Origin of the sequence: Marinomonas algae (assembly GCF_047525555.1) — a bacterium.
Lineage (GTDB): Bacteria > Pseudomonadota > Gammaproteobacteria > Pseudomonadales > Marinomonadaceae > Marinomonas.
This window is the reverse complement of sequence record NZ_JBLIXK010000001.1, coordinates 554,528-669,870: the sequence shown is the minus strand read 5'-3', so window position 1 is coordinate 669,870 and position 115,343 is coordinate 554,528. Positions and strand designations below refer to the sequence as shown.

Below are 115,343 nucleotides of genomic sequence, written 5' to 3'. Positions count from 1 at the left end.
CCTAGGTAATCTGATCTCTCAATATGGGACAGATTCGGCTAAAGCGAAAGCTGGTATTGAAAAGCCCGCGGCCTCGACAGAAGAAACAGGCGCCTTAGCGGATCAAAATGTGTTTCTGAAGCTCTATATTGAGCAGCTTAAAGGGCAGGATCCAACTTCGCCTCAAGATGCGAATGATATGGTGGCTCAGATGTCACAGTTTAGTTCTTTGGAGCGTTTAACTGGCATATCAGATCAGCTTGAAACTATGGCAACGTCTTTGACTTCTAACCAAGCACTTAGTGCTTCCACTTTAGTGGGGCGATCTATTTTGATGGAAGGAAGTACGGCAAAAATCTCTGAAGGCTCTGATGATGTTCAGCTGAAGACAACGATTCCAGAAGACTCTAAAACGGCCACACTGAAAATATACGATGAAAATAATGTTCTTGTTCGTACGTCTACGCTGAACTCAGGTGACTACAAATGGGACAAGTTAGATGATGAAGGAAATATTTTGCCGCCTGGTGAATATCGCTTCGCAGCATCATCAACAAATGATAAAGGCGAAATCTCAGCCATGACAACACGTCTACCGACACGTATCCAAGGCGTTACGATTAATGGCGAAGATGGAACCGTTTTGAATGTGGAAAACCACGGCAAAGTCAAACTCACAAACGAATTAGAAATTTTAGGGTAATTGGGAGAGTATTATGGGATTCAATACTGCACTATCTGGCATTAAAGCTTCTGCCGATTATTTAAGTGTGACAGGTAATAACATTGCCAATGCCGACACAACGGGTTTCAAAAAATCTCGTATAGAGTTTGATGACCTTTACAATACAAGTGTTTTGGGTGCTGGTAGTGGTAACAGTATTGGTTCTGGTGTGAGCGTGAGTAATGTCTCTCAAGAGTTTTCATCGGGTAACTTGTCTTATACTGATAATAATCTCGATATTGCTGTGGATGGTGCTGGCTTTTTTGTATTGGATGCTGGTGTTGCTCAATCTTATACCCGAGCAGGTAACTTTAAATTAGATGAAAATGGTTTCTTGGTAACGAACGATGGCAGTCATGTGCAGGGCTACAACGCTGTTGACGGGATCATTGGTGGTAACTTGGAAGATATGAAGATACCAAACGATCGTATTCCTCCAGAGCCAACGACAGAAATGTCTTTAAAAGTTAACTTGAACTCTAAAAATGAAGATGTCCCTCCGTACATAAAAGCTGAGTTTGATCCGCTTGACCCTGATACTTACAACTTCACTCAAACTCAAGGTGTTGTTGATGCCAATGGCAGAACAAACATAGTGACTTATTACTATTCTAAGAGTGAGTTGCCAAACACTTACAAGGTTCACGCCACAGTGAACGGTGCGATGTTGGATGATACTGGCGCTGCGTTTATGGGTGAAACCTTTGCGACTTTTAATTCGGCTCAAGGTGGCACGGATTACAATGGTGATGGAAATAATGAATCACCATTTGAGCTTCTATATATCGGAGGCGCAGAGCCAACCTCTGCCGATATTGAAGCGGGAACCAAAACACCTTTGGCGGTAGCAGGTACATTGGGTGGCGTCGCGATTGCTTCTACATTAGCGCCTGAAGAAGTTCGAGATTCAAGTTCTGTAGGTCGTGAAGTATTTGATCCGCTTAAGCCTGAAACTTACAACTACAGTAATACACGAACTGTCTATGATGCTTTGGGTGAATCTCACACAATAGGTTACTACTTTATCAAACACGGTGAAGAGAATACTTACGAGTTGCGCGTGACAATGGACGGCGAAGAGACTTTTGAAGACCCTATAACGGGCGAAGATACTCGCTTCTTAGAAAGCAATACTTCTGTGTCTTTTGATGCGGCAGGTAACTTGCTTGGTGCTTATCGAGGTTTGCCTCCATTTGAAGTTGCTGAACCTATTGCATTAGAAGTGCTTGGGTTGGATCCAACAAACCGAGGTCGTATCACACCGTTGGATCTAAATGGTTCTACGCAGTATGCATTGGAAAATACAGATACGTTTGATCAAGATGGTTTTTCTGCTGGTGAGCTGCAAGGTATTTCTTTTGATGGCGACGGCTTCTTAGTGGCGAACTACACAAATCAACAAACGGCAACTCTTGGCCAGCTTGCCCTGGCAACCTTTGATAGTACTGACGGTCTTATGCCTAATGGCCATACGTCTTGGTTGGCCAGTAAGAGTTCTGGTCCTGCTGATATCGGTCGTCCAAATAGCGGCACATTAGGAAAAATTCAAGGTGGAGCGTTAGAAGAGTCTAACGTTGACTTAACGTCTGAATTGGTTGCATTGATTGAGGCACAGCGTAATTATCAAGCAAACAGTAAAACATTAGAAACAGAAAATACTGTCACACAGACGATAATAAACCTTCGTTAATTTTCTGGAGAGAGAAGATTTAGGCCGAAGCAACTATGTTGTTTCGGCTTTTTTTTGTTTATTTTTTAAGTTGGTACGATTCTTGATATGTATTAATTAAATGAAACAAATTCTTCTAGGAGAACGGCAGTGGATAAGGCCTTATATTTAGCAATGAGTGGTGGTGTGCAAACCATGAATGCTCAAACGATACACGCTAACAATCTGGCAAATGTCAGTACAACAGGTTTTCGTTCTGACTTTGAACAAGCCCGCTCTATGCAGGTTTACGGGGATTATCACCCAAGCCGTGTGTACGCTATGACAGAAAACCCAGCGACACGTTATACCCAAGGCGACATGATTCAAACTGGCCGAGATATGGATGTGGCTGTTGCCGGAGAAGGCTTTATTGCGGTTTATGATGAGCGTGGTCAAGAGGCTTACACTCGTGCTGGGGACTTGCAAATTAATGCCGCAGGGCAGCTTGTGACAGGACGAGGTTTGCCAGTTGCCGGTGTCGATGGGCCTATATTTTTACCACCTTTGGATAGTATCAATATCACATCAGATGGGTCGATTTCTATTGTTCCCCAAGGTGGCGCAGGCAATGAAGTGGCGGTATTGAATCAAATTAAATTAGTGAACCCAGATATTCAGAATTTACGGAAAGAAGAAGATGGTCTGATTCACTCTCGTGATGGCCAAGCGTTTGAATTGGATCCGAATGTGAAATTGGTATCTGGTTTTGTGGAAGGTAGTAATGTGAATGCGGTGGAAGAAATGACGCACATTATGAACCTTTCGAGACGATTTGAAATGAATGTCAAAATGATGGACGCCATTCGAGAGAATGCCAATTCATCAGCTCGAATATTACAACGTACTTCTTAAGTTTCATTGATAGGCAGTATCAATAAATAATTGTTATCAGAGATAGAATAACAGAGGCTATTATGAATTCAGCATTATGGGTAAGTAAGACTGGTTTAAGCGGAATGGATAAGCAGTTGAACGTGGTGGCCAACAACTTGGCTAACGTTTCGACAACGGCTTTCAAAAAAGACCGTGCCGTATTTGAAGATCTTATGTATAAAACAGTACGAGCGCCTGGTGGCTTGAGTGCTCAGAATGCTGAATTACCTTCAGGTTTGCAATTGGGTACAGGTGTTAAGGTTGGAGCGACGCAGAAAGACTTTTCTAACGGCGATTACAACATGACAGATAGACAACTTGATGTTGCTATCCAAGGTAAAGGTTTCTTACAGGTTCTGATGCCAGATGGAACAATCGGCTATACGCGAGATGGCAGTCTTCAGTTGAACAGTGAAGGGCAAATAGCAACTTCTGGTGGATTAGTAGTAGAGCCAGGTATTCAAATAGACCCTAATGCCATTGAAATCATGATTGCCGAAGATGGCATCGTTTCTGTTCGAATGTCTGGTGAAGCAGATGCACAAGAAGTCGGTGCAATTAACATTGCAGGTTTTATTAACCCTACAGGGTTAAGCGCATCTGGTCAGAATATTTTCACTGAGACAAATGCGAGTGGGCCGCCATTAGTAGGTGTTCCAGGAACAGACTCTTTGGGCACTCTCGCTCAAGGTATGTTGGAAGCCTCCAATGTAAACTCTATTGAAGAGTTGGTTAATATGATTACCACCCAGCGTGCATATGAAATGAATTCGAAAGTGATTTCTGCAGCGGATGGTATGATGAGCTTTGCGATACAGCAGTTATAATAGCGTGTGGAATATGATGAAGATTAAATTTCTCCTTTTGATTTTATGCAGCTTGACCTTGTCGGGATGTTTGACATGGGACATAGATCAACAAGCGGTGGCGAATGCAGCGGCAGCTGGTGCGGCGGGTGCAGTGACTGATGCCGTGATTGATGCAGTAACGGATGAGGAGGAAGCGGAAGAGGCTGAACCAGAGGAAGACGCTCGAAAAGGATATGTTCCTGATGGGGATGACCCTTTAAACGGACCTTCGATCACTCAAAATATTCAATCTGATGACCCTTATTATACGCCTGTTTATCCAAATGGAATGAGTCCTTCACAAGCGCCAACAGGCGGTATATACCAGGTGGGAATGGGGGATGTATTTTTTGGTGATCAAAAGGCCAGTAAAGTTGGTGACATCCTAACGATCAACCTGAATGAAACGACGACTTCAACCAAAGCGAATGCCGCGACTGTGTCAAAATCATCTTCTGCAACGATTGAAAACCCAACTGTGTTAGGTGAAGAGTTGAGAGTAGATACAACCTTGCCGCAGCAAGGTACGGACTTTACTGGAAATGCCTCAGCTAACCAGAATAACAGCTTAAGTGGCACTATCTCGGTAACAGTATTTAGAGAGTACCCTAATGGTTTGTTAGCTGTGCGTGGTGAGAAATGGTTGCGCTTAAATCAAGGTGATGAATACATTCGTTTCTCTGGCATTGTTCGTAAGCAAGATATTGCACCTGATAACACAGTTGAGTCTGAACGTGTTGCGGATGCTCGTATTACCTACTCTGGTACTGGCGATGTGGCGGCTGGCAGTGAGCAAGGTTGGGTAAGTCGTTTGCTGAATTCCAGTAACATGCCTTACTAATTTGAATTTGATGATATAAATAAACGGAAGACACTTTCTTTCAATAGGTGATGTAATGAAATACGTAACGCTAATTGTCTTATATCTTTTGTCCTTTTCAGCGCAAGCGGAACGACTGAAAGACATCACCAGTGTTCAAGGTGTGCGTGAAAACCAATTATTTGGTTATGGTTTGGTGATTGGTTTAAATGGAACGGGCGATAGCACGCCTTTTACTAACCAAAGCTTTGCCAGTATGTTGTCTCGATTCGGCGTTACCTTGCCAGAGGGTGTAAGTGCAACCTCTAAAAATGTGGCGGCAGTCTCCCTAACAGCGACTTTGCCTGCTTTCTCAAAGCCGGGCCAAAAAATCGATGTCACAGTGTCTTCTATCGGTAATGCCAGCGCATTGCGTGGCGGCACCTTGCTTTTGTCAACTTTGAAAGGGGCGGACGGGGCTGTTTATGCGATCGCTCAAGGTAATCTAGTTGTTGGTGGATTAGGAGCGAATGGTGCGGATGGCTCACGAACATCTGTGAATATCCCTACTGTTGGTCGTATTCCTAATGGCGCAAGTGTTGAGCGAGTAGTTCCGAGTAGCTTTAACTCTGGCGATACCTTGACGTTCAATCTAAATCGTCCCGATTTCACAACCGCTAAACAGGTTTCAGATAAAATTAACAATTTATTGGGTGACGGTGTAGCAACCACGCTTGATGCAACATCCATTCGCGTAACAGCACCAAGAGATCCAAGTCAGCGTGTGACTTTCTTGTCTATTCTTGAAAATCTTGAAGTTGATGTAGCAGAAGAACGTGCTCGTATCGTGATTAATTCACGCACAGGTACGATCATTATTGGTCAGCATGTAAAAGTGTCGCCTGCTGCAATTACGCATGGCAGCCTAACAGTGACGATTCAAGAAGTGCCTCCGACTGTTGGTCAGGATGGAACTGTGACAGGAGGGGAAACGATTGTGTCGCCTCGTGAAGGAATTGAGATAGGTAATAACAGTGGTCATATGTTTGTTTTTGACCCAGGTGCGTCATTGAATGATATTGTAAGAGCGGTTAACCAAGTAGGTGCTGCGCCTGGTGACGTGATGGCGATCCTTGAAGGTTTAAAACAGGCTGGCGCCATTAATGCAGACTTAGTCGTTATATAGGTCGTTTTATGAGCTCTGTTCCATCGAATCAAGATTTTTTTGCTGACTTTTCGAACCTTACAGCGTTAAAGACAAAGGCTCAAAAAGACCCTGATGCTGCGTTAAAAGAAGTGGCTCAGCAGTTTGAGTCTATCTTTATTAACATGCTGCTGAAGAATATGCGTAGTACGAATGAGGCGATTGGAAGTGGCCTTTTTTCTAGTACGCAGACCAAGCAATACCAAGACATGATGGACTCCCAAATGTCACAGAGTCTTTCCTCCAGTGGAGGAATTGGTTTGTCTGAGGCGTTAATTCGTCAATATCAGACTCAACAGGGTCAAGCCAGTTCACTTGCTGCAAAAGAGCGAGGAGACACAGACTTCCTTAACCAAGTGGCAAAACAAGATTTAGTGAGAATTCAAGCGCTTGCTCAGCGAGCATCTACAGAGTTTGTTCAAGCAGTTCAAAAAGAAGCGAACAATCACGCCAGTTCAACGGTTTCTGGTGATGATGCTGTTACGCCGCCTTCTGCCTTATCTGTGGTATTTGACTCTCCAGATGAGTTTGTTGAGAGCTTATGGCCTCATGCCCAGCAAGCGGCAGAGAAACTTGGTGTTAATCCTAAGGCGATACTGGCTCAGGCAGCTCTTGAAACAGGTTGGGGGAAGTATCCCATTGCTAAAGAAGATGGCGCAGCCAGTTTTAACTTATTCGGTATTAAGGCGGATAGTCGTTGGTCAGGAGACCGGGCGGTTGTTAATACTTTAGAGTTTCGAGACGGTGTTGCTAAGCGTGAAAAAGCTGCGTTTCGGGCCTACGATTCCTTTAGTCAAAGCTTCGATGATTACGCTAATTTCCTAAGTTCCAGTGAACGGTATAAAGATGCCCTTCAGTCTGGAGACGACGCGTCAATGTTTGCCGCTTCCCTACAGAGAGGGGGTTACGCAACGGATCCTAAGTACTCTGAAAAAATAAATAGCATCCTTGAAAGCGAGTGGTTTCAAGGGTTGTAGAAATAAAAAACTCATAAAATTACTTTTGGTAAGGTTTTTGCATTAACTGTCTTAAAGCGACAAATTAAGATGTGAGTTATTTCTTGAACAACGTACTAGAGGTGAGCAAATGAGCTCAGGTTTATATTCAATTGGTTTGACTGGACTTCAGTCTAGTAATGCTCGTATTAATACGACAGGGCAGAACACAGCCAATGTGGATACTGAAGGCTATAGCCGTCAGCGAACCGATACGACCAGCTCTCCTGTTGGTGGCGTTGTTATTCATGATACTTCCCGTCTTGTTGATAATTTTGTCAGTGCTCAGATGCGATCTGATCAATCCGATTATGCTTACTATGATACTTATCATTCAATGATGACGGTGGCAGATAACCTGTTAGCTGAAGACAGTATTGCGCTTACTGGCTATTTGAATAAAGCTTTTAATGCCTTGCAGACAGCCAATAACGATCCGACATCTTCTTCTTTGAGAGAGCTTGCCTACTCCAGCTTAAATAATCTTGTTGAGCAATATCAAACCTTGTCGAGCATTGTTTCTCGTCAAGAGCAGCTGGTTGATGAGCAGTTGTCTGTATCCTTAACAAAGCTCAATACTATTACGACGAAAATATCCGACCTTAATGGCAAGATTTTAAGAGAAGAGGGGCTTTCTATTTCCCCTGCTAATGAATTGCGAGATCAGCAAGAATTGTTAGCAAAAGAGTTATCTCAATATTTGGATATCAAAGTTCAGTTTAGCGACAAAGGTTTAATGACGGTTCAGTTGAAGAATGGTCAGCCTGTGGTCATGAATCAGGATCCGACAGAACTTAAAGTACTACCTGATCCTTTAGATCCTCAAAAGATACGTTTGGTTGTGGATTTTGGAGATTACAATGTGGCGCTGAAGACCAATGAGCTTGGCGGCAGCATTGGTGGTTTGGTCGACTTTAGATCTGAGTTCAGTGAATACGCCGACCGTACTTTAGGGCAGCATGCTATTTCGATTGCTGATGCAATGAATGTACAGAATGCCAAAGGGCTTGATGCGAATGGCAACTTTGGTCGAGATCTCTTTGCGTTAGGTGATATTGAAATCTATTCAACTCAGGACAATTTAAACAAATTGTCGGATATATCTGTTCGAGTTTCTGCGGGTGAATCTGCCAAAATTACGAAAGATACCTATGAATTAACAAGAACGGACGATGACCGATTCGCTATTACGAAATACGATGCAAATGGTAGAGCAAATGGACCGTCTGTGATATTCGATCCATCAGTGCTTACACCGGACAGTCATGGTTATTATAAAATTGATGAGCTGGGTTTAGATATCCGAGTTAAAGATTTCGATAAAATTGATGACAACGATGAATTCCGCTTTATTCCAACAGAAGACGCCGCAAAGAACTTGGCACTTTATGCGAAGAATGGTGATGCTTTAGCGTTAAGTGCACCAATTGGTGTGGATACAGATTCAAGTAACTTGTCTGACGCAAAGATTTCGCTCGAATCCATCACAAACACAGATCCAAACACTTCAGCTTTTGCATTTGATGCGACGCTTTATCCAAATGCACCGCATAAAATTTATTTTACATCGCCGACTTCATACGTTGTGCATGATGCGTCAGGTACTGAATTGGCTGAAGTGAAAAATGTAACGCATTACAGTAATTTGTTAGAGCAAGCCGGATTGGCGAGTGAGGCAGGCTTTGATGTGTCTGTGTCTTCTCGCCCTCAAGTTGGCGATGAGTTTTCTATTGGTACAGATAACGTAGGTCCTGCCGATAACTTCAATGGTGTGGCATTGGTAAACTTGCAAAATAAATTGCTTGTTGAAGGTGAAGCGAGCTTAGCAAAAGCCTTTGCAGGCTTTGTTTCGTATGTGGGCAGTAAAACAGCGGAACTTGCAGGGCATGCCGAGTCGAGTGAAATTATCATGAATGACAGCATGGCTCGTCGAGATAGGTTGTCCGCAGTGAGCTTAGATGAAGAAGCAGTCAACCTGCTTAAATATCAGCAGTCTTATTCTGCTTCTGCGCAAGTCGTGACGGCAGCTCGTACCACGTTTGAAACACTGCTCGGGATAATGAGGTAAGTTTATGCGAGTGACAAATAATTTAATTTATGGTCAATCGAGTCGAGCTATTGGTCAGGCAAATGAAAAAATATTAAATGTTCAGGAAAAAATAGCTGCGCAAACTGATATTGTGAAGCCGAGCGATAATCCTGTTGGTGCTAGCCAAGTGCTAATGTATCAAGCTGATACGCATAAGCTTAAGTTGTTCGATGATGCGATGAAGATGGCGACCAGTAATCTTGAGTATCAAGAAGTGGCGTTAGATAGCTTGAATGACTCGCTTGATGAAGTGCGTACGCTTTTCATTCAGGCACAGAATGACATTAATACTCAAGAAGACCTTGATGCCATCTCACAAGAGATTTCGATGATAACGGAATCTATGGCAGAACTGATGAACGCAAGAAGTGCAGACGGAAGTTATATCTTTGCGGGTACTGATTCATTAGGGCCTCCTTTCGTGTTAAACAGCAATGGGCGTTACGAGTGGACCGGAAATGAAGGGCAAAAATTTGCTCAAATTTCAGAAAGTATGAAAATCCCAGTAACAGATTCAGGTAAAAAACTGTTTCAAGATATCTGGACTAACCGATCCTTTTCTTCTGATCTGATTACTGGGGATGTTTCTTTATCTGCAAAAGTGCAAAACCAAGGTGATTTTGATCAATTCATGGAAGATCATTACGATCCAGAAAACCCTGATTCTAATCGATATTTTCTGACCACTTCGCCTGTACTTGAAGAAGGTGAAAACGTTGATTTAAACGATTACCTTTATATAGGCTCTAATGATCGAGAAGATCAGCAAAGACGTAGAACATTTGATGGTACTCCAGGTACTTACAGTATCGTGAACAGCGATGGTGAAACTGTTTCGTCTGGTTCTTATACTGCCGGTAAGCCGATTACATTTGGTGGTATGTTATTCCTTCTTCGAGGACAGCCAGGGGCTGCGGTTGATATTTCTTTAGATCAGCCAAGGCGTGATAACGTTTTAAACGAAATTAATGATACCCTTGATGTTCTAAAGAATGAGTTCTCTACACCAGAAGAGCGTGAACAAGCATTTTTTGATGCTACAACCAGTATTAATAATGCTCAGCGTATGGTGGGTGAGGGCCGATCTAATGTCGGTGCAAGATTAAATATTCTTCAAGATAGAGAAGATTTTAGTTCAGCCAATCAGTTATCAAACGCAACAGCTCAAGATAGAATTGGTGGCTTAGATATTTCTGAAGCCGCAACAGAGTTATCTATGAAAGAGTCAGCGTTGACTGCCTCTCAAAAAGTATTTTCGCGTATCAGTAATTTGTCGCTGTTTAATCAAATGTAAGTTTTGGATATAGGGTAAGCAATGCCGGCGTTTAATGTAGAGTCATGCTTTGGTGCTGATATTAATGTTGGGTATTTTGATATTAATGAAATACTCGACATTATGGAGATCAAGCCAAAAGTATTAAACAGTAAGCGCGTGAAAACCTTGATTGGACTGCATGGCCGAAAAGAACGAGTGGTCAGTATTGCTATGAGACAGGTGGCATTTGATGTCTTAAGCTCTACTCTAGATGCTCCTTTTCTTCCTTATGACCCTTACTATGCTAATGATCATAAATTATTAAATAGCCGCCGCGAGCGTTTATATGATGCTCAGGAACGGTTCCTTTTCTTGTGCATGTCTATTGCAACAGGTCGCTCTGTTAAAAGCTTAAAAAAACTTCAACCGGATTTTAATACCAAAGAATTGCGCGCGAAGCACACCAAAAAGCAGAGTTTATTCCGTTACTTTCGACAAGAATTAAATGAGCATACCAGAGACTATATTCTCAGCTATAAAGCTCGTATGAATGATGAAGGTGAAGGAAAAAGTCCTGCTGAAGCGCCAGCTTCAGAAGCTCTCAAGCTTTCAGTTGAAGCGACTCGAAATAATATAAATGCATCTACAGTTCAACAAAAGCATATCGAAAGTAAATATATTCCAACTTCCTTTGATGATGAAACGGTAACCGCGTTTAAGCTGTTCAAAGATGGACACATTTTACTGTCAGCACAGGTTGAGCTTTTCAAGCGAGGCGAGCAATTAGAGATACTTGAGCTGATGAAGTTCTGTCGTCGTCTGATTGAATCTCATACACGCAATAACTTTTCCTTAATGGCCATTCGCCATATCAAAGATGCTTCTACTTATTTAGAGCAGCATGCTATGGGGATGGCTGTTCTTGGAATTCACTTTGCAAAGGCTTTAAAGCTTTCCAATGCTTATATGGAAGTGATTTGCCTTGGTGCCTTATTGTTTGATTTAGGGCGTTTCCGTTTGCCTAGCGCAATGATGTCTAAAACGACAAAGATGACCTCTGGGGAGTTTGATTTGTTTCGCAAACACATACAGTTTGGTGAGCAGATCTTGCAAAAGTGTGAAGGTATTCCAAAAGCGGTTTACCAAATGTTGTATGACCACCATGAGAAAGTGGATGGTTCTGGCTACCCTGAAGGTAAGCAGGATAAAGAAATCTCCGTCTATGGAAAGATTGCCGCCATTGTTGATGCTTATGATGCCATGACTTCTGAGCAACCTCATAAACCGTCTATGGGGCCGATTAAGGCTTGGAGGAAAATGCGCGATGAATCAGGCTTGGCATTTGATAAAGAGTTGTTAAGTGTGTTCCTGAAGCATATAGGCAATGTGCCAGTGGGTTCTTGTGTTGCCTTATCAAATGGGCGAGTTGGTTTTGTTCTGACATTAAATAAAGCTTTTCAGCCTTCTTTAGTACGCCAAGTTTATAGTCTGACGAATAAGTCCTTTATTGAGCCTTCAGATATTGAATTGAATAAGTCTGCTAACTTGAGAACGGAGGTGGTGATAGAGAAAGAAGTTGACCCTCAGTCTCTGAAGTTGCAATTTATCGATCATATCTCATAATTCACCGTTCACCGTTCACCGTTCACCGTTCACCGTTCACCGTTCACCGTTCACCGTTCATTTCTTATTTTTTGTGTAAAACCTGTTTTTTGCGTTTTTCTTTTCTGTAATTTCTATTCTATAGGGTCTCATTTTTGATCAGTTTGCCTGCTTTTTGTGCTGATTATTGAGGCCGTTTTTCTGAAAACTTTAGTGTTCTATGTGTTTTTTCTTAGCTTTTTTCACATTTTGATTTTTTTCGTCTATTTACGCTTTTTTTTGCCTTTATTTTTAAAGTTATTGACCCCTTGCACGATAACTTTGAGTGACGCTTTTTTATGTTTTAGAAAGTTTTAAAATATGAAAAAAATCAAAAAAATATTAAAGGTCAACGCTAAGGTGTCGATAACTTTAATAAGAGACAAAAACCAAATATATAATTAAATCAAAAGGTTGTCTCGATAATAAAATATTTTTAGGAGAGAAAAAATGGCTTTATACGTAAATACTAATGTGTCCTCGCTGAACGCTCAGCGTATGTTGGATAACTCCAGTCGAGACCTTGATACATCCTTTCAACGTTTGTCTTCTGGTCGTCGAATTAACAGTGCAGCAGATGATGCTGCGGGTCTTCAAATTTCCGATCGTTTGACCTCACAGATTAATGGTTTGAACCAATCTGTACGAAATGCAAACGATGGTATCTCTCTAGCGCAAACTGCAGAGGGGGCCTTGGACGAAACAACTAACATGCTACAACGTATGCGTACCTTGTCTATTCAGGCGGCAAACGGGTCTAACTCAGACAAAGACCGTGTGGCACTACAGCAAGAGATGGCGCAGCTATCTAAAGAGATTAACCGAATCGCTGATACAACAACATTCGGTGGCGCTAACTTGCTTGACGGTACTTACCAAGGGATATTCCAGGTTGGTGCAGATGCAAACCAAACAATCAGCTTCACGATGGAGTTTGGTGGGCCGAATAACTCGATTGATTACCAAGCCAATAATGGTTTCACCATGTCCGGGTTATCGAATCAGGCTTCTGCACAAGTCAGTGAAACGACAGCATCTGTATCAACGATAGTAAACGCGCAAAGTATGATCGCGATTATCGACTCTATGATTGCAGCGGTGGACTATAAGCGAGCAGAGCTAGGTGCGATACAAAACCGTTTCAGTTCAACCATTACTAACTTGAGTAACATTGCTGAGAACGTTTCTGCCGCTCGTGCACGAGTGCGAGATGCTGACTTTGCAGCGGAGACTGCAAATCTAACAAGTACGCAAATTTTGCAACAGGCGAGTAGTACCGTTCTGTCTCAGGCAAATCAGCGTCCACAGACAGCATTATCTCTTTTAGGGAATTAATTGATAAATAATTAAATAAAACTGGATGATGTAAAGCAGCACTAGACTGCTGCTTATTCAAAATATTCGAGTATTGTCTCGGGAATCAGGCTACTTCTCTCTCCTAGAGGTGCCTCTTAAGCCGGGTGGATTTTTTCACCCGGCATTTTTTTACCTAAATATTGGCTTTTTCACTGTTTGGGGAATGTTTTAAGAGGTTTTGAAGGGGATGAAGAGAAGGGTGAGGCTTATATCAAAGAGAGCTATGGCGTGAAGTTGATCAAGAAAGGTAACCGCTTTTTGCCCTTGGCTGACTTTGATATGGGCTTCTTATGCAAAACAACGGTAAGAAGAATCTTAGAGGTTTTTATTGAAGTGATATTTTTCAGCTCATCACTTGTTTGTTTCAAGTAAGAGGTGACGAGTTGATCAGTAAAAGCGGTTTTAAGAGGACGGTATTTGAGCGAGTGACATGTTTCATTTTGAGAGATGTTGCGCGTTCTTAGCTATTTGAGCCTATAAAAAATTTGTTAGCAACGCTGACTCACAACAGAGTGTTGTGCTGTTGGCTAATGCGAAAAAAATTGGAGTACAGATTATTCATAAGACAAAGATGGTTAAGAAAAACCATAGAAGCGTAAGCGCATGTTTAGTCGTGAGCTAAAGAGCTGTTTACATCTAATGGTTTGGGTGTGTTTTAAAAAGCACATTCAGATGAACGAATCCGCTTGCCTTGATGTAAGTGATGTTTGCAAAGCGCAGTCTTTTGCAGAGCGAATACTAGTACGCGACAAAACTAGGTCTTTTTTGTGAGGCTTTTTCATGATCGTGAAATGTATGCGTTTGCCTGCGGCTCTGTGTTTGAAGGCATTGTTAGTGGATTCAATTCGCGTTTCTTACGGGTTAAGCCAAAGGCTTAATTGAGTGCTTTGTTATGCATTTTTATAACGGCTTTTTGATGGCTTTTTATTAAGCAGAAAAAGATTGGAGTACAGGTTATTAGAAAAATATTGATGACGAAAGAAAAACTCAGAGGACAGACACATGTTTGCCTCAAGGCTTAAGAGCATTTAGGTATGACGGCTTGGGTGTGTCTAAAAAGACGCGGTCAGGTGAATGGATTCGTACGCTTTGAAAGTAGTGATAGGTACTTTCTTGCTTGGCTCGATTTCTGGCAGCGGCGAACTTAGATGTTTTGGATGGAGCGCTCGATGCTTATGAAGCTTAAATGCTTGCTGGTCGCTTGTGCCTGGAATAGTGCCAATGATTTTAAGCTCGATTTACTGGTTGATCCGTTAAAGGGGCTCGATGGGAGCTGTGCGTGATCTATGGCTAGATTATTCGGCGCGTATTTTTTGTGTGGCTGGAAAGCTGGAGCGCAGAGTGTTCGCAGGATTATGTTTGTTAAAGAACATGATCGAGAAATAAGTGCATGTTTGGCTTAAAGCTGAAGGCTGGCTTATGCGTGAGCGAATGGCTGTGTTTGAAAAAGTTTGTCCAGATGGGCGAGTCACTGAATTGTCTTGATATTAGCTGTGCTTGTGAAAAGCCTGCTTTTGCTGAGTGAACATTTGTGCAGAGCGAACATTGATGCTTTTTTTTACGAGGTTTTGTGTGGCTGTAAATCGTCAATGCTTATGGCTGCTCTGTACCTGAAATATATGAGCAGGTTTGGACTGTTTAGTTGGGCGATTTATTTTGTGGTTTGAATGAAGGCTTTGTTGTGACTTGTGTTTGTGACAGAGCATTTGCCGCCTATTTTTATCGATCCAAAAAAGGCTTGAATGGTTTGCTGGAAAAGTTGTTAGCGGAGCAGTGTTGGCTAAAAGACTGGTAAAGCTATAAGTCGTTTTTCGGGCTTATAGCTAAAAAGCTTCTTTGTGTGCTTTGGAAAGTAGGCCTAGACGGATAAATCCGTGTATTGAAAATGGCTACTCAAAAAGAAACCCATTTACGCGGGGGAAGATGTTTACTCAATGAGAGTTTTAGCTCTTGAGTATTGCTGATGCTCGCGGGGAAAAATACAAAATTTCGACAGCTATTTTGTTGTTAATTCTAGGTGTGCTTTTGAGTTCTGGAAGGCTTTAGCCACCATGAAATTGAAGAGTCGATGAAAGGGTTATCTTTGTGGCAAAAAGCGGATGCTTTTTGTCTTAATGAGGTGTCTTCTTGCCTTTTTTTGAATTTGAAAGAAAGGAAAGGTGACAGATTGTTTCGGTGGCGGTTTGGTTTAGTCAGTTTTTTGTTTGTTTAAAGTACTGGCTAGACGAAATAACCCGGATAAATGCTCTTTTTTGTGTAAGAAATGTCGATTTCGATGAGAAAAATACATTTTTTATGAAAAAAAGAGAAAAAAGATTTAATTGCTTTAAATTCATTTAAAACAATTAGTTAGGCAGATTCTTGCCGAATATCGGGAAGGTTTTTTCCGGCTTTAGGAAAATATTTTCCGAAAATGACTAAAGGTTTTCAAACTCTTGTCGAAAACCTTAATACGATCTGCTTCTTTGCAGGACTTAATGAAAATTTAGGAGGCTATGATGGCTCTTTACGTAAATACAAATACTTCATCTTTAAACGCGCAGCGTGCGTTGATGAACTCTAGTAATGAATTGGATGTCTCTTACCAGCGTTTGTCTTCTGGTCAGCGTATCAACAGCGCTGCAGATGATGCCGCAGGCCTTCAAATCTCGGATCGATTGACTTCTCAGGTTAATGGTCTTAACCAGTCAGTACGTAACGCGAATGATGGTATTTCTGTAGCGCAAACAGCTGAAGGTGCTTTGGACGAAACAACAAGTATGTTGCAACGTATGCGTACTTTGGCGATTCAGTCTGCTAACGGATCTAACTCTGATGATGACCGTGTTGCTATCCAACAAGAAATCAAACAGCTATCTACGGAAATCAACCGTATTGCTGACATCACAACATTCGGTGGTGATAAGATCTTGTCTGGTGAGTACGAAGGTATTTTCCAAGTAGGTGCGGATTCAAACCAAACAATCAGCTTCAGTATGACAGTTGGTGGTGCAGCTAACTCAATTGATTACGCTGGTAATGGTGGTTTCACTATGTCTGGTCTATCAAGCAACGCAACGACTGCACAAATCAGTGTAACAAGTGCATCTGTATCTTCTGTTGCTAACGCTCAAAGTATGATCGACATTATTGACACTATGATCGGTGCGGTTGACTCTAAACGTGCAGATTTGGGTGCGATTCAAAACCGTTTTAGTTCTTCTATCAGTAACTTAAGTAACATTGCAGAAAACGTATCTGCTGCACGATCTCGTGTACGTGATGCTGACTTTGCGGAAGAAACTGCGAAACTAACAAGTACGCAAATCCTTCAGCAAGCAAGTTCTTCTGTATTGTCTCAAGCAAACCAACGTCCACAAACAGCTTTGTCTCTTTTAGGCTAAGCTAGGTAAGATGGTCACGGAAGTAAAGCTGGGACTTACTTATTAAGTAGTCTCAGCTTTTGTTTATTTGGAGGAGATCTTGGATGTCTATTAATACCAGTGATTTTTCTAAACAAAGCATAGGCTATTCTGTTAACCCTGAGCAAAGGGCGGCGGAAGATTTCGCAACGATCCGTCAGGCAAAAGCTAAAGTCGTTCAGGATATGGCCGATACAGCAAAAACCGATCAAGAAGGCAAAGATGCCCGCTCTTCTAGTTCTCCTGCTAAGGTTGAACCACGCGATATTGAGATGATGAATGAACAAATGTCTCAATTGAATGTGCAGTTAACCTTTGAAATGACGGAAGAACGAGAGCAAAATATAGTTAAAGTTTTAGATCAGTCGACAGGAGATGTCGTCCGCCAAATTCCGACGGAAGAGTTTCTCAAAATGTCTGAAAGAATTGATGCTATTATGAGTCAGCTTAGCGATATCAGGGGAACCTTGGTAAACAGTGAGGCATGATTAGGTAGCAAATAATGTAGATACGTTAGGAGATAAAGTTATGTCTATAGGCTCATTGGGCGCCGGGTCTGGTTTAGATCTGGAATCCCTCGTAAAAGAAATGGTGAGCGCTCAAAAAGACGCAAAAGTTCGACTTTATCAAACCCAAATCAATGGATATGAAGCGGAACTATCTGCATTGGGGCAGGTTGGTTCTGCTATTGATACATTCAAAAGTACAGTTCAAACCTTAAATGACGAAGACCTTTTTACTGGGCGTGATGCAAAAATAGCTCAAAAAGAAGGCGAAGAAGTCATGTCTATTACCACAGACAATACTGCCTCAAATGGATCTTATTCAATTGACATCAATCAAGTGGCTAAAGGCAGTCGTGTTATGTCGGCTCCTGGTGTGTTCACTTCCGCTGACGATGTCATCACAAAGAAAGACGATACTCTTACCTTAAAAGCAGGCGACAATGAGTTTTCAATTAATGTTGCTGCCGGAACAACCCTTTCTGAACTTCGTAACTTAATTAATACATCGGAAGATAACTTTGGTGTATCTGCTAATTTAGTGGACGATGGCAACGGAAACCTCTTCTTTACCGCAACATCGACAATTCAAGGTGCCGGAAATACACTACGCATCTTCAACTCTTCACCTGTTGAACAAGAAGCGATTCCTGAAGAAGACGAGGTAGAAGAACCTGTCGTAGACGAAACTCCTATCGAAGAAGAGCCAGAAGAAATAGAAGAACCTGATGAGTTGGATTTAGCCGGCGATGATGTAGATTTCGCAAATGATGGCCCAATTCCTGAAGATGACGTTAAAGAAATAGAAGAAGTCGCCGTTAAACAAACTGTAGACGAGGAAGAAGATACTTCTGAGCCTGAAGAAGACGATGATGAAGTCGCAATAACAAGCGGTTCATTCAGTGGTTTAAGCAGTGTTTCTACAGAAGGTATGTTTGCGGGATTGTATACACCACTGGGAGAACAAGCCCGTGATGCTGTTATTACAGTCGATGGCATTCAGATTAGAAGCGAGACAAATACCTTCGATAATGCTGTTGCTGGTTTATCCATCGAAGCATTGGCCGTCACTGATGAAACGACAAAAGTAGACGTCAGCTTTGACCAAAAAACAGTTCAAGAAACCATTGAAGAGTTTATTCAGTCATATAATGAAATGGTTAACCTGTTTAAGCAAAGTACAGGAAAAAATGCAGCCTTAGATGGCAACAGTATGATCCGTAATTTGCAGTCGTCTTTGTCAACTCAGTTAATGACAGGGCGAAGCGACAGTGGTGTTTTTACATCGATTTTTGACCTTGGTGTCAAAATGGATAATAAAGGCGTGTTGAGTTTTGATAGCGCCAAATTTGATGATGCAGTCAAAAGAGGGTACAGCGATATTGTATCTTTAATGACAGGTGAAAATGGATTAGCCCAGTCTCTAGAAAATCTTTTAGATAATTATACTGGCACGACAGGAATGACGAACTCATTAAAAGAATCTGTTCGAGGGTCGATTGATAACACAGAGACGAGATTAGAAGATTACGAAGACCGTATGGTTCGGTATGAAGAATCTCTTCGAGATAAGTTCACAGGTTTAGATTCTCGTTTGGCAAATATGAATGCTCAAGGGAACTATTTAAATACTGTTTTAGCTCAGATGTAATTTATAAAAAATTGAAATACAGACGTAATGGGGTTATTTATGTACAAGAGTAAAGGGATCCAAGCTTATAGAAAAGACTCATTAAAGTCTGACTTAGCTTCCGCTGATCCTCATCGTATCATTCAACTGCTAATGCAAGGTGCACTTGAAAAACTTGCTTTAGGTAAAGGTTGTATTGAGCGCTCTGATTGGGAAGGCAAATCAGCCTCGTTAACCCGCGCTGTTGAAATTATTAATGCACTGAGAGATGCGTTAGACAGAGATGTGAACCCAGAATTAGTGGATAATCTTGAATCCTTGTATGAGTACATGACTGTGCGTATTACGGAAGCGAGTGCCACTAAAGATATATCGATCATTGATCAGGTTATGGGACTGCTCTTACAAATCAAAGGAGCTTGGGATCAGATTTCCCCTGCGGATAAACAAGCTGCGTATGACGAAAGAAACGAAGCTCGAGTTGAGGCGGTTTAATGCTTGATGTGTCTCACTTAACGGAGTTAAGTGCTGAGTTAGAGCGATGTGTGATAGACAAAGACATTGAAAGAATACAGCTGTTATGCGAAGAAAATGACAGCTTCATTCGCACTATCAAACCGTTTCCGAACGACCAAGAAAGTAACAACAAAATAAAGCAATTCATCACTATTCATCAATCTGCTACACAACTTATTCGTGATGTTCATAAAGAAATGCAGCGACAACTCTATATAACGAATAAAACCCGCAAAGGGGTCCGGAAATATAAAGGCGTAAAAAATGCGTAATGAGGAACCAACACCTTCTCTTGAGTATGCGGAAGCATTTGTTTCCTTATTTGAAAAAGGTGTAGAACGCCTCAAAGAGCATGATCAAGAATTGACCGACCGATACATCCGCAATATGACGGTATTTTCTCGGATCATGCCGCATATCTCAGAATCTTTTCAAGGTTACCAACCTCAAAAACGTCATATTTATATGGAAGAGAGTGGCGATTTAAACCTCTTTCGTGACGATACTCGAACTCCACTTTTTACCGAGAACCCTAGAAAAGAAGCCGCTGAAAAAGTTGCTCAAGCTTTTAAAGCACCAAATAAAACGGTATTGAATTTAGAGCGGACTGAGAATCATCCGAGCCGTCATGTTCATTACAGCAATAAAATGCTCGATCAGGTTGAAATCCAGTTACAAGGCCTTGAAGAATCAGAAGGCTGGCCTGAATTTGTTGGCTCGACAATCCTATTTGGACTTGAATTTGGCTACCAGCTAGAAGCGATTCTTGCGCAACGCTCTATCAAGCATTTGTACATATATGAGCGTGATCTGGACCTTTTCTATTACTCATTATTTGCCATTGAATGGGAGAATGTCTTAGAAACGTTCAATAATGATGGCCGCACAATACATTTCTTTTTAGGAACAAACGCTGAAGACTTCACTGACAAATACCTCCATCAGCTAGAAGAAAATGGCTACTTCATGGCGCCAGAAACCTACCTGTATGTGTCTTATTCCAGCTTAGAAAATAATGCTGCTATTGATTACTTTAAAAAGCATTACGCACGCCAAGTAATGGGGTGGGGCTTTTTTGATGATGCTTTGATCGGTATTGCACAAGGATTAACGTCACTGTCTAAAACGAAAATTGCTCATTTTCCTGGGCAAGATGCTTTACCTAAATGGGTAAAAGATATTCCAGTGTTCATTTTAGGAAATGGCCCATCATTGGACCAAGGTATTGAGTTAGTTAAAGAAGTTCGAGACCAAGTATTGCTGATTTGCTGTGGTTCGACGATCAATACACTGAAGAAGCTAGGTGTAACACCAGATATTCATGTGGATATTGAACGATTGAAGCAGACGGTCGATAAGTTCCTATTTTTGGACCAAGATTATCTAGATAAAATTTGGGGCTTGTCAGTCAATGTGATGCATCCAGGCCTTTTCGATTGCTTCAAACGTTCTGGCATGGCGATGAAGCCGGGGGAAGCGATTACCTCTTTAATGCTAAGCCAAGCTCGCTCCCATGGCGACACAACAGAATACGTGCAGTTGAATTACTGCAACCCTGTCGTGGCGAACTTAGCCTTATCCTATGTTCACTTCTTTGGTTTTAATAACGTTTATTATCTTGGCGTTGATAATGGTTTTAAAGACAAGACGAGCCATCATTCTGTGCACAGTGGTTATTACAAAGATGGCAAAGAGTCTGGCTTCCAAACTTTCCAAGAGGCAAAACTGGTTGAGCGCGAAGGCAATTTCGGCGGTATTATTTTTGCCACAGGAATGATGGATACTTCACGAGTGCAGCTTGAGTCATTGACACGGCAGCTCAATAAGCGTCGAAATTTTGCCAGCTTCAACCTGTCTGATGGTGCCAAAATAGAAGGCGTAACGCCGCTGCACCTTGAAGATGTTTTGATCATGGACCCAAAAATCAACCATCAAGAAGTGATTGATATTTTAGAGCGCACCTTTTTCACTGAGCCGCCAGAAATGTTGTTAAACCAATCTGCCGAAGCGCTTATTTCAGTGGACGACTTCCGTAAAATCAGCCACACCTTGCAACAAGGCTGGGATGAAACCATCACAACGCGAGAGCAAGTGTGTGATTTACTTTGGTCGCATCATCGTCATATTTACTTTTTAAAAGGCAGTGTTCATCGTCATATTTATGACCTGTTGATTGGCTCCTTTACTTATTCCTCCTTCTTGATCATTCAATTTATATTTAAATATCAGAATGAAAAGGAAACCGTGATGCGTGCTCGTCACCTGTTCGAGCAGTGGAGTGAGTTTTTAGAGGAAATGCCAAGCATGCTTCAACAAGCCTCTGAATACGTTGATGAAGGTAATGACCACCTCATCACATATTATAATGGCTAATAGGAAGTGAAAGCCTTTATCCGAGCGGATGCCTCTGTCGAAATTGGCATGGGGCACAGAGTTCGTTGCCAAGCACTGATTCACGCCTTTCAAGCTTTGGGTTGGCGTTGTGAGTTTGTCGTTTATCGTCGTTATGATGAGTTTTCAGACGCGAGCGACCGAATCATTGATTCAGAAGCAGATTTCCTGCCATTAGCGGAACAGGCAGATTTGGTGATTTTAGACCATTACGGTTATCAAGTTTCTGACATTAACCGTTTATACCAGCATCAAAAGAATTTACTGGTGCTGGATGATATGAATGATCGAGGCGATTTTTCGGCTACTTGGGTGCTAAATCCATTGAATGAAATGTACGCTTCTTCTGTTCAGTACCCTCTCACTGGCAGTCAATATGCTTTATTAAGACCCTATTTCTCCCAAGCTTTAAAAATACAGGCAATGGAAAAACATTGTCCTAATAAGCTGCTTATTACTTTAGGAGGAACCGATCCTCTTGCCCTCACTTTACCTATTTTGCAGTCTTTGTTGTCTTCGGGTTTTCCTCGAGAAAATATTGTGGTGATGCTTGGTAAGAACGCATTGAATGCCGAATCTGTCATGACCTTCTGTCAAAAGGAAAGTATAGAAATTGAAAGGGGCGTGACAGACGTAACGCCTTTGATGAGGTGCGCTAAAATGGCCATTTCTGCCGCTGGTGGAACCTTGTTTGAGTTAGCTTGTTTGGGCGTTCCTACTGTATTTGCACAAGTGGCGGACAATCAAACACGATCATTGGAGCAGCATCTTCCATTAGATTGGTGTCGAACAGTTCGTTTTGATGGTGTCTCCCATGATATCCAGAAAGAGCGAGTAACACTTCTGGTTAAACAGCTGCACAGCTTATGGCTAGATGAAGTATGGCAAGAAAAAGCTCGTAAAACAGCGCAGAGTTTAGTGGATGATCAAGGTGCGAACCGAGTAGCAAAAACGATTCATACACATCTAGAAAAGGTACTAATCTGAGGTTTCGACTAGCCTACATAAGCTTTTTCTCTGGCGATACAATCCTGTAAGTGGTCATTTACCATGCCAGTCGCTTGCATAAACGCATAACAGGTCGTTGCGCCAAGAAACTTAAAGCCTCTTTTCTTCAGGTCTTTTGCAAACTTCGTTGATAATTCAGTTACCGCAGGTACATCTTCGTGGGTGTTTATTGTGTTGCTTATGACTTTTCTGTCGCTGAATGCCCAATAGTAATCACTGAAAGAACCGAACTCCTCTACAATCTTTAAAAAAGCGTTGGCGTTATTAATGGTGGCTTCTATTTTTGCACGATGTCGAACAATGCTTTCGTCTACTACTAATCTGTCTACATCCTCTTTCGTCATTTTGGCTACTTGGATTGGATCAAAATTATAAAATGCCGCTCGATAACCTTCACGTTTTCGTAAAATGGTAATCCAGCTTAGACCTGCTTGAGCGCTTTCTAGTACAATGCATTCAAATAGCTTTTGGTCGTCGTAAACAGGCACACCCCATTCGGTATCATGATAATGAATGTATTCGGGCGATCCTAAACACCAAGAGCAACGTACTTTTTCCATGAATGACACTCCGCGATTTATGGCTTTTATAATGAGATGAATAGACTTTAGATCAAGTTAGAGCTGAAGGTCAAAACCTCATGAAATCAACCATGATAAATGAATCATATTGAACCTCTAAAAAATAGTGGTTTGTATAAGGCAAGATAATATGACTTTTAAACCAACATACAGCAAAAAAGATGTCGATGTTCTAAAAGACGAATGCCTTTACAAAGGCTTTTTTGAAATGCGTAAACTGACATTGAAACACAAGAAGTTTAATGGTCAATGGAGTAATCCAATGACTCGCGAGATGATGGTGCGAAGCGATGCGGTTTGTGTGCTTCTGTTTGACCCTGCAGCGGATAAAGTATTGCTGATCGAGCAATTCCGCCCAACCATGTTAAGAAGTGAATCGCCGTGGCTGCTTGAACTGGTTGCTGGCATGGTCGAAGAAGGCGAGACAGATGAAGAAGTCGCTCGTCGAGAATCCTTAGAAGAAGCGGGTGTTGTCGTAAAGCGTCTCGAATACATGTTCAAATTTGTGCCGTCACCGGGTGGTTTAGTCGAATATCTACGCATGTATGCTGGTGAGTTTGATTCTAGTTCAGTGGATTTGACAAAAACTCATGGTTTAGACGATGAAAATGAAGACATTAAATTGCACTTAATGACCTCTGATGAAGCAATTGCTTTACTAGAACAAGATGTAGAAAACGCCAGTACCATCATGGGATTGCAATGGTTTGCCCTAAATAAAACGAAGTTAGTTAAGCATTGGTGTGTTTAGCATTATGAGTCAAGAAGCCGTATTCGCATCTAAAAAAAGGTCTTTCTTACAGCCCATTGTTGGTGTGACATCTTTCATGTTTATGAGCATGAATGCCTTTTTCTGGACATTATTGGTTCACCTTGTTTCACCTCTACTTTTGTTAAAACAGTCAAAGTATGAGGTGTTTGCAGAACAAAGCTTTGATTGGCTTTATAACGGCTGGGTCGCATCAAACGAATGGTGGTTTCATCATGTACTTGGTGTGGAGTGGGAGCTTGATGACAACATGCAGACCGATTTTCAGCATTGGCATTTGATTATTGCCAATCATAGGTCTTGGGTTGATGTTTTTGTTATTTTCGCTCAACTGCGTGGTCGTCGCCCTTTACCACGAGTGTTTATGAAACAAGCACTTATATGGCTGCCATTGGTGGGAACAGCCACTTATATAATGGGATTCCCATTCATGAAGCGTTATACAAAAACGCAAATAGAAAAGAATCCTAGTTTGGCTGGTAAAGATTTAGCCACCACAAAGCGTTCTTGTCGCCGTTTGTTGAAACGTCCAAATTCAATCATGAGTTTTGTTGAAGGCACGCGTTTTTCTGATATTAAGCATCAGCAGCAAGAGTCTCCTTATACTTGCTTATTAAAACCCAAAGCGGGTGGCGTAGGCTTTATATTGCAAACTATGCCCCAAACTATTAAACAAATTACTGACATCACCGTATTGTACGAGCAACCCAACATCACGGGTTGGGACTTGCTCTGTGGTCGTATTGGTCGAGTGAAAGTGATGGTTCGAGAAGTGGCGCTTCCAAACACGCTTTTGGCGCCAGACTATCGAGCGTCTGATAAGGATAGAGAACACTTTTTTGCTTGGTTTAATCTATACTGGCAAGATAAAGATATGCGGATGAATCATCAATTAAATGCCTTACGAGATGATTCAAAAGTAGCAGGAAAGGCTTTTACAGAAGGAAAAACCTCAGCAGAATGACAGATGTAACAAAGGCTCACATGACAAAGAAGAAGGCGAACAACTACGTACCAGACTTGGTCAGCTTGCAGATGCTCGGCGAATTGAATTACCGTCGCTTGGGCAAACTGATGCGTGGCCAAGAAACTCTGGATGCGTGGCATTTTGCGATTCACAGTGTGGGTGATCAAGAAAGCCGTTTAAGGCTAACTTTAGGCCAAGAAAGCCGTTTTACATCTGAAATTACCTTAGAGTTTGGCCCAGAAATTGAAAAAGAATTGCTTTTCAAAACCACACTTTCTATGACTATCCGGCTTTATCATGATGTTGGTCTTGCTGAAATTACCGACGGTCACCGACAGTATCAAGGTGCTTATCCGTATCCTAACGACGCTATGTTGCATCGAGATGAGAAGTTTCGCTTAAACCAACAGTTAGCGGATTTATTGGAGCTATGCCTAAAGCACGGACACAGATTAAACAACACGCTGTCTTTCCAATTTGCCTAATACAAAGAGAACCACTGTGAGCAGCTTACTTTATATCCATGGCTTTAACAGCTCAGAAATGTCCCATAAAGCAACACTATTAAGTAATGCTGCAAAGGCTTTAAATCAGCCAGACGTAGTTATTTCTCCGCGATTATCTTGGCAGCCCGCACAAGCAATTAGGCAGCTTGAAGCAATTATTGAAGAGAACAAAGCAACAGGAATGACGCTAATAGGCAGTTCGTTGGGTGGCTTTTATGCGGCTTATCTTGCGGAAAAGTACCAACTAAAAACCATATTAGTGAACCCAGCAGTGCAAGCTCCTGAGCTACTGCAAGAGCATTTAGGGCCTCAATATAATCCTTATACTCAAGAAGAGTATGAGCTGACTCAGGCTCACATGACGGAGCTTAAGCAGCTTGTGGTGACGAACCCTACGCCAGAATTATATTGGCTAATGGTGCAAGAAGGAGATGAAGTGTTGGACTACCAAGCGGCACTTGATGCCTTCCCTAAAACCGCACGATTAACCCATGAACAAAAAGGCGATCATAGCTTCACAGAGTTTGACCGTTTCACAAAAGAGATATTTCGTTTCGCTGAAATAATTACAGAGTAAGCTACTGCTTTTATTGGACTATTTCACACGGTGTAAACCAGTGATAGACTCTAGTGATCTAATTTACGTTTTGATGCCATACACAATAAATCTTGTATCGCATTATCAATTTGGAAGAAAAAACACGCATGTCTGCAAAAGAATATAATGCCGGATCGATAGAGGTTCTAAGCGGTTTAGAGCCTGTTCAAAAACGTCCAGGAATGTATACGGACACCACACGCCCTAACCACCTTGGGCAAGAGGTCATAGATAACTCAGTAGATGAGGCTTTAGCAAAACATGCTGATCGTATAGAAGTCATACTTTATAAAGACGGCTCGCTTAGCGTAGAAGATAATGGTCGTGGTATGCCAGTTGATATTCACCCAGAAGAAGGTGTATCTGGCGTCGAACTGATTCTGACCAAGCTACATGCTGGTGGTAAGTTTTCCGGTGATAACTACCAGTTCTCTGGTGGTTTGCACGGTGTGGGCGTTTCCGTGGTTAACGCCTTATCGACGTCTCTAGAAGTTTGGGTGAAGCGTGACGGCGTTCAATATCATATTGGTTTTGAAAATGGCTTTAAAACCTCAGAGCTGAAAGAAATCGGTACAGTTGGTAAAAAGAACACAGGTACAAAAGTAAAATTCACTGCCGATCCTAAGTATTTCGACAGCCCGAAATTCTCCCTTTCTCGTTTAAAGCATTTATTGAAAGCGAAAGCTGTGCTGTGCTCAGGCTTGCATGTGGTTTTTATTGACCAAAGCGGCAGCGAAGAAGTTCGTGATGAATGGTTTTACCAAGATGGTTTGAAAGATTATCTAGCCTTGGCAAATGAAGGCTTTGTACTTTTACCAGAAGCGCCGTTTATTGGCGGATTAACCGAAAAAACACAGGGCGTAGACTGGGCCGTACAATGGCTACCGGAAGGTGGTGAGCTTGTTACAGAAAGTTATGTGAACTTGATTCCAACCGCGCAAGGTGGAACACACGTTAATGGTTTGCGCACAGGTTTACTTGAAGCGATTAGAGAGTTCTGTGACTTCCATAATCTTTTGCCGCGCGGCATCAAACTAACCGCAGAAGATGTTTGGGATCGTTGTAGCTATGTACTGTCAGCGAAAATTCAAGAGCCGCAATTCTCAGGGCAAACCAAAGAGCGCTTGTCTTCTCGTCAAATCGTGGCGTTCATCTCAGCAACGGTGAAAGATTCTTTTAGTCTTTGGTTAAACAAGCACGTTGAAGACGGTAAGAAAATTGCTGATCTTGTTATCAACAGCGCGCAAAAGCGCCTGAGAGCCAGCAAAAAAGTGGTTCGTAAAAAAGTTACTCAAGGCCCAGCATTACCAGGCAAATTAGCAGATTGCTCGGGACAAGACTCTTCACGAAGTGAATTATTTCTAGTGGAAGGGGATTCGGCTGGAGGTTCAGCAAAACAAGCCCGTGAAAAAGACTTCCAAGCTATCTTGCCGCTACGAGGCAAGATTCTTAACTCTTGGGAAGTGGATTCTGGGCAAGTGTTAGCATCGCAAGAAATTCATGATATTTCCGTCGCTTTGGGCGTTGATCCAGGTGATGAAGATTTAAGTGGCCTTCGTTATGGAAAAATTTGTATTTTGGCCGATGCCGACTCAGATGGGCTTCACATCGCTACACTAATTTGTGCTTTGTTTGTTCGCCATTTTCCAGCTTTGGTGAATAATGGCCATGTATTTGTTGCCATGCCACCTTTGTATCGAATCGACCTTGGCAAAGAAGTGTATTACGCATTGGATGATGAAGAAAAAGATATCACCCTGCACAAAATTGCCGCTGAAAATAAACGTGGTACACCAAATGTTCAGCGATTCAAAGGCTTGGGTGAGATGAATCCGTCTCAACTACGCGAAACCACTATGGCGCCAGATACTCGTCGTTTGATACAGCTAACAATGGAAGACAAACCTGACACCAATGAGCTGCTTGATAAATTACTGTCTAAAAAGCGCGCCGGTGACCGTAAAAATTGGTTAGAAACCTACGGCAACTTAGCGATAGTAGACTAGAATTAATAGAGTAGAGCCATACATAAACGATGTAGCTTAACTGTGTTCAGCGTAACAGAAGTGGAAAGAAAAATGTCCGAGACAAAAAGCGATGATGTCATAAGTGAAGAAGTGCTTTATGAGAAAATTGATCACTACTTAATGATGTTTGGTGGTGACCGATCGCTGCTTTGTGTATCTGAGTTAGACGGATTTTTAACTGCGCTAGGTTGCTCATTAAAAGAGCTAGAGCCAGACCTTTGGCTAAACGCCATCTGGGGCGCGGACGAAGATCAACCTATTTGGGAAAGTACAGAGCAAGAAGATGAGTTCTTAAGTCTTGTTCTGATCATGTATATGGAAACCATGAACAGCTTATTGTTTGGCGACTTTTACCCAGTTTATTTAGAACAAGAAGTGGATGGACAGCAAAAGATTATTGTCGATGAATGGTGTGTTGGCTTTATTCGCGGAGCAAAATTGATCGGTGTTGGTCTCGATGGCGACCGAGAATTCTTTGACGAAGTGCTCGCTCCTGCTCGCTTATTTGGTACAGAAGCCGGTTGGGAAAGACAGAAAAGCATGGTGGAAGAAGAAATCGACTTTTGGCGAGAAAATCTAGAGCCTTCTGTTCTTCGTTTGGTGCAACATTTTCATCCAGAAATGCAAACTGTGCCACGCTTGTCCGATACCCGAGTACTTCACTAAATACTCTCTTACAATGAGATAAAAAAGGCCGAGATGATTTTGATCATCTCGGCCTTTTTTGCTGGTGTTGCTAATGATCTAATGGAACTAGCCAACCACTTTAGCAATGCTCTCGCAAAGGTAATCGATGTTATCATCGCTTACGCCAGCAATGCTCATACGGCCAGTATCGGCAATATAAATCGCGTATTCGCTACGCAAAGTGCGAACTTGTTCTAGCGTTAAACCTGAGTAAGAGAACATACCGCGCTGGTCTTGAATGAAAGAAAAGTCTTTGCTTACACCAGAAGCGGCCAGTTTTGCCACCAATTTTGCACGTAATCCGTTAATACGATCACGCATTTGAGCCACTTCTTGTTCCCATTCTGCTTTTAACTCAGGGTTCGACATAATGGTATAAACCACTGCCGCACCATGTGAAGGTGGCATAGAGTAGTTCGCACGAATCGCCTGACCAACAATAGAGAAGGCCGCGTTTGCTTCGTCAGCGCTTTCAGCCATGATGCTCAAACCACCACAACGCTCACGGTAAATACCAAAGTTCTTGGAGAAAGAGTTAGCGATCAACATGTTGTCTACATTTTCAGCCATGTGGCGTAGCCCAGCCATGTCTTCTTCTAAACCATCGCCAAAGCCTTGATAAGCGGCATCGACTAACGGTAAAAGACCTTTCGCTTTGACGAATTCAGTCAACACTTTCCAGTGCTCAAGCTGCAAATCGATCCCTGTTGGGTTGTGGCAACAAGCGTGAACAAGTAGTACATCGCCTTCTTTCACTTCTGCTTCCAACTTCGCCATCATATCGTCAAAACGTAGGCCGTTTGTCGCAGGGTCGTAATAAGGGTAATCCAGAATTTCCACACCAGCGGAATCAAAAATCGACTTATGGTTTCCCCAAGTTGGGTCACTTACCCAAAGGCGAGCACCTTTCAAATTCGCACTAATGAAATCCGCAGCTACTTTTAAAGCGCCAGTGCCGCCCGGTGTTTGCGTTGAACGAATACGTCCAGAAGACACCAATGCATGACCTTCACCAAACAACAAATCTTGAATGATTGGCTCAAATTCCGCCGCACCATAAATGCCTAAATAACTTTTAGACGCTTCCTGTTCCAGCAAAATCGCTTCGGCTTTTTTCACCGTATTTAAAATAGGCGTATGACCGTTATCGTCTTTATAAACACCGACACCTAAATCAATCTTGTTTGGGTTAGGGTCTTTTTGATGAGCAATAATGAGAGCTAAAAGTGGGTCACCAGAAACGGCATTAAGATGCTTAAACATGATGTGTCATGCGTCCTTATCAGAGTGTTGAGAGGAAAGTGAAACCGTATTTTGCCGTAAATACAGCAAAATACAATCTAAGTGGCAAGGAAATGAACCTTGAGTTGTAAAGAAAGTAAGACACTTCGAAGCTAGACCGATTAAATTTGATGATCTTAGCTTCAAAGGTGTTTAGTTATTTGATTTTATCCTTTGCGCACTTCATTGCCTTCCGTTGGATGGTTGGGAATGTACATGGCGAGTATGAGCGACATAGCGGCCATGGCGGCGCCTGCAAAGAAGACGCTGGCTGGGGAAATTAGCCAGATTAAGCCAAAGGTAACCGGGATGACGACGGCAGCAATGTGGCTGATGGTGAAGGAAACGCCAGCAGTTGAGGCCATGTCAGCTGGGTCGGCAATTTTCTGGAAGTAGGTTTTGATTGCCAAGGCGAGGGCGAAGAATAGGTGGTCGACTACGTATAGTCCTGCCGCGAGAATTTCATTTTCTACTAAACCGTAACTGATAAATACCAGTATCAAACCTATGTATTCAAAGGTGAGGGCTTTGCGTTCGCCAATCACGCCAATGAGGCGGCCAATGCGTTTGGCGAAGAGCCAGTTGAAAGCGTAGTTGATTAAGAATAATAAGGTGATGTCGGCGGCGGAGTAGCCGAATTTTTCGACCATGAGGAAACCTGCGAAAACGACGAAGATTTGGCGTCTCGCACCGCTCATGAAGACGAGGGCGTAATACAGCCAGTAGCGCTTTCTGAGGATGAGTTTTTTGTTTTGTATGGTTTTGCTTTCAAAGGTCGGGAAGGCGAGCCACATGAAGATCACGATGCAAAGGGAGGCGCTGCCAGCAATGAGATACACCCAACGAAAGTCGAGCTGAAATTGTTCCAATAATACCCACAGCACGCCGTAAGTGATCAGGGCTGACAAGGCGCCAACCGAGATGAGCTTGCCGAGCACTTCGGGCGCTTCTTCTTTTGTTAGCCATTGTAGAGACAAGGATTGTTTTAAGGTTTCTAGGTAATGGAAACCAATCGACATTAGCAGTGTGGTACACAGCAAGCCGGCTAAAGAAGGAAAAAAGCCTGTGATGGCAACGCCAACGGTGAGCATGACTAACGACAGCATCATGAACTTTTGTTCGCGTATGAATAGCAAAACGAATACGGCGGTAAAGGCAAGAAAACCTGGGATTTCACGAACACTTTGTAATAAGCCAATTTCTGCGCCAGTAAAAGCGGCTTTTTCAATGGCGAAGTTGTTGAGCAAGGCTTGCCAGCTGGCAAAGGCAATTGGCAATGCTATTGCAATAAGTGTGAGGAGTGTTTTCGGGTTTTGCCAAGAATGAGCTGTATCCTTTCTGGCAGAAGTTATATTGTTATTCATGACTGTCCTTGAAAATACCGTGAAAAAACTGGTACTGGAGAAGTTAATTGAGTTTGGATTATCGTTTTTTTCCGCTTAAATAGAAATAGACTAAAAAACCGAGTAGTGATTTCAATCGTATGTATTATTTAAGTGGTTTTCCTGTTGAAGCAGAACAAATAAAAATTGGTATTTTTGAGAAGGGTTATCGTTTATATTAATGGCGTTTTTTGATGACCTTTAGATGGCTTGAGGATGTATGACATCGATTTTACAAAATGAACGGGAAGAAGTTCAGCTGAAGCAGCGAGTAATAACGGTTGTTGAGGTGAAAGATATATCGAAAACTCTGCGTAGGGTGACGTTTCATGGAGAAGATTTAGAAGGTTTTAAGTTTCACCTTTTGTCTCCTGAAGCCCATGTGAAATTGTTTTTCCCCGATATGGAAACTGGCGAATTGAGGATGCCAACGGTTCCAGCTGACGGTTGGGGCGCTGATTGGGAAGGTGTAAACGAAGGGCGTTTCTCGCCGTTTCGTGATTATACGATTCGTTCTTTTGATGCAGACGCTTTAATCGTGGAGATCGATTTTGCTTTGCATCATGTTGGTGTCGGTGGACCTTGGGCGGTTCAGGCAAAAGTTGGGCAAAAGCTTGGCATATTTGGTCCTAGGTTTATTAAAACTCCGCCATTAAATGCTAAGCGTTATGTTTTCTTAGCCGATGAAACCAGCCTTCCTGCTTTGGCGCGTTGGTTAGAAATATTGCCTGAAGAAGCGATTGTGGATGCTTGGATTGAAGTGGAGTCGGCGGAAAGCGAAATCATCTTGCCGTCGCATGTTGGAGCGAATGTTCATTGGCTTTATTCTAAGCCAGATGAAACCATCGGAAGTAAGTTGATAGAGGCGGTTGAATTAATCTCGGATGAGTTTTTTAGCTCTGAAACTTGGGTTTGGGCGGCTACGGAAGCTCATACTATTGCTAAGTTGAAACGTACTCTTGTAAAAGACGAGCGATTAAATTCAGCGCATTTAGATCTTACTTCTTACTGGAAGCAGGTCTAAAACAGCTGCTGGATTCGAGAAATGGCCGACAAACTCAAAAAATTGGTCTAATAATAGGTAAATTATTAGCATTCTAGAAAATGAGTTTTATAATGGTGCTCGACAATAGGTACTTCTTATTCACTTTTCATATTTACCATCACATGGGATAAAAAAGGAAACCTCAAATGAAAAATAAACGTCCAGTTAATCTGGATTTGCACACTATTAAGTTGCCCATTACTGGGGTTGCTTCTATTTTGCATAGAATCAGCGCGGTAATCTTATGGGTAGCGATGGCTTTTTTCTTGTCTGTTTTATGTGTTTCATTAGGCTCTCCAGAAGGGTTTGATAATATCGAGAAACTGGTAACAGATAATTTTCTAGTTCAGTTCATTATTTGGGGTTTCATGACCGCAGCGGGTTACTACACGATGGCTGGTTTGAAGCACATCACTCAGGAGCTGGGTTACTTTGAAGAATTAGAAAGTGGGAAGCTGATTTCAAAAGTGGCGATCGGTTTGGGACTTGTCATTAGTTTTCTATTTGGTGTGTTGATATGGGCTTAGGTTTAAAGCGGGAGAACCGCAGCGGTACAAAAGAGTGGATTTTTCAACGAGTAAGCAACATAGCGATCATTGTTTGGTTGTTTGTTTATTTAGGTTTAGTTCTTTCACAAACAGAATTAACTTATGAAACGTGGAGTGCAATTCACAGTGCTCTATGGTTTAAAGTGTACTCTTCTGTGACGTTAGTGTTGGCTATGATCAACTCGATTTTAGCAGGCTGGCAAATTGGTACAGATTACACTCAGAAGGTGTCTGTTCCTGGTTTTGAAAAAGGCTTTCATGCCTTCTATTTTGTTGTCAGCATTGTTTACTTGCTTGTTGGTTTAGGGATTCTTTGGGGTTAATTCCAAGGTCGTTCTAGCCAATCACGTAAGGCGCACAAAATATAAAAACTCTGATCAAAATAACCTTGGTCAGAGTTTTTTACTTTTAGGGAACCATAAAAAAAAGCGTGCGTGTTACTTTCTGGCTTTCTCATTGTGTTGCTTTGTTTGTGAGGTGAGTGGTGCTTTCTCTTTCTTTGGCTGTGCTACCAGTTTTTTTGTTATTAATTGCTGGAGCGATTTGTCAGCGCTTCCGTTTTCCTATGGAAGGCTTTTGGCCAGGTGTCGATAAGCTGTCTTATTGGGTGTTGTTTCCTGCTTTGTTGTTCCATAAAACATCGCAGATTGATTTCACTAACCCTATGTTGACGAAGTACGCTTTCATTCTTTTATTCGCTTTGTGTATTGCTGCTGCTTTTGTCTTTATCAGTGCATGGCTCTTAAAAGTGCAGGCGCCCACAGCCTCTTCTATGCTGCAAGCTGGTGTGCGTTTTAATACTTTTATTGTGCTGGCTCTGGCGGGTAGTTTATATGGTGATGACGGTTTGGTGCTTGCTGCGTTAGGTGCGTCTGTATTGATCCCTTCAATTAATGTGTTTCTCGTTGTGTCTATGGTGCTGATGCACCGACCACCGGCTAAAAATGGTGTTGTATTAACCTTGCCGCGCTTGTTGAGTGGGGCTTTGATTCGTAACCCTTTGATTGTTTCTATTGTGCTAGGAAGTGGCCTGAATTTGTTGGGCTTAACGCCGATTATCTTAATCTCAGACGTGGTGGGAATGTTGTCTCAGTCGGCTCTGCCATTGGTCTTGCTAGCCGTGGGAGCCAGTGTTCGATTAGAAACAGTTCGCTCTGTTGGTATGACATTTTTGATGTCTTCGATAGCGCGTTTTGCGATATTTCCTCTCGTGATTGGCATTATGTGCTGGTGGTTGGATGTGAGAGGCTTACCAGCTTTGGTGGCTGTGTTATTTGGTGTGGTGCCAACAGCAACATCGGCTTACGCTCTAGCGCGTCAATTAGGAGGCGATGCAGATAGAATGTCTGCTTATATCACTATGCAGACGTTGCTTTCTGTATTCACTGTGCCAGTTAGTGTTTGGCTGAGTCAGTATTTTTTATCTTAAGAAGCAAAGATTTGAATACAAAAAAAGCCACGTAACTTTTGGTTTACGTGGCTTTATGATGTTTCTTTCTAATTAGCTTTGCTTATAAATGTTCTCGTAGCAAAAGTTAGTTGCTTCAACAAAGCCATCTACACTACCGCAGTCAAAACGTTTGCCTTTGAATTTGTAGGCTAATACACAGCCTTCTTGAGCTTGTTGTAAAATGGCATCGGTAATTTGAACTTCTCCGTTACGGCCAGCTGGCGTGTTACGAATTTTGTCAAAGATGTCTGGCGTTAAAATGTAACGGCCAATGATGGCTAGGTTTGATGGTGCTTCTTCTTTACTTGGTTTTTCTACCATGTCCGTGACGCGGTATAAACCATCCATCATAGACTCGCCTTTAATCACACCATATTTGTGCACTTCGTCTTCTGGAACTTCTTCGATGGCCACAATGGTGCATCGGAATTGGTTGTAGAGTTTAACCATTTGCGCCATAACGCCATCTTCTTCACCGAAGCAAAGGTCATCAGCAAGCACAACACCAAAGGCTTCATCGCCGATTAGTGGCTCGCCAGTCAGAATAGCGTGACCCAAACCAAGCATGTTGTTTTGGCGTGTGAAAGAGAAATTCACGTTGTCGATGAGGTGACGGATACCGTCCAAATATTGCTCTTTATTGGTGCCAGAGATTTGATGTTCTAGCTCGTAGCTGATGTCGAAATGGTCTGCAATTGCGCGTTTACCACGGCCTGTTACGAAAGTGACGTTGTTGAGTCCTGCTGCTTCCGCTTCTTCTACACCATACTGGACCAAAGGTTTATTTACGACAGGAAGCATCTCTTTTGGCATAGATTTAGTTGCTGGTAAAAATCGAGTACCGTAGCCAGCAACAGGGAATAGACATTTGCGAATCATAATTTTTCCTTAAAATGGTATTAGTAAAATGGCTGTAAAAAAATAAAGTGGTAGCCCGCCTGTTCCTATTAATTCTTTAGTATAAAGCATCTTTTGTGACATTTTTTATCACTTTAGTTAACCGATCCAATACAGGGGAGTTAAGTTTGTACCAATGCCAATAAAGTGGCAAGGCTAATTGTTTGTCTGGAAACAGGGAAATCAGCTGTTTATTTTTTAGTTTTTCTTGTACTTGTACGCTAGGAACTAAAGCACAGACTGTGCCACCCATTACTAGCTCGACAAAGCCATGGGAGGAAGGATAGGCATGACTGTTTCGTATATCAGCCTTTAATTGTAAGCACTCATCGAGATATCGTCCCCAAAGTTCATCGTGTTCATCGTAAATAAGAGAAGGAGACTGCAAGACGGACTCTGGACTCAAGTCGCTTTTTAAGTAGGTTTCGATGAAGCTTGGTGTGGCGACCAGCTCGTAATGCATATTGCCAAGAAAAGTGGAATCACCACCTGCGACTGGAGTGCCTGTTTGACTAAGGCAGGCAACCACTTCTCCTGTTTGTAATAGGGATCGAGTGTTGGCTTGGTCTGCCGCTTTAATGTGTAATTTGGTGTTATTGGTTGCCGAAAAGTCCCTGATGACTGGAATAAACCAAGTGGCGAGAGTGTCGTTGTTAACGGCAATGTTGATTGGATAATTGGATGTCTTGCCTTGTATGGCTTCCTGTAAACCTTCTTCAAGCATAGAAACTTTATTGAAGTGAGCAAGCATTTGTTCACCTAGCGGTGTAGCAACCACAGGGCGAGCGCGAATTAACAAAGGGCGGCCGCAATCTTGCTCAAGGCGTTTGACGTTTTGTGATACAGCCGATTGAGTGAGGTTTAAATAGTTTGCTGCTTTATCAAAACTTTGAAACCGTAGAACCGCTTGTAAGCTGGCAAGTGCTTTATAATCCAACATAATTTTTTCTAATGTAGTTTTAGTTTAATTAATTTTAATTTAGGTTCTGCTTTCCGTAATATCAAGCGAAATTAAAGGAGAGCAGTAAATATGTTGGCGTTGATCAGTGGTGCAATTACAGGTGGTGGCTTAATCATAGCGGTAGGAGCACAAAATAGCTTTTTACTGGAGCAGGCGTTAAAACGGCATTATGCGTTCCCGATTGCCTTGTTGTTTATTTTGAGTGATGTCTTATCTATGACGTTAGGGGCATTCGGTCTAGGTTTGATTTTACAAAGTCACGATTGGTTGTTAACAGCTTCACGTTGGGGCGGGGTTGCTTTTTTAGTGTGGTTTGCGTGGGGGAAATGGCGATCGTCTTTTCAAGATGAACAGTTGATTCTAGAGCAATACACTAAGCGGCTCGCGCTTTGGCCTTTGTTTATGATGGGCTTTGCGGTGACTTGGCTGAATCCGCATTTCTATTTGGATACCATGATTCTAATTGGCAGCTTAGCAAACCAATGGCAAGACGATAAATGGGAGTTTGTCTTAGGTGGTGCATTGGCTTCGTTGATTTGGTTTTTGTCTTTGGCTTTTATTGGTCGATTGTGTGCAAAGTGGCTAGAAAGTGCGAAATTTTGGCGTTGGTTTAACCGTGTTAATGCTATTTTGATTTGGTTTATTGCCTTCAAAATTGCCACACAGCCTTTATCTTAATCTGATAAAAACTGTGAGGCTGCATTAGGGAAAAGTGAATTAAAGTTTGATTTCTACTTCGTGGCTTTCTTCTACTGGAGCAATAGAGGAATCGGCTTCCACAAGCATTTCCGCTGTTGCAACAGAAGAAACGGTCAAAGCCACAGGGATTTGATCTCCCTGATCTTCGATAATCATCGCTGGTTGGTAATGGATTCTATATATCGCAACCAAAGCCACAAGTATGTTTAGAGCGGCAACAAACCAGAATAAGGCGTTTATTTGGATGAGATCCATCAAGGCCGCAGCAGCAAGAGGTCCAATCATTCCGCCCACGCCATTTAGCAGAATCATACCGCTACTGGCAGAGAGGATTTGCTCTGGACGCAACTGGTCATTCATGTGAGAAGATGCCAAAGAGTACATAGGAAACACAAACGCGCCGACCGCAAACATGCCTGCCATCATGATGATTTGGCTATCCAGATTATAGCCAAGCGGGATGATTAACGCCGATAGCGCTCCGACAATGCTGACCCAAAGAATGGTGACACGACGATCTTGTCGATCCGATAACTTTCCTATTGGCCACTGCAATAACATGCCGCCCACATAGCTGGCACCGATAAAGAGTGAAATTTCAGCGATATTCATCCCAATGCTTTTCGCATACAAAGCGCCCAAGCCCAGCAAAGCGCCGGATGTGACACCTGCAATTGTTACGCCAGTGAAACCCAAAGGCGCGGTTTTCATTAGAGAAATGATATTGATTTTTTCTGGGACGTTGATCGTTGGCGATGGTGTACGAACGAGCAATAACGGCACCAAGGCGAGAGAAATCAAGACAGACGTTAAGATGAAAAGATCATAGCCATCAGGTGGAGAAAGGTTCAACAAGAATTGACCTAGAGTTTGGCTAGCCCAGATTTCAATAATATAAATCGAAAACAAACGGCCACGGGTTTTATTTGTGGCGATATCGTTTAACCAACTTTCGGTAACAATAAATAAGCCCGCATAACACAAACCTGTGCCCATACGCATTAGCATCCAGAACCAAGGATTAATAATGGCTGACTGCATCAAAATGGTAATAGAAGCCAAGGACGCGACGGCGGCAAACACTCGAATATGGCCTACGTTTTTGACCCAGTTCGGAACCAATAAAGAACCGATAATAAAGCCAAGATAGTAGGCCGACATGATCAAACCTGTCGCTGTCGTATTGAAGGATTCGATGGAGGCACGAATACCAATCAAAGAGCTTTGTAGCGCACTTGCCATGGTTAAAATGGCGATGCCAAAGAGCAAGCCCCAGATGGGAAATAAGGTTTGTTTTAACATGCAATATCCTTTGAGCTAGCTGCGTATTAAAAAGCGAGTTTGAACTGGTCAATATTTCGGCAGACTATACCGATAGAATTTTCGAATGCAATCACTAATCAATGAGTTTGGCACTAGGAATATCAATTAATTTATTTGACGTTATAAAAAGCAGGTTTGATGATGTTTTCTCATAAAACCTGCTTTTTTATTCCGAATAATCAAGCGTTATAGACATAAAGCAAATTAGGCCGCTTCGACATTTCGCTCAAAATGCTTACCCAGTAATGCATGGTAGAAGTTGTGGTCAGTCAAAACGCCTACACACTTTTCGTTTTCTTCTAATACCATGAAATGTTTGGAGTGATATCGAATGTCGACCGCATCACGCATTGATATATTACTCGGAACAATGAAAATGGCATTGTCTGGAATGTTGTCGAGCAGCATGCCTTTTGCCCAATAAATGGTTGGTACTTGTCCTTCTTGATCTTGAATGGAAATGAGTTTGCCATTACTTAGATTAAGCCACATGCCGTTTTCTAAAATTACCTTATCGTTTTGAATGGCAAGTTCAGAGAGTGGTGTCATCAAGGAGTGGCCACATAAGACATTTAATGGATTGGTGTGGGCGACAAAGTTTTCAACGTATTCCGTTGCTGGATTCAAGACAATTTCTTCTGGTGTGTCTTCTTGAATGATTTTTGCGGATTCCATGATCGCAATTTTAGTGCCGATCTTCAGCGCTTCGTCTAAATCATGGCTAACAAAAATAATGGTCTTGTTGAGGCGTTTTTGCAGCTCAATCAGCTCGTCTTGCAGCTGTGTACGAATCAATGGGTCAAGTGCTGAAAAAGGCTCATCCATTAAGAGTAGATCAGTGTCCATGGCGAAGGCCCGAGCCAAACCAACACGCTGTCGCATACCACCTGACAGTTCGTCTGGTTTTTTGTCCGCCCATTTATCAAGGCTCACCATTTTGAGTTGTTCGCGCGCTTTGATGAGGCGTTCGGTTTTTGGCATGCCTTGCATTTCTAAGCCGAAGGCAACATTCTCTAAAACGGTCAACCAAGGCATTAAAGCAAAGCTTTGAAAAACCATAGAAACACGGTGTGTACGCATGTGACGTAAGGTTGCTTCGTTGCATTCGGCCATATCAACCATATTATCACCGTCTTTAACAAGACAGCGGCCACGAGCAATCTTGTTTAAGCCATTGATGGCTCGCAGTAGGGTGGACTTGCCAGATCCAGATAATCCCATTAATACACAAATTTCACCTTCATTTACTTCTATGTTGGCATTTTGCACGCCAACAACATCCCCTGTTTTTTCAATAATTTCGTTTCGAGTATGTCCCTTATCCATGAGCGAAAGCGTTTGGGCTTTATTGTCGCCAAAGACAATATCGACGTTTTCAATTTTTACAACGGCCATAAATTATCCTTCACTCTTAGTGGATGGAGACTTACAAATACGATCTAGCATAATAGCCACTAATACAATGGCGATACCGGCTTCAAAACCTTGTGAAATGTTGACTGTGTTTAAGGCGCGCACGACTGGCTTTCCTAGCCCATCAGCACCAACCAATGCCGCGATCACTACCATAGATAAAGACAACATAATGCATTGTGTTACCCCTGCCATAATGTTTGGCATAGCGGCAGGTAGTTCCACCTTGTAGAGTAATTTAGATTTGGTACAGCCGAATGCTAAGCCTGCTTCTAATAATTCATTTGGTACTTTGCTCACACCTAAATAGGTTAAGCGGATTGGAGCAGCAATAGCGAAGATGATAGTTGATATCAAGCCAGGGACATAACCTAAACCAAATAGAATCAGCGTTGGAATAAGGTAAACAAAGGTTGGTATGGTCTGCATCAAATCTAATATTGGTCGCAATATGGTATACAACCAAGGGCGATGTGCTGCCGCTATGCCAATAGGCACACCAATCAGCACGCTGATAGTAGTCGCAGAAACCACCAGTACTAAGGTTTGGATGGTTTCAATCCAATACCCCATATTAATAATAAAAAGTAGAGCGGCGGTTATAAAGACTAATAAGCCAATACTGCGATGGAGAAACCAAACGCCGACTAAAACAATGCCAATGACAATGAGTGGATGAATAGATTCAATGGTATCAACCATGGAGAAAATCATGGTTTCTAAAATAATAGAGATTAGATCAAAAAAGCCGGAAGCCGCAGAGACTAGCCAATCGACAAAGTTTTCCATCCAAGTGCCAAGAGGGATTTTATTATCCGTCAGCCAATTCATATATATTCTCCGATGTAACAAATAGTGCGCCTTGAGTGCTTGTGTTTCACTTAAGGCGCGTTCTGGAATTAAAGGCCTAGGTGTGATTTAACTGCGCTTAAGCCGTTTCCACCAGATTGAGTTGTTACGCCACTTAGCCATGCGTCGAGTACTTCTGGATTGGCTTTTAACCAATCTTTTGCGGCAAGATCTGGATTTTTACCGTCATCAAGGATTGCACCCATGATTTCATTTTCCATTGGAAGGGAGAATGTTAGGTTTGTTAGTAGTTTGCCTACGTTAGGGCATTCTTGAACGTAACCTTTACGGATGTTGGTATGTACATTTGCACCACCAAAATCAGGGCCGAAGTAGTCATCGCCGCCAGCTAAATATTCCATTTCAAAGTTTGCGTTCATTGGGTGTGGCGCCCAACCAAGGAAAACAATCCAATTATCACGGCGAGTGTTACGGCTTACTTGAGAAAGCATTCCAGCTTCGCTTGATTCAACAATTCGGAATGAACTTAAGCCAAAAGCATCTGAGTCAATCATGTCTTGGATAATACGGTTGCCGTCATTGCCAGGCTCGATACCGTAGATGCGGCCGGAAAATTCTTTGCGGTGTTTTGCGATATCAGAAAAATCTGTCACGCCTGCGTCATAGGCGTTTTTGCTTACTGCTAGGGTGTATTTCGCCCCGACTAAATTTGGCCCTAGATCTTCTACTGTGCCAGCGGCAAGGTAAGGCTCGATATCTGCTTGCATGGTTGGCATCCAGTTACCTAGGAAAACATCAATATCTCCATTGGCAAGAGATGTGTAGGTAACAGGTACGGATAATAATTGTGTTTTTGTTTCGTAGCCTAAGCCTTCTATAACTGCACTTGTGACAGCGGTTGTTGCTGTGATGTCAGTCCAGCCGACATCTGAAAATCGAACCGTTGAGCAGTTTGCTGCAGCTAAGCCAGAAGCTGCTGCGATGCTGATGGTTAGTGCTGTTTTTTTCGTCTTATTGAACATATCTTATCCTCTTTTTTGATAAAACCAGGTTTATAAGTAAATACAGCGCCAATACCAGACACCGCAATTCGTGAAATTACGAAATTTGAACGAATTTGCTGCTTTAATTAATCGGATCTATTTAGCTCTGAAATGCCAGATCCAGATAATTTTCAATGAGCTGGGCAGATACTTCTTTGTTTATGCCGCCCGCTAAAGATCCTCGAAGCCACATACCATCGATCAATGCCGCTATCATTAAGGCGATTTCTCGTGCTTGTTTCACTTCAAACTCTTCTTTTAATACACACACTAATGCGGTTTTTAAGCGCTTAGAGTAAACGTTCTGTAATCGGTACAAAGACGGTGTGTGCATTGCCGAAGCCCAAAATCCCATCCAAGTTTTCACCACTTGGGGCTGAGTTTGAGATTGGCTAAAGCTGGCTCTGACTATTGCCATTACTTTTGCTTGCACCGATTTGTTTTTCGTTTTTGCAATTTCTTCAGACAAAATTTGGAAGAATTCGCGAATTAAACTTTTCATTGTTTCTTCGTAAAGGCCGTCTTTGCCACCGAAATAGTGGTTAATAATGGCTGGCGACACACCCGCTTTTTTCCCTATTAAGCTGACGGTTGCACCAGAAAAACCATATTTATCTATGGCTTTAATTGCTGCTTCGATGAGCTGAGGTTTACGTATTTCAGGCATTCCAACTTTAGGCATTTCTTATCCTTTTTTATTAAACGGCCGTTTAATTAAAACTATACTAGGCTGAATGTGTAAATCAGGTCAACCCTTGATAATTCTAAATATTAGCGCTCTAATTAATTTAACTTTATGATTTATATAGATATTTATTTAATTTAAAGATTTTTTTGTCTTTTTCTTAAGCTATTATGTCGGTTTGAGATAAATAAATGAGATTTTTTATGTATAAATCGCCTCCAATATTTTGTGTGGTGGTCAGGATCGTGTTACTTATCTAGTTAAATAAACAATCGGAGCTTTGGTGAATGAGTACTTCTGTGTTTGATGCATTAATAGATCGTTCTAAGATGTGTAGTGATAAATGGTCTAAATACCCAGAGAATGTCATCCCAATGTGGGTGGCGGATATGGATTTTGACTCTCCAAATTGTATTAAAAAAGCATTGAATCAGCGAGTTGAAGAAGGTGTTTATGGTTATACACATACACCTAAGGCGTTAGTTGAAGCCATTCAGTCACACCTTGTTAAGCGCTATGGTTGGAACGTATCTGGAGCGCATTTAGTGCACTTGCCAGGTCTTGTTTGTGCACTGCATTTAAGCGTTCGAGTATTTTCTAAAGAAGGTGACGGCATTGTTGTACCAGGACCTGTTTATTACCACTTAACAAAAGCGCCTTTGTTGGCCGATCGAGAGTTAACCAGTGTCGGTATGCTTGTTGAGAAGGGTCGTTGGGTTCCCAATATGGCTGAGCTCGAAGCGGCCTGTGCGAAATCAAACAGCAAGATGCTTTTACTGTGTAACCCTCACAATCCAGGCGGCACGGTTTATACAAAAGCAGAGTTGTTGGCGATTCATAAGTTGGCAGAAAAATACGACTTAATTGTTGTGAGTGATGAAATTCACTGCGACTTAATTTTAGACGATTTACCGCATATTCCTTTTGCAAGTTTGAACGACGACGCTGCCAACCGAACCATTACTCTAATGGCGCCGAGCAAGACCTTTAACATTGCGGGTCTTGGTTATGCCTTTGCTGTGATCGAAAATAGCCAGCTGCGCCAAGCCTTCAATAAAGAAAGAGCAGGATTGATTGCTTCTCCAAATATGTTGGGCTTAACGGCTGCTCTAGCGGCTTACGAAGAAGGGCAGGAATGGCATCAAGCGTTATTGCAGTATTTGGCAGAGAATCGAGATCTGTTGGCTGAGAGACTATCTGCTACACCGATAAAAATGCTGCATTTAGAAGCAACGTATCTTGCGTGGTTAGATGTATCGGCTTTAGGTTTGGACAACCCTTATCAATTTTTTGTTGATGCGGGTGTTGGCATGTCCGATGGCAAAGATTTTGGCGATGCTAACTTTCTTCGCTTGAACTTTGGGTGTCCTAAGTCAGTACTTGAAGAGGCGATACAGCGCATAGAAAGTGCGTTGAAAACACATCAAGCAAGCTGATGTAGCAAGTTTCAGCAATACTCTAGGGTGGAACTTGTCGGGAAAATAGGAGTCCATTGCTGTTGTCATTAACAGCAAGTGGGCTTATACCCGTTTAGGCAGAGCGCAATATGATTGATTTTAACTTACGTATAAGTGTGTTTCTTTTGGTGTTTAGCGCATTGCTGATTTGGCAGTGGCAGCGTCCAAGAAGCGCTCTTTTACAATGGCGTCAGCGTTGGCAGCATAATATTGTGCTGTTTATGTTTGGTGCTCTGTGTGTTCGTATTGCGCAACCTTTGCTTTTATCTTTGGTGGCAGTGTTTGGTCAGAATTTCGGCCTATTTAATACGTTTGACTTGCCTTTTTGGGGCGTAGTTTTACTCAGTGTCTTAGCGCTGGATTGCCTTATTTATTGGCAGCATAGGCTGTTTCATGAGATTCCCTTATTATGGCGACTTCATAGAGTTCATCACTCTGACCCTGAGTTAGATGTCAGCTCGGCAATACGCTTTCATCCAATTGAAATCCTTTTGTCTCTCGTGATCAAAGCCTCGGCGGTTCTTGTATTAGGTATTCCGGTTGAGGCAGTGTTGATTTTTGATATGTTGTTAAACGCATCTGCTATGTTTAATCATACAAACGCTAGGCTTCCTAAATGGCTTGAGCCATTGGTTCAACTTGTCATCATTACGCCAGATTTGCATCGTATTCATCACTCTAGAGTGTCTGAAGAAACCAACAGCAATTACGGCTTTTTTCTGAGTATTTGGGATGCGGCGTTTCGCAGCAAAAGAAAGCAGGCACTTAACGGCGATGAAAATTTGAACATAGGTTTTCCAGGAACAAAAACCTACCAGCCGGACTCTTTGAAGGCGTTATTAGTTATGCCTTTTAAAACTTTTCAAAAAAGTGACTTCAAGAAGCGCTTACATTAAATTCTCTATCTTGTAATTTCCAAAAGCTAGCTGGCATAGATCAATTTTCTTTTTAGTAAGAAAGATAAAAAAATGCCAGTGGACTATCATTCTAATTGACGTCAAACTGTGGGCGTTTTTAGGCACTGAACCTTTTTGCTAGTGTCTGTCTGTTGATTATGTCTGTGGGGAAAATCCTATGAAGAAGATACGCTGGGGTATTATTGGTACCGGTCAGGTGGCCCATTCATTCGCAAGTGACTTTCGTTATGTGAAGTCGGGCGAGCTCCGTGCCGTTGCTTCTCGTGATAAGGCGTCTGCGGATAAATTTTCAACGGAGTTTGATATTGAATTAGCCTTTGTGGATTATTTTTCGCTGATTAACAGTCATGAAGTAGATGTTATCTACATCGCTGTTCCTCATATTTATCATTATGATTTGACCAAAGCCTGTATTTTAGCGGGCAAAGCGGTGCTTTGTGAGAAGCCATTTACGCTTAATGAAAGTCAATCAAAAGAACTTTACGACCTCGCTTTGGCAAACAATGTCTTTGTCATGGAAGCGATGTGGACACGCTTTAATCCTGTTATTGAACAAGTTCTTGAGTGGGTTGAAGAAGGGGATATTGGCACTTTGAGTAGTATTCAAGCCAACTTCAACTTCCTTGCTCCGACCGATCCTGAGCATCGCTTGATGAAGCTTGAAATGGGTGGCGGTGCTTTATTAGATATTGGGATTTACCCTGTTTTCTTAGCGCAACTTTTCTTCGGTAAGCCGGATTTTATACAAAACCAAGCGGTGATCGGAGACACAGAAGTGGATGTCTTTGAGCAGATTCTATTAGGTTGGGAAAGCGGTCAGTTGGCTTCACTGGAGGCGTCTTTGATCTCTTATAATCCTAATCGTGCTGTGTTGTCTGGCTCGAAAGGCTATATTGAAATCGCTTCAGAATGGTTTAAAGCTAAGTCATGCCGCATTGTAACAGGGGAAGATCAAGAGCGCGCTGTGGAATTTGATTTCCCAGGTAATGGCTATCAATTCGAGGTTGATGAAGTAAACAGATGCCTTGAGGAAGGCTTACTTCAAAGTCCTAATCACAGCTGGCAAGACAGCCTAGAGCTTATGGCGACACTAGATGAAATTCGTCAGGATATTGGTTTATTTTACCCAGGTGAAGAGGTGAGCGATTCCCACGATGTGCATGAGCATCATCACGAGCACCATCATCATAAACACTGATGTTAATGAATTTTTAGCAGAGTAAAGCTTATTGCAGGCAATAAAAAAGGGCCTCTTTCGTAACAGGAAAGAGGCCCTTTTTATATGTTTTGGATATTACGCGCTAAGGTGTTTATTTAGCGTAGGCAATAATGCTTTAAATAGGCGCGGCGCTGCACATAGTACATTGCCTTTTTCTAAGCTTGGCGAACCATCGAAGCCTGCGAACAAACAACCAGACTCTTTTGCGATAAACAAAGGTGCTTGCATTTCCCATTCGCGAAGATTGATACCCCATGCGCCGTCAAGACGACCTGCTGCAGCATTCGCTAACATCAAAGCTGGAGCGTCTTGCATTACAACGCGTGCGCCTTTTTCTGCAACTTCAGTAAGCACAGCAAATTGACCAGACAAATAAGTCGATGTGCGATCTGTCGCAGGGAATTGAGCTGCCAATGTTGCATTATTTAATTCACGAGCTGTACTGCTGCGAATACGAGAGTTGTTTAGGTAAGCACCACGGCCTTTACTTGCGTAAAATTCGTCTTTTGTATGTGGGTTTAGCACAAGAGCGTGCTCCACTTTACCGGCAACTAAATAGCTCATAGTAATGACGTGACCAGTTAGGCCTCGTGAAAACAAATGTTGACCTTGAATCGCATCAATAATCCATTCGCCTTCTTCACCTTTTTGTACTGTACCTTGAAGGCGAGTAGTAATCGTGTCTTCTGGGTAGGCTTTTTCTAGGTGGTAAACAATGCTGCGTTCAGCACCAGAGCAAACAGTTTCATAAACGTGTTCAGCTGATTGACCTTGTTCTTTATCAAAAAGCAATTTCTCTTGAGAGTGAACTATATATTCTGCAGCAGAGCGAGCTGCCTTAAGTGCGACATTGATTCTAGGTTGCATAATTTACCGTCGATTATTCCATCATTAAAAAGCACATACCGTCAGTAGGACGACAAGTTGCCAAATTAAAGTGTTTAAAAGTAAGTGTTAAAGAGCGGGCAACCAGCTGATTTTTATTTCATTGGATAAAAAATGAGCGGATGGCCTAAATAAGAGCGCGAATTCTAGCTCAATACAGCCAGCTTTACTAGTTAAGTTTTGATGAAAAACTGATCAGTTTAAGGCTTTGTAATAAATATCTGATAAGATACGCGGATTTATTAAATCGCTATTATTGGTACTCATAGAATGCAAAATAAAGTCAGAATTGTCCTTGTTAATACTTCCCACCCCGGCAATATTGGGGCGGCTGCCAGAGCCATGAAAAACATGGGGTTAGCAGACCTTTATCTTGTTGCGCCTAAGCAGTACCCAAGTGATGAAGCGGTAAGCCGAGCTTCTGGTGCAACGGACATATTGGAGAATGCCGTAGTCGTGGAAACATTGGAAGAAGCTTTAGCGGATTGCCAGTTAGTCATCGGAACCAGTGCTCGTGAGCGTAATATTCCTTGGCCTTTGGTTGATCCAAGACAAGCGGCTGATTTGGTGTTTGATGAAGCTTTAGAAACAGCATTTGTTTTTGGTCGAGAAGATCGAGGCTTAACAAATGAAGAGTTACAGCGTTGTCATTATCATGTTCATATTCCGTCTGTTGAAACGTTTAGTTCACTGAATTTAGGGGCTGCGGTGCAAGTCATTGCTTATGAACTGCGTATGAAATCATTGTTAATGAAAGACGCTCCAGCGGTGGAAAGCAAATGGGATGTGCCAGCTGCGACTGTGGAACAAACAGATTATCTACTTGAGCACCTTGAAAAAGTATTGGTCCAAACAGAATTCTTAGATCCTAAAATGCCAATGCAGGTGATGACGCGCTTTCGCCGACTATTTCAGCGTTCTCGATTAGATCAGCAAGAGCTTGGTATGTTAAGAGGCATGCTAACCTCAATGGAAAAACAGATGAAGAAGTAATCGCCTAAATTTTAAGAGTGAAAGGCAAGATTGGAAGGCGAGGGCGACAGTTTAAGCCGAAAGATTAGAAAATTGAGCGCATGAAAAACCGCAAACGGATTTATTCAGTTTGCGGTTTTTTATGGCTATTTTGGGCTTTTACAGATTACGCTTTGCGTTCTGGGCGGCCTTCTTCTTGCCAATAAGTATGGAACTTCTGGCCTGGCTCAGAGTCGACTCGCTCGTACGTGTGAGCACCGAAGTAGTCGCGTTGTGCTTGCAATAGATTGGCTGGTAATACCTCAGAGCGGTAGCCATCAAAGTAGGCAAGAGCAGAGAAAATCGACGGAGCAGGAATGCCAGATTGAGCGGCTAGAACAACTGTTTTACGAAGACCTGCTTGTTTGCTTGCCATAGCATCTGCGAAGTAATCGCTCAGAAGTAGGTTTTCAAGTTCAGGATTATCAATAAAGGCATCAGCGATTTTCTGTAAGAAAGAAGCTCGAATGATACAACCACCACGCCAGATTTTAGCAATGTCGGTAAAGTTCAGTTTCCAGTCGTATTCTTTCTGAGCGGCGCGCATGAGTTGGAAGCCTTGTGCGTAAGCACAAATTTTCGCGCAGTAGAGCGCTTGTTCAATTGCATTCTCAACGTCTTTTGCTTCAATCTCACCGCTTTCTACATCAGCAACTAACTTTCCAGCTGCATGTTCACGTTCTGCGGTTAATGTGCTGAGTGCGCGAGCGTAAACAGATTCGCTGATGATGCCTGCTGGAACGCCCATTTGAGTTGCGCTGATAGATGTCCAGCGACCTGTGCCTTTTTGGCCTGCGCTGTCGAGAATCATATCGACTAATGGTGCGCCAGTTGCTTCATCATATTGCTGAAGAATATCTGCTGTGATTTCGACAAGATAACTGTTTAAAACGCCTTGGTTCCATTTTTCAAACAGTTTGCCTATCTCTTCTGGCTCATAGCCTAATAAGGAGCGAAGTAGGTGATAGGCTTCACAGATAAGTTGCATGTCAGCATATTCGATGCCGTTGTGAACCATTTTCACATAGTGACCTGCGCCATTTGGCCCCAAGTATGCTGTACATGGTTCGCCTTCTGTTACAGGCTTGCCAGGTGTGTTGCTAACAATAGGTTTGCCATCTTTATCCACTTTAGCGGCAACAGCTTCCCACATTGGTTGTAGGTATTTCCACGAATCTGCATCGCCACCAGGCATTAATGATGGGCCAAAGCGAGCACCCACTTCGCCACCAGATACTGCGGTGCCAAAGAATTTGAATTTTTCTTTGTATTCAGATTCACGACGAATAGTGTCTGTCCATTGGCTGTTACCGCAATCTACAACAATATCGTCGGCTTCTAGGCCCGATTTAATAAGGTTGTTACATACGGCATCAACAGGGCTTCCTGCAGGAACCAGAACCACGATAACGCGAGGTTTCACTAGGTTCGAAAGCATTTCTTCCATGCTGGAACAACCGATGATTCTAGCGTCTGTTACTGTATCCGGGCGTTCTTTTGCCTCGGTATCAAGGACGTCTTTTACTTTATGTGTATCAAGATCAAAACCAGCAACTCGGTAACCATGATCGGCTAAGTTTAAGGCTAAGTTTTTACCCATGACACCCAGGCCGACAAATCCAATATTGCAGTTCTGATTCGTTTTTAACATAAATATCGATCAACCTTTTGAACAATTGGGAGGGAATTTAAGAACTAATCTTATCACGAAGCGAGACAGTTCAGGACATATTGAATGCATGAAAAGTTTAAAAAATTATGTTTTTTTGATGTCATTTAATAGAAATCCCACACAATTAGTGTCTGTTTATTGAGCTAAGACAATAAATTTACTTTTTATTTCTATTAAATTGTTGGTTAAAAAGGCGCTTTTTGACGAGATAGAAAGAGAAAAAGAAAGAAAATTACAAGATCATCAAGCACGAAAATACTAAAAAGTATTGGTCTTCCTCAAATATGGCTAAAAAGCCCATTTTTTCTTATTTTGTCATACAAATCAAAAGCTTATATTTTTAGTTATTCTTTCAGAATGGTAATAAAATAACATAATGTTATAAGGATATGCTTTCTTAGAATGCTTTGTTAGTATCTGGCGGTGTCTAAAAAAGCACCGATAATAATTCAAATAATCAGATTAACTTTTATTGCTCAGAGGATTTAGCAAAATGAATGCCCCAACAAGTGTGACTCGAACACATAGAAACTTAACGACACCTCAGCTGGTTGAAAAAGCGCTGCTGAATAATGAAGGTGTTCTTGCGGATAATGGAGCACTTGTCGTTGAGACCGGCGCTCGTACAGGGCGTTCTCCGATGGATCGTTATATTGTAGAGGAAGCATCTAGTAAAAATAATATCCAATGGGGAGGGGTTAACCGACCTTTTCCAGAAGCAAAATTTGCTCCGTTATGGGATCGAGTGACAAGTTATTTGGATGGACGTGAATCTTTTGAGTCGAGCCTTCATGTCGGCTCGGGTGACCAATATTATTTGCCAGTTCTCATGCGTACGGAAACGGCGTGGCATCACCTTTTCGGACGTAATTTATTTATACGTCCAGACATTTATAATCCTTTATCAAAAAGTGAGTGGCAGATTTTAAATGCTCCAAACTTTGTTTGTGAGCCGGAAAGAGATGGTACAAATTCAGATGGCTGTGTCATCTTAAACTTTGCTGAGCGTAAAGTGTTAATTGCTGGTATGCGTTATGCCGGTGAAATGAAGAAAGCGATGTTTTCTGTGCAAAACTACTTATTGCCAGAGTACGATGTTTTGCCTATGCATTGTGCAGCTAACGTAGGGTCTGATGACGATGTTACTTTGTTTTTTGGTCTGTCTGGTACAGGAAAAACGACCCTGTCTGCTGACCCAGAGCGTTTTTTAATCGGTGATGATGAACATGGTTGGGGAAAAGGAACTGTCTTTAATATTGAAGGCGGTTGCTACGCAAAAACAATCGATTTATCGCAGAAGAATGAACCTATTATTTGGGATGCGATTAAATTTGGCACTATTGTTGAGAATGTTGTATTAGATGCGAAGACGCGAGTGGCAGATTATGCTGATACATCCTTAAGCCAAAATGGTCGTGCTGGTTACCCTCGTGAGCATATTGAGAAACGAGCATTGGATAACCATGCGGGCGAACCTAATGCGATTATCTTTTTAACTTGTGACTTAACGGGTGTTTTGCCTCCTGTCTCAGTTCTTTCTAAGGAAGCGGCGGCATATCATTTTTTGAGTGGTTATACTGCCTTGGTTGGCTCTACGGAAGTTGGAGCAGGAACGGGGATAAAGTCTACTTTTTCTACTTGCTTTGGTGCGCCTTTCTTTCCTCGTGCAGCGGATGTTTATGCCGATCTGCTGATCAAACGTATCGAAGAGTTTGGTAGTCAGGTGTACCTAGTCAATACAGGTTGGACTGGCGGTGCTCATGGCAAAGGAGGTAAGCGTTTCAGTATCCCAACAACTCGTGCTGTTATTGCGGCTATTCAATCAGGTGCACTGATTGGAGCGACGACGGAGCATTTAGAGGATGTAAATTTAGATGTGCCATTACAGGTTCCAGGTGTGGATAGTCTATTACTTAACCCTCGCAAAACTTGGTCTGATCAAGCTGCATATGAAGAACAGGCTCAAAACTTGATTGCTCAATTTGTAGAGAACTTCAAGAAGTTTGATACTGTCTCTGAGTCGATTAAAAAAGCAGGGCCATCGCTTTAAAGTATTTTTGTGTCCTTCTTTTGCAAAGCCGTACTTTTATAGTGCGGCTTTTTTATTTTTGTCTACGTCATAGCTAGTGCTTTATATAGTAAATCATGTAATCTTTTAAGCATGATAATTGATAGTCACTGCCATTTAGATTTCAGTGTATTTGATGATCAGCGTGATCAATTGATGATAGATTGCTGTAATAGTGGTGTGTCAGGTTTTCTTGTGCCTGCAACTCAATATTCAAGCTGGTCAAACCTTGAATCTCTAGTAAAGCGTTACCCTCAATGGCGTGCCGCTTATGGTTTGCATCCTTACTTTTTAAAAGACGCATCGCTTGAGCAAATAGAGCGACTCGCTGATCAATGTGAGACTGAGCGAGTGGTGGCGGTTGGCGAAATTGGTTTGGATTTGTGGCCAGGGTCAGTTGATATGGCGATTCAAATGGCTTTCTTTTCTCGGCAGCTGTCAGTGGCTAAAGCACTTGATTTACCCGTAATTTTGCATGCTCGAAAAAGCTACGATCTTATCTTTAAATGTTTACGTGAAGCTGGATTTAAGCGTGGCGGCATTGTGCATGCTTTTAATGGTAGCTTTGAGCAAGCAAAGCGATTTTTAGATATGGGGTTTGTGCTTGGGATTGGCGGTACCATTACTTATCCTAGAGCCAAAAAAGCGCACAGAGTATTAAACGCCTTAGAAAACAGTGCATTTGTGCTTGAAACGGATTCGCCAGATATGCCTTTACATGGTTCTCAAGGGCAAGTGAACACACCGCTTTCTGTTCTCGATGTGGCACAACATGCAGCGATGATACGAGATGAAAGTGTAGAGCAGATAACCGCACAGACCTGTGCTAATCTACTGAGAATTTTCCCTACGTGGTATGAGGATTTACATTGAATACAGTACAAAATATTAATGCGCCAATCCGCATTCTTCTTTTAGGGAGCAATACCGAAGTAGGCTCTTCTTTATTGCAGTTGTCGAAAGAAAAAAGCGAGTTTGAATGGTTGTGTCCTGAAGAAACTATCTTGTTGGGGGGAAATGCAGAGTCAGAGTTGGCTGCAATGCAATTTGATGTGGTCATTGACGCTCTAAGTTTGCGTTATGCCTTGCAAGATGATCACTCTGCTTTTCAATCAGTTTTGAATTATTTGAGTGATAAAGTCGAAGCGCCGCTGCTTATGATCAGTAGCTCAAGAGTATTTTCTGGCCACAAAGATGCTCCGTATGCAGAAACCGATGAGCCAGATAGTACAGAGCCTTATGCTCAAGCGTTAGTAAAAGCAGAATCGATTGTATTGAGCAACCCTAAAAATATTGTGCTCAGAACAGGGTGGTTATTCAGTGGGCAAGGGGATGATTTTGTTTGCAGAACGCTTGGTTTAATACAAGATGGTGTGAACCTTGCTTATAAAGATGATCTGATTGGTAGTCCAACACCTATTTCGGATTTGGCTCGAGTTATTTTTTCTATGGTGAATCAAGGGCATTACGGTTCGATGAATACGGGTATTTACCATTATTGTTGTGCAGAAGAGATAAGTTGGATTGGTCTGGTTGAAGCTATTGTGGCGACGTCAGGTCAGTTTGATCCTAAAGCCCAAGTAGAGGTTGAGGCCATTGGCGATGCGTTTTCTGATGTGCAAGATCATGTAATGCGTAGGCAGTCGTTATCTTGTCGAAGAGTGTTTAATCACTTTGGTATTAAACAAAGACCATGGCGCTCAAAACTACGAAATTTGGTTAAAGAATTATATCAAGCGCAGTAATCGGTGGGCTTGAGGTGCTCATAAATCGAAAAGGTGGATGATGTGTATAGAATGAATTTTAAAGCAATAATCTTGGTATTTGTTTTTCAGGTCATTGCTGGCGTGCTTTGGTATGCATCAACCCCTTCATTATTTTTAGGGCGATCATTGCTTGAGGATGTTAGCCAGCAACAGCCGGAAGCTAAAGTTGTCTTGATGTTCGCTTTTTCTGCTTTTATGTATTTGTTGTTCATTGCTTGGTTGTTAGGAAAAGTTCAGATTCCATCTATCTTTGGGCGATTCTGTTTGGTGGTGGGGATATGGATTTTTATTGTACTCCCAAACTTGTTCTTCGTGAGTTTGCACTTAGAACTTGGCCCATCTGAAGAGATTTACCTTTTATCTTATGGTTTGGTGAACACTCTGTTGGCCGCTTTGATACTACCTTTGTCCCGAACTTCCAGGTCGATATTTAAAGATTAGAAATTCGTTGTAGAAGCAGAGTTGCCGTAGAAAGGTATTTATTCAAAGAAGAGATCAGCCAACACCTTATTTTAGATGTTGGCTAATAAATGAATGCTTATTTCAAATCGCTAAATTCATTTTCGATATCGCTCAGATTCACTGCAACATCGTATCCAGGCAGCTGGATTTCATTGCTAGAAATGTTTAGATCTTCACCACCGAGTACATTGAAGCCGAATTTATAAATAGGCAAAGCTTCACCTTTAATCGCTGCTTGATTGTATTGCTCTGCTGCGTCAAGTACCTTGGCATTCTTTGCTTTGTACTCGTCTATCTGCTCAGCGTTATAGCGTTTCTCTAGCATTTTCATTGTCTGATTTGGTGACAGTAAAACCGCTGTTGCATTGTTTCCGCCGAAACCTTTTGAGTTAAGAAGAGCTGCGTCAAAGTAATCTTTGCCGTACGCTTCATGCTTCAGTTGAAATTTCAAGCCGTCTTGATAAACGTCATCTGCTATTGCATGAGATGTTGTGATTCCAGGTAAAATACCGTCTTTCCAAACACCGAGAGATAAATGAAGTTGATCTCCGCCAGCGGTTCCTTGGGAATGTCCTAAGAAAGCTTTCATAGCAACAACAGGAATGTCAGTCGCACCAAAGCTGGTGGCTGCTTCGCTCAGTACGTGAGATTCTGTCACTCTGTTTTGCGGTGTGCTAGTACCATGGGCTTGAATGAAGGTACGCTGAGTTAAGCCATCATTACCAATGATGTTTTGCAAATACGCCATGGCTTTGCTCATGGTTAGGTAGTTGCCAATGCCAGGTGCAGAGATGGATTTTTTGTGCCCATCAGCATAAGAGAATACAGCAGGAATCGCGCCGTAAATTTCCGCTCCAAGCTCGATAGCAAGTTCATCATCCATAAGCAATGTCCACTGGCTTGACTCGCCAATAGTAAAGCCGCAGTTTTGTGCAAAAGGACGACAGCTGCGAGTATGGTCTGGCTCAGCTTGATTACTGATTTGGTCTAAGGCAAGAAGAGCTGTGTCTTCTGCCAAAGCTCCCATAGTTCTAAAGCCTTCAATGATTTCAGCTGTAATTGGAGCATCACTGCCACCAACCATAGCAACACGGAATTTTCCTGATTTGATGCCATCGATGGCTTTTTCTAAGTTGAAAAAGTAGGTTGCACATGCACCGATAGAAGTACCAACACTTCCGACGCTGCCTAGTATGTAGGCATTAACGAAGTCAGCAGGCATTTGAGCATAGCCTAAAGGAAGGTGTTTTGATGTCGTGCGCTTACCCATTAGGGCAGACTTAAGCATACCGCCAAAGCCAAGGTCGTCCATTTGGCCAATGGAGTTTGCAGCATAAACAGCCATTTGGTCAGGAGCCACTTTGCTACGAATAACTTCCCAGTCGATTCCGCTGCTTTTTATTGCATCAGATGCGCCATATACCGTCATTTGCAAGCCGCGAGGATGGTTGCGGCTCTGGTAAAGCTTGGAAGGGTCAAATCCTGTTGGCAATTGTCCAGCAGCTTTAACAGATAAAGGTCTTGTGTCTTTTATAAAGGTTTCTAAGCTTCCATCGACAACGACCTCGCTCAGTGTGTCTGAGATTTCAGTGACTTGCCAATTTGTTGGGCGCTCTTTTGGTAGTGAGCGAGTTTTTGTTGTAAAGCTTAATTTTTCATCAGGAGTACTGGCGTTCAACGTCGTCGATTTATGTAAAACAACGTGATCTACATCGAAAAGGTCAGGGTGAATGCGACGAATTAATGTGCGAGCAAGTAAAGAATCGCCAATGCTATCGATAAGGGATGCAGAATCTAATGATTCTCCGCCCTCTGTATGCCACATGCCATTTTTGTATTCTGCCATATTGGTCAGAGTGGCAAGATCTAGTAAAACGTCCTGCTGGATAGAGCTTGGTAAAAGGTCAAAAACAATTCGGCGATATGCTTGATGTGAAGAAGTACGACCAGCCGAATTTATTCCGCCAAAGCCAACAATAACAGGTAAACGGGCCAATTGAATTTCCTCGTTTGGTGAGTGGGTAAAATATTACGGTATTGTAATGAAGGGGGGCACTCTTAGCCACCCCATAGAAGAGATTTCCTAATACTTATATGGATTTATTGCGCTTTTGGATTGGGCTGTGATTTGTTAAAGCGCCATAGTTTGTTGTAACTGATAAGTCCTTCAATTTCCTCAACATAAGCGTGGCCTCTCTCAGAATAGTGCTCTAGGCCATGAACCAAAATTAAACCTGTAATGGCTTTACCTTTTTGGCGTAGCGTTGCACGAGCGGCTCTGAGCTCTTTGTAAGCTGCGTTACTGTTTAGGTTATCTATGTAGGCAAAAACAGACTCTCTTGCATCGTGGAATTTACGAACTTCATGATCTGCACCATCATTTCTGGAGGCTGGAACTAACCCACAGCCTTTTCGGAAACACCATTGGCCAAAAAAGTTATTGCCTTCAGTGGCAAAGCGAGATGTGCCCCAAGCAGACTCATTGGCTGCCTGTGCTAGTACAAGAGAGGTAGGGATAATATCAACATGGTGTAATAACTCTTTTAGGTCTTGTTTAGAGTAAGTGTCTAAAACTTGGAGCTTGTGATATTTGCGCATTGTTGATACCCACATTTTTTCTCTGTTCGACATAGTGCTTTTGTTTAACAGTGCATTTATCCGTTTTCGATCATCTTGTGTGAGCCTGTTCTTTTCATATGCGAATTGAGCTAGAAAATTGAAAAAAGCGGCTTTTCGGGCTTTTATATTAGCGATAGTTGAAAAATCAGGTACGTCAGATTTTATTGGGTGGGATTTGAAATATGCTTTTTCAAAAGGCGTGGCTTCATCTTCGTCAAAATCAAACGAGCCTAGGCTTTCTACTTCGTCAACAGAGTTGTGGCTTTCCTGATCTTCACTGCGGTTAATAAATGCACCTAGAATGATCAGTAGAAGGATGATGATCACAAAATAGACATCTAAAGTTTTGTTCTTGTTCATAAAAAAGCCAAAATCTCAAATACGTTTCATGCTATGCTTTTTACCTAAAAGGTTCTGCATAGCCCGTGATCATTATCTAAATGTAGTACCATTATCTAAAAAACTAAAACCATTTAATAGCTTTAGTTTTTGTTTGGCTTACAAAAATTATGATATAGATTGTTTGCTCTATCGGAAGTGTTCTAATTTCTTGGTTTTCATTGATAAAATTACTTTTTTAAACTTACATGTCAGTGATGTATTTCTATAGTCAAGATAATGCATAATAGTACTGTATGAAGACATGTAAGTATTTACCTTAATTAAGTCAAAGTGTCATTTTTGATCGTTTTTTACAGGTGATGTATCCACTTGTCTATTCGAATAATTGTTTGGATTTGAGCTAATATGTCTGAGCGTTTGAAGTCACTGTTGGCACCGTTTTTCATCCTCATTGTTAGTGTGTATGCCAGTTTATATGTAAACCACTTGTCATCTTTATGGCTTGGTTTGTTGCCTTTGTTACCGGTGATTTTAGCCGGTGTGGGGATTCTACTCTCGTGGCATTTTAACAAAGGTCGTGTCCTCCTCTTGGTGCTTTTGCTCTTGATTCCGAAGTTATATGGTGACTTTGACCAAGACGCGTCTCTAACGGCTTATTTAGTGGTTTCATGTTTTTGTATTGCTTTGCTTGGATTTGTTCAAGAACGAGGCTTTTTTAATCGATTTGCCATCAATCGCGGCTTATTCATTTTGATGTTGGTGAGCTGGTGTTATGCCATTGAACGTAACTGGGTATCGTTTGCTTTCCTAGATAAAGCTTTCTTTCAGACGGCAACCACTTGGTCCGTTGTTCTACTTTGGTGTGTGTTGGCGGTGAGTCTATCTGCGATCAGTGTTGCTTGGTGGTTAAGCGGTGATGCTTTTCGAGCTTGCGGGTTGATGAGTATTGTAAGTCTGCTGATCATCAGTCATTTCGCGATATCAGATACTCAATTTGATGCACTTCTGTCTGCTCAGTTTTTACTGTGGATTTGGTTCTTGCTGATGGAAAGTCACCGTATGGCTTACCTTGATGATATGACCAAATTACCAGGCAGGCGTGCGTTAAATGAAAAGTTGGTTGGTCTGCCAAAGCAATATGCATTAGCTATGGTGGATGTTGATCACTTCAAGAAGTTTAACGACACTTATGGCCATGATATGGGCGATAAAGTGTTAAAGAGTGTTGCGACTCAATTGAAGCGCTTTTCTAGCCCAGGGCGAGCTTTTCGTTATGGTGGGGAGGAATTTACCGTAGTCTTTCGTCATGATCGAATTGATGAAATCGTAGAAGTTTTAGAATTGGTTCGTGAAAACATACAAGAAACGTTAGTTCAGGTACTGGAGCCAAAAAAGAAGCGAGAGATAGATGTTAACGTTACGGTAAGTATTGGCGTTGCTTTTGCTGATGTAGGGGAGCTTCCAGATTCTGTACTAAAAAGGGCAGATGAGGCCTTGTATCGCTCTAAAAAGAAAGGCCGAAACCTTGTTTCTAAGTCTTTACCTCCTAAAAAAGTACAATAAACTAAAAAAATTGATCGATCGGTCAATTTTTTTGCCTTCTACCTATTGCACTGTGAAATCAGCTGCATATAATCAATGTATGACTTACATAAGCCATTGTGTTTTTCTCTGAAAATGAAGGGTCAAAGCACAGTGTGTTTTCGGTAGATTCTTATTTCTACTGACGATGGTTTTTCCATCGATTCAAAACATTGATTCTGCAATGCTTTCATTGCGATCAATCACAGCGCCAACGTGGTGTAGCAGTTAGCCTAGTGACGAATGCCTATAGTCACGCAGGTCTCTGCTACGAGGGGAAATGGGGAGCTTCGGCTCCCTTTTTTTATGCTGCTAACTTCTTCGTGCTTATTCTAAAAAATGTTATCCTACTTTCTTATGATTTATATCGAATGACTTCAGTATGAAGGCTTTTTTAGTGTATCTGTGAGCAGTGAGGCATATCCTTGACTAAAACAACAAGAGCAAAAGATCAGCTAAAATCTCATATTAGAGAGCAGAACCAAGCGCTTATTTTAGAAACATCAGAGCGTGTTTTTGCGCGCCAAGGTTTGGCGAAAACGACAACACAAATGATTGCGAATGAAGCTGGGCTGCCAAAGGCGAATATTCATTATTATTACCGCTCTAAGAAAGACTTATTAGAAGCAGTCCTTGAGCGTATTTTGCGACTTTGGCTGGATTCGGTAAGCGAATTTAATGTTGAAGATGGGCCTAGAATTAACCTTACTCGTTATATTAGTGAGAAAGTTGATCAATCTCGAATGAACAAAAATGCTTCTAAAGTGTTTGCGATGGCGTTGATTGGAGAAGAGCCGTTTGTGCTCGATTATTTAAAACGTTTGTTTGTCACTGAATTGGCTCGTGAAAAAGCGACGCTACAAACTTGGATTGATCAAGGTTTGATGGAACCTGTCTCTACTGAGCATCTTTTTATCAGTATTTGGGCGATGACTCAGACGTATGCCGACTTTGACGCGCAGGTGAAAATTGTTTTGCAAAAAGATACTTTAGAAGATTCCGACTATGAAGAAGCAAAACACTTTATTACTCGTATGGTATTAGCCAGCTGTGGCGTGGAGTTAGAGGAATGACACTAGAAAGCGGTATTACTTTTTTCTTCGCAATTTTGATTTTTGCGGTGACGCCAGGTCCAGGTGTCTTTGCTGTGATCGCTAAAAGCATGACGAAAGGCGCGCGCGCCAGCGTTTCTCTTTGCCTTGGCATGGTGATGAGTGACATTGTTTATTTGGTGATGGCTTGTTTTGGTCTGGCTGCGATTGCGTCTACTTGGGAAGGTGTTTTCTTGGCGATTCGCTATATTGGCGCTGCGTATCTTATTTATCTTGGTTGGAAAATGTGGGTGGCGCCAGTAGCCACGTCTTCTGAAGATTTTACTCAGCTTGAATCAAAAAGCGAAGTGGCAAGCTTTATACAAGGCTTTATGATTTCTGCATCGAATCCTAAAGTGATTCTATTTTATATCGCCTTTTTACCGACTTTCATGGATTTAACGGTATTAAGTGGTTTTGATATTGTGATTGCGGCGGTACTTGCTTTCACTGCTCTGATGCTGGGAATCAGTTCAATTTCTGTCGGGGCTTCACAAGCCAGACGCTTAATGAAATCTGAGCGCTCAATGAAGAGACTGAATCGTACGTCAGGTGGAATCATGGCAAGTGCCGGTGCTTTTCTAGCCCTGAAAAGCTGATTGTTTGATCTTGTTCGTATATTACAGAAGAGCCTCTTTTCTTAACCCGAAAAGAGGCTCTTTTTTAGTACGTTAGTGGTTTGGTGATTATCGAGTTCCGTAGATGCGATCACCAGCATCGCCCACACCTGGGCGAATGTAGGCGTGATCATCCAATCCACGGTCGATTGCACCTATGTACATTGCAACATCTGGATGAGCTTTTTTGAATGCTTCTATGCCTTCTGGAGCTGCAAAAAGACAGATGAATCGTATGTCTGTTGCCCCCATTTCTTTCATTTTATCGATGGCCATAATTGCCGAATTACCTGTTGCAAGCATAGGGTCGACAACAATGATGGTGCGCTCATTCACAGAATGCGGCATTTTCAAATAATATTCTACCGGTTGCTTGGTATCTGGATCTCGATACAAGCCAACATGACCAACGCGTGCAGAAGGAGACAGTTTAAGAACGCCTTCAGCTAAGCCATTGCCAGCTCGCATAATAGTCACAATACAAAGTTTCTTTCCTTTTAGCGCAGGGCACATTGCTTTTTCGAGAGGGGTTTCGATTTCAATGTCCTGCGTTTCTAAATCGCGTGTTGCTTCGTAGCCGATTAGAGTTCCAAGCTCTTCCACTAACATACGGAATTCTCTCGTGCTGGTATTTTTGTCACGCAGGCTGGTGAGTTTGTGTTTTACAAAAGGGTGCTCGATTACAAAAATATCATTGTAGGTACTAAGTAGTTCATCGCGGGTCATCGGCCTGTCCTTTATTTTGAACTTTGGAGGTAAGGTGGGTTTGTGCTGTGCTTATGCTTTTTATAATAGCATTAAGTGAATAGAGGCCAAATAACTAATCTTGTCCTCTTGGTTGATTTTTAATAAGTAAGGAAGGATGTTGAAAGGTTAGATTAAGTGTTGTTTTTAGTCAGATCGTCATTACATAAGAGGGAATTACAGATAAATTACCATGTTAATTTTTCATTCTTTTGAAAAAGAAAGGGAATTATTGAGACGTTTCTTATGATTGATGACGAACAATATTTAGATATACAAGAAGACGATAATTTAAGCCAAGAAGACGAAAGTGTTGTGGTGAGCGACCCCAAAGGTTTGGCGCTGCCAGATGATGTGCTACCAGAAACTTTATTTGTTTTGCCAATCACGAGTCGGCCTTTTTTCCCGGCTCAAATTCAGCCAGTTATGGTGGATGCAGATAAATGGGAAGACACTCTAGAGCGAATTGCAGAACACCCACAGGCAGCCGTTGGATTAGTTTATTCAGATAAAAAAGAGAATGGAGCTGCACCAACTGTTGATGATTTTCGCACGATAGGGTGTGTGGCTCGAGTCCATAAAGCGGAAAAGCAGAATGAAAAACTGACGTTTTTGGCTCAAGGTGTGAAGCGTTTCGAGGTGATTGAGTGGTTAAGTGAGACAGCTCCTTACCTTGCTCGAGTTCGCTACATTAATGACTCAAAAACCAATGACGACGAATCTAAGGCTTATTCCATTGCAATTCTGGATGCGATTAAGGAGTTGATACGCCTAAATCCTTTGTTTAGTGAAGATCTGAAACTGTATTTAGGACGTTTCTCTTTCAATGAGTCCGGATTGCTAGCGGATTTTGCGGCTTCCATTACCTCTGCTGAAGCGGAGGATTTATACGAAGTATTGGCCACAAAACCGATTCAAGCGCGTATGCGTTTGTCCTTGACTCTTTTGAAGAAAGAGCTAGAAATTGCGCGTCTGCATAATGAAATCAGTGCCGAAGTAAACGATAAAATTAGCAAGCATCAACGAGAGTTCTTTCTCAAAGAACAGCTTAAAGTTATCCAAAAAGAACTCGGGATTTCAAAAGATGATCGCACTTCCGACGTGGAAACATTTGAAGCCAGATTGGAAGGTAAAACACTGACAAAAGCAGTGAACGATAAAATACAAGATGAGCTTCATAAGCTGAGTATTCTTGAAACCGGTTCACCAGAATATGGTGTGACAAGGAATTACTTAGACTGGGCAACATCATTGCCTTGGGGTGTTCATTCTGAAGATAATTTAGATATCAAACTTGCTCGTGATGTTCTTGAGTCACATCACGCTGGTCTAGGCGATATAAAAGATCGCATTGTCGAGTTTTTGGCGCTGGGTGCGCATCGCGGTGAAATGGGCGGCTCCATATTGTTGTTGGTTGGACCTCCTGGTGTGGGTAAAACGTCGATTGGTAAATCCATTGCGGAATCATTAAACCGTAAGTTCTATCGATTTAGTTTGGGTGGAATGCGTGACGAAGCTGAGATCAAAGGTCATCGACGCACTTATATCGGCGCTTTGCCGGGTAAGTTTGTGCAGGCGCTAAAAGATGTTGAGGTGGAAAACCCTGTGATCATGTTAGATGAGATCGACAAAATTGGTTCTTCTTTCCAAGGCGATCCAGCATCCTCTTTGCTTGAGGCACTAGATCCAGAGCAAAACAGTGAGTTCCTTGATCATTATTTGGATATGCGCATTGACTTGTCGAAAGCCTTGTTCATTTGTACGGCCAATCAGCTTGATACCATTCCATCACCTTTGTTGGATCGTATGGATGTTATTCGTTTGTCTGGTTATATTGCAGACGAGAAGCTCGCCATTGCCAAACAGCATTTATGGCCTAAATTACTTAAGAAAAACAAGCTGCTAAAGAAACAACTCAATATTACCGATGCCGCATTGCGTCATATTATCGAGCATTATGCTCGTGAAGCGGGTGTTCGAGGGTTGGATAAACTTCTACAAAAGGTGTTAAGAAAATCGGTTGTTGAATTAATGACAGGCGAAAAAGAGCACATTAATGTGGGAGTGAAAGATGTAGAAGCCTTGCTTGGTATGCCGTATTTCCGTGCTGAGAAGACTTTGCAAGGAGTCGGCGTGGTCACTGGTTTGGCTTGGACTTCTATGGGCGGAGCGACATTGCCAATTGAAGCTAATAAAGTGCATGAGCTCACGAGAGGTTTGAAATTGACCGGTAAACTGGGTGATGTCATGAAAGAGTCGGCAGAAATTGCTTATTCTTATGTTTTCTCCCATACGAAGAGTTATCAAAAATCCCCTGAATTCTTTGATAAGTCATTGGTGCATCTGCATGTGCCAGAAGGCGCAACACCGAAAGATGGTCCAAGTGCGGGTATTTCTATGGCAACGGCTTTATTGTCGTTAGCGAAAGGAGAGCCTGTTCGTCGAGGATTGGCCATGACGGGGGAGCTAACATTAACAGGACAAGTGCTCGCCGTGGGCGGTATTCGGGAAAAGATTATTGCGGCTAAGCGAAGTAAAATTAACGAAGTGATTTTACCAGAGCCGAATCGTCGTGATTTTGATGAGTTACCGGATTCAGTAAAAGATGGCATGACGGTGCATTTCGCAGAGCGTTTTACCGATGTAGAGAAAATCGTATTTAATCGTGAAAATTCCTCTATTCATTAGCGTTATCGGTAAAGTAAGGATTCTCTCAAAAGGCGAGACATGAGAAAATAAAGAACCGGACAAGAGCTTGCTTGTCCGGTTTTTTTTATTTTCAGCGCTGGCCTCTACACTGTGTTTTAGGTCGTATTTTCAGGAGACAAAATGCCAAGTCCGGCAAAACTCACACAAGGTTCAACTTTTAAACATGTTGCTGTTATGTCGATGACAGGTGCATTTGGGTTGATGTGCATGTTTCTTGTCGATCTGGTTGATATGCTGTTTCTTTCTATGCTGGGCGAGAAAGAAGCGGTTGCTGCAGTTGGTTTTTCCAGCGCTATTATGTTTTTTACGATTTCTTTGAGTATCGCTGTTTCTATTTCTGCGACTGCTCTGGTTTCAAAGGCGATAGGTAAAGGGGATGTAGAGTTAGCCAAACGGCGATCCGTGAATGTACTGGCATTTGGCATTATTTTCTCTTCTTCTGTGGTGTGGTTTTTATGGCCTAAAATCCCTCATATTCTCCTGTTCGTTGGTGCGACGGGGCTTACTTTAGATTTGGCAACTGGGTATTTACAGATACTGATTCTTGGAATGCCGGCCGTGATGATAGGCATGATTGGCTCTGGTATTATGCGTGCGTTGGGCGATGCCCGTCGTGCTATGTATGCCACCTTAGTTGGTGGGTTAATCAATGCCGTACTAGATCCTATTTTTATTTTTGCATTCGGTTTAGGCGTGCAGGGCGCTGCGATTGCTTCTTTGGTTGCCCGTTTTTCAATGGTAGCTGTGTCATATTATGGCGTGGTTTATGTCCACAAAATGTTGGCTGAATTTGATTTGATGGATTTCTTTAAAGATGTGAAATCCATTTCAGTTATCGCTGTTCCTGCTATGTTGACGAATATGTCTTCTCCCTTGGCCAATGCAATTGTTATGGAGCATACGTCGTCATTTGGGGATGATGCTGTTGCGGCTGTGGCGATTATTGGTCGTGTTATTCCTGTTGTTTTTGCTGGCGTGTTTGCTTTGTCTGGCGCTGTTGGGCCGATTTTAGGGCAAAACTACGGAGCTGGTCGTTTTGATCGTATGCATGATGTCATTAGTAGTGCGGTTATTTATGCGTTTGGTTATTGTGTGCTCTTGTGTTTGTTTTTATATCAAATACAAGATTGGCTGGTGTCTGTGTTCAGTGCAACGCAAGAAAGTGCCGATTTGATCCGCTTTTTTGCGACCTTTGTTTCTTTTAGCTTTTTCTTTCAAAGTTTGCTGTTTATCGCTATCGCCGTGTTTAATAATTTAGGAAAGCCTTTTAATAGCACCTTGCTTAACTTTGGCCGTGCGACCCTAGGAACTTGGCCTTTGATTACGATATTTGCTTTGTTTATGGGCGCTGAGGGAATATTGTTCGGGCAAGCGATTGGCTCTGTCATATTTGGCTGTTTAGGCTTTTATATGGCGAGAAACTACATCACTGAATTGGAAGAAAAAGAGGCAGGAGAAATCACTCCAAGCCAACATCTAAATTACGACGAAATGTTATAAGTTCGCTTTTTTACGATTGAGCTCGAGTAGCCCAGAGTAAGAATTCTTGATTGCCATCTCCGCCTTTGATTGGGCTTTCAATGTAGCATTGAACCTCAAATCCCAGTTCTTTTACAAAAGCCTGAATGTCATGACTTAACAGGCTTACACGCTTTTGGTCTTTTACGATTCCCCCTTTGCCAATGAATTCCTTGCCCACTTCAAATTGCGGTTTGACCAATGTGATTAAGTGGCCGCTCTCACTCAGCAAGGCAGGCAATTGTGGGAGGATTTTTGTTTGAGAGATAAAAGAAACGTCCATTACTGCCAAGTCGAAACCGTTTTCAGGAAAGTGCTCGTTTAAATCGTCAACACAAAGGTTGCGAGCGTTGATGCCTTCCAAGCAAGTTATGTTTGGGTTGTCGCGTAAGCGTGAGTCTAATTGATCATGGCCAACTTCGATTCCGACCACATGAGCTGCACCCTGCTGTATCGCGCAATCACTAAAGCCACCAGTTGACTGGCCGATATCTATTACATTGAAACCTTTAATGTTTAGTTGAGTATGCGATAGCGCACCTTCTAGCTTTAATGCTCCGCGAGAAACGTATTTATCAGATTCATCTTGGGTGATGTTGAGTTCTACGTCGGGAGAGAGCTTTAAGCTAGGTTTGTTTACTTTCAACCAGGTTCCATTATGTTTGTATGAGACTCGGTTTGCGCTGATAAAAGCTTGAGCCTGAGAGCGAGACTTCGCTAAACCTTGCTCTGTAAGAATGATATCAATACGTAACATAAAAAAACTCGGAAGTTGAAATAATTAGTGTGAATATTAACAAAAACAGAAGAATCAAAGTAGGCTTGTAATAGATAACAAAAGCTTGCTCGTCAATTTTTAGCCTTGTTAAGGAATGATTGTGTTATTAAAAAGCTTGATAGATGCAAATGAACTGAATGTACTGCTTGAGCAGGAAAATGTGATTGTGCTGGATTGCCGATTTTATTTAACGAACCATTCAAAGGGGTTGTCTGAATATCAAAAAGGGCATATTCCCAAAGCTATTTTTGTTGATGTCCATCATCAGCTTGCATCTCCTGAGACAGAAGTGACGGGGCGTCATCCTTTGCCTGAGTCAGTTGTGTTTTCCAAGCAGTTGCAAGATTGGGGGATTCATTCTGAAAGCCAAGTGGTGGTTTATGATGACATGGGGGGCGCGATTGCTGCTCGAGCTTGGTGGATGCTAATTCAACAGGGTATTGATGTTCGTGTATTAAATGGTGGTTTTCCTGCCTGGTTGAAAGCTGGATTGCCTGTATCTTTAGAGAACGGATTGGCCAAATCAGTCGATTATCAGTTTGAAGTGGATTTTCCTTGGGCAGTTAATGAGCAAGCGGTTGTCGAAAACTTCGAAACAGATCAGTTTCAGTTAGTCGATGCGAGAACTCCTGATCGTTTTAATGGCGAGAATGAAACGATAGACCCTGTTGCCGGACACATTCCCGGTGCGATAAATCGCCCTTTTAGTGACAATTTGGATGCTGATGGTTGCTTCAAACCTGCAGAGCAATTACATGTCGAGTGGCAGGATTGGTTGTCGTCCAAGAGCAGTGATTATGTTTACTATTGCGGTTCTGGTGTTACCGCTTGTCATAATGTGCTGGCGTTGAACTATGCGGGAATAGAGGCGCATCTTGTATACGTTGGGTCTTGGAGTCAATGGGCTAAACGAATGCTCCGAGCAACGTCATTTTCATGATTTTTTCCTTTGAATTAGTAAAAAAGATAAATTAGACGTTTTTAATTATGTAACAGGCTGTAAAATAGCTGGCTAATCGTTATGACGTTTTTGATGGATAAGGACAAAGGTTAATGAAGATTGCTGTTGCAGGAACTGGGTACGTTGGTATTTCAAATGCACTTTTGTTAGCGAAGTATAATCAGGTTGTTGCTTTGGATATTGTTCCGGCAAAAGTAGATATGCTGAACAATAAAGTATCGCCAATTGAAGACAAAGATATTGAGCGTTACCTAGCTGAAGAAGAATTAAATTTTGTCGCAACACTTGATAAAAAAGCTGCTTTTCTTGATGCGGACTACGTCATTATCGCCACACCAACAGACTACGACCCAGAGACGAACTATTTTAATACCAGTCATGTTGAATCTGTTATCAAAGACGTTATGGAAATCAATCCAAATGCCATAATGGTAGTGAAATCAACGGTTCCTGTCGGTTTCACCAAATCTGCTCGTCAAAAATACTCGACTGATAATTTACTTTTTTCTCCTGAGTTCTTACGAGAAGGCAAGGCTCTGTACGATAATCTGTATCCTTCTCGCGTTATTGTTGGAGAGCAATCGGAGAGAGCTCAAGTGTTTGCAGACCTTCTTGTGCAAGGGGCAGAAAAAACAGACATAGATGTATTGTTGACAGATTCTACCGAAGCAGAAGCGATTAAATTGTTTGCTAATACTTATTTAGCAATGCGTGTGGCTTTCTTTAATGAATTGGATAGCTATGCGGAATCTCATGAACTTAATAGTCGCCAGATTATTGAAGGGGTTGGCTTAGATCCTCGAATTGGTAAACACTACAACAATCCTTCATTTGGTTATGGTGGTTATTGCTTACCTAAAGATACTAAGCAGCTGCTTGCTAACTATGACAAAGTGCCTAATAACTTAGTGCGTGCGATTGTAGACGCCAATGTCACTCGAAAAGATTTTGTTGCAGAATCGATTCTTAAAAATAAGCCAAAAGTCGTTGGTATTTACCGTTTAGTGATGAAAGTCGGCTCTGATAACTTTAGAGCTTCTGCGATCCAAGGTGTGATGAAGCGAATCAAAGCGAAAGGCGTTGAGGTAGTTGTGTATGAGCCGGCTTTATCAGAAGAGAACTTCTTTAATTCAAAAGTGATTAAAAGCTTAGAAGACTTTAAGGCAATGTCAGATGTCATCGTTGCTAATCGAATGACGGATGATATGTTGGATGTAAAAGATAAAGTTTACACTCGCGACTTGTTTGGTGTGGATTCGTGAGTAAATAGTAGACCTCTATTAAAAGTGTGCTGTATTAGAGGTCTACTATTTACTATGCAATTAATAGAATGTCAGTGCTCTTTTTCCAGAGACAGTGAAAAAGAATCTGTATGATGAAGTCTATTTTTGACCGCTTCAATATGCTCTTTGTCAGCACTTTTTCGAGACCCCGGTATGCAATATATATGCTTGAGGTAGGTGAAGAATTTATCCCGTAGAGCCGAATTTGCTTTCCATCCTTGCTCGATATTTTTTAGGGATTCTATTAGCTCGTTAGCATTCTTTGCGTTTTGTACAAGCCCATCAATATTGTAACAAGCATCGCCTAATGTAATGACTTGTTTGTTTAATAGTAATGCTTCCAGTCCTACAGTAGAGTTTATTGTAATAACAGCTTTCGCTTTTTCGATTAGCTCAGGTGTTTGATTCCCGTTGGCGAATATCGCCTTATCACTTTTATTGTAAAGAGAGTCATAATGTTTTGGCCAAGTTGGGTGTTCTTTAAATACGACTGTTAAGGATAGGTCAAGAGCTTCAACTGCCTTCATTACTTCCTCATAGAGCATCTCCATAGATGTGATCCAAGGGGAATGGCTGGCTATTTGGGTATCATGGGGTACTTGGAAGGCAACAAATAAAAAGTTATCGGGAAGGTCCTTGTTTCCAAATTCATTTCTTTTTTTGTGGTTTGCTCTTTGTGTAAGAGTCGGCAATGTAAAGGATAGTGTATTTTTAGGGTCAAAATTCAGGTAGAACTTTGGGTCCTGGCTTAATGATGATGCAGCGTTTACACCTTGAGGGTCTAATGTTGTTGTGCCTGGTAATAAGCCGTTCTCAAAGTAAAATACGTTTACCTTTAGATGCTCAGCAGCCATTACAGCTGTGATATTAGGGAGTTTTTTTCCATTCCAAACAACGATATTTTCAGGCTTTTCTTCATTAAATAGAGCTAAGTATTTTGCAAATCTAAGCTTTTCATAGAATGTCATTGCTTTAGCGTATATCGCTTCTATTAAAAAGAGTTCCCATACTTTGCTCTGTGCTTTTTTTCTTTTAATTTGGTTTTGAATTACCTTTGAGAAGTCTTTTCTATAAGCTTCTTTTAAATGCATTAGAGCCTGCAGTTTTGGCATTCCCATTACATGTAAGTTATACCCTTCACCTAGCTTTTCTGTAAGTCTTCTATAGTATTTTGCATGTAGGTTTTTTCTGGAAATGAATAGGTAATCCATTTTTGTGCCTGTATATTGAATTAGAGAGAATTTTAAATATTACTGCCTTTGCTTTTTAGTGGTTATCGATCCCCACTCTTGCTTTTATTACTTTATTTTTCTTAGTGTCTTCTCTGATTGCTCGACTGTTAGCCAGCATTTCAGGTGTGATGTAGCCACGTTTATGATCTAAGTGAATACAAACAGCTGAATAGCGAATACGTTTTGCCTTTAAGCCGTAGTTTACCAATCTGTCGCCAAACTCACAGTCTTGCCCGCCATATTGCATGGTTTCTTCGAAACCATTCACAGCTAATATGTGTTTTTTATAGCAGGATGCGCTGTGACCATTCCAAGTGGGACGAGCTGGACTGATTTTGTTTAAAAAAGACGCCCAAGCACCTTTTGCGGTCAACTTCATTGTTTTATGGGTCTTTTTTAGCCCCATACTAACGAGCCATTCCACGTCAAACGCTCTTTGGGTGACAATGTCTTCCTTAGTGATGGCTTGGCTGATGTTCATTGGTAGCTTGAAATAGCCGCCTGATAAATAAGTGTTAGGTTCTGAAAGAGCTAAATGCTGCTCAACAAAGTCTTTCCTTGGTATGCAATCCCCATCGGTGAAAATGAGATATTCACCTTCAGTTGCTAGGATAGCTTTGTTCATTATGCGGCATTTCTGGAATCCATCATCTTCTTGCCAAACATGCTTGATTGTAATGGAGGTTTCTTTTCGCATTCTCTCGATCAACTCTCTAGTCTCATCACGAGAGCCGTCATCCGCTATGACAATTTCGAAGTTGGTTGCTGTTTGTTTGAAAAAACCCCAAAGAACTTTTTCCAACCAAGCAGGAGAGTTGTAAGTAGTAAAGACAATGCTTGTTTTCATTGATTTGCCTAATGTTGAGTTTGTATTTTATAAATATTGAAGCTTTGATTCTAACTTAAAGGGTCTTGTACAAAGCATAGTCTTTATTTATTAACCGTATTTGACCATCTTATCACTTCGACCAGTCCTAGAAAAATATGATAGCTGCTGGTGCCTGGTAGTGGGTAGTCTTTTGGTGTGTTGTCCTCATTGAGGTATTCATTCCAGCCACCGTTTTCTAGAAAGTAATAGCTTTGTAAAAAGCTAAGGGCGCTCTCTATTCTGTGATTCTTCTCTTCTTTTCCTATTGGGATGGCTGTAACTGCCTTGAGGTATTCGGTAATGGGCCAAATGCGTTTTTCTTCATCAATAGGAAGGTAAGTATTGCCATCTATTTGATTGTAAATGCCGCCGTTAGCAGCTAATCCATGACGCGTCGCTGTTGACCATAAATGTTGTGCTAAATCTGTGTAATCTGTATTTGGTACTATTTTATTTGCTTCATAAAGTAACCATACCCACTCAAAATGATGGCCAGGTTCTACTTGATTGCCAGTCTTAGTGTCTAGCGTCCAATTGGAATTAAAAAACTCTCGTAAAGTTTTTGTTTTTTTGTCATAAAAACGCTCCAATGCGAGCGACAGTAATGACTTAATGACGTCTTTATAGTCTTCATTTTGTGTGGTGTTGAAGGCGGCAATATAGCCTTCTAGTAAATGCATGTGAGGGTTTTGACGACGGGTTTGGTTTATATCAATGGGATACGATTCGTAAAATCCGCCTGTTGATGCTTGCATGTTGGTAATTAAGAAATGATGTGTCTTCTCTATGTAATGTAAGGCTTTTTTGTCTTGAGTTACCTGATAGTAATAACTGAATGAAAGTAAAATGAAGGCCAAAGCATAAGCGTCAGATTGCTTTTCTTGAATGCTTAAATCATCGTTGAGTGAAAAAATCCAACGATCTTCTTGGAAATAGTATTTTGTAATAAAGTTGAATAGAGGTAAAAGCTTTTCGTACCACTCTGATTTTGCTTCAAGTTGATAAGCATGGCTAAAGGTATAGAGCTGACGGCACTGTGTTAATAAACGAAGTCGGCCAATAGGATTGACGCTCCAGTCGTGATTCATACTCTCATAGCTAAAGCCATGTTCTGGATTTATGCCATATTTCGCCCAGTTTTCTAAAAGTTGCTCAAAAACAAAAGATTGGCAGTCAGAGAGAGTGTCGTTCAACATGATGTAAATAGCCTTATTTCATGTGATATTTGGTATGTCCAACTAAGTAGGGGAGTATGATAAGATGGCGGCTTTCAAAAATCGAATAATATGTGACTATGAACTCTTCATATCTGAATTTTAAGGGTAAGCACATCCTCGTTGTTGGGGATGTAATGTTAGACCGCTACTGGCATGGTGGTACTTCTCGTATTTCTCCTGAAGCACCAGTCCAAGTGGTGAAAGTTTCTAATATTGAAGATCGCCCAGGCGGCGCTGCGAATGTTGCGTTAGGTTTGGCTAAATTAGGTGTTTCTGTCACTTTAATTGGTGTTGTGGGCAATGATGAAAATGCATCAGCACTAGAGCGCTGTTTAGAGTCTTCTGGTGTGACTTGTCGCTTTGTTCGCTCTGAACGACTTCCAACTATTACGAAATTGCGAGTGATGAGCCGTCATCAACAATTGATTCGTTTGGACTTTGAAGAGCGCGAAGATTGTTTATCTCAAAATGATGCGGTCGCTGCCATGGTAAAAGATTGTGTACCAAGTGCAGATGCGGTTATTTACTCTGATTATAACAAGGGTTGTTTAGCGGACGTTCAATCTCTTATTCAGTTGTCTAATGCAGTAAATGTCCCTAGTTTTGTTGACCCTAAAGGCGATGACTTTTCGATTTATCGTGGTGCAACTCTAGTGAAACCGAACTTCGTTGAATTTGAAACCATAGTTGGTAAATGCTCTTCTGATGCAGATATTCAACAAAAAGGTGAAGCGCTAAGAAATCAGTTTGATTGGAGCGCCTTGTTAGTGACGCGTGGCGAAGATGGTTTGGTATTGTTTGAAAAGAGTAGAACGCCGTTTTCTTTGGCGACTTCTGCTAAAGAAGTGTATGACGTGACAGGTGCAGGTGATACGGTGATTGCAGTATTAACAGCTGTGTATGTTACCAGTAAGCGTTTTACTGATGCTATTGAATACGCGAACCAAGCCGCCGGTTATGTTGTAGGAAAATTAGGTACTGCATTTATTACGGCAGATCAATTAGCGGGGATTATGTACAAACGATCTCACTCTACTAACTTTGGAGTCCTTCCTCCAGATGAATTATTAGACCAAATAAAACTTGCGCAAGTAAACGGTGAAAGAGTGGTGTTTACTAATGGGTGTTTTGATATTTTGCATCCTGGGCATGTTGCTTATATGAAACAAGCTAAAGGGCTCGGAGATCGTCTTATTGTTGCTGTGAATACAGATGCATCAGTAAAACGATTAAAAGGCGAAAAAAGACCAATTAATGACCTTGTGCATAGAATGGCAGTTTTAGAAGGTGTCGGCGCTATCGATTGGGTAACTTGGTTTGATGAAGATACTCCCAAGGAATTGATAGAGCTGTTATCTCCAGATGTGCTTGTGAAAGGCGGAGATTACAGCATCGAAACTATTGTGGGCGCTGAGCATGTATTAAAAACTGGTGGCGAAGTGAAAGTATTGTCTTTTGTCGATGGTTATTCGACAACTTCTATTATCGAAAAAGCGAATTTATAAATGCAAGATAAAGTGATTTCTGAACCCTCTAACACTAAAGCCCAATCCGGTTTTAAGATATATTTTCGCTTACTTAGTTATGTTCGCTCATCATGGGGCTATTTGTTCTTAAGCTTTGTGGGATATATATTGTATGCCGCTATGGAGCCTGCATTAGCGGCTTTGCTTAAGCATATTGTTGATATTGTTTCAGATGGAAAAATTACTGAAAGCCGCCTTCTTATTCCTCTTTCTATACTGGGTATTTTTATCCTACGTGGAGTAGGGACGTTTTTAGGCAGTTACTTCATGGCGAAAGTCGCCAACAATGTCGTTTTCGACTTGCGAACAAGCATGTTTGATAAACTTGTTTTGTTGCCTTCCAGTTATTATCACTCCATTCCCACTGGGCGATTACTTGCTAAACTCACTTACAATACAGAACAGGTGATTGGCTCTATTACTCAAGCAATTCGTGTTTTGCTGCGTGAAGGACTAACGGTTGTTGGCTTGTTAGGCTACATGATCTACATGAATTGGCGTTTATCCTTATTGTTCTTGTTAGTTGTGCCTTTGATTGGTTTGGTTGTGTCTTATGCCTCTAAGCGTTTTCGTAGGTTGAGTACGCGTATTCAAAATGCCATGGGTGGTGTCACAGATGTGGCTTCTGAAGCGATTAAAGGGCATGAGGTTGTGAAAATATTTGGTGGGAGCCAGTATGAGACTGAGCGATTTTATAAGGCGGCTCAGGAAAATAGACGCTCACAGCTTAAAATGGAGAAAACAAAGGCGCTGAATGCACCAATTGTGCAGTTCATACTAGCTTTTGCTATGTCTATTTTAATCTGGTTTGCGCTGAGTCCTTCTATTAGCTCTGGTATGACACCGGGTGACTTTATTGCTTTTTTGACGGCAGCTGGCATGTTAGGAAAGCCTATTCGCCAATTAACTGATGTGAATAGCACATTACAAAAAGGTATTGCTGCATCCCATAGTATTTTTGAGTTTCTTGATATGGATGTAGAGATCGATAAAGGTACGATTTCTGCTGACAAGTTGAAAGGCGATATTGAATGGCGATCTATGTCATTCACTTATCCTGGTGCGGACAAGCAAGCCTTGAAAAAGGTTAACCTATCTTTACCAGCAGGAAAAACACTAGCTTTGGTAGGGCGGTCTGGTGGAGGCAAGTCGACGATGGCGAACCTGATTCCCCGTTTTTATAACATTGATGATGGGGAGCTTTGTATTGACGGGCACTCTATCTCTGATTACCGCTTGAAAGACTTGCGTTCTAACATCGCCCTAGTGAACCAACAAGTGGTGTTATTCAATGGTACGATTCGTGAAAACATCGCTTACGGCTACCTGCGAGATACAAATGATGAAGAAGTGATTAATGCAGCGAAAGCGGCTAATGCGTGGGACTTTATTCAAGAATTAGATCATGGTTTAGATACTATGGTTGGCGAGAATGGCGTGCTTCTATCAGGAGGTCAACGTCAACGTATAGCCATTGCTCGAGCTATTCTGAAAAATGCCCCAATTCTTATTTTAGATGAAGCAACTTCTGCCTTGGATACAGAGTCTGAGAGAGCGATACAGTCTGCATTAGATGGTTTGATGGAAAATCGTACAACCATTGCGATTGCCCATCGATTGTCGACTATTGAAAACGCAGACATTATTGCGGTAGTTGATCACGGTGAAATTATTGAGCAAGGTTCCCATAGTGAACTTCTTGCATTGAATGGAGCTTATGCACAGCTTCATAATCAACAGTTCTCGGAAGAAACAGACTGATTATGTGGTTGTATCGTTTCGCTTTATTGCTATTAACACCGATCATTTTATTGAAAATACGGCGCTTTCAGAAAAAATACAGCCATTACCGGCCTAAAGAAGCACTGGGCTTCTGGCCTTCTGTAAGCGCTGATTTATGGATTCATTGTGCTTCTGTGGGCGAAGTGCTTGCGGTAAGGCCATTAATTGTTCAGTTGCGTGAGAAGCATCCGACATATCGATTTTTGATCACTACCATGACGCCAACAGGCGCGGAGCAGGTGGGGAAAAGTTTTCCATTTGCTGAGCACAGATACTTACCCATGGATTGGCGTTTTAGTGTCAAAAGAGCGCTGAAGCAGCTTACCTGTAAACATCTTCTTATTGTCGAAACTGAGCTTTGGCCAAATTTGCTGTTTCAAGCAAAACAACAAGGCCTTCGCGTGGACGTTGTAAATGCTCGATTGAGCGAACGCTCTTTTTTGCGCTACCAAAAATTCTCTTATGTTTCTCGACCTCTATTTAAACTGCCTGATAGTTTTTTAGCGCATGCAAAAAGTGACGCGGAACGATTTGAAGCCTTGGGTGCGAAAAAGGTGTTAACAACAGGCAGTATTAAATTTGATCTCTCTGTTTCTCCTGATGTTTTGCTGGATAATTGGCGTGAACAATTAGGTTCACGTTTTGTCTGGATTGCTGCGAGTACGCATCAAGGGGAAGATGAAATTGCTTTGAGTGCTCATAAGGCTCTTTTGCAAAAAGAGTCGGATGCGTTGCTTTTGCTTGTGCCTCGTCATCCTGAGCGTTTTGATACGGTTTATGCGTTAGCAAAACAACACTTTGAAAAGGTTGGGTTGCGTAGTCAAGAATCACCAGACCAGTGGTCAAAGTTCGATGTAGTCATTGGCGATTCGATGGGGGAAATGATGCATTATTATCAAGCTTCTGATCTTGCCTTTGTCGGTGGGAGCTTGATCAAGCGTGGTGGGCATAATCCGATTGAGCCTGCGTTATTAGGGAAGGTTATTTTAGTGGGGCCTCATACCTTTAACTTTTTAGATATTACAGAGCAGTTGATACAGATAAAAGGGGCGATCCGCTGCTTAGATGAAACAGCGCTGGAAGAGGTGTTGATCTCTTTTGCTAGCAACCCTTCTCTGTGTTATCGAGTCGGGCGGGCAGCTCAACGGTTTGCAGAAAAAAATCAGGGCGCTGTTACTCGAGTGCTTTCTGAAATAGACTTCCGTTGATTGACTCTTTACAATAACGGCTCTTTATCTCATGGGGTGCTTTGGTTTGTTAGAACCTAAGCTGAGAAGCGGAATTGACTGCTAACCCACTGAACCTGATCCAGATCATGCTGGCGTAGGAATCGAGGTAGCAAGCTTTGCACTCTTAGCATCTTGCCGTTTCTCCTGTACGCCGCTCACTTTTTAGGAGCGACACATTGAATAAATTCTTGTTGAAAATATCTTCAGCGGCCCTTTTTCTCTCATCGGCTGCACTTTTCTCTTCTGTCTCATCTGCAGCGGATACATTAAACGTTTATACCTATGACTCTTTTTCTTCAGATTGGGGGCCAGGGCCAAAAATCAAAGGAAACTTCGAGAAAGAATGTGGCTGTGAATTGAACTTTGTCGCTTTAGATTCTTCTGTTGGAATTTTGTCGCGTGTTCAGCTAGAAGGGAAATCATCTCAGGCAGATGTATTGCTAGGCTTGGATCTGAATCTAATGGAAGCGGCAAAACAGACTGGGTTGTTGGCGACGCATTCAGTTGATACATCTGATGTGACTGTTGCTGGTGGTTGGAATGACACCACTTTTGTCCCATTTGACCAAGGCCATTTCGCTTTCATCTATAACTCGGAAACGCTGAGCAATCCTCCGACGAGTTTGAAGGACGTGGTTGAAAATCAAGATCTTCGAGTAATCTACCAAGATCCAAGAACCAGTACACCAGGCTTAGGGCTTCTGTTATGGATGAAGTCTGTTTATGGTGATGACGTGTCTGATGCTTGGGAAAGTTTGGCGAGTCACACGGTGACAGTGACAAAGAGCTGGTCTGATGCTTATGGTTTGTTCTTAAAAGGCGAAGCTGATGTTGTGTTGAGTTATACCACTTCCCCTGCGTATCACATTATTGCGGAAGGCGAGAGTAAGTATAAAGCGGCATCTGCTAGCGAAGGTCTTTATCCTCAAGTTGAATTGGCTGCCATGATGAAAAATGCTCCAAATCCTGCTTTGGCGGAGCGTTTCATGCAATTTATTTTGCAGCCGGAATTTCAATCAGTGATACCTACAGGAAACTGGATGTTGCCTGTGGTTGAGTCTTCAGAGCCTTTACCTGCTGCATTTGATAGTGCTTTGCTGCCAACTAAGAACTTAGTGTTGCCGGCTAAAGAAGTCGCAAAAAACCGTAAAGCTTGGGTTGATGAGTGGTTAAATGCGACGACTCGATAAGATTTCTTAACGTGTTTTCTTTGCGTTTATATCAAGGGCTGACGCCTGCCATTTTAGGTGTTGGTCTCTTTTTGATAATGGGAGCTGCCAGTTTGGCGGCTCTTTTGCGTTATAGTGAGTTGTCTAACTGGCTTGGCTATTTATCTCAGCCTTATCTTTGGCGCGTGATTCGTTTTTCGTTGTGGCAAGCCTTATTGAGTAGTGGGATTAGTATTTTAATTGCCATTCCTGTTGCGTCTTGCCTTGTTCATCGGCGGTTTTTCGGGCGATCGTTTCTCTTGCAGCTTTTCTCTATTTCTATGGTTGTCCCGACAATTGTCGCGATTTTAGGCTTGGTTGTGGTTTATGGCCGTACAGGTTGGTTGAGTCAGTTATTTGGTTTGCAAATTCCTTTGTACGGCTTGACGGGAATTTTATTGGCTCATGTCTTTTTTAATATGCCTTTGGCGGTACGTTTTTTATTGCAAGGCTATGATTTGATTCCTTCGGGTCAGTGGCGCCAGGCGTCCCAACTAGGTTTTTCTCGCCTTTCTGCATTTCGTTTAATTGAATGGCATTATGTGAAAAAAGCTTTGCCCGGTGCTTTTGTGTTGATTTTTATGTTGTGCTTTTCCAGCTTTGCCGTGGTGCTGAGTTTAGGTGGTGGGCCAAAATCAAGCACGTTGGAAGTGGCTATCTATCAGGCTTTGAGGTTTGATTTTGATCTTGGTAAGGCCAGTTTCTTAGCTCTGATGCAGGTGGCGATATGCACCTTGTTTGCTCTTGTTGTGTATCGAATTGCGCCTGTTAATCGTCAAGATGCGAGCTTACTGTCTGCTGAGCGATATATTTTGAAAGACTCTTTCTGGGCGAAAGCCTCAGATCTTGCAGCTATGCTGTGTGTGTTTCTTTTGGTTTTTCCGCCCTTTATCGCGATTTTTGATCCTGTATTCTCGGCTACTTTTTTCGATACTTTGTTGTCTTCTTCTTTATGGAAGTCCGTCATGGTGTCATTGCAAATCGCTTTGCCCGCTGCGGCGGTCAGTTTATTGCTAGGGATCTGCTTTGGTGTTTTGGCTCGATTTTGTGTTGGGCGCAGATACTTGTCGGTTTTACCCAATAAGATTGAGCATCTCGGTAATATGATTTTGATGGTACCTGGCTTGGTGATCGCAACGGGGCTTTTTTTGCTGTTGCGTGATTTCGGTTGGGGGTTTCAGTCGAGCTATTGGATTGTTGTGTGGGTAAATGCTGTGATGGCCTTGCCGTTTGTACTCAGAGCTTTAATGCCTGTTTTGTATCAGCAAGAGCGACGCTTTCGAAATGTATATTTGAGTTTGGGAGTCCGCGGTTGGTCTCGCTGGTGTTTGGAGTGGACTCTCATTCGTCAGTCTGTCGCGCAAGCATTTGGGTACGCTTTGTTGTTGTCCCTTGGTGATATGGGTGTGATTGCTTTGTTTGGCAGTCAAGGTTTGGTGTCTTTGCCTTTGTACCTTTTTCAATTGATTGGTTCTTATCGATTAGAAGAAGGGGCTTGTGTCGCGGTGGTATTGATCACGCTCTGTTTGGTTTTGTTTTATCTGTCATCTCGGCTTATTGGAGGACAAAAGAATGTTAAAAATTAGCCTTCAATACAATTGGGATAACTTTCATGCGGATTATCGTGTGAATATTTCATCGGGTGTGACCACTCTGTTGGGTGCAAGCGGGGAAGGGAAGAGTACACTTTTACATTTGCTTGGCGGCTTTCTGGATGGTCATGGAGTATTGGATTTTAATAGTGAGCCATTACTTGCCTTGGCTCCATATGAAAGGCCGATTTCTACTTTGTTTCAGAGTGACAATCTTTTTCCTCAGTTAACGGTTTGGCAAAATGTAGCGATTGGAATATCGCCTTCTCTGTCTCTAAATACCGAGCAAAAAGATAAGGTCAGTTGGGCTTTAGAGAAAACGCAACTTGTTGATAAAGCAGATCGTTTTCCACAAGCTTTATCTGGTGGGCAAGCTCAGCGTGTTGCAATTGCTCGTGTTTTGGTAAGGAATAAGCCGATACTTTTATTGGATGAGCCTTTTAGCGCGCTAGATCCTTCCTTGCGTGAAGAGATGCTTTATCTAGTGGAAGAGGTGACAGAAGAGCTTTCCTTGACGACTTTGTTGGTTTCGCATTTGCCTCAGGAAGCCAGTTTAGTGGGCGGAAATGTGCTCTTGATTGAGCAAGGTAAAGTCGTCGCTCATGAGCCAGTATCTGTTTTGAGTCAAACACCGGCACATCCATCGTTTGTAGACTATTTTGGTAAGTCTAATCAGTCTCTCTAAAAACAAAATTTAAGCGGTTTGTTGTCGCTTGTTGTGGAGTATCGTCGCCACAAAAATGCCTGAGAAAATGAGCACAATCCCCACATAATGAAAACGAAATAAGCTTTCTCCCAGAAAAATGACGGAAAGGCCTATGCTGAAAACAGGCAGTAAATGGATGAATTGTCCTGCTGTTGCTGCGCCCAGTTTTTGGATGCCAGTATTCCAGCATAGGAAAGCACCAATTGAAGCGAAAAGCGCCATATATAAGATGGTACCTAAGTTTCCATTTGTTAAATCTGTTAATTGTGTTTCGCCGAATAAAAAGAAGAGCGGCATTTGAAATAGCATCCCAATAATAGCGGTACTGGTAAAAAAGCCGATCAGAGACATTTCTTTTGGCCTTTTGACGATCAGAACGGAATAAATTGCCCAACTGACAGCGGCGGCAATAATCCATAAATCACCCTGTGAAATGGTCAGGTGTAAAAGAGTGTCCAGACTTCCACGACTTACTATGGTGATGGCGCCAACAGTGGAAATGAATATGCCCAGATTTTGCAGCCAAGAGGTTTTGTTTCCTAGTAAAAATCTGGCTGTAATTAGAATCATCACAGGCATAATAGAGTTCAATAACACGGCATTGGTGACAGTCGTTGAGGTCAGTCCAATGTATAAAAATAGGTTGTAGTTACAAATGCCGAGCCAACCGAAAAGGGTCAGAAGTGGCCAATTGGTAGCGATGATTTTGCGCTCTTGCCAGAGTTTTTTATAGGCGAAAGGGAGCAGAATTAAACAGGCTAGGCTCCATCTAAGAAAAGATATTGTGTAAGGGTCTATGCCATTAGAAACGGTTAACCTTCCCAAAATGTAATTGCCGGACCAAAATATAATAGGAAGTAGCAAATAGATAAAAGCTGGCATTGAGTGTCCTTTTACTTTGTTTTTTTAGCCCAATTTTGTATGAAAAGGCCGACGAGGATGCACGCTAACCCAACTAGAGTAGATTGTAAAATGGGTTCACCAGCGAATTGAGATAGCCAAATGATTGAAAGCAAAGGCGATAAGAATATTAGATTGGCTACTTGGCTTGCATTAGATGTTAGTTTGAGTGCCTGATTCCATAGTACGAAACTAAGTCCCATCTCAAATAATCCAATATAAACAGCGCTCCACAATCCTTCTTTATTCCAATGGGTAAGTTCGCCTGTCATGGCGGCGTATAGAGTAATTAATGGTAAGGCAAAAGCGAAATTCAGTGTTAGGCCGATTAGGCTAGGTCGCTTGTCTTTGGTATTTAGCAACCAATACATGGCCCAGATTACTGTGCTTAAAAGCGCAAAAGCAACACCAATGCCATTGGAAAACTCTAAGGAGGTGATTTGTCCCCGAGTTGAAATGTAGAGAACGCCAAAATAGCACATTGCCGCTGCGACATAATCTGTGGGTTTAAGGCGCTGCTTTAAGATTGGGACAGCCATGAAGCTGAGCATAATCGCCCAAGTGTAATTGATGGCTTGTGCTTCTTGAGCGGGAAGCATGTTATAGGCTTGCAGCAAAACCAGATAATAAATAAAGGGATTGATAGCCCCGAAAAAGAATGAAGATTTCCAAGACTGCTTGGCTGATGTGAGAAGTTCTTTCAGGTCGCCTTTACATGCAATCAGTACAATTAGGAACACAAGTGATACAGCATTCGCAACAAGGAGCAGCTGTGTGGGTGTTAAATATTTAAGCGATATTGAAAATGCGGTTGCAACGGTGGACCAGAGTAAAACAGCGCCAAGTCCAAACAAGATAGCTTGAGTATTTTTAGATAATTTGTCCATTAATCTGTTCCTGAACTTAGGCTTAGATTGAATTAAAAAGAGAGCATAAAGCTACTGATTAAAGAGGTGGTTTGGTTGTCCTCTATAATTGGGCTTGAGAAGATTTCGTCATCAAACCGAGTGTGGTTGATACCTATCATGACGTTCGCGTTCTTCATTATTTGATAAATACCTATGACACCATAGCGGACAAAAGAGGTTGTATTGGTGTGATAGGTTTCAATAGCGCCGCTTGTTTTGTCTGATTCACTTTGAGAAACACCAAATAAGTAGTTGCTCATTTTGGAGCCTATGTGGCGATATGAAATAGAGGGGATAATTCGCCAAGAACGAATAAAGACAGGGTAACCAGCGGACAACTGGGTGTAGTAGCCATCATGTTCACCACTGATGTCCTGTACCAGCTTCGCAGTAATTGGCCCCAGTCTATAAGATGCAAAGGCCATGATGCTGTCTTCTCGTTCGTCAAGTCTGCGAATATTTGTATCACTCGAGTCTTTTGGGTCGAGACCTGAGCTGTCATAGGTTAAGCCGATGGCAAGGCTTTGGAAAGACGGCCTAGGTAGAAGGTGATAACCAATTTCTGGGAAACGAAGATAAAATCGTTCGTTTTGATAAGTAATGTTTGGAAACACAGTGTATTGGGTATCTGTTGCTTTATACGGCTTCTGTGAAATGCTTCCAAAGACACCTAATCCAATCTCGGCTTGTGCCAAACAAGGTGTGAAAATTAAGAGAACTAGTAGAAGTATTTTCATGACATCCATATACATAAAAGAGAGAGTGGAAAGTATTGCGAATAATTTTATGGAGTTTGATTGTGGATGTACAACACTTTGTCCGAGCACTTATTTTTGTTTATTTGATTTAGAATATGGATGGCGTTTACTTATTGCACACTAGTGCTATATAATGCGCGTCCCTGTAAATCAATACTCCTTGTCTCACAGCTTTTTAACAGGGGAAGCGTGGAGACTAAGAACCCATAAGGAGAGCTTAAATGCGTCATTATGAAATCGTCTTTCTGGTTCACCCAGATCAAAGCGAACAAGTACCAGCAATGGTTGAGCGTTACACTAACCTAATCACTGAAGATGGTGGTCAAGTACACCGTCTAGAAGATTGGGGTCGTCGTCAACTAGCTTACCCAATCAACAAAATTCACAAAGCACACTATGTTCTTATGAACGTTGAGTGTTCTGACAGTGTTTTGTCTGAATTGAACGACACTTTCCGCTACAACGATGCGATCATCCGTAACTTGGTGATTCGTCGTAAAGGTGCGGTAACTGACGTATCTCCTATTAAAGCTTCTGAAGGCCGTGAAGATCGTCGTTCTGCTCCTCAACGTGAAGAGCGCAACAACGAAGCGACAGCTGAAGCAACTGAAGAATCTGAAGATTAATCAATATTTTTTATTAGGAGACACTCATGGCTCGTTTTTTCCGTCGTCGTAAGTTCTGCCGTTTTACTGCAGAAGGCGTTAAAGAGATCGATTACAAAGATCTAGACACACTGAAAGGTTATGTTACTGAAACTGGTAAAATCGTACCTAGCCGTATCACTGGCACTAAGGCTCGTTACCAGCGTCAGCTAGCGACTGCTATCAAACGCGCTCGCTACATTGCTTTACTTCCTTACACTGACAGCCACTTTAATTAATAGGCTGAAGAAGCGCTTCATATGAGTGGTTTAGCTAAATGGGTAATGAAGAAACGCTTGAACGCCATTATTGGTGTCATGCTGTTTACTTTGATCCCTATGATGTTTTGGCTAGCCGCTGCGATCTTAGGGTTGGTGGTGCTTCGTAAAGGTGTAAAAGAAGGAATACCTGTATTAGCTTGGGGTTGTTTACCAGCACTTGTGTTGTGGGTGCTCCAAGGAGATGCAACGGCGTTATTGGTGTTAGCGGATGTGATGTTGTTGAGTTATTTGCTTAGGTCGACAATGTCATGGAGTTGGGTGTTATTAGTTGGCAGTTTTCTAGCCGTTATTAGCACTCTAGTTCAGCCTTTATTAATGGAAAATGTTTTGAATTTGGCGGTTAGTCTTGTTCAGAATGTCTTGTCTTCGGAAGAGGGCGTTGAAGTTCCAGATAGAGGTTTGATCTTTGATCAGGCGGTGGTGGCTATATCCATCTTCCAAGTGGTCATTGCTGTTCTTTCTTTGTTTTTAGCAAGGAAATGGCAAGCAGGACTCTATAACCCTGGTGGGTTGCGTACAGAATTTCATCAATTAAGATTGCCTGTGTCGTTTAGTTTGGTACTGGGTGGAATGATACTTATCGGAGAAGGCTTAGGTGGCTCCTTTACTGTATTCTCTCAGGCCGCTATACCTGCATTGGTTTTGCCTGGTCTCGCTTTAGTACACGGTATTCTAGCAAAAAAAGAAATTGGGGTTGTTGGACTAATTGCATTTTACCTTGTTGGTTTTTTTGTTCTAAATGTGTATTTCGCAAATATTTTGGTCACTTTGTGTGTGATCGACAGCTTTGTAAATATTCGTTCTAGAATTCAAGGTAAATCGTCCGACTCAAGTAATGGCTAATGATTAATTAGAGGTGATCGAGATGGAAGTTATTCTACTCGACAAAGTAAACAAGCTAGGCGGTATTGGCGACGTTGCAGTTGTTAAACCAGGTTATGCTCGTAACTTTTTGATTCCGAACAAAAAAGCTGTAATGGCTACAAAAGCTAACTTGGCTAGCTTTGAAGAGCGTCGTGTAGAGCTTGAAGCTCAAGCTGCTGAGCGTAAAGCTGCTGCAGAAACTCGCGCTACAACACTTGAAGGCAAAACTTTCACTATCGCTGCAAACGCTGGTGATGAAGGTAAGCTTTTCGGTTCTATCGGTACACGTGATATCGCTGATGCAATCTCTGCTGAAGTAGCAGTAGAAAAAGCAGAAGTTCGTCTTCCAGAAGGCGCGATTCGTCACACAGGTGCTTTTGAAGTAGATCTACAACTTCACCCAGAAGTAGTAGTGACTGTTACTTTGAACGTAACTGCTGAGTAATTTAGTTCTCTAAATTATTCGATCAAAGAGGGTGTCTTGCTGATTGCAAGATGCCCTTTTTTTATGGGCGTGATAAGCTAACCTTCCTAATTTTTCTCCGCATTTTTATGGATGTTTTCTGTGCAGCTAAATGATTCTGAAGTCTCTTCTATTAAATTGCCGCCTTATTCTATTGAGGCTGAGCGTTCTGTTGTTGGTGGATTAATGCTGGATCCACAAGCTTGGGAGAAGGTCTCTGAGCTAGTGATTGCCGATGATTTTTATCGTCCGGAGCATCAACTTATTTTTGCTGTGATTGCTCGCTTAGCTGATGAGTCTGAGCCCATTGACGTGGTTACGATTGGTGAGCGATTAGATAAGCGCGGTGATTTAGAATCCATCGGCGGCATGGGTTACTTAATCGAAGTGGCGGAAGCGACACCAAGCGCTTCAAACATTGCATCATACGCCGACATTGTTCGTGAACGATCGATTCTTCGCCGTTTGATCTCGACAACCAACGATATTTCCTCTCGAGCTTTTCACCCTGAAGGAATGACTGCTGCTGAAGTATTGGATGAAGCTGAGCGGAAGATTTTCCAAATCGCAGAAGGTGGAGAGAAAAAAGGCGGTCCTCGAATTGCCGCGGATATTTTAAGTGCCACCGTAGATAAAATTGATGAGCTTTATCATCAAGAGGGTGCTATTACCGGCTTGAGTACAGGATTTACGGATCTAGACGGCATGACGGCAGGAATGCAGAAGTCTGATTTGATTATCGTGGCGGGTCGTCCTTCTATGGGTAAAACGACCTTTGCTATGAACTTGGTGGAAAATGCCACCATGATCACAGATCAACCTGTGATCGTTTTCAGTTTGGAGATGCCATCAGAACAATTGATGATGCGTATGTTGTCATCATTAGGGCGTATCGATCAGACTCGAATGAGGTCTGGTCAATTGATACAAGAAGATTGGGATAAGCTCATGTCTGCGGTGAAAATGCTGAAAGATCGCAAGCTGTTTATCGATGATACGGGTGGTATTAGCCCGACTGAGATGCGCTCCCGAGTGCGTCGTATTGCCAGAGAGCACGGAAGTCCTGCGCTGATCATGGTCGATTACCTTCAGTTGATGCAGATTCCTGGTTTCACCGAAGGTCGAACAAATGAAATCTCGGAAATATCTCGATCTCTAAAGGCCATTGCGAAAGAAATGGAATGCCCTGTGGTTGCTCTGTCTCAGCTTAACCGTAGTTTGGAGAATAGACCTAATAAGCGTCCGGTTAACTCAGATTTGCGTGAGTCTGGTGCGATAGAGCAGGATGCGGATGTGATTTCCTTTGTTTATCGTGATGAGGTTTATCATGAAGACACGCCTCATAAAGGGATTGCTGAAATTATCATTGGTAAGCAACGTAACGGGCCGATTGGTACTTGTCGGTTGGCGTTTGTTGGTAAATATACTCGCTTTGAAGATTTAGCGCCTGGAGCTTACCAAGATTTTGATGATGAATAGGGTTATGTTTACTTTTGTACCTTTTCAGAATTAATATGGTTGCCCACGTTTTTAATACATATTTTTTATAGAAAAATAACTCTGCCACTCAGGGATTATCGTATGCGAAAGATGCCAGTTACCAACAAAGAAAATGATTTTCCAGAAAGCGATGTTTTGGTTTCCAGTACGGATGTGAAAGGTCGAATTACTTTTGTTAATGATGCTTTTTGTGATGTGGCAGGTTATTCATCTGACGCCTTAATTGGAGCGCCTCATAACGTTATCCGTCATCCTGATGTGCCTTCTGCTGTTTTTGCCGATATGTGGGCGAATTTGAAGCAGGGCAATAGCTGGATGGGTATTGTCAAAAATCGTTGTGAAAATGGCGACCATTATTGGGTAAGCGCACATGTAAGCCCTTTGTTAGATGGTAATAAAGTTATCGGTTATGAGTCAGTTAGACGAAAGGCGACAAGAGAAGAAATTCAACATGCCCAAAGCATTTATGATCGACTAAATGCAGGAAAAGGCTTGTTGCCTTTTGCTGCGAAAGTTCGCTCTCATTTGGCGAATGCCGCATGGCCTGTATTAGCTGCGTTTGTGCTCTTGGCTGTGGCTGGATTAACTTCCAACTTATTGATTATCCAAATACTATCTTGTGTTTTGGCGGCGTTGGGCGGAGCTTTGTCTCTGTATCAAAATCAAAGCTTAAATGCAGTTGTTGATGGTTTGTCTAAAGAGTCAAAGAACCCAATTGGCCAATATTTATACTGCAAAATGATTGGCTCTAAAGCCGCCGTTAAGTTTGCCAAAATTCACCAAGAAGCCGCAGGGAATACCTTTAGATACCGTTTGAAAGAAGGTGCAGGGCAGCTGCAAAAGAGAGCGTCAGAGTCAAAAGCAAGTGTTACCGCTAACTTAAATAACTTTAATAAGCAGCGCGGCACTTTTCAAAGTGTGGTGGCGTCTAGTTCTCAGTTATTGTCCAGTGTGACTCAAGTCGCAACACACGTTAACGTGGCGGTTGAAGCAACTGAGTCTGTTGGCTCTTTGACGCGAGATAGCCGTTTATTGGCTCAGCAAACGGGCGAGACAATGCGAGCTGTGTATAAAGATATTTCGGATGCTAAAAAGGTTGTTGCTGTTTTGGCTGAGCGCAGTGACAGTATCAATGAAGTGGTTCACTCTATTAGCGATATCGCCGATCAGACTAATTTATTGGCCTTGAACGCGGCGATTGAGTCTGCTCGAGCGGGCGAAGCGGGAAGAGGTTTTGCAGTTGTGGCAGATGAAGTTCGAGCATTGGCTATTCGGACACAAAATGCGACGCAAAATATTCATACCATGACGGAAGAGTTGAAAAAGAATACTTCTGATGTGACCGAGACAATCGATAAAGGCACTTTGGTTGCGCAGCAAGGCGTGGACAGTGTTAATCAAGTTGCACAAAAAATGGGAGACATTGAGGCAGCTATTAAGAAAGTCGTGGAAATGACGGCACAGATTAATGTCTCATCAGAAGAGCAGGCGGCAGTAGCCCGTGACTTGAATGATAAAATGGAAGATGTGGATGCCTTGAGTCTGGATAGTATTCGCAGTGCAGAAAATATTGTGTTGAATATCACACACATTGAGGAAGAAGCTTACGAACAAAAGAATCTTGCTGAAAGAATGAAACAGTAAGGCTTTACTCTTTTAAAACGGTTTGAAGTTTTTAAAGCCCCAACAAGCATTCTTGTTGGGGCTTTTTCATGTGTTGCTATTGCTTGAGTCACTCAATAAAAAATCAAAGTTCACTTACAACTTTGTAGATAGCGTTTCCTAATTTTTGTATTTGGTCTTTAGAAATGACATAAGGCGGCATTAGATAAATGAGTTTGCCAAAAGGTCTGACCCAAACACCAAGATCAACAAATTTAGGCTGAATTTGATGTAAGTTCACCGCGTTTTTCAGTTCGACAGCCCCTATTCCACCAAGGCATCGAACGTCTTGGACTTGCTCTAATGCTTCACATTGAGCGAGGGCTTCTCTCATCCAATTTTCTAACTGAGATATTTTCTTTGGGATCTCATATTGGCTTAATAAGGTTAAGCTGGCGTTGGCCGCAGAGCAGGCGAGAGGGTTTCCCATAAAGGTTGGTCCGTGCATGAGAACACCACCTTCGTGACTTATTCCCAGCGCAACGCGATCGTTTGTTAATGTCGCGGCTAGCGTCATATAGCCGCCAGTTAATGCTTTGCCAACACACATGATATCAGGACAAATATCTGTGTGATCAGTGGCGAATAGCTTTCCTGTTCGACCAAAACCTGTCGCAATTTCATCAAAAATTAGCAAGATATCAAATTCATCACACAGTTCACGGATTCGGTTTAGATAAGCTGGGTTATAGAAACGCATTCCGCCTGCATTTTGCACGACAGGCTCAATGATAAAGCCAGCTATTTGCTGATGATTTTTCTGAAAGCTTCTGCGTATTTCGTCTAGATAGTCTGTTTTTACGGGTTCTTCAAACCCCGTTGGAGGCGGGCTTATAAAAAACTGTTGTGTAAGTGCGTTGCTAAACAAGTTGTGCATGCCGTTTTCTGGGTCACAAACAGACATGGCTGCAAATGTATCGCCGTGATAGCCACTTTTCGGAGTAATGAAAAATTGTTTCTCTGCTTTTCCTTGAGTATTCCAATATTGAATAGCCATTTTTAAAGCGACTTCGACAGATACAGAGCCTGAATCAGAAAAAAATACACGCTGTAGATCGCTGTGCGTTATGTCGATAAGTTTTTCAGCAAGTTCTATTGCGGGTTTATGAGTAAAGCCGCCAAACATAACATGAGAAAACTCAGTGATTTGTTTTTCTATTGCAGCATTTATTGTTGGGTGATTGTAGCCGTGAATGACACTCCACCAAGATGACATGCCATCAACAAGAGTGCGCCCATCACTTAATATAATTTGGCAGCCGTCGGCTTTTTCAACGAGATAATGTGGCGTTGGTTGGCTCATTGAGGTGTATGGGTGCCAAAGAAGTTGCTTGTCTAAATCGACATAATCTTGTGTTGAGCGTGTGTTTTTCATTGAATCGCCTGTCATTATTTTTGTTGCATACTAAACAATGAAAAAGTCTAAGGCTAGGTTATCCGCTTGGCAGAATTATTTTTCCTTGTCTGGTGTGCGAGCAATAACCCAAACATCAACTCGTTCCGCACCGGCGTTTAATAGAAGTTTTGTGCAGCTTTCTATGGTGCTTCCTGTGGTCATTACGTCATCAAATAAGGCGACATGTTTAGCGATAGGGGCTGTTACTTCGTAGAGCTTTGTCTTGTTTTTAAGTCGGTCTTTTCTGCGCAATAAATGCTGAGCTTGGGTGTGTTCTCGTTTTCTAAGCGGGTTTTGACGAGCTTGTTGTGGGTATTGGTCACCAAGATGTTGTCGAAGGTTTTTTAGTAAATGATTGGTCATTGTTTTGGTCTGGCAGAAACCACGTTCTTTGATTCTATTCGGGTGGCTCGGAACGTAGATTAGTTGGTCGGGCCAAGAATCTGAGGAGTAAGTCTGTATTAGGTGTTCGCTCAATAGTTGCGTTAGTGGGCGAATATAATGATTTCCTTGGTTGAATTTGATGCTATGGATCAGTGTTTTGACAATTTCTTCGAATCGATAAGGTGCGATACAAAGCTGATATTCAGGTGTGGATGCTTGGCAGTTACCACAGAGAATGTTTGGAGTTTGGGTGGGACATTTGCAGTGAAGGCAATGTTGTTTGTTTTTCGGAAAGCCTTTGTGGCAGTGTTGGCAAAGTGTGCGGTCGCTTTTTCGATGACAAATATAGCACTGGTTTATTAATAAACCATAGTAAACTTCATTTATTTTTTGTGTTGACAGTTTTATCCAGTCCATTAGTATTGCTCCATCCATTTATTCCATTGAGGTCAGTATGTCTATAAATATGCCTATAAATACGTCTGTCGAAAACACTTGTGAGCCTCGCTTTGATTGGACTCATGCGGAAGTGAAAGCGCTTTTCGATTTACCATTTATGGATTTACTGTTCCGTGCTCAAACTGTACATAGAGAAAATTTTACGCCAAATGAAGTGCAAGTGAGTACTCTTTTGTCTATTAAAACCGGGGCTTGCCCTGAAGACTGTAAATATTGCCCGCAAAGTGGTCATTACAATACCGAGCTTGAAAAAGAAAAATTGATGGAAGTTCAAAAGGTGCTTGAAGAAGCTGCTTTGGCAAAAGAAAAGGGCGCGAGTCGTTTTTGTATGGGAGCGGCGTGGAAGCACCCTTCTGAAAAAGATTTTCCTTATGTGCTCGAAATGATCAAAGGTGTTAAATCATTGGGCTTAGAGTCTTGTGTGACATTGGGGACATTAAATGATGATCAAGCTAAGCGATTGTCTGATGTTGGCCTAGATTATTACAATCATAATTTAGACACGTCCGCCGAATATTACGACAGTATTATCACGACTCGAACGTATCAAGATCGTTTGGATACGCTTTCTCGAGTTCGAGATTCTGGTATTAAATTATGTTGTGGCGGCATTATGGGAATGGGCGAAGAGCAAAAAGACCGTGTCGGTTTGTTACGCCAGCTTTCTCATATGACGCCTCATCCAGAAAGTGTGCCAATTAACATGTTGGTGAAAGTTGAAGGTACGCCATTAGAAAATGTAGATGATCTTGATATATTTGAATTCATTCGCACCATTGCGGTAGCGAGAATCATAATGCCTAAATCCCATGTTCGTTTGTCTGCAGGTCGTCAAGGTATGAATGAGCAAACGCAGGCTTTGTGTTTCATGGCGGGTGCGAACTCCATCTTTTATGGCGAAAAACTGTTGACGACAGGTAACCCTGAAGCAGACAAAGATATGGCACTGTTTGCAAAATTAGGCATAAACCCTGAAAAACGAGAAGAGCATTCGGATGAAGCGGTTGCGGAATCTATTGCTGCACAGGTGGTGAAGCAGGAAGAGTCTAAGTTGTTTTATGAAGCCAGTGTCTAATAATACGCCTGAGTGGATGTTGGCATCGCTTCAAGAAAGACGCCAGCAAGACTTAATGCGTCGTCCTGTTGTTCTTGATAGTCCACAAAGGCCTAACGCAAGAATTAATGGCCAGGAATATAAGGCCTTTTGTTCTAATGATTACCTTGGTTTGGCTAATCACCCTGCGCTTGTTGATGCAATGCATGAAGGTGCTTTGCAATACGGTGTTGGTGGTGGTGCTTCGCATTTAGTTTGTGGTCATTTGAAGCCTCATCAGCAACTTGAAGAAGCGTTGGCAGACTGGCTTGGTTACGACCGAGTTATGTTGTTTAGTACTGGCTATATGGCGAATCTTGGTGTTTTGTCTGCGCTGGCTGGAAAGCAACGGCCTATTATTCAAGACAAATTAAATCATGCCTCTTTGATAGATGGCGCTTTGCTTGCGCAGGCGCCTTTGCGCCGCTATTTGCATGGTGACGTGGCAAGTGCTGAAAAACTGTTGTCTAAATCACCTGAAGCTGGGCTTCTTGTTACAGATGGTGTTTTTAGTATGGACGGAGATCTTGCTCCGTTAGCGGACTTATCTCGGTTAGCGTCAGATCACGGCTGGATGTTTATGGTTGATGATGCACATGGCTTGGGATGCATGGGTGAAAACGGTAAAGGCAGTTTGTCTTTGACTGGATTAAACTCAACGAGTTTGCCCATTTTAGTGGGTACTTTTGGTAAGGCGTTTGGTACTTCCGGCGCTTTTGTTGCGACGTCTCATGATTATGCTGATTATTTAACGCAGTTTGCGAGACCTTATATTTACACTACTTCCATGTCTCCCGCGATGGCGTGTGCCACTTTAGCTTCTCTGCAAATTATCCAATCCGATGAAGGGCAAGAGAGACGAGAGAAGTTGGCTTGTCATATTCAATATTTCCGACGAAGAATGCAGGCTCTTTCGATTCGATTAATGCCATCTGACACTGCGATCCAGCCGATTATCATTGGTGATAATGGGTTGACGTTAGAAATCAGCGAGCGTTTACGCCAATTTGGAATATGGTGTACCGCTATTCGTCCACCGACTGTGCCTGTTGGTAGCGCACGCTTAAGAATTACCTTAAGTGCAGATCACTCAGATGAAGATTTAGTGTTATTATGTGATTCACTCGAACAGATTTTAACATCGGAAGACTAGAGGGATTGCATGCGCGCACGTATTGAAACAGAAGCATTTGGAGACCCAACTCACCAGGCTATTTTTATTGTGTCTGGGTGGGCTATGCCGAAAGAAGTTATGCATGCTTTTGCGCAGCGTTTAAGTCAGCGTTTTTATGTTGTTTTAGCCAATTTACCTGGTATTTCACTGGATGAGCAATGGATAAGCCGCTCTCGCATTGGCCCTAATTATGATATCGATGCGTTAACAGAGCAGCTGATTGAAGTGGCGCCGAAAAGATCCTGGTGGATTGGTTGGTCTCTTGGTGGAATGGTTTCTACTTATGTGGCGGCTCGCCGCTCTAGTTGTGTGCGTGGGTTGATTACTTTGTCGGCGGCGCCTAGCTTTGTGGCCCGAGATAACTACCCAAATGCTATGTCCATAGATGACTTCGATGCTTTTTCATCCTTGGTTGAAATCTCACCAGAACAAGGTCTTAAACGTTTTGTCGTTTTACAAACAAAGGGCGCGGAAGATGAACGTGCTCTTATTAAGCAATTACACTCTTTTTTACCGATAAAAACGCTTAATCGTGCCGCGTTAATCGGAGGTCTTAGGTTACTAAAATCTCTTGATGTTCGTCGTGAACTGTCGATTTTAGATTTGCCTAACTTGCATATATTCGGCGGTAAGGATGCTTTGGTTTCTGTGCAGAACTTAGAGCAGCAAATTGATGCAAATCCTCTGCAGCAATCTGTTGTGTTACCTAACTGTGCACATCAGCCTTTTCTTGAAGACGAAGAAACCTGTGTGCGTCATATAGAAAACTTTATAGATGCTAACCAATTATGATGTTTCTCCGCTTAGCTACAAACGGCAATTAGCTAAGCGTTTTGATCGTGCTTCTTTGTTTTACGATACTTATGCCGACTTTCAAAAAATTGTCTTAAAAAAATTGCTGTCGCAATTGCCTGTTGAATCCGCAGATAGCGTTTTGGATCTGGGGACAGGAACTGGGCAAGCCTTAGAGCAATTAACCAACCGACTAACGCCTACTTCGTGTGTTGCTTTAGATTTGTCTCAGCAAATGTTGGGAGTGGCTAATGCGCGATCTTCCCATGTGCCGAATATCCATTATGTTTGTGCAGATGCCGAGGCTTTGCCTTTCTCTCCAAATGCTTTCGATTGTGTTTTCTCAAGTTTGGCTATTCAGTGGTGTTTGAAGCCAAGAGATTTATTTAATGAGCTTTATCGTGTGACTCGACCAGGTGGTTTTGTGGTTTTTTCGACCTTATTAGAAGGCTCTATGCCTGAAGTTGATCGATCATGGCAGAGCTTGGACGAGCGAAAGCGTGTTCATGAATATATGTCTGAAGCGTCCTTGCTTGGTTGTCTTGAGTCTGGTGGTTTTGAACGAATATCTTCTGAAGAGTCTTGTATCTCTATGTCATTCGAGACGGCAGAGAGTGCGATTCACTCTTTGAAAAAAGTGGGTGCGAGCCTGATATCGTCAAATGCTCATGCGGCACTTTCTCCGGCCAAATGGAAAGCGTTTTTACATAAATACGAAGCGCAAAGAGAGGAGGCCGGTATTCCGTTAAGTTATCAGGTGGCGTTTGTTGTTGCCCGTAAACCTATAAATTGTCAGGAGTAATGTGTGAAAAAACGTTTTTTTGTAACCGGCACAGATACAGATGCAGGCAAAACCTTTGTAACTGCGGGATTGTTGGCGGCCGCTAAGCGAGCCTGTGTGAGATCTCTGGGGCTTAAGCCCATTGCAGCAGGGGCCCAAGAAGTAGATGGTGCTTTGCGTAATGAAGATGGCTTGTTGATTCAGCAAGCGAGCAGTGTGGTGTTACCGTATGAGCAGGTGAATCCAGTCGTTTTTGCACAACCAATCGCGCCTCATATTGCAGCGATGCAGGAAAATAGATTGATCACGGCTTCTCGTTTAGAAGGCTTTATTAAAGGTGCTTTGTTAACGCCCCATGAATTTGCTTTGGTGGAAGGCGCTGGTGGATGGCGCGTTCCTTTAAATGACAGAGAGTTATTGTCTGACGTGGCAAAGCTGCTTGGTTTTCCTGTGATTCTTGTTGTTAATATGAAGTTAGGTTGTTTGAATCATGCCATTTTGACGGCAGAATCTATTGCAAGGGATGGATTGCCTCTCGCTGGTTGGGTTGCAAATACAGGGCCCGAGAAAATGCCATATTATGATGAGAATTTAGAAACCCTTAAGGCCATGCTTTCGGCTCCGTTATTAGGGACTTTATCTTGGTGTCAGGACGAGAAAGTCTCGCAAAATCAGTTCGATAAATTATTTTTGGCGTTATAATAATTCTCAATAAAACTTGAAAGTTAGAGATGTAAACGCATTATGGTTATAACGTAGATGGGAATGATTGATTTTGCTTAACGCTGGGGTGATGTTGTGAATGCTTGGTTGTGTGGTTTAGATGAAAATGAGTACGCGAGTGTTTCAAGCATCTTAACCTTTATAGGTGTTGAACACAGCACATCTTTGACTGCCTTTCAGTTGCCGGATTTTGTTGTTTTAGGTGAGGCGGTTCAGTCTTTTGAGTTGGATGAAATGCTGCCAATTATCTCTCTAAGCCATTCTATGGAAGTGTTTGGTGACTACAATGTCTGGCTTGCGCCTTTGCCTTGGCGCTCTCAGACACTTTCTTCTATCCTCAAGAGCATTAAGCAACTGCATACTTTTCCTCAAGCCTCTGGCGTAAACTTGAACTTACATGTACGTCATTTGGAAGCCTTGCTGATTCGTCAGGCTTTGGCTTCTACTCAAGGTGTGGTTTCCAAGGCGGCTCAAAACCTGCAAATACAGAGAACCACGCTAATCGAAAAAATGCGTCGATATAATATTGATAAGTCGGAGTTTTAGTGACTAAAGATGAGGAAATAGCGGAATTAAAAGCCGCTTTCAAAGCATTTACTGAATCTTCGGATATTTTGGCGAAATCTTATTTAGACCTTCAGCAAGAAGTCACTCGACTGTCTTCTCAGTTAGAGAGTGCAGAGCAAGCAAAGCGAGAAGAGCAAGATAAAAACCGGGTTTTAGTTTTGCAGTTCCAGCAATTGTTTGAGTCCATGCCTGTTGGGGTTTTGCTGCTGAATGAAGAAGGCGTGGTTGTAATGGCGAATCCCGTTGCAGAGCGCTTATTCGAACTGTCTTTGGTTGGAAAATCTTGGGCGTCGATTGTGCCTTTAAGTTTTCGGCCTCAAGAAGATGACGGACATGATGTTAGTATGGTGACAGGGCGACGAGTGAAAGTAGAGACGGCTTCACTGGGGAATGTGCCGGGTCAGTTGGTGATTCTGGTTGATTTAACAGAAGCTTATTTGTTGCAGAAGAAACTTAATCATCATGAGCGTTTGTCTAATATGGGGAAAATGGTTGCGGCACTTGCTCACCAAATTAGAACACCTCTCTCTTCAGCCACTTTGTACGCGGGGCATTTGCAAAAGCCAGAACTTGCTCCTGTGATGCGTCAAACCTTCGCTAATAAATTGGTGGATCGGTTATCCAATATAGAAAAGCAAATTCGTGATATGCTGATTTTTTCTCGTAGTGAGATTAAATTAGATGAGACGGTAAGTGCTAATCTCTTTATTTCAGAGTTAACGGATCACTGCCAAGAAATCACTGAACAGAAAAATATGCTGTTCGAGGTCAGTGGTGAAGAATTCCCCGATACAGATTATATTCAATGTAATAAAGAGACCTTGTTGGGCGCTTTGTTGAATTTGCTAAATAATGCCATTGATGCTCAGTCAGAAGGCTCGACGGTTAAGTTGGGGTGGCGTAGTCAAAACGGCAACATAACGCTGATGTTTAAAGATCGCGGTGTGGGGATGTCGAAAGAACATTTGGAATACGTACAAGAAGGCTTTGTCACAACAAAGCAGCATGGAACTGGATTAGGCCTTATGGTGGTGAAAGCCATAGCAAGGGCTCATCATGGAAAATTTGAAATAGACAGTATAGAGGGGGCTGGCACGACAGCCAGTCTGACACTTCCTCTTGTAAGGGTATAGCATGTCTGATGTTCGTTTATTGATAGTAGAAGATGATAAAGGGTTGGCTGAGGCGCTAGAAGATACGCTTATGCTGGCCAGTTACCAATGTAAAATGGTTTATAGCGCCGAAGAGGCTGTGCTTGCTCTGAAACATAATCCGTTTGATATGGTTGTATCAGATGTGAATTTACCTGGTATGGATGGTTATGGGCTGCTTCATCATGTGGTCGATACTTATCCTGAGTTGCCTATTATGCTTATGACCGCCTATGGCGATATTGCACATGCAGTAGAAGCGATGCGAGATGGTGCGGTCGATTATTTATTGAAGCCATTTAAAGAAGAAGAATTGCTGAGTGCGATTGCTAAATATACGATTAAATCGTCCTCTTCTTCCAATAGTCAACCAATCGCAAAAGACCCTTCAAGTGTGGCGTTGCTTGAACTTGCAAAGCGCGTTGCCGTTACAGATTCAACTGTATTGGTTTGTGGTGAGAGTGGTACTGGTAAAGAGGTATTAGCGCATTATATTCATCAAGAATCGAATCGATCTAATGCACCTTTTGTGGCGATTAACTGTGCTGCGATACCTGAAAATATGCTGGAAGCAATCTTATTTGGTTATGAAAAAGGCGCTTATACTGGAGCGGTTTCTTCGCAAGCGGGTAAATTTGAGCAAGCCAATGGCGGAACTTTGCTGCTAGATGAAATTACTGAAATGGATGTTGGCTTACAGGCTAAGTTGTTACGGGTTTTGCAAGAGCAGGAAGTAGAACGTTTAGGTGGGAAAAAAGCGATTCCTCTTGATGTTCGTATTATTGCTACCACAAACCGAGACTTGGCAGATTACGTGCGTGAAGGCGGTTTTAGGGAAGATCTATATTATCGTTTGAATGTTTTTCCTCTTCGTTGGTCGCCAATTCGTGAGCGTAAGGGAGATATACTACCCATTGCGCAGCATTTGTTGGCTAAACATGCAGCTAAGATGCGTATTGCGTCAGCGGCTTTTAAGCCATCGGCACAGAGCAAGTTAGAGTCACATCCTTGGCCTGGTAATGTGCGGGAGCTTGATAATGTCATCCAGCGTGCACTTATATTGAGCCCAAATGCTCAAATTAGTGAGGAACACATCGCTTTTGATATGATGAGTTTGTCGCCTTCTAGTCCAGAAGTTGAGGAAGAAAAAGACAGCGTTGCTTCTATTTTAGGAAAGGGTGTACAACAGCACGAATTCCGTATTATTGCTCAAGCTTTAATTGATGCAAACGGTAAGCGTAAGGTGGTTGCAGACAAACTGGGTATTAGTCCTCGCACCTTGCGTTATAAAATTGCAAAAATGCGCGAAAGCGGCATAGATGTGGATTGATTTTTGTATCTTGTTTCAATTAACTTTATGCTAAGCTTAACTAATCATAAAAGTTGAACGAATCTGTGTTAAATTGTGTGAATGTAGTTTTTTAGGTGAGTAGCATGGTTACTGGTCGACCAGACATTAATCAAGTGTTGTCCCAAATGCGGGAAATGCAATCGCAAGTTCGTGCGCCGAACTCTCCTGCCTCTAATATTGCAAATGTAGGTGAGGTTGAAGGGACTCAGGTAGTAGAACGTGCTGATTTTGCTGAGATGCTAAAAAACGCAGTGAACAATGTGAACACATTGCAAAAAGATGCAACTCAGTTAGCTCAATCGTATGAACGTGGTGACGAAGGGGTTGATTTGCCTCAAGTCATGATTGGCCTGCAAAAATCAAGTGTGTCATTTGAAGCTATGACACAGGTGCGTAATAAACTTGTCGATGCGTACGAAAAAATCATGAATATGCCGATATAGGCATTTATAAACCGCTTGGCGCTTTTTAATGGATAATGTCCCTGCAGAACAATCAGAACAAAAACTCTATTTAGAGTTGGTTACAGGCTTTAATAAGCTGACAGTGATTCGTCAGCTTGCATTAATGGTCGGATTGGCGGCCTCTATAGCAATTGGTTTGTCTGCGGTTCTTTGGAGTAATGGTCCAGAATACAAGCCAGTCTTAAGTAGCATTACTGACTACAATGCGGATCAAATCGTTGAACTTCTTAGTACAAATAATATTCCTTTCAAGTTAGATGAAAATACGGGTGCTTTACTCGTTGAATCTGACTTCTATCATCAAGCTCGTCTTAAATTAGCTGGTTCAGGTATTGTTTCCGACAACATTGTTGGCATGGAAATTATGGATCAAGAGCAAGGCTTAGGGACTTCCCAGTTCGTTGAAACCACTCGCTATCGACGAGGCTTAGAAGGGGAGCTGAGCCGTACAATTACCAGTCTTCAAAGTATCAAAAGCGCTCGTGTGCATTTGGCTATTCCTAAAGAATCTGTGTTTGTTCGAGATACTCGTAAGCCTTCTGCTTCCGTATTTTTAGAACTTTACCCTGGAAGACGTTTAGATCGAAGCCAAGTTGAGGCCATTGTTAATCTTGTTGCTTCTAGTATTTCGCAACTGAGTGATAAAGATGTCACGGTTGTGGATCAGCGCGGTACTTTACTAACAGAGAAAGATGTAGATTCGGAATTGTCTGTTGCCGGTAAGCAGTTTGAATACACTCGTAGAGTGGAAGACGTTCTTCTGCAACGTGTTAATAACATACTTGGCCCTGTTATTGGTCAAGGGCGTTTCAAGGCCGAAGTGTCTGCCGATGTGGACTTTACTGCCATCGAGAAGACAGATGAGCAATATAACCCTGATTTATTGGCGTTACGCAGTGAGCAAACATTAAGAGAAAATCGTAATGGTGCGAATACCAGCGGTATTCCTGGTGCTTTAACGAATCAGCCACCTGGTGCTGTGTCTATTCCAGAAGCTGTAGATGAAAATGGCGCTCCTATTGGTGGCAGTAATCCTGCCAATGGTCAATCTCGTGAAGAAACAACACGTAACTTTGAGTTAGACAGAAGTATCAGTTACACCAAACGTCAACAAGGAACGGTTAGACGATTATCGGTTGCGGTTGTAGTCGATGATTTGGTGAGTCTAGACTCAGAAACATCCGCTTTAATTCGTACTCCTTGGAGTGATGATGAGCTGGGACGTTTAACTTTACTGGTCCGAGATGCTGTTGGTTATGATCCATCTCGTGGCGACAGTGTTAGTGTTATTAACTCGCCTTTCGCTGTACCTGATCCAGTTGAGCCAGTTGCTGAAGTGCCTTTCTATCAACAAACTTGGTTCTTGAATCTATTGCAACCGACATTGGTTGGGATATTCGTTTTAATACTTTTATTGGTTGTTGTTCGACCAATTCTGAAAGCGCTTAACGAACAGAACAAAATTGCTGTGGCAGACGATACGGAAGCGGCTATTTTTTCTGATGAAACAGATGAAATTTCTGATGATCAAGTATCCTTGGTGAGTGCGGAAGACATATTGGTACCGGGCTCTCCTGAGAAAATTGAACGACAGCTAAACGCAATTCGTGGTTTGATAGCAGAGGAACCAGAGCGTGTAGCGCAAGTTGTTAAACAATGGGTTATGGAATAATAAATGAGTAGTACAGGCCAAGGCGAATTAAGTTCAGTTGAAAAAGCGGCAGTGCTTCTGATGTCGTTAGGTGAATCTGACGCTGCGCAAATTTTGAAACATATGGGGCCAAAAGAAGTTCAAAAAATTGGTCAAACTATGGCGCAATTGGCCAATGTACAGCGTCATCAGGTAGAAAAAGTATTAGATGACTTTCTAGTCTTGGTAGGCGATCAGACCGGTTTAGGGTTAGGTGCTGATGGCTACATTCGAAATATGTTAAGAGAAGCTCTTGGTGAAGAAAAAGCCGGCAGCTTGATTGATCGGATTCTGTTGGGTGGGAACACGACAGGTCTGGACACACTGAAATGGATGGAGTCTCGCGCTGTTGCAGATGTAATTCGTTACGAACACCCTCAGATCCAAGCCATTGTTATTTCCTATTTAGACCCAGACCAAGCCGCAGACATTCTTGCAAACTTTGATGAGCGGGTGCGTTTAGATATTGTCTTGCGTGTCGCTGCGTTAGAAACAGTTCAGCCGGCAGCATTGAAAGAGTTGAACGATATTCTTGAACGTCAATTCTCCGGTAATCAATCGACTCAATCTACAACCATTGGCGGTATCCGCACAGCAGCCAATATTATGAACTTTATTGATAGTACGGTTGAGTCTGAATTGATGGAGTCTATCCGAGATGTAGATGAAGACTTAGCCAATACCATTCAAGACTTGATGTTTGTATTTGATAACTTATTAGAGGTTGATGATCGTGGTATTCAGGTTATTCTTCGTGAGGTGGAGTCGGAAACATTGATTTTGGCATTGAAAGGGGCAGACCCAGATATGCAAGAGAAAATCTTCAAAAATATGTCTTCCCGTGCTGCCGATATGTTGAAAGATGACTTGGAATCTAAGGGTCCTGTTCGTGTCAGTGAAGTTGAAGTTGCTCAAAAAGAAATATTGGCTGTGGCCAGACGCCTTGCAGATAACGGAGAGATTGCTCTCGGTGGCGGTGGCGAGAAGATGGTCTAGTTAGCTTATGTCGGATCAAGATAACGATAAACCTGAGCGTAAACTAACCGCTTATGAACGATGGGAACTGCCTCACCTAGATCACAATGCTCCAGTGAATTCTGGGCCTGCAATTCTAGTGCAAAAAGACGCTGTCGTCATGACAGAAGAAGTTGATCAAGACTCCCTAGTGTACGAGCCTTTAACGGCCTCTCAATTAGAAGAAATCCGCTCCGCTGCCTATGAGGAAGGTTTTATTCAAGGTGAAGAGGAAGGCCATCAAAAAGGCTATGATGATGGTTTCTCAAAGGGCGAAGTGAATGGCTTTGAAAAAGGTCATGAAGAAGGTTTGGCTGTTGGTATTGAGGAAGGAAGAGAGAAGGCTAAGCTTGATGCGCAAGCTCAATTCGCTTCTGCTGAGGCTCTTTTGGCAGAGCTTGTTAAAGAAATCACTCGACCATTAGAAGATAGCCGCAGCGCGGTTGAAGCCTTGTTATATCAATCTATGGTAAGAATGATAGAAAACGTATGTCTTTCAAAGTTAAACCAAGATGGTCATCAGACACTAAAAGAACAGTTATCGCGTGTATTTGATGAAATTGGAGAGTACGAAGGGCGCATCCGTATTCTTTTGCATCCAGATGATGTTTCTGTTCTCGACTCTTTAGGTGTTAAAGAGCGACTGACTTGTCAAATAGACACAGATGACACCTTAATCAGTGGTGGCTTCGTTGTTGACTCTAAATCTTTTCATATTGATGGCCGAGTGGAGCAGCGTTTAGAATCTGTGTTTGATGAACTTCGCCAACTTTCCCTATCTGAAAATAATTAATTGTGTCTACTTTAGCTGAGCGTTTAAGCAAACTAAATAGTGTTTCAATAGATCCTATGTTGCCTCAACGAGAAGGCAAAGTGACTCGTATGGTCGGGCTTACTATGGAGGCTGTTGGTTGCGTTGTTGCGCTTGGTGATCGCTGTTCTGTTCAAGTTGGTAGAAATCGATGGGTTGAGTCGGAAGTTGTTGGTTTTACAGGTGATTTAACCTATCTCATGCCAACTGAAGCGATTGAAGGCATTTCTCCAGGAGCCCGAGTCCGTCCGTTACTGGAAGATAGCAAAATGCCAGTTGGGGATGAGCTGTTAGGGCGCGTTGTGAATGGCTTAGGTAAACCTCTGGACGGAAAAGGGCCAATAAAAACCTCCGATGCAGTCAGCTTGCATGGCGATGTTATTAACCCGCTTCAACGCAAACCTATTCATGAACCTTTGGATGTTGGTATTAAGGCCATTAACAGTTTGCTGACAGTTGGTAAAGGTCAGCGTTTGGGGCTTTTTGCCGGTAGTGGTGTTGGTAAAAGTATGCTTCTGGGCATGATGACACGCTTTACCGAAGCGGATGTTACGGTTGTTGGCCTAATTGGTGAGCGTGGTCGAGAAGTAAAAGAGTTTATTGATCAGATCTTAGGTGAAGAAGGTTTAGCGCGCTCTGTTGTTGTCGCTTCACCAGCGGATGACTCTGCATTGATGCGTTTACGTGCCGCAATGTTGGCGACGCGTATTGCTGAATACTACCGAGATCAAGGCAGAAATGTACTTTTGCTTATGGATTCTCTGACTCGTTATGCGCAGGCGCAGCGTGAAATAGCTCTGTCTGTGGGAGAGCCTCCAGCCACGAAAGGTTATCCACCTTCCGTATTTTCAAAATTGCCTCAACTTGTTGAGCGTGCAGGTAATGGGCGTGACGGAAGTGGTTCTGTGACTGCCTTTTATACCGTATTAACAGAAGGTGATGATCAGCAAGATCCTATTGCCGATGCTTCTCGAGCCATTCTTGATGGCCACATTGTTCTTTCCCGTCGTTTAGCGGAAGAAGGTCATTATCCAGCGATTGATATAGAGGCGTCTATTTCCCGTGCTATGCCTCAAATAGTTAGTGAAGATCACTTGTACGGCGCAATGAGAGTTAAGCAGCTTTATTCTAAATTCCAGCAAAATCAAGATTTAATCTCGGTTGGCGCGTATGCAAAAGGAAGTGATCCCGATTTAGATCAGGCCATCATCCAGATGCCAGAAATACGCAGTTTCCTCCAGCAAACTTTGACTGAGAGTTTTACTATAGATCAGAGTTTAGAGGCTTTAGTTACCGCTATGACGAAAGAGCAGTAGACGACAGCGCTTAAAGCGGTCTACTATTTAGTCAATCATTTGATGGATTATGAGCATGAAGAAGTCGCATCGTATGCAAATTTTGGTGGATCTTGCAAAACGCAAAGAAGATGCTGCGGCTCAGCAATTGGCTCGTGATAAGGCAAAAGTTGAGCAAGACGTAAGAAAGCTAAACGAACTAAAAGAATACGCAGGTCAATATGAGTCAGAGCGAAACTTACTCGGCTTGGGGGCTTATTTAACGACTAATTATCAGCACTTTGTTGACCGTGTTCAACAGGCTATTTTGCAGCAAGAAGTGGCTATTGGTCGTGCTGAACAGCAGGCTGATATGAGTATGCGTGGTTGGTTGCAAGCAAGAACCAAGACAAAAAGCATGGATTGGTTGAAAGAGAAAAACCACAAAGCTGAGTTAATGGTCGAGGCGAAGCAAGAGCAGCGTCAAAGTGATGAGTTTGCGATGCGCCGCTTCTTAGATCGCTCTTAGTTATTTTTAATACGAAACACGCCATGTCTGGGTAACGGCTTTATGGATAGGTACTCGTTTATTACTGATGTGGAAGCTGCACTTCATGAATATGCTTGTGTACCTCAGGTTGGTTTAGAACACTTTCAAACTTTACTAATTTCTTTTCAAACAGAAGCTCAGCTAGATGCTTTTGACGATGTTTTTCAATCTCGATTAACCTCTTTGATCGCCGCTGTAGACGATCTTTTGTTGTCTGGTTCTCCTTATTTTTCTGACTATCATGTTGACTTCTTATCGGCTGCTGATGCTCTATTTCAAGTGTTTGTTGGGCATCAGTTTGGTCCAGACAGAGTTTTGCAGCTTTCTCCTCTTTTATCTCTTGATCGCCCAGTTTGGGCTTTTTTATGTTCCCTGAATAGTGACGGAAAAGCAGATCCTACCTATTCTGATTATAGTGCTGTTTTAAACTCGGAAATCCCTAAGTCTTTAGTTGGCGAGTCTTTAGCGTCTCTTGCGTCGGTCGGACAAGTATCTTTTGATGTAAGTTCTTTTAATAGGGGATTATTAAAGGGGCGTTTTGCTTTAACCAGTGCTCAGTCTCTTTCTTGGCTTAAGTCTCGATTCCCTGATTTTCAATGGGAGCTTGTGTCAGAAAGCTATGATGAGAATGCTTTACGAGACCTTTGTGAAGAGAGTTTTCTACCAATTTTCCAGCATCCTATGATGCCAAGCGATGAGCGCCGGCGGTTTATGGATGTCTATGAAAAGCAATTGACGCAGCTGTTCTATCGAGCTTTTGGCTCGTTGTTTAGATCGAAAATAATGGACATAAAACAAGCCAGCCGTATGGTTCCCATTGTTAATAGTATGGATGCTCGACTATGCGAAGATGTGGAAAAAGGTGATGTTGTTTTACCTATACGGCACGGTGGTGTTTTTTATACGGCTGTTGATCGTTGTGATGGGGCATTTAGTTTGTCTTGTTTGGGGCGTGATTATTTACCTTCTTTTTTGTATGAAATCGAAACAGTTAAAGGGCGATTTGTCTTTGATCAAGTGGAAACCGCAGGCCTTTTTTCGGTAGCTATAGATAAGCTAAAAAGAGTGGGGAACACTGCGTACTTTGAGTTTGACGAAGGTGTGAAATCTCAAATTCAGTTTGGCTTATCTGGTTATGATTCTATCGAAGTGTTTTTTGCTTCATCATCACATCAAGATATTGATGTATTGGTTGTTGATCAGGCAGGACAATATTTTGCTTTGCCTTACCATAAAGTTCGGGAAGTTGAAGGTGTTTGCTCTTTGTTTAACGATCAAAAATCTTGGGCTAAAAATGTTTGGTTAGATCGAGATGGCTTGCCGTATATAGAGCCTTGGTTGATAGATACAAGGCGGTTTTCTTATTCTTCTTCATTGATTACTAATAGTCGGTTTAAGCCTGAACCTAAAGATGGTTATTATGTAGGATATGCTTTTACTAAGTATTATGTAATTGAGGCGGGCCTTGTATCGGCTTTAGGTTCTTACCGAGCGCCTTTTTCTTATTCAGACTTTGAGAGTGGGCCTTCGGCTTCTTTTGTTGTTCAAGGTTGGCGATGCCTAGAAAAAGTCGTGACAGCCAACTTGATTGGCGATTTTTCACTTGATAGAACAGAGAGATATGTATTTTCTGCTATTCTTGATTGGATGAATGAGACGGCTGTTTTACCTCTAGAGTCTTGTCAATGGAGTGAGGCGTTACCAGATGTGAACGATTTAAATAAAATGTTTTCAGGCGGCCAAAAGAATTTTATTGCTTCAACACAGGATGATGTTGTCATTATTGATAAGACAAACTTTTTATCCTTTATTGGTGGATTATGGCCATCTTCATTACCTTTGAAAAGTGACTGTTAATTATGAGTGCACCACATACATTGTCTTCTAAATATCCAAGAAAAGAGCTTGTTGGGCGTTTACAAAAAAGCGTTGTGAGTTTGATATTTGTTTCGCTGGTGGCTTTGTCTGGGTTGTATTTCTATATTGATATGAAGCTGAATGAGCAGAATAACCAGCAGAAAGAAATTCACGCGTTTTTAGATGTTGCTCATAGCGCTAAAGAGTATTGGTATGAACTGCTGTTATTGGAGGAAAAGGATTCTGTAGCGGAGGTTGATTCGACTTCTTTTGAGCAGCTGCAGCAGATTCTAGTAAGTGAATATGAATTGATCGAGCAAGGGATTTTAGACTTTGGCTTGCACTCTGTAGTTGATGTGTCTGAGTCGAATGCTTTATTGGATGGATTGAGTTCAGAGAATCAAACAGACTTTTTATTAACACAAGAAAATAAAGCCTCTATTTATGCGGCTGTGGCTGTTTTAAAAGAGTTGGATGATGCGTTGTTGAAGGTTCGCTTAGAGGCAGATTATCAGCAACAAGTATTTATGGAGCAGTTAATCTGGTGGGCAGTTGCTGCTTTTGTCTTAATTTCCCTTATTGCCATCCTCTCGGCTACTGACTTTGTCCGTCAGTTGCGTTCAGGTTTTGCTGGTGTGCATTATGTTTTAGACCACCGTAAGCACGGCCACGCTGCGATTTATCCCCCTCGCAATCTGGTTGATGAATTGACAGATTTGAGTCATGTGATTGATAACGAGTTAGTTTCTAGAGGCTATGACCTCAATGATAAAGAAGAGTATTTATCTATTGTTGATGTTGCTTTATCAAAGATAAATGATGCTTTTTTTATTACCAACAAAGAAGGTGATATTGCATGGTTAAGCGCTGGTGCTGAGCGATTATGGTTTAAGAATACGGCTCTGTTTGAATCAGTGCTGGGGATAGATTCTGGCCTAGATGAGCCAACAGGTGAGCGAGTGCTTGATTCTATCCTTATGCAGGATGAGGATTTAATATTAGAGTTGTCTGATGGAATGTACAGTTTAAAAGTTCAGCGTCTAGAGCTTGAAATGGGTTCTGAATCAGAGGAAAGCAACCAATCTTGTGTTATATCGATTCAGCTAAAATCTGAATTGGCAGAGCTTCAAGTGTTGCACCATAGTTTGAAATTGATAGAGCAAGACGTATGGGATATCCCAGTTCGAGTTTTAAGAGCGGAATCTCCTTATGTGGCATTTGCTCGATCTTTAGAAATCGTACGCCAAAATGTTACTAGGCTTTTTGATAATGTCGAAAATGTGTGTTTGCACACAAAGCCATTTGAAAAAATTACCAAACTACAACAAATAGCATCCCTAATTGACGAAAAAAACAACCACAATGTAATGAGTAATAATGACGTTGTCGTGACGGCTGAACCTTCTGAGAAGGTTGAAGCCGAACTCAATGAAATGGCTTGGTTATCCGAGCAAATTCGAGATTCGTTGATACTTGGTTATGAATTGGTGCTTCAGCGTTTAGCCTTAGTTGAAAAAGATTTGTCCTCGGATGCTTTCTTGTTAACTGATGTTGATCGTTGTTTGAATGAGGTCAGATCTGGCGTTTTATATAGTCTTTCTGCTACAGAAGGTGAAAGCGAAAAAATTCGCCGTCGATTTGCTGTTGATTTAGAGCACGATATCAGTAAGGTTCAAAGCCAAATTGAAGGTATGAAAACAACGCTCGACTCTACGCTGTCTTTGCTAGGGGCTGACCGAAGTGTTGGTTTAGCGAGATTGGATAGAGCGAGAGAGTCTGTTAACGAAATTATTGAAAAACTTCATGAGTTAATCACGAAAATGCCTGCTAATGCATTAGAGGATGAGTCTAATAGACTATCTAATGATTATGATGATCTATAGGTTTAATTGTGACTCGAGGTATAAGTTGTGGTTGAAAGTTTTTTTGATGAACATGCGGGACGTTTACAAATCCACGTAAAAGGTCGTTTCGATTACACTTGCCATAAAATGTTCAAAGAGGCATTCACGGTAACGGAAAATGTTAATTCCTACGATGTGGATTTGGCTAAGGTAGATTACTTGGACAGCTCTGCGCTTGGTATGCTGCTCTTACTCAGAGATCATGCAGGTGGTGATCAAGGGTGTGTGCGTCTGATGAATGCAAAGGGAGCTGTTGTGGATATTTTGAAAATTGCAAACTTCCACCGCCTTTTTGAAATTGTTGAGTAGCTTTTATGGAGCAACTTTTAACCATCTTGGTGGCGGATGATAATCCAACGGATAGAGTTTTATTAAAGGCTATTTTAAGCCAATTTGGGCACAATGTTATTGTGGCTGTCGATGGGCAAGATGCTGTTGATAAATTCGACCCAGAGACAATTCAGCTGGTGTGTTTAGATATTAAAATGCCCCATAAGAATGGCTGGGAAGTTGCTTTAGAAATCCAAGAAATAGCGGGTGATAAGTTTGTCCCCATTGTTTTCTTGTCTGGTGTGGCTGATCCAGTTGCACTATCAAATTGTTTGAAAATCGGTGGTACCGATTTCATTTCCAAACCTTACAGTCCAGCTCTCATTACAGCAAAGCTGAACGCCATTGTTCGCTTGTTGGTTATGCAAAAAACGCTTGAAGAGCAGCGTGATGAGTTAGCGCATTACAATGAAAAACTGCTTCATGAGCAAGAAGTCGCCAAAGTCGTATATGAGAACATAACAAACTCTAATTGCTTAAAAGACTCAGCGTTATCTACGATTCATTACGGTACAAACACATTTAATGGTGATGTTATTTTGGCTGCTTATAAACCAAATGGTGGGATGCATTTGCTGTTAGGTGATTTTACTGGTCATGGTTTGTCTGCAGCAATTGGGGCTTTGCCTCTTGCCGATATCTTTTTCGATTGGACAAAGAAAGGCTTTTTGATGCGCCAGATTATTCCTGAAATAAACGCACGCTTAAAAAGTGTGTTGCCATCGAATGTGTTTTGTAGCGCTGCTTTCATTGATATTAAAGTCAACAACAAAAGCATTGAAGTTTGGAACGGTGGCTTGCCTGACTTGCTGTTTTTCTCTGAGAATGCCCAAGCTCCGAAACGGCTGACGTCTAAAAACCTACCTTTGGGTGTTCTTTCACCTGATGTATTTGAGTGTCAAATTGATCTTGCCTCTTTTGTTCCTGGTGATCGTTTGTTGGCTTTTTCTGATGGTGTTTATGAAGCGTTCGACTCGGCTGGCAACATGTTTTGTAATTCTGTACTTCAGCCTCTTTATGGTGGAGAAATACCAGCTTCTGATTCAATGGATTGGCTTGAAAGTCAACTTCATAAAGAAGGTGTATTGGATAACCCGCATGACGATATCTCGTGTCTTGGCGTCCGCTTAGATTCAAATATCGGTATTGATTCACCTGTTCATGATGCCCCTCGAAGTCACGATGAGGCGCCAGCTGACTTTTCATTTGAGTATGTTTTGAATGCGGACTCTCTTCGTAATACCGACCCTTTACCTTATGTGTTGCAAATTATTACGACGGTTCCTGGGTTGAGCCGCTATTCCAGCCAAATTTTTATGATCCTTTCTGAGTTGTACTCTAATGCACTTGAGCATGGTGTTTTAAAGCTAAGTTCAACGAAAAAGCATTCTAGTGATGGATTCTCTCTTTATTATGAAGAACGAGAACGCAGTTTGGCTGCGTTGAAAGAAGGGTTTGTTAAAATATCAGTGAAGGTTACATCAGATAAGAATGATCGTGTTCTTATCTTGTATGTCGAAGATAGTGGTGAAGGGTTCGACTTTTCAAGAGTGAATTACGACATTTCGAATACAGAGCTACTTTATAACCGTGGGCTTGCCTTGTTAGATCAGCTTTGTCAGAAACTTGAATTTTCAAAAGGTGGTCGCGCTGTATCTGCCCATTATCACTGGAGTGTAGGGCCGTAACGTCAGGTTGGCCTTGCTATTGCATAGTCTCTTTTATCGTTGGAGGAAATTATGCGAACAGATTCAAATACGGTGTTATCTTTATCGTCAGGTGTATTGCCGAAAACCTCAAAATCACCTCTACCAGCTTCAGAAAATGGAGCGGCTTTTGAAGATGACTTCAAAAAAGCAAAAGCAGCGTTTAGCCCCGAAAATAAAGACTCTGCAGATAAAAAAACGCTCAAAGAGCGTGCTTTATCTGATGAAATTCATGTAGCAACAAAGCCTGTTGAGCAATCTGAGAATGCTTCGGAAGAAGGTTCTTCTGATGCTGTTGTAGCAAAAGAAGACGGCAAAGTTTTGCAGCCGGAAGGCGATGTTTCTCCTGCCAAATTGAATGATTCCGAAAAAGAAGTTGAGACTACACCTTTGTCATCTTTAATCTCATTTGAGTTAGAAGCTGGATCCGAAGAAGTAGCTGATAAAAAAGTGCTAACTGATACGGATGCTTATATTGATATTGTAGGAGCTCAAGTTGATGATTTAGAAGCTATGCAGCTATCTGAACTTTCAGGAGCAGATTTGGATCTACAAAACTTTCAGAATATAGAAGAAAGTGATTTTAGGGCAGACTTACAGAAAGGTGAGTCTGTGCTGGCTTCTGTTTCTTTATCGCAAAGTGAGAAACCAATTGAGGCTCTTGATCCGGAAAATCTTGTGTTAACGCCTTTGTCTCAAGGTGTGAAGTCTGTAAATAAAGAGAATGAGTTAGTTTGGGTTGATTCAGAAGGACTGGAAGTTGAATTGCCTCTTGAAGATGATAGTCAACTGTCCTGGGTGTTATCTCAAATGAATGCGCGTACAAGCTCTGCAACTGGTGAAGGAAACCAAGAAAGTCTGGTCGCTCCTGCAATATTGGGTGCTAGTTTGGGGCGTGGAGGCGTTGCTCAAACAAGTGTTCCATTAAATGGAACCCCAGAACTTGGGACAGAAGGTTTTGACTTCACAGATGCTGCCTTAACGGATTCCACTGATACTCTACTGCCTGATGACTTGATCTCAATTGATGAGCCAATTGAGCTGCGTAAAAAAGAGCAAGAGGCTATGTTAAGTCGAATGTCTGGGCAAATTGATGGTAAAGTAATTGAAGAAGGTGTTGGCAATTTAAACAACGCGGCTAATTCGATGCGTGCAGTATCGTCTGGGGCTGCTGCTGTGACTGCATCTCAAGCAAATTTAACAATGAATGTTCCGCCTCAACACCCAAATTGGGCAAGTGAAATGAGCCAGAAAGTGGCTTGGGTTGCTCGTGATGGAGGTCATACAGCTCACATTAGATTAGATCCGCCAGAGTTAGGTAGTTTGACGGTTAAAATATCAGTTGATAATGACTCCAATACGCAGGTGAGTTTTATTGCAGCCACACCTCAAGCGCGAGATTTGTTAGAAGGCCAGATGAGCCGTTTGCGAGATATGTTAGCTCAGCAAGGTATGGATTTGAGTCGCGCTGATGTCGATGTTTCTCAGCAAGATACGTCTGGCATGCGAAGAGATTCTGAGCGAGGCAGTGCTTCTAATCAGGCTGAGCTTGCGGCTCAGGATGAAATAGATGACGAACTTGTTTCAAGTAATATGTCTTATGTCACTGCAACCGGTGTGGACTATTACGCTTAAAGTGCAAATAAATTGATGGTGCTGTGTTCGATTCTTTGTAGAATAGAGTACTTTAAATAAATGAAATGCATTCTGTGCGTTTATTGAACAGAACTTAATACATCTAAGGTTTGTAAAGATGGCTGATGACGACGGTTTAGATATTGGTGGCGAAAGTGAAAAGTCAGGGGGCAAGAAAAAGCTGATTATTATCATTGCTCTTGTTGCTTTGTTGGGTGGAGGCGCAGCTGCATATTTTTTGTTGTTTAGCGGAAGTGGCGAACCTGAAATGTCTGAAGAAGAAATGTTAGCTAAAGCGCCTTCTATATATTTATCACTAGACCCGGCTTTTACAATTGATTTTATGGTTGATGGCAGGCAGCGTTATGTGCAGTTAAGTATGACGGTAAAGTCAAAAAGAGCTGAACAAATAGACGCTGTGACACTTCATATGCCTTTGATACGAAACAGTTTGGTTTTACTTTTCTCTAGTCAGTCGTTTACTGAGTTACAAACAGAACAAGGAAAAATAGCGCTGAAACAAGCTTCGGTTGATGTGATCAATGGAATCCTCGAGCAGGAAACTGGTCTAGGTGGCATTGATAATGTTTTATTCACTAACTTTGTGATGCAGTAAGAATTATGTCTGCTCAAGATTTATTATCACAGGATGAGATAGATGCTCTTTTGCATGGGGCTGATGAGAAACCTGCAGAAGACGATAATAAAGACGCTAATGGTGTGGCGTCTTATGACATTACAAGTCAAGAGCGTATTGTTCGTGGGCGTATGCCCACATTGGAGATGATAAACGAACGTTTCGCACGTTATACGCGGATTAGTTTGTTTAATATGCTTCGCCGTACTGCTGACGTATCGTCTGGTGGTCTTCAGGTTATGAAGTTCGGTGAATATGTTCACACATTGTACGTGCCAACCAGTTTGAACTTGGTTAAATTTAGGCCTTTAAGAAGCACCGCGTTATTTATATTAGACGCGAAGCTGGTATTTAAGTTGGTGGACAACTTTTTTGGTGGTGATGGCCGTCATGCCAAAATCGAAGGGCGAGAATTTACGCCAACGGAAATCCGTATTGTTCAGCTTATGTTGGAGCAAGTGTTTGTTGATTTAACGGAAGCTTGGGCGCCAGTACTTAAATTAGATTTAGAGTACATTAGCTCAGAAGTAAACCCAGCGATGGCGAATATTGTTAGTCCGAGTGAAGTGGTTGTTGTCTCAACATTTCATATTGAATTGGACGGCGGTGGCGGTGAATTGCACATCACTCTTCCATACGCAATGATTGAACCTGTGCGAGAGCTGTTAGACGCAGGTGTCCAGAGTGATGTGGATGAAAAAGATGACCGTTGGGGAAAATCACTTGAGCAGGATGTCAAAGAGATTGATATTAACTTGTCCGTTAATATTGCTAAGCGAAAGATTGCGTTAGGTGAGGTGTTGAAGTTTAAGGCTGGTGATATTATACCGATAGAAATGCCCGAGTTTGTCACGGTTCGAGCGAATAATGTGCCTACTTTCAAAGGGAAGTTAGGTGTTAGTAATGACCATTACTCAGTTCAAATGGTCGAAAGTTTTAAACCGACGAAGGTAACGAAATAACATGGCAGAAGAATCTCCAGATCAAGCAGGAATGGATGAAGACTTAGCGGACGAGTGGGCCGCTGCAATGTCGGAAGCTGGTGAAACAGAGGGAAGTGACGGCCTCGAAGATGAATGGGCGTCGGCTATGAATGAGCAGGAAGCTGAACCAGTTCAATTGGAAACACTTTCCAGTCCACAGGTTTCCAGTAATGGTCTAGGCTCTGATCTCGATCTTATTATGGATATTCCCGTAGTCCTTTCTATGGAATTGGGTAATACGGAGATAGCCATTCGTAATTTAATGCAGTTGACACAAGGCTCCGTTGTTGAGTTGGATCGCTTTGCTGGCGAACCGTTGGATGTACTGGTAAATGGAACATTAATTGCGCACGGGGAAGTCGTTGTAGTGAATGATAAATATGGTATTCGCTTAACTGACGTTGTAAGCCCTAGTGAGCGCATTAGACGATTGAAGTAGCGCTATTGAATTCCTTCTTTGTTAATAGATATCTTATCGCGGCCATATTTAGTATGGCCGTTCCTTGTTTACAGGCCTCAGAAGTGCAGGACATTTCTGTGACTTCGTCTGTATGGAAAATGGTTGTTTCTCTTGTTTTTATTATCGCGTTTATTCCTGCCTGTTTGTGGGTGATGAAGCGCTTTCAATTGGCTCAAATGAAGTTTGGTCAATCTGATATCAAGATAGTGAATGTTCAGTCTCTTGGCACAAAAGAGAAGCTAATGCTTGTTGAGGTTGAAGGTGAGCGAATTCTGATCGGTGTCACTGCACACAATATTTCTCATTTAAAGAGCTTTCCTCTAAAAGAGGGTTCATTTGCTTCTGTTATGGAAGAAGTGAGCAGAGAAAAAAGCGATGCTAATGAGGGTGTAAAGTGATTCGTTTTCTAGTGCTGCTGATCTTGCTGGTTCCAGGAGTATCTTTGGCTGAAGTTGGTTTGCCTGCTGTGAAAGTGGTGACTAACGCAGATGGCAGCCAGGATTATACTGTTTCGCTGCAAATCTTGTTCATCATGACGGCTTTGACGCTTTTGCCGGCGGCTCTAATGATGATGACCTCATTTACCCGAATTATTGTAGTGCTAGCTATTCTTCGGCAAGCAATCGGTCTTCAGCAAACTCCTTCTAACCAGATAATGGTCGGTATGGCGCTTTTTCTTACCTTATTTATTATGACGCCTACTTTGGATAAGGTGAATGAAGTAGCTTTGCAGCCTTATCTAAACGAAGAAATGACATCAGGACAAGCTGTCGAAGCGGCTTCTGCTCCTATTAGGGATTTTATGTTGGCTCAAACACGAGAAGACGATATTGCGCTTTTCGTGAAATTGGCTGGGCGTGAAGGGACAATTCAGTCCATGGAAACCTTGCCTTTTACGATTTTGATGCCTGCATTTGTGACCAGTGAATTGAAAACGGCATTTCAAATTGGTTTTATGATTTTTATCCCATTTCTTATTGTGGATATGGTTGTGGCTAGTGTTTTGATGGCAATGGGTATGATGATGTTGTCTCCTGTTATTATTTCCTTGCCATTTAAGATCATGCTGTTTGTTATGGTGGATGGTTGGGCGATGATTATGGGTACTTTAGCGGCAAGCTTCGGGATTTAAATTATGAATCCTCAGGTGGTGTTAGACTTATACGGGCAGGGCTTTTATTTAATCGTCTTAATCGTTGGTGCTGTAATGGTGCCAAGCTTATTGGTCGGTTTGATTGTGAGTGTGTTTCAAGCTGCGACACAGATTAATGAGCAAACCCTTTCTTTCCTGCCGAGGTTGATTGTCACTATTCTCGTTATCATGCACCTAGGGCCGTGGATTTTGACAGAGTTGACGGACTTTACGACCAACTTGTTTATTAATATACCTATGATAATAGGCTAATGTTAGAACTTAATCCTGATGAACTTCTGAATTTAACGATTAGCTTTCTTCTGCCTTTTTTTCGTATTGGTGCTTTCTTTATGGCGCTACCTTTGTTTGGTAGCCGTTTGGTTAACGCCAGAGTTCGTGTAGCTTTTTCCTTTTTAGTCGCTGTTATTGTGACGCCAGTCATCGATGTGCCCGATTATGACCCTATATCACCTGCTTACATTGTTCTGATTGCCGAGCAACTGGTGATTGGCTTTGTCTTGGGTTTCGTCATTACCATCTTGTTTCAATTGTTTTCATTGGCTGGGCAATTGGCGGCAATGAAGGCTGGTCTTGGCTTTGCTATGTCTAATGATCCAGCCAATGGTATTTCGGTAGCAACGTTAGGTCAGTATTATTTGTCTATGGTTGCGCTGGCTTTTCTAGGGACTGATGGTCATTTGGTCATGATAGAGTATTTGGCTGAAAGCTTTAATTACTGGCCAATTGGCGGAGGTTTTGAGAGTCAAAAGTATTGGCAATTGGTATTGCTCGGCGGTTGGATGTTTGAAAAAGCCTTGCTGATAGTTCTACCATTAGCAATTGCTGTATTAGTGATCAACTTATCATTTGGTGTCGTTGCTAAAGCTTCGCCTCAGCTGAATATTTTTGCTCTTGGTTTTCCTATTATTATGTTGTTTTCTCTCTTCTTTTTCTGGATTATGTTGGAAGACTTCTTAGATATTTATTTGCTGTTTTTCAGAGAAGTGATGGATTGGATGAAAAGCACATGGGGGATTCAGTTAAATGGCTGAAAACGAAGACGGCAGTGAAAAAACGGAAAGTGCCAGTAGTAAAAAGCTTCAGGATGCCCGTGATAAAGGTAATTTGCCTAGGTCAAAAGACTTAAGTTCTGCTTTGTTATTGATCGTGGCTGCGGTGACAATTTATGGTACTGGTACCTTGTTGGCTCGTGATTTGGCTGCCTTGTTCGACTTCAATTTTCTCATGGAGCGAGAAGACTTATTTGATTTGAGTCGAATGATCTTCCATCTTTATCAGTCTGTTGTCGCTATGATGGATTCGATATTGCTACTGATGAGTGTGTTGGCGGTAGCTGGTATTGTTGGAAGTATTGCTTTGGGTGGTC

Annotated in this window: 109 protein-coding genes and 1 riboswitch (2 of these 110 running past the window's edge); of the genes, 85 read left to right on the top strand and 24 right to left on the bottom strand. The window is 42.1% G+C overall.

Translation table 11 applies throughout. The annotated features are described in order from the left end of the window. The 20 genes from ACMUMQ_RS03140 to ACMUMQ_RS03045 all read left to right on the top strand — a co-directional run. On the top strand, positions 1 to 682 hold the 3' portion of the coding sequence (locus ACMUMQ_RS03140; RefSeq protein ID WP_414680572.1) for a flagellar hook assembly protein FlgD. It extends 26 nt beyond the left edge of the window; the window shows 682 of its 708 coding nt (coding positions 27-708); the start codon falls outside the window, past its left edge; the stop codon is at positions 680 to 682. A 13-nt stretch (positions 683 to 695) separates the two neighbouring features. After that, positions 696 to 2,393, top strand: coding sequence for a flagellar hook protein FlgE (locus ACMUMQ_RS03135; protein WP_414680571.1), 1,698 nt, complete (start codon positions 696 to 698; stop codon positions 2,391 to 2,393). 129 nt (positions 2,394 to 2,522) lie between these two features. After that, positions 2,523 to 3,266 (top strand): flagellar basal-body rod protein FlgF, encoded by a 744-nt coding sequence (gene flgF / locus ACMUMQ_RS03130; RefSeq protein ID WP_317004862.1) that lies wholly within the window; start codon positions 2,523 to 2,525, stop codon positions 3,264 to 3,266. Between the two features lie 62 nt (positions 3,267 to 3,328). Next, positions 3,329 to 4,114: a flagellar basal-body rod protein FlgG gene (flgG, locus tag ACMUMQ_RS03125; protein WP_347982666.1), complete on the top strand. Its 786-nt coding sequence runs from the start codon at positions 3,329 to 3,331 to the stop codon at positions 4,112 to 4,114. A 13-nt stretch (positions 4,115 to 4,127) separates the two neighbouring features. After that, complete coding sequence (locus tag ACMUMQ_RS03120) at positions 4,128 to 4,976, top strand: flagellar basal body L-ring protein FlgH (RefSeq protein ID WP_414680570.1); 849 nt, start codon at positions 4,128 to 4,130, stop codon at positions 4,974 to 4,976. A 55-nt stretch (positions 4,977 to 5,031) separates the two neighbouring features. After that, entirely contained in the window at positions 5,032 to 6,120 is a 1,089-nt protein-coding gene (locus ACMUMQ_RS03115) for a flagellar basal body P-ring protein FlgI (RefSeq protein ID WP_414680569.1), read from the top strand. An 8-nt stretch (positions 6,121 to 6,128) separates the two neighbouring features. After that, the gene (flgJ, locus tag ACMUMQ_RS03110) at positions 6,129 to 7,115 is read left to right on the top strand and encodes a flagellar assembly peptidoglycan hydrolase FlgJ (protein WP_414680568.1); all 987 of its coding nucleotides are present in this window, start codon (positions 6,129 to 6,131) and stop codon (positions 7,113 to 7,115) included. A 109-nt stretch (positions 7,116 to 7,224) separates the two neighbouring features. Continuing rightward, positions 7,225 to 9,201 (top strand): flagellar hook-associated protein FlgK, encoded by a 1,977-nt coding sequence (gene flgK / locus ACMUMQ_RS03105; RefSeq protein WP_414680567.1) that lies wholly within the window; start codon positions 7,225 to 7,227, stop codon positions 9,199 to 9,201. A gap of 4 nt (positions 9,202 to 9,205) precedes the next feature. Beyond that, the gene (flgL, locus tag ACMUMQ_RS03100; RefSeq protein ID WP_414680566.1) at positions 9,206 to 10,516 is read left to right on the top strand and encodes a flagellar hook-associated protein FlgL; all 1,311 of its coding nucleotides are present in this window, start codon (positions 9,206 to 9,208) and stop codon (positions 10,514 to 10,516) included. A 21-nt stretch (positions 10,517 to 10,537) separates the two neighbouring features. After that, positions 10,538 to 12,100, top strand: coding sequence for an HD-GYP domain-containing protein (locus ACMUMQ_RS03095; RefSeq protein ID WP_414680565.1), 1,563 nt, complete (start codon positions 10,538 to 10,540; stop codon positions 12,098 to 12,100). Between the two features lie 468 nt (positions 12,101 to 12,568). Continuing rightward, the gene (locus ACMUMQ_RS03090; protein ID WP_414680564.1) at positions 12,569 to 13,453 is read left to right on the top strand and encodes a flagellin N-terminal helical domain-containing protein; all 885 of its coding nucleotides are present in this window, start codon (positions 12,569 to 12,571) and stop codon (positions 13,451 to 13,453) included. 177 nt (positions 13,454 to 13,630) lie between these two features. After that, the gene (locus ACMUMQ_RS03085; RefSeq protein ID WP_414680563.1) at positions 13,631 to 13,846 is read left to right on the top strand and encodes a hypothetical protein; all 216 of its coding nucleotides are present in this window, start codon (positions 13,631 to 13,633) and stop codon (positions 13,844 to 13,846) included. A 1,270-nt stretch (positions 13,847 to 15,116) separates the two neighbouring features. Further along, positions 15,117 to 15,269, top strand: coding sequence for a hypothetical protein (locus tag ACMUMQ_RS03080; protein ID WP_414680562.1), 153 nt, complete (start codon positions 15,117 to 15,119; stop codon positions 15,267 to 15,269). Between the two features lie 703 nt (positions 15,270 to 15,972). Further along, positions 15,973 to 16,857, top strand: coding sequence for a flagellin N-terminal helical domain-containing protein (locus ACMUMQ_RS03075; protein WP_414680783.1), 885 nt, complete (start codon positions 15,973 to 15,975; stop codon positions 16,855 to 16,857). Between the two features lie 83 nt (positions 16,858 to 16,940). After that, on the top strand, positions 16,941 to 17,363 hold the full coding sequence (locus tag ACMUMQ_RS03070; protein ID WP_414680561.1) for a flagellar protein FlaG: 423 nt from the start codon (positions 16,941 to 16,943) through the stop codon (positions 17,361 to 17,363). A gap of 40 nt (positions 17,364 to 17,403) precedes the next feature. Next, complete coding sequence (fliD, locus tag ACMUMQ_RS03065; RefSeq protein WP_414680560.1) at positions 17,404 to 19,029, top strand: flagellar filament capping protein FliD; 1,626 nt, start codon at positions 17,404 to 17,406, stop codon at positions 19,027 to 19,029. Between the two features lie 39 nt (positions 19,030 to 19,068). Beyond that, a complete protein-coding gene (gene fliS, locus ACMUMQ_RS03060; RefSeq protein WP_414680559.1) occupies positions 19,069 to 19,503 on the top strand; it encodes a flagellar export chaperone FliS in 435 nt (144 codons plus the stop codon). After that, the gene (locus ACMUMQ_RS03055; RefSeq protein WP_414680558.1) at positions 19,503 to 19,796 is read left to right on the top strand and encodes a hypothetical protein; all 294 of its coding nucleotides are present in this window, start codon (positions 19,503 to 19,505) and stop codon (positions 19,794 to 19,796) included. Before fliS ends, ACMUMQ_RS03055 begins: the two co-directional genes overlap by 1 nt. Next, positions 19,789 to 21,897 (top strand): motility associated factor glycosyltransferase family protein, encoded by a 2,109-nt coding sequence (locus ACMUMQ_RS03050; RefSeq protein ID WP_414680557.1) that lies wholly within the window; start codon positions 19,789 to 19,791, stop codon positions 21,895 to 21,897. The genes ACMUMQ_RS03055 and ACMUMQ_RS03050 overlap by 8 nt, the downstream gene beginning before the upstream one ends. 6 nt (positions 21,898 to 21,903) lie before the next feature. Further along, positions 21,904 to 22,902, top strand: coding sequence for a PseG/SpsG family protein (locus ACMUMQ_RS03045; RefSeq protein WP_414680556.1), 999 nt, complete (start codon positions 21,904 to 21,906; stop codon positions 22,900 to 22,902). 8 nt (positions 22,903 to 22,910) lie between these two features. On the opposite strand, the gene ACMUMQ_RS03040 is transcribed toward ACMUMQ_RS03045, so the two are convergent. After that, positions 22,911 to 23,483, bottom strand: a complete 573-nt coding sequence (locus ACMUMQ_RS03040) for a DNA-3-methyladenine glycosylase I (RefSeq protein WP_414680555.1) — start codon at positions 23,481 to 23,483, stop codon at positions 22,911 to 22,913. A 151-nt stretch (positions 23,484 to 23,634) separates the two neighbouring features. Here ACMUMQ_RS03040 and ACMUMQ_RS03035 point away from each other — a divergent pair, with 151 nt between their 5' ends. The 6 genes from ACMUMQ_RS03035 to ACMUMQ_RS03010 all read left to right on the top strand — a co-directional run bounded on the left by ACMUMQ_RS03035 (position 23,635) and on the right by ACMUMQ_RS03010 (position 29,037). Beyond that, positions 23,635 to 24,255, top strand: coding sequence for an NUDIX domain-containing protein (locus ACMUMQ_RS03035; protein WP_414680554.1), 621 nt, complete (start codon positions 23,635 to 23,637; stop codon positions 24,253 to 24,255). Positions 24,256 to 24,259: 4 nt separating this feature from the next. Next, positions 24,260 to 25,237 carry a 1-acylglycerol-3-phosphate O-acyltransferase, YihG family gene (gene yihG, locus ACMUMQ_RS03030; protein WP_414680553.1) on the top strand — a complete coding sequence of 326 codons (978 nt, stop codon included), beginning with the start codon at positions 24,260 to 24,262 and terminating at the stop codon, positions 25,235 to 25,237. Next, positions 25,234 to 25,725, top strand: coding sequence for a DUF1249 domain-containing protein (locus ACMUMQ_RS03025; protein ID WP_414680552.1), 492 nt, complete (start codon positions 25,234 to 25,236; stop codon positions 25,723 to 25,725). The genes yihG and ACMUMQ_RS03025 overlap by 4 nt, the downstream gene beginning before the upstream one ends. A 16-nt stretch (positions 25,726 to 25,741) precedes the next feature. Then, entirely contained in the window at positions 25,742 to 26,323 is a 582-nt protein-coding gene (locus ACMUMQ_RS03020) for a YqiA/YcfP family alpha/beta fold hydrolase (protein ID WP_414680551.1), read from the top strand. Between the two features lie 128 nt (positions 26,324 to 26,451). Beyond that, positions 26,452 to 28,350 carry a DNA topoisomerase IV subunit B gene (parE, locus tag ACMUMQ_RS03015; RefSeq protein WP_414680550.1) on the top strand — a complete coding sequence of 633 codons (1,899 nt, stop codon included), beginning with the start codon at positions 26,452 to 26,454 and terminating at the stop codon, positions 28,348 to 28,350. 72 nt (positions 28,351 to 28,422) lie between these two features. Beyond that, positions 28,423 to 29,037 carry a UPF0149 family protein gene (locus tag ACMUMQ_RS03010; protein ID WP_414680549.1) on the top strand — a complete coding sequence of 205 codons (615 nt, stop codon included), beginning with the start codon at positions 28,423 to 28,425 and terminating at the stop codon, positions 29,035 to 29,037. 87 nt (positions 29,038 to 29,124) lie between these two features. Here the strand turns inward: ACMUMQ_RS03010 and ACMUMQ_RS03005 are convergent, their stop codons facing one another. Further along, positions 29,125 to 30,321 (bottom strand): amino acid aminotransferase, encoded by a 1,197-nt coding sequence (locus tag ACMUMQ_RS03005; RefSeq protein ID WP_414680548.1) that lies wholly within the window; start codon positions 30,319 to 30,321, stop codon positions 29,125 to 29,127. Between the two features lie 185 nt (positions 30,322 to 30,506). Further along, on the bottom strand, positions 30,507 to 31,703 hold the full coding sequence (locus ACMUMQ_RS03000; RefSeq protein WP_414680547.1) for an MFS transporter: 1,197 nt from the start codon (positions 31,701 to 31,703) through the stop codon (positions 30,507 to 30,509). 238 nt (positions 31,704 to 31,941) lie between these two features. Between ACMUMQ_RS03000 and ACMUMQ_RS02995 the strand changes: the two genes are divergently transcribed. The 4 genes from ACMUMQ_RS02995 to ACMUMQ_RS02980 all read left to right on the top strand — a co-directional run bounded on the left by ACMUMQ_RS02995 (position 31,942) and on the right by ACMUMQ_RS02980 (position 34,743). After that, the gene (locus ACMUMQ_RS02995; RefSeq protein WP_414680546.1) at positions 31,942 to 32,745 is read left to right on the top strand and encodes a siderophore-interacting protein; all 804 of its coding nucleotides are present in this window, start codon (positions 31,942 to 31,944) and stop codon (positions 32,743 to 32,745) included. 167 nt (positions 32,746 to 32,912) lie between these two features. Then, positions 32,913 to 33,293, top strand: coding sequence for a succinate dehydrogenase, cytochrome b556 subunit (gene sdhC, locus ACMUMQ_RS02990; protein WP_414680545.1), 381 nt, complete (start codon positions 32,913 to 32,915; stop codon positions 33,291 to 33,293). Next, a complete protein-coding gene (gene sdhD, locus ACMUMQ_RS02985) occupies positions 33,284 to 33,637 on the top strand; it encodes a succinate dehydrogenase, hydrophobic membrane anchor protein (RefSeq protein ID WP_414680544.1) in 354 nt (117 codons plus the stop codon). The genes sdhC and sdhD overlap by 10 nt, the downstream gene beginning before the upstream one ends. 161 nt (positions 33,638 to 33,798) lie before the next feature. Further along, entirely contained in the window at positions 33,799 to 34,743 is a 945-nt protein-coding gene (locus ACMUMQ_RS02980; protein WP_414680543.1) for an AEC family transporter, read from the top strand. A 72-nt stretch (positions 34,744 to 34,815) separates the two neighbouring features. On the opposite strand, the gene galU is transcribed toward ACMUMQ_RS02980, so the two are convergent. Further along, complete coding sequence (gene galU / locus ACMUMQ_RS02975) at positions 34,816 to 35,643, bottom strand: UTP--glucose-1-phosphate uridylyltransferase GalU (RefSeq protein WP_414680542.1); 828 nt, start codon at positions 35,641 to 35,643, stop codon at positions 34,816 to 34,818. Between the two features lie 76 nt (positions 35,644 to 35,719). Beyond that, positions 35,720 to 36,601, bottom strand: coding sequence for an ArgP/LysG family DNA-binding transcriptional regulator (locus ACMUMQ_RS02970; protein WP_414680541.1), 882 nt, complete (start codon positions 36,599 to 36,601; stop codon positions 35,720 to 35,722). A 90-nt stretch (positions 36,602 to 36,691) separates the two neighbouring features. Here ACMUMQ_RS02970 and ACMUMQ_RS02965 point away from each other — a divergent pair, with 90 nt between their 5' ends. Next, a complete protein-coding gene (locus ACMUMQ_RS02965) occupies positions 36,692 to 37,300 on the top strand; it encodes a LysE/ArgO family amino acid transporter (protein ID WP_414680540.1) in 609 nt (202 codons plus the stop codon). Positions 37,301 to 37,339: 39 nt separating this feature from the next. Here ACMUMQ_RS02965 and ACMUMQ_RS02960 read toward each other — a convergent pair whose 3' ends face one another. The 5 genes from ACMUMQ_RS02960 to betI all read right to left on the bottom strand — a co-directional run bounded on the left by ACMUMQ_RS02960 (position 37,340) and on the right by betI (position 42,592). After that, a complete protein-coding gene (locus ACMUMQ_RS02960) occupies positions 37,340 to 38,623 on the bottom strand; it encodes an MFS transporter (RefSeq protein WP_414680539.1) in 1,284 nt (427 codons plus the stop codon). 225 nt (positions 38,624 to 38,848) lie between these two features. Next, positions 38,849 to 40,039 (bottom strand): choline ABC transporter ATP-binding protein, encoded by a 1,191-nt coding sequence (choV, locus tag ACMUMQ_RS02955; protein WP_414680538.1) that lies wholly within the window; start codon positions 40,037 to 40,039, stop codon positions 38,849 to 38,851. Between the two features lie 3 nt (positions 40,040 to 40,042). Further along, a complete protein-coding gene (choW, locus tag ACMUMQ_RS02950; protein WP_414680537.1) occupies positions 40,043 to 40,888 on the bottom strand; it encodes a choline ABC transporter permease subunit in 846 nt (281 codons plus the stop codon). Between the two features lie 68 nt (positions 40,889 to 40,956). After that, on the bottom strand, positions 40,957 to 41,889 hold the full coding sequence (locus ACMUMQ_RS02945; protein WP_414680536.1) for a choline ABC transporter substrate-binding protein: 933 nt from the start codon (positions 41,887 to 41,889) through the stop codon (positions 40,957 to 40,959). Positions 41,890 to 42,010: 121 nt separating this feature from the next. Beyond that, a complete protein-coding gene (betI, locus tag ACMUMQ_RS02940) occupies positions 42,011 to 42,592 on the bottom strand; it encodes a transcriptional regulator BetI (protein ID WP_414680535.1) in 582 nt (193 codons plus the stop codon). 290 nt (positions 42,593 to 42,882) lie between these two features. Here betI and ACMUMQ_RS02935 point away from each other — a divergent pair, with 290 nt between their 5' ends. The 3 genes from ACMUMQ_RS02935 to ACMUMQ_RS02925 all read left to right on the top strand — a co-directional run bounded on the left by ACMUMQ_RS02935 (position 42,883) and on the right by ACMUMQ_RS02925 (position 46,167). Next, on the top strand, positions 42,883 to 44,031 hold the full coding sequence (locus tag ACMUMQ_RS02935; RefSeq protein ID WP_414680534.1) for a MalY/PatB family protein: 1,149 nt from the start codon (positions 42,883 to 42,885) through the stop codon (positions 44,029 to 44,031). A 110-nt stretch (positions 44,032 to 44,141) separates the two neighbouring features. After that, the gene (locus ACMUMQ_RS02930) at positions 44,142 to 44,948 is read left to right on the top strand and encodes a sterol desaturase family protein (RefSeq protein WP_414680533.1); all 807 of its coding nucleotides are present in this window, start codon (positions 44,142 to 44,144) and stop codon (positions 44,946 to 44,948) included. A gap of 178 nt (positions 44,949 to 45,126) precedes the next feature. Beyond that, the gene (locus ACMUMQ_RS02925) at positions 45,127 to 46,167 is read left to right on the top strand and encodes a Gfo/Idh/MocA family protein (RefSeq protein WP_414680532.1); all 1,041 of its coding nucleotides are present in this window, start codon (positions 45,127 to 45,129) and stop codon (positions 46,165 to 46,167) included. A 96-nt stretch (positions 46,168 to 46,263) separates the two neighbouring features. On the opposite strand, the gene ACMUMQ_RS02920 is transcribed toward ACMUMQ_RS02925, so the two are convergent. Continuing rightward, positions 46,264 to 47,055, bottom strand: a complete 792-nt coding sequence (locus ACMUMQ_RS02920) for an inositol monophosphatase family protein (protein WP_414680531.1) — start codon at positions 47,053 to 47,055, stop codon at positions 46,264 to 46,266. Positions 47,056 to 47,343: 288 nt separating this feature from the next. Here ACMUMQ_RS02920 and trmJ point away from each other — a divergent pair, with 288 nt between their 5' ends. After that, positions 47,344 to 48,066, top strand: a complete 723-nt coding sequence (trmJ, locus tag ACMUMQ_RS02915; protein WP_317002977.1) for a tRNA (cytosine(32)/uridine(32)-2'-O)-methyltransferase TrmJ — start codon at positions 47,344 to 47,346, stop codon at positions 48,064 to 48,066. A 145-nt stretch (positions 48,067 to 48,211) separates the two neighbouring features. Here trmJ and gnd read toward each other — a convergent pair whose 3' ends face one another. Beyond that, a complete protein-coding gene (gene gnd / locus ACMUMQ_RS02910) occupies positions 48,212 to 49,735 on the bottom strand; it encodes an NADP-dependent phosphogluconate dehydrogenase (RefSeq protein WP_414680530.1) in 1,524 nt (507 codons plus the stop codon). A gap of 514 nt (positions 49,736 to 50,249) precedes the next feature. On the opposite strand from gnd, the gene ACMUMQ_RS02905 reads away from it, so the two are divergent. The 4 genes from ACMUMQ_RS02905 (at position 50,250) to ACMUMQ_RS02890 (ending at position 54,031) form a co-directional block, all read left to right on the top strand. Further along, a complete protein-coding gene (locus ACMUMQ_RS02905) occupies positions 50,250 to 51,806 on the top strand; it encodes a phosphoenolpyruvate carboxykinase (protein WP_414680529.1) in 1,557 nt (518 codons plus the stop codon). 111 nt (positions 51,807 to 51,917) lie between these two features. Then, positions 51,918 to 52,697, top strand: coding sequence for a TatD family hydrolase (locus ACMUMQ_RS02900; RefSeq protein ID WP_414680528.1), 780 nt, complete (start codon positions 51,918 to 51,920; stop codon positions 52,695 to 52,697). Beyond that, complete coding sequence (locus tag ACMUMQ_RS02895; RefSeq protein WP_414680527.1) at positions 52,694 to 53,569, top strand: SDR family oxidoreductase; 876 nt, start codon at positions 52,694 to 52,696, stop codon at positions 53,567 to 53,569. The genes ACMUMQ_RS02900 and ACMUMQ_RS02895 overlap by 4 nt, the downstream gene beginning before the upstream one ends. Positions 53,570 to 53,620: 51 nt before the next feature. Further along, a complete protein-coding gene (locus ACMUMQ_RS02890; RefSeq protein WP_414680526.1) occupies positions 53,621 to 54,031 on the top strand; it encodes a hypothetical protein in 411 nt (136 codons plus the stop codon). Between the two features lie 97 nt (positions 54,032 to 54,128). On the opposite strand, the gene ACMUMQ_RS02885 is transcribed toward ACMUMQ_RS02890, so the two are convergent. Next, positions 54,129 to 56,048 (bottom strand): beta-ketoacyl synthase, encoded by a 1,920-nt coding sequence (locus ACMUMQ_RS02885; RefSeq protein WP_414680525.1) that lies wholly within the window; start codon positions 56,046 to 56,048, stop codon positions 54,129 to 54,131. Positions 56,049 to 56,152: 104 nt separating this feature from the next. After that, positions 56,153 to 57,031 carry a glucosaminidase domain-containing protein gene (locus ACMUMQ_RS02880; protein ID WP_414680524.1) on the bottom strand — a complete coding sequence of 293 codons (879 nt, stop codon included), beginning with the start codon at positions 57,029 to 57,031 and terminating at the stop codon, positions 56,153 to 56,155. A gap of 387 nt (positions 57,032 to 57,418) precedes the next feature. On the opposite strand from ACMUMQ_RS02880, the gene ACMUMQ_RS02875 reads away from it, so the two are divergent. From ACMUMQ_RS02875 to ACMUMQ_RS02865, 3 genes are all read left to right on the top strand, one after another. After that, complete coding sequence (locus ACMUMQ_RS02875; RefSeq protein ID WP_414680523.1) at positions 57,419 to 58,576, top strand: GGDEF domain-containing protein; 1,158 nt, start codon at positions 57,419 to 57,421, stop codon at positions 58,574 to 58,576. A 443-nt stretch (positions 58,577 to 59,019) separates the two neighbouring features. Further along, positions 59,020 to 59,667, top strand: a complete 648-nt coding sequence (locus tag ACMUMQ_RS02870; protein ID WP_414680522.1) for a TetR/AcrR family transcriptional regulator — start codon at positions 59,020 to 59,022, stop codon at positions 59,665 to 59,667. Then, a complete protein-coding gene (locus ACMUMQ_RS02865; RefSeq protein WP_414680521.1) occupies positions 59,664 to 60,284 on the top strand; it encodes a LysE family translocator in 621 nt (206 codons plus the stop codon). The genes ACMUMQ_RS02870 and ACMUMQ_RS02865 overlap by 4 nt, the downstream gene beginning before the upstream one ends. 87 nt (positions 60,285 to 60,371) lie before the next feature. Here ACMUMQ_RS02865 and upp read toward each other — a convergent pair whose 3' ends face one another. Further along, positions 60,372 to 61,028, bottom strand: a complete 657-nt coding sequence (gene upp, locus ACMUMQ_RS02860) for a uracil phosphoribosyltransferase (protein WP_317002987.1) — start codon at positions 61,026 to 61,028, stop codon at positions 60,372 to 60,374. A gap of 264 nt (positions 61,029 to 61,292) precedes the next feature. On the opposite strand from upp, the gene lon reads away from it, so the two are divergent. Together lon and ACMUMQ_RS02850 are read left to right on the top strand one after the other, a co-directional pair. After that, positions 61,293 to 63,734: an endopeptidase La gene (gene lon, locus ACMUMQ_RS02855; protein ID WP_414680520.1), complete on the top strand. Its 2,442-nt coding sequence runs from the start codon at positions 61,293 to 61,295 to the stop codon at positions 63,732 to 63,734. A 141-nt stretch (positions 63,735 to 63,875) separates the two neighbouring features. Next, positions 63,876 to 65,255 (top strand): MATE family efflux transporter, encoded by a 1,380-nt coding sequence (locus tag ACMUMQ_RS02850; RefSeq protein WP_414680519.1) that lies wholly within the window; start codon positions 63,876 to 63,878, stop codon positions 65,253 to 65,255. 10 nt (positions 65,256 to 65,265) lie between these two features. On the opposite strand, the gene ACMUMQ_RS02845 is transcribed toward ACMUMQ_RS02850, so the two are convergent. Then, positions 65,266 to 66,030, bottom strand: coding sequence for a TlyA family RNA methyltransferase (locus tag ACMUMQ_RS02845; RefSeq protein ID WP_414680518.1), 765 nt, complete (start codon positions 66,028 to 66,030; stop codon positions 65,266 to 65,268). 121 nt (positions 66,031 to 66,151) lie between these two features. On the opposite strand from ACMUMQ_RS02845, the gene ACMUMQ_RS02840 reads away from it, so the two are divergent. Beyond that, positions 66,152 to 66,991, top strand: coding sequence for a sulfurtransferase (locus ACMUMQ_RS02840; protein ID WP_414680517.1), 840 nt, complete (start codon positions 66,152 to 66,154; stop codon positions 66,989 to 66,991). A gap of 113 nt (positions 66,992 to 67,104) precedes the next feature. Then, a complete protein-coding gene (locus ACMUMQ_RS02835; RefSeq protein WP_414680516.1) occupies positions 67,105 to 68,274 on the top strand; it encodes a nucleotide sugar dehydrogenase in 1,170 nt (389 codons plus the stop codon). Positions 68,275 to 68,345: 71 nt separating this feature from the next. Here ACMUMQ_RS02835 and ACMUMQ_RS02830 read toward each other — a convergent pair whose 3' ends face one another. The 3 genes from ACMUMQ_RS02830 to ACMUMQ_RS02820 form a co-directional block, all read right to left on the bottom strand. Then, the gene (locus tag ACMUMQ_RS02830) at positions 68,346 to 69,506 is read right to left on the bottom strand and encodes a capsular polysaccharide export protein, LipB/KpsS family (RefSeq protein WP_414680515.1); all 1,161 of its coding nucleotides are present in this window, start codon (positions 69,504 to 69,506) and stop codon (positions 68,346 to 68,348) included. A gap of 55 nt (positions 69,507 to 69,561) precedes the next feature. After that, the gene (locus tag ACMUMQ_RS02825) at positions 69,562 to 70,374 is read right to left on the bottom strand and encodes a glycosyltransferase family 2 protein (RefSeq protein WP_414680514.1); all 813 of its coding nucleotides are present in this window, start codon (positions 70,372 to 70,374) and stop codon (positions 69,562 to 69,564) included. Between the two features lie 83 nt (positions 70,375 to 70,457). Continuing rightward, entirely contained in the window at positions 70,458 to 71,591 is a 1,134-nt protein-coding gene (locus ACMUMQ_RS02820; RefSeq protein WP_414680513.1) for an AGE family epimerase/isomerase, read from the bottom strand. A 98-nt stretch (positions 71,592 to 71,689) separates the two neighbouring features. Between ACMUMQ_RS02820 and hldE the strand changes: the two genes are divergently transcribed. The 6 genes from hldE to ACMUMQ_RS02790 all read left to right on the top strand — a co-directional run bounded on the left by hldE (position 71,690) and on the right by ACMUMQ_RS02790 (position 79,634). After that, positions 71,690 to 73,117 carry a bifunctional D-glycero-beta-D-manno-heptose-7-phosphate kinase/D-glycero-beta-D-manno-heptose 1-phosphate adenylyltransferase HldE gene (gene hldE, locus ACMUMQ_RS02815; protein WP_414680512.1) on the top strand — a complete coding sequence of 476 codons (1,428 nt, stop codon included), beginning with the start codon at positions 71,690 to 71,692 and terminating at the stop codon, positions 73,115 to 73,117. Beyond that, on the top strand, positions 73,118 to 74,899 hold the full coding sequence (msbA, locus tag ACMUMQ_RS02810) for a lipid A export permease/ATP-binding protein MsbA (protein WP_414680511.1): 1,782 nt from the start codon (positions 73,118 to 73,120) through the stop codon (positions 74,897 to 74,899). Between the two features lie 2 nt (positions 74,900 to 74,901). Next, positions 74,902 to 76,128, top strand: coding sequence for a 3-deoxy-D-manno-octulosonic acid transferase (locus tag ACMUMQ_RS02805; RefSeq protein ID WP_414680510.1), 1,227 nt, complete (start codon positions 74,902 to 74,904; stop codon positions 76,126 to 76,128). 22 nt (positions 76,129 to 76,150) lie between these two features. Beyond that, a riboswitch (TPP riboswitch) is annotated at positions 76,151 to 76,268 on the top strand. A gap of 57 nt (positions 76,269 to 76,325) precedes the next feature. Then, positions 76,326 to 77,339: a thiamine ABC transporter substrate binding subunit gene (gene thiB, locus ACMUMQ_RS02800; protein WP_414680509.1), complete on the top strand. Its 1,014-nt coding sequence runs from the start codon at positions 76,326 to 76,328 to the stop codon at positions 77,337 to 77,339. 11 nt (positions 77,340 to 77,350) lie between these two features. Continuing rightward, complete coding sequence (gene thiP / locus ACMUMQ_RS02795; protein WP_414680508.1) at positions 77,351 to 78,943, top strand: thiamine/thiamine pyrophosphate ABC transporter permease; 1,593 nt, start codon at positions 77,351 to 77,353, stop codon at positions 78,941 to 78,943. Further along, a complete protein-coding gene (locus ACMUMQ_RS02790; RefSeq protein ID WP_414680507.1) occupies positions 78,930 to 79,634 on the top strand; it encodes a thiamine ABC transporter ATP-binding protein in 705 nt (234 codons plus the stop codon). Before thiP ends, ACMUMQ_RS02790 begins: the two co-directional genes overlap by 14 nt. A gap of 9 nt (positions 79,635 to 79,643) precedes the next feature. Here ACMUMQ_RS02790 and ACMUMQ_RS02785 read toward each other — a convergent pair whose 3' ends face one another. Genes ACMUMQ_RS02785 through ACMUMQ_RS02775 form a run of 3 tightly spaced genes read right to left on the bottom strand, consistent with a single transcriptional unit; the run spans position 79,644 to position 82,200 of the window. After that, entirely contained in the window at positions 79,644 to 80,537 is an 894-nt protein-coding gene (locus tag ACMUMQ_RS02785) for a DMT family transporter (protein WP_414680506.1), read from the bottom strand. An 11-nt stretch (positions 80,538 to 80,548) separates the two neighbouring features. Continuing rightward, positions 80,549 to 81,442, bottom strand: a complete 894-nt coding sequence (locus tag ACMUMQ_RS02780) for a DMT family transporter (RefSeq protein WP_414680505.1) — start codon at positions 81,440 to 81,442, stop codon at positions 80,549 to 80,551. Between the two features lie 32 nt (positions 81,443 to 81,474). Then, the gene (locus ACMUMQ_RS02775) at positions 81,475 to 82,200 is read right to left on the bottom strand and encodes a MipA/OmpV family protein (protein WP_414680504.1); all 726 of its coding nucleotides are present in this window, start codon (positions 82,198 to 82,200) and stop codon (positions 81,475 to 81,477) included. 242 nt (positions 82,201 to 82,442) lie between these two features. Here ACMUMQ_RS02775 and rpsF point away from each other — a divergent pair, with 242 nt between their 5' ends. The 6 genes from rpsF to ACMUMQ_RS02745 all read left to right on the top strand — a co-directional run bounded on the left by rpsF (position 82,443) and on the right by ACMUMQ_RS02745 (position 87,617). Further along, positions 82,443 to 82,847 carry a 30S ribosomal protein S6 gene (gene rpsF, locus ACMUMQ_RS02770; protein ID WP_317003010.1) on the top strand — a complete coding sequence of 135 codons (405 nt, stop codon included), beginning with the start codon at positions 82,443 to 82,445 and terminating at the stop codon, positions 82,845 to 82,847. Positions 82,848 to 82,873: 26 nt separating this feature from the next. Then, complete coding sequence (gene rpsR, locus ACMUMQ_RS02765) at positions 82,874 to 83,104, top strand: 30S ribosomal protein S18 (RefSeq protein ID WP_024023215.1); 231 nt, start codon at positions 82,874 to 82,876, stop codon at positions 83,102 to 83,104. Positions 83,105 to 83,125: 21 nt separating this feature from the next. After that, on the top strand, positions 83,126 to 83,989 hold the full coding sequence (locus ACMUMQ_RS02760) for a hypothetical protein (RefSeq protein ID WP_414680503.1): 864 nt from the start codon (positions 83,126 to 83,128) through the stop codon (positions 83,987 to 83,989). A gap of 22 nt (positions 83,990 to 84,011) precedes the next feature. Continuing rightward, entirely contained in the window at positions 84,012 to 84,455 is a 444-nt protein-coding gene (gene rplI, locus ACMUMQ_RS02755) for a 50S ribosomal protein L9 (RefSeq protein ID WP_317003012.1), read from the top strand. 120 nt (positions 84,456 to 84,575) lie between these two features. Next, positions 84,576 to 85,952, top strand: a complete 1,377-nt coding sequence (dnaB, locus tag ACMUMQ_RS02750) for a replicative DNA helicase (protein WP_414680502.1) — start codon at positions 84,576 to 84,578, stop codon at positions 85,950 to 85,952. 102 nt (positions 85,953 to 86,054) lie between these two features. Beyond that, positions 86,055 to 87,617, top strand: a complete 1,563-nt coding sequence (locus ACMUMQ_RS02745) for a methyl-accepting chemotaxis protein (RefSeq protein WP_414680501.1) — start codon at positions 86,055 to 86,057, stop codon at positions 87,615 to 87,617. 103 nt (positions 87,618 to 87,720) lie between these two features. Here ACMUMQ_RS02745 and bioA read toward each other — a convergent pair whose 3' ends face one another. Next, on the bottom strand, positions 87,721 to 89,010 hold the full coding sequence (gene bioA / locus ACMUMQ_RS02740) for an adenosylmethionine--8-amino-7-oxononanoate transaminase (protein WP_414680500.1): 1,290 nt from the start codon (positions 89,008 to 89,010) through the stop codon (positions 87,721 to 87,723). A gap of 75 nt (positions 89,011 to 89,085) precedes the next feature. Then, positions 89,086 to 89,832: a ComF family protein gene (locus ACMUMQ_RS02735; protein ID WP_414680499.1), complete on the bottom strand. Its 747-nt coding sequence runs from the start codon at positions 89,830 to 89,832 to the stop codon at positions 89,086 to 89,088. Between the two features lie 37 nt (positions 89,833 to 89,869). Between ACMUMQ_RS02735 and bioB the strand changes: the two genes are divergently transcribed. The 27 genes from bioB to flhB all read left to right on the top strand — a co-directional run. Further along, positions 89,870 to 90,949: a biotin synthase BioB gene (bioB, locus tag ACMUMQ_RS02730; protein ID WP_414680498.1), complete on the top strand. Its 1,080-nt coding sequence runs from the start codon at positions 89,870 to 89,872 to the stop codon at positions 90,947 to 90,949. Further along, positions 90,933 to 92,120, top strand: coding sequence for an 8-amino-7-oxononanoate synthase (bioF, locus tag ACMUMQ_RS02725; protein ID WP_414680497.1), 1,188 nt, complete (start codon positions 90,933 to 90,935; stop codon positions 92,118 to 92,120). The genes bioB and bioF overlap by 17 nt, the downstream gene beginning before the upstream one ends. A 9-nt stretch (positions 92,121 to 92,129) precedes the next feature. Further along, a complete protein-coding gene (locus ACMUMQ_RS02720) occupies positions 92,130 to 92,933 on the top strand; it encodes an alpha/beta fold hydrolase (RefSeq protein ID WP_414680496.1) in 804 nt (267 codons plus the stop codon). Beyond that, positions 92,917 to 93,735, top strand: a complete 819-nt coding sequence (gene bioC, locus ACMUMQ_RS02715; protein WP_414680495.1) for a malonyl-ACP O-methyltransferase BioC — start codon at positions 92,917 to 92,919, stop codon at positions 93,733 to 93,735. The genes ACMUMQ_RS02720 and bioC overlap by 17 nt, the downstream gene beginning before the upstream one ends. 3 nt (positions 93,736 to 93,738) lie before the next feature. After that, positions 93,739 to 94,416 (top strand): dethiobiotin synthase, encoded by a 678-nt coding sequence (gene bioD / locus ACMUMQ_RS02710; protein ID WP_414680494.1) that lies wholly within the window; start codon positions 93,739 to 93,741, stop codon positions 94,414 to 94,416. Positions 94,417 to 94,512: 96 nt separating this feature from the next. Then, positions 94,513 to 94,983, top strand: a complete 471-nt coding sequence (locus tag ACMUMQ_RS02705) for a helix-turn-helix domain-containing protein (protein WP_317003023.1) — start codon at positions 94,513 to 94,515, stop codon at positions 94,981 to 94,983. Then, positions 94,983 to 96,137, top strand: coding sequence for a sensor histidine kinase (locus ACMUMQ_RS02700; RefSeq protein ID WP_414680493.1), 1,155 nt, complete (start codon positions 94,983 to 94,985; stop codon positions 96,135 to 96,137). The genes ACMUMQ_RS02705 and ACMUMQ_RS02700 overlap by 1 nt, the downstream gene beginning before the upstream one ends. Position 96,138: 1 nt before the next feature. After that, the gene (locus tag ACMUMQ_RS02695) at positions 96,139 to 97,485 is read left to right on the top strand and encodes a sigma-54-dependent transcriptional regulator (protein ID WP_414680492.1); all 1,347 of its coding nucleotides are present in this window, start codon (positions 96,139 to 96,141) and stop codon (positions 97,483 to 97,485) included. Between the two features lie 104 nt (positions 97,486 to 97,589). Further along, complete coding sequence (gene fliE, locus ACMUMQ_RS02690; protein ID WP_414680491.1) at positions 97,590 to 97,949, top strand: flagellar hook-basal body complex protein FliE; 360 nt, start codon at positions 97,590 to 97,592, stop codon at positions 97,947 to 97,949. Positions 97,950 to 97,977: 28 nt separating this feature from the next. Then, complete coding sequence (fliF, locus tag ACMUMQ_RS02685; RefSeq protein ID WP_414680490.1) at positions 97,978 to 99,642, top strand: flagellar basal-body MS-ring/collar protein FliF; 1,665 nt, start codon at positions 97,978 to 97,980, stop codon at positions 99,640 to 99,642. A gap of 3 nt (positions 99,643 to 99,645) precedes the next feature. After that, on the top strand, positions 99,646 to 100,656 hold the full coding sequence (gene fliG / locus ACMUMQ_RS02680; RefSeq protein ID WP_414680489.1) for a flagellar motor switch protein FliG: 1,011 nt from the start codon (positions 99,646 to 99,648) through the stop codon (positions 100,654 to 100,656). 7 nt (positions 100,657 to 100,663) lie between these two features. Further along, on the top strand, positions 100,664 to 101,467 hold the full coding sequence (locus ACMUMQ_RS02675; protein ID WP_414680488.1) for a FliH/SctL family protein: 804 nt from the start codon (positions 100,664 to 100,666) through the stop codon (positions 101,465 to 101,467). A 2-nt stretch (positions 101,468 to 101,469) separates the two neighbouring features. Continuing rightward, positions 101,470 to 102,801, top strand: coding sequence for a flagellar protein export ATPase FliI (fliI, locus tag ACMUMQ_RS02670; RefSeq protein WP_414680487.1), 1,332 nt, complete (start codon positions 101,470 to 101,472; stop codon positions 102,799 to 102,801). A gap of 55 nt (positions 102,802 to 102,856) precedes the next feature. After that, complete coding sequence (gene fliJ / locus ACMUMQ_RS02665; RefSeq protein WP_414680486.1) at positions 102,857 to 103,288, top strand: flagellar export protein FliJ; 432 nt, start codon at positions 102,857 to 102,859, stop codon at positions 103,286 to 103,288. A 42-nt stretch (positions 103,289 to 103,330) separates the two neighbouring features. Beyond that, positions 103,331 to 105,166: a hypothetical protein gene (locus ACMUMQ_RS02660; RefSeq protein ID WP_414680485.1), complete on the top strand. Its 1,836-nt coding sequence runs from the start codon at positions 103,331 to 103,333 to the stop codon at positions 105,164 to 105,166. A gap of 2 nt (positions 105,167 to 105,168) precedes the next feature. Then, on the top strand, positions 105,169 to 107,049 hold the full coding sequence (locus tag ACMUMQ_RS02655; protein ID WP_414680484.1) for a hypothetical protein: 1,881 nt from the start codon (positions 105,169 to 105,171) through the stop codon (positions 107,047 to 107,049). Positions 107,050 to 107,076: 27 nt separating this feature from the next. Further along, positions 107,077 to 107,379 (top strand): STAS domain-containing protein, encoded by a 303-nt coding sequence (locus tag ACMUMQ_RS02650; RefSeq protein ID WP_414680483.1) that lies wholly within the window; start codon positions 107,077 to 107,079, stop codon positions 107,377 to 107,379. 5 nt (positions 107,380 to 107,384) lie between these two features. Further along, entirely contained in the window at positions 107,385 to 109,088 is a 1,704-nt protein-coding gene (locus ACMUMQ_RS02645) for a SpoIIE family protein phosphatase (protein ID WP_414680482.1), read from the top strand. 51 nt (positions 109,089 to 109,139) lie between these two features. After that, positions 109,140 to 110,741 carry a flagellar hook-length control protein FliK gene (locus ACMUMQ_RS02640; protein ID WP_414680481.1) on the top strand — a complete coding sequence of 534 codons (1,602 nt, stop codon included), beginning with the start codon at positions 109,140 to 109,142 and terminating at the stop codon, positions 110,739 to 110,741. Between the two features lie 118 nt (positions 110,742 to 110,859). Beyond that, on the top strand, positions 110,860 to 111,357 hold the full coding sequence (locus ACMUMQ_RS02635; RefSeq protein WP_414680480.1) for a flagellar basal body-associated FliL family protein: 498 nt from the start codon (positions 110,860 to 110,862) through the stop codon (positions 111,355 to 111,357). Positions 111,358 to 111,362: 5 nt separating this feature from the next. After that, entirely contained in the window at positions 111,363 to 112,340 is a 978-nt protein-coding gene (gene fliM / locus ACMUMQ_RS02630) for a flagellar motor switch protein FliM (RefSeq protein WP_414680479.1), read from the top strand. 1 nt (position 112,341) lies between these two features. Then, on the top strand, positions 112,342 to 112,800 hold the full coding sequence (gene fliN / locus ACMUMQ_RS02625) for a flagellar motor switch protein FliN (protein ID WP_414680478.1): 459 nt from the start codon (positions 112,342 to 112,344) through the stop codon (positions 112,798 to 112,800). Positions 112,801 to 112,898: 98 nt separating this feature from the next. Then, the gene (gene fliO, locus ACMUMQ_RS02620) at positions 112,899 to 113,219 is read left to right on the top strand and encodes a flagellar biosynthetic protein FliO (RefSeq protein WP_414680477.1); all 321 of its coding nucleotides are present in this window, start codon (positions 112,899 to 112,901) and stop codon (positions 113,217 to 113,219) included. Further along, positions 113,216 to 113,953, top strand: a complete 738-nt coding sequence (gene fliP / locus ACMUMQ_RS02615) for a flagellar type III secretion system pore protein FliP (RefSeq protein WP_317003039.1) — start codon at positions 113,216 to 113,218, stop codon at positions 113,951 to 113,953. Before fliO ends, fliP begins: the two co-directional genes overlap by 4 nt. Positions 113,954 to 113,956: 3 nt before the next feature. Then, complete coding sequence (gene fliQ / locus ACMUMQ_RS02610) at positions 113,957 to 114,226, top strand: flagellar biosynthesis protein FliQ (protein WP_414680476.1); 270 nt, start codon at positions 113,957 to 113,959, stop codon at positions 114,224 to 114,226. Further along, on the top strand, positions 114,226 to 115,008 hold the full coding sequence (fliR, locus tag ACMUMQ_RS02605) for a flagellar biosynthetic protein FliR (protein WP_414680475.1): 783 nt from the start codon (positions 114,226 to 114,228) through the stop codon (positions 115,006 to 115,008). Before fliQ ends, fliR begins: the two co-directional genes overlap by 1 nt. Then, positions 115,001 to 115,343: the 5' end (the start) of a flagellar biosynthesis protein FlhB gene (gene flhB / locus ACMUMQ_RS02600; RefSeq protein ID WP_414680474.1), read on the top strand. Its footprint extends 794 nt past the window's final position; the window shows 343 of its 1,137 coding nt (coding positions 1-343); it begins with the start codon at positions 115,001 to 115,003; its stop codon lies beyond the right edge, outside the window. The genes fliR and flhB overlap by 8 nt, the downstream gene beginning before the upstream one ends.

Excerpts from the sequence above, each read along its gene's own strand:
- ACMUMQ_RS02655 (WP_414680484.1), top strand. The coding sequence starts at position 105,169 with ATGAGTGCACCACATACATTGTCTTCTAAATATCCAAGAAAAGAGCTT.
- fliF (WP_414680490.1), top strand. The coding sequence starts at position 97,978 with ATGGATAATGTCCCTGCAGAACAATCAGAACAAAAACTCTATTTAGAG.
- ACMUMQ_RS02845 (WP_414680518.1), bottom strand. The coding sequence starts at position 66,030 with ATGTTACGTATTGATATCATTCTTACAGAGCAAGGTTTAGCGAAGTCT.
- lon (WP_414680520.1), top strand. The coding sequence starts at position 61,293 with ATGATTGATGACGAACAATATTTAGATATACAAGAAGACGATAATTTA.
- ACMUMQ_RS02945 (WP_414680536.1), bottom strand. The coding sequence starts at position 41,889 with ATGTTCAATAAGACGAAAAAAACAGCACTAACCATCAGCATCGCAGCA.
- ACMUMQ_RS03090 (WP_414680564.1), top strand. The coding sequence starts at position 12,569 with ATGGCTTTATACGTAAATACTAATGTGTCCTCGCTGAACGCTCAGCGT.
- trmJ (WP_317002977.1), top strand. The coding sequence starts at position 47,344 with ATGCAAAATAAAGTCAGAATTGTCCTTGTTAATACTTCCCACCCCGGC.
- ACMUMQ_RS02805 (WP_414680510.1), top strand. The coding sequence starts at position 74,902 with ATGTGGTTGTATCGTTTCGCTTTATTGCTATTAACACCGATCATTTTA.
- ACMUMQ_RS02965 (WP_414680540.1), top strand. The coding sequence starts at position 36,692 with ATGTTGGCGTTGATCAGTGGTGCAATTACAGGTGGTGGCTTAATCATA.
- ACMUMQ_RS02830 (WP_414680515.1), bottom strand. The coding sequence starts at position 69,506 with ATGGATTACCTATTCATTTCCAGAAAAAACCTACATGCAAAATACTAT.
- ACMUMQ_RS02695 (WP_414680492.1), top strand. The coding sequence starts at position 96,139 with ATGTCTGATGTTCGTTTATTGATAGTAGAAGATGATAAAGGGTTGGCT.
- ACMUMQ_RS03035 (WP_414680554.1), top strand. The coding sequence starts at position 23,635 with ATGACTTTTAAACCAACATACAGCAAAAAAGATGTCGATGTTCTAAAA.
- ACMUMQ_RS03040 (WP_414680555.1), bottom strand. The coding sequence starts at position 23,483 with ATGGAAAAAGTACGTTGCTCTTGGTGTTTAGGATCGCCCGAATACATT.
- fliE (WP_414680491.1), top strand. The coding sequence starts at position 97,590 with ATGGTTACTGGTCGACCAGACATTAATCAAGTGTTGTCCCAAATGCGG.
- choW (WP_414680537.1), bottom strand. The coding sequence starts at position 40,888 with ATGAATTGGCTGACGGATAATAAAATCCCTCTTGGCACTTGGATGGAA.
- ACMUMQ_RS02900 (WP_414680528.1), top strand. The coding sequence starts at position 51,918 with ATGATAATTGATAGTCACTGCCATTTAGATTTCAGTGTATTTGATGAT.
- msbA (WP_414680511.1), top strand. The coding sequence starts at position 73,118 with ATGCAAGATAAAGTGATTTCTGAACCCTCTAACACTAAAGCCCAATCC.
- flgK (WP_414680567.1), top strand. The coding sequence starts at position 7,225 with ATGAGCTCAGGTTTATATTCAATTGGTTTGACTGGACTTCAGTCTAGT.
- ACMUMQ_RS03070 (WP_414680561.1), top strand. The coding sequence starts at position 16,941 with ATGTCTATTAATACCAGTGATTTTTCTAAACAAAGCATAGGCTATTCT.
- fliQ (WP_414680476.1), top strand. The coding sequence starts at position 113,957 with ATGAATCCTCAGGTGGTGTTAGACTTATACGGGCAGGGCTTTTATTTA.
- ACMUMQ_RS03050 (WP_414680557.1), top strand. The coding sequence starts at position 19,789 with ATGCGTAATGAGGAACCAACACCTTCTCTTGAGTATGCGGAAGCATTT.
- ACMUMQ_RS02905 (WP_414680529.1), top strand. The coding sequence starts at position 50,250 with ATGAATGCCCCAACAAGTGTGACTCGAACACATAGAAACTTAACGACA.
- gnd (WP_414680530.1), bottom strand. The coding sequence starts at position 49,735 with ATGTTAAAAACGAATCAGAACTGCAATATTGGATTTGTCGGCCTGGGT.
- ACMUMQ_RS02925 (WP_414680532.1), top strand. The coding sequence starts at position 45,127 with ATGAAGAAGATACGCTGGGGTATTATTGGTACCGGTCAGGTGGCCCAT.
- ACMUMQ_RS02850 (WP_414680519.1), top strand. The coding sequence starts at position 63,876 with ATGCCAAGTCCGGCAAAACTCACACAAGGTTCAACTTTTAAACATGTT.
- fliD (WP_414680560.1), top strand. The coding sequence starts at position 17,404 with ATGTCTATAGGCTCATTGGGCGCCGGGTCTGGTTTAGATCTGGAATCC.
- bioC (WP_414680495.1), top strand. The coding sequence starts at position 92,917 with ATGCTAACCAATTATGATGTTTCTCCGCTTAGCTACAAACGGCAATTA.
- ACMUMQ_RS02775 (WP_414680504.1), bottom strand. The coding sequence starts at position 82,200 with ATGAAAATACTTCTACTAGTTCTCTTAATTTTCACACCTTGTTTGGCA.
- ACMUMQ_RS02935 (WP_414680534.1), top strand. The coding sequence starts at position 42,883 with ATGAGTACTTCTGTGTTTGATGCATTAATAGATCGTTCTAAGATGTGT.
- choV (WP_414680538.1), bottom strand. The coding sequence starts at position 40,039 with ATGGCCGTTGTAAAAATTGAAAACGTCGATATTGTCTTTGGCGACAAT.
- ACMUMQ_RS03005 (WP_414680548.1), bottom strand. The coding sequence starts at position 30,321 with ATGTTTAAGCATCTTAATGCCGTTTCTGGTGACCCACTTTTAGCTCTC.
- ACMUMQ_RS02820 (WP_414680513.1), bottom strand. The coding sequence starts at position 71,591 with ATGTTGAACGACACTCTCTCTGACTGCCAATCTTTTGTTTTTGAGCAA.
- betI (WP_414680535.1), bottom strand. The coding sequence starts at position 42,592 with ATGCCTAAAGTTGGAATGCCTGAAATACGTAAACCTCAGCTCATCGAA.
- ACMUMQ_RS02995 (WP_414680546.1), top strand. The coding sequence starts at position 31,942 with ATGACATCGATTTTACAAAATGAACGGGAAGAAGTTCAGCTGAAGCAG.
- parE (WP_414680550.1), top strand. The coding sequence starts at position 26,452 with ATGTCTGCAAAAGAATATAATGCCGGATCGATAGAGGTTCTAAGCGGT.
- ACMUMQ_RS03025 (WP_414680552.1), top strand. The coding sequence starts at position 25,234 with ATGACAGATGTAACAAAGGCTCACATGACAAAGAAGAAGGCGAACAAC.
- fliR (WP_414680475.1), top strand. The coding sequence starts at position 114,226 with ATGTTAGAACTTAATCCTGATGAACTTCTGAATTTAACGATTAGCTTT.
- sdhD (WP_414680544.1), top strand. The coding sequence starts at position 33,284 with ATGGGCTTAGGTTTAAAGCGGGAGAACCGCAGCGGTACAAAAGAGTGG.
- ACMUMQ_RS02640 (WP_414680481.1), top strand. The coding sequence starts at position 109,140 with ATGCGAACAGATTCAAATACGGTGTTATCTTTATCGTCAGGTGTATTG.
- ACMUMQ_RS02780 (WP_414680505.1), bottom strand. The coding sequence starts at position 81,442 with ATGGACAAATTATCTAAAAATACTCAAGCTATCTTGTTTGGACTTGGC.
- ACMUMQ_RS02720 (WP_414680496.1), top strand. The coding sequence starts at position 92,130 with ATGCGCGCACGTATTGAAACAGAAGCATTTGGAGACCCAACTCACCAG.
- ACMUMQ_RS02960 (WP_414680539.1), bottom strand. The coding sequence starts at position 38,623 with ATGTTAAAACAAACCTTATTTCCCATCTGGGGCTTGCTCTTTGGCATC.
- ACMUMQ_RS02930 (WP_414680533.1), top strand. The coding sequence starts at position 44,142 with ATGATTGATTTTAACTTACGTATAAGTGTGTTTCTTTTGGTGTTTAGC.
- flgJ (WP_414680568.1), top strand. The coding sequence starts at position 6,129 with ATGAGCTCTGTTCCATCGAATCAAGATTTTTTTGCTGACTTTTCGAAC.
- ACMUMQ_RS03120 (WP_414680570.1), top strand. The coding sequence starts at position 4,128 with ATGATGAAGATTAAATTTCTCCTTTTGATTTTATGCAGCTTGACCTTG.
- flgG (WP_347982666.1), top strand. The coding sequence starts at position 3,329 with ATGAATTCAGCATTATGGGTAAGTAAGACTGGTTTAAGCGGAATGGAT.
- ACMUMQ_RS02970 (WP_414680541.1), bottom strand. The coding sequence starts at position 36,601 with ATGTTGGATTATAAAGCACTTGCCAGCTTACAAGCGGTTCTACGGTTT.
- ACMUMQ_RS02645 (WP_414680482.1), top strand. The coding sequence starts at position 107,385 with ATGGAGCAACTTTTAACCATCTTGGTGGCGGATGATAATCCAACGGAT.
- ACMUMQ_RS02675 (WP_414680488.1), top strand. The coding sequence starts at position 100,664 with ATGTCGGATCAAGATAACGATAAACCTGAGCGTAAACTAACCGCTTAT.
- yihG (WP_414680553.1), top strand. The coding sequence starts at position 24,260 with ATGAGTCAAGAAGCCGTATTCGCATCTAAAAAAAGGTCTTTCTTACAG.
- ACMUMQ_RS03055 (WP_414680558.1), top strand. The coding sequence starts at position 19,503 with ATGCTTGATGTGTCTCACTTAACGGAGTTAAGTGCTGAGTTAGAGCGA.
- ACMUMQ_RS03075 (WP_414680783.1), top strand. The coding sequence starts at position 15,973 with ATGGCTCTTTACGTAAATACAAATACTTCATCTTTAAACGCGCAGCGT.
- ACMUMQ_RS02790 (WP_414680507.1), top strand. The coding sequence starts at position 78,930 with ATGTTAAAAATTAGCCTTCAATACAATTGGGATAACTTTCATGCGGAT.
- ACMUMQ_RS02865 (WP_414680521.1), top strand. The coding sequence starts at position 59,664 with ATGACACTAGAAAGCGGTATTACTTTTTTCTTCGCAATTTTGATTTTT.
- ACMUMQ_RS02920 (WP_414680531.1), bottom strand. The coding sequence starts at position 47,055 with ATGCAACCTAGAATCAATGTCGCACTTAAGGCAGCTCGCTCTGCTGCA.
- flgL (WP_414680566.1), top strand. The coding sequence starts at position 9,206 with ATGCGAGTGACAAATAATTTAATTTATGGTCAATCGAGTCGAGCTATT.
- upp (WP_317002987.1), bottom strand. The coding sequence starts at position 61,028 with ATGACCCGCGATGAACTACTTAGTACCTACAATGATATTTTTGTAATC.
- ACMUMQ_RS02635 (WP_414680480.1), top strand. The coding sequence starts at position 110,860 with ATGGCTGATGACGACGGTTTAGATATTGGTGGCGAAAGTGAAAAGTCA.
- ACMUMQ_RS02745 (WP_414680501.1), top strand. The coding sequence starts at position 86,055 with ATGCGAAAGATGCCAGTTACCAACAAAGAAAATGATTTTCCAGAAAGC.
- fliN (WP_414680478.1), top strand. The coding sequence starts at position 112,342 with ATGGCAGAAGAATCTCCAGATCAAGCAGGAATGGATGAAGACTTAGCG.
- bioF (WP_414680497.1), top strand. The coding sequence starts at position 90,933 with ATGAAGCCAGTGTCTAATAATACGCCTGAGTGGATGTTGGCATCGCTT.
- ACMUMQ_RS02735 (WP_414680499.1), bottom strand. The coding sequence starts at position 89,832 with ATGGACTGGATAAAACTGTCAACACAAAAAATAAATGAAGTTTACTAT.
- ACMUMQ_RS03135 (WP_414680571.1), top strand. The coding sequence starts at position 696 with ATGGGATTCAATACTGCACTATCTGGCATTAAAGCTTCTGCCGATTAT.
- ACMUMQ_RS02875 (WP_414680523.1), top strand. The coding sequence starts at position 57,419 with ATGTCTGAGCGTTTGAAGTCACTGTTGGCACCGTTTTTCATCCTCATT.
- ACMUMQ_RS02825 (WP_414680514.1), bottom strand. The coding sequence starts at position 70,374 with ATGAAAACAAGCATTGTCTTTACTACTTACAACTCTCCTGCTTGGTTG.
- ACMUMQ_RS03010 (WP_414680549.1), top strand. The coding sequence starts at position 28,423 with ATGTCCGAGACAAAAAGCGATGATGTCATAAGTGAAGAAGTGCTTTAT.
- hldE (WP_414680512.1), top strand. The coding sequence starts at position 71,690 with ATGAACTCTTCATATCTGAATTTTAAGGGTAAGCACATCCTCGTTGTT.
- ACMUMQ_RS02785 (WP_414680506.1), bottom strand. The coding sequence starts at position 80,537 with ATGCCAGCTTTTATCTATTTGCTACTTCCTATTATATTTTGGTCCGGC.
- ACMUMQ_RS02835 (WP_414680516.1), top strand. The coding sequence starts at position 67,105 with ATGAAGATTGCTGTTGCAGGAACTGGGTACGTTGGTATTTCAAATGCA.
- fliM (WP_414680479.1), top strand. The coding sequence starts at position 111,363 with ATGTCTGCTCAAGATTTATTATCACAGGATGAGATAGATGCTCTTTTG.
- fliG (WP_414680489.1), top strand. The coding sequence starts at position 99,646 with ATGAGTAGTACAGGCCAAGGCGAATTAAGTTCAGTTGAAAAAGCGGCA.
- ACMUMQ_RS03000 (WP_414680547.1), bottom strand. The coding sequence starts at position 31,703 with ATGAATAACAATATAACTTCTGCCAGAAAGGATACAGCTCATTCTTGG.
- rplI (WP_317003012.1), top strand. The coding sequence starts at position 84,012 with ATGGAAGTTATTCTACTCGACAAAGTAAACAAGCTAGGCGGTATTGGC.
- ACMUMQ_RS03115 (WP_414680569.1), top strand. The coding sequence starts at position 5,032 with ATGAAATACGTAACGCTAATTGTCTTATATCTTTTGTCCTTTTCAGCG.
- bioA (WP_414680500.1), bottom strand. The coding sequence starts at position 89,010 with ATGAAAAACACACGCTCAACACAAGATTATGTCGATTTAGACAAGCAA.
- ACMUMQ_RS02890 (WP_414680526.1), top strand. The coding sequence starts at position 53,621 with ATGAATTTTAAAGCAATAATCTTGGTATTTGTTTTTCAGGTCATTGCT.
- rpsF (WP_317003010.1), top strand. The coding sequence starts at position 82,443 with ATGCGTCATTATGAAATCGTCTTTCTGGTTCACCCAGATCAAAGCGAA.
- sdhC (WP_414680545.1), top strand. The coding sequence starts at position 32,913 with ATGAAAAATAAACGTCCAGTTAATCTGGATTTGCACACTATTAAGTTG.
- fliS (WP_414680559.1), top strand. The coding sequence starts at position 19,069 with ATGTACAAGAGTAAAGGGATCCAAGCTTATAGAAAAGACTCATTAAAG.
- rpsR (WP_024023215.1), top strand. The coding sequence starts at position 82,874 with ATGGCTCGTTTTTTCCGTCGTCGTAAGTTCTGCCGTTTTACTGCAGAA.
- fliJ (WP_414680486.1), top strand. The coding sequence starts at position 102,857 with ATGAAGAAGTCGCATCGTATGCAAATTTTGGTGGATCTTGCAAAACGC.
- bioB (WP_414680498.1), top strand. The coding sequence starts at position 89,870 with ATGTCTATAAATATGCCTATAAATACGTCTGTCGAAAACACTTGTGAG.
- galU (WP_414680542.1), bottom strand. The coding sequence starts at position 35,643 with ATGATTCGCAAATGTCTATTCCCTGTTGCTGGCTACGGTACTCGATTT.
- ACMUMQ_RS02760 (WP_414680503.1), top strand. The coding sequence starts at position 83,126 with ATGAGTGGTTTAGCTAAATGGGTAATGAAGAAACGCTTGAACGCCATT.
- ACMUMQ_RS02660 (WP_414680485.1), top strand. The coding sequence starts at position 103,331 with ATGGATAGGTACTCGTTTATTACTGATGTGGAAGCTGCACTTCATGAA.
- ACMUMQ_RS03095 (WP_414680565.1), top strand. The coding sequence starts at position 10,538 with ATGCCGGCGTTTAATGTAGAGTCATGCTTTGGTGCTGATATTAATGTT.
- ACMUMQ_RS02880 (WP_414680524.1), bottom strand. The coding sequence starts at position 57,031 with ATGAACAAGAACAAAACTTTAGATGTCTATTTTGTGATCATCATCCTT.